The 115,343-nt window shown below is 39.5% G+C and carries 95 protein-coding genes, 1 tRNA gene and 1 rRNA gene (1 of these 97 running past the window's edge); 81 read left to right on the top strand and 16 right to left on the bottom strand.

Annotation, left to right across the window (positions count from 1 at the left end):
• From GXK58_RS17440 to GXK58_RS17365, 16 genes are all read left to right on the top strand, one after another.
• Positions 1–1,659 carry the 3' portion of an ABC transporter substrate-binding protein gene (locus tag GXK58_RS17440; RefSeq protein WP_160724439.1) on the top strand. 9 nt of this gene lie to the left of the window's left edge, so 1,659 of the gene's 1,668 nt are visible here — the last part of the coding sequence; its start codon lies beyond the left edge, outside the window; its stop codon occupies positions 1,657–1,659.
• A gap of 189 nt (positions 1,660–1,848) precedes the next feature.
• The gene (locus GXK58_RS17435; protein ID WP_237389705.1) at positions 1,849–2,826 is read left to right on the top strand and encodes an ABC transporter permease; all 978 of its coding nucleotides are present in this window, start codon (positions 1,849–1,851) and stop codon (positions 2,824–2,826) included.
• 11 nt (positions 2,827–2,837) lie between these two features.
• On the top strand, positions 2,838–3,767 hold the full coding sequence (locus tag GXK58_RS17430) for a carbohydrate ABC transporter permease (protein ID WP_160724438.1): 930 nt from the start codon (positions 2,838–2,840) through the stop codon (positions 3,765–3,767).
• A gap of 128 nt (positions 3,768–3,895) precedes the next feature.
• On the top strand, positions 3,896–5,404 hold the full coding sequence (gene arfA / locus GXK58_RS17425; RefSeq protein WP_160724437.1) for an arabinosylfuranosidase ArfA: 1,509 nt from the start codon (positions 3,896–3,898) through the stop codon (positions 5,402–5,404).
• Between the two features lie 96 nt (positions 5,405–5,500).
• Positions 5,501–6,472 (top strand): aldo/keto reductase, encoded by a 972-nt coding sequence (locus GXK58_RS17420; RefSeq protein WP_160724436.1) that lies wholly within the window; start codon positions 5,501–5,503, stop codon positions 6,470–6,472.
• 61 nt (positions 6,473–6,533) lie between these two features.
• Complete coding sequence (locus GXK58_RS17415; RefSeq protein WP_160724435.1) at positions 6,534–7,541, top strand: endo-1,4-beta-xylanase; 1,008 nt, start codon at positions 6,534–6,536, stop codon at positions 7,539–7,541.
• 71 nt (positions 7,542–7,612) lie between these two features.
• Positions 7,613–8,407 carry a Nif3-like dinuclear metal center hexameric protein gene (locus tag GXK58_RS17410; protein ID WP_160724434.1) on the top strand — a complete coding sequence of 265 codons (795 nt, stop codon included), beginning with the start codon at positions 7,613–7,615 and terminating at the stop codon, positions 8,405–8,407.
• A gap of 119 nt (positions 8,408–8,526) precedes the next feature.
• Positions 8,527–10,638, top strand: coding sequence for an alpha-glucuronidase family glycosyl hydrolase (locus tag GXK58_RS17405; protein ID WP_160724433.1), 2,112 nt, complete (start codon positions 8,527–8,529; stop codon positions 10,636–10,638).
• 46 nt (positions 10,639–10,684) lie between these two features.
• Complete coding sequence (locus GXK58_RS17400) at positions 10,685–11,998, top strand: MATE family efflux transporter (protein WP_160724432.1); 1,314 nt, start codon at positions 10,685–10,687, stop codon at positions 11,996–11,998.
• A 343-nt stretch (positions 11,999–12,341) separates the two neighbouring features.
• On the top strand, positions 12,342–13,640 hold the full coding sequence (locus tag GXK58_RS17395) for an ABC transporter substrate-binding protein (protein ID WP_160724431.1): 1,299 nt from the start codon (positions 12,342–12,344) through the stop codon (positions 13,638–13,640).
• Positions 13,641–13,715: 75 nt separating this feature from the next.
• Positions 13,716–14,663, top strand: coding sequence for a carbohydrate ABC transporter permease (locus GXK58_RS17390; protein WP_160724430.1), 948 nt, complete (start codon positions 13,716–13,718; stop codon positions 14,661–14,663).
• Between the two features lie 12 nt (positions 14,664–14,675).
• Positions 14,676–15,515: a carbohydrate ABC transporter permease gene (locus tag GXK58_RS17385; RefSeq protein ID WP_160724429.1), complete on the top strand. Its 840-nt coding sequence runs from the start codon at positions 14,676–14,678 to the stop codon at positions 15,513–15,515.
• Between the two features lie 186 nt (positions 15,516–15,701).
• A complete protein-coding gene (locus tag GXK58_RS17380) occupies positions 15,702–16,403 on the top strand; it encodes an ABC transporter ATP-binding protein (RefSeq protein WP_160724428.1) in 702 nt (233 codons plus the stop codon).
• On the top strand, positions 16,339–17,394 hold the full coding sequence (locus GXK58_RS17375) for an efflux RND transporter periplasmic adaptor subunit (RefSeq protein WP_160724427.1): 1,056 nt from the start codon (positions 16,339–16,341) through the stop codon (positions 17,392–17,394). Before GXK58_RS17380 ends, GXK58_RS17375 begins: the two co-directional genes overlap by 65 nt.
• Positions 17,395–17,408: 14 nt before the next feature.
• Positions 17,409–20,255, top strand: coding sequence for an FtsX-like permease family protein (locus GXK58_RS17370; protein WP_160724426.1), 2,847 nt, complete (start codon positions 17,409–17,411; stop codon positions 20,253–20,255).
• A gap of 2 nt (positions 20,256–20,257) precedes the next feature.
• Complete coding sequence (locus tag GXK58_RS17365; protein ID WP_160724425.1) at positions 20,258–21,169, top strand: ABC transporter ATP-binding protein; 912 nt, start codon at positions 20,258–20,260, stop codon at positions 21,167–21,169.
• Here GXK58_RS17365 and GXK58_RS17360 read toward each other — a convergent pair.
• A complete protein-coding gene (locus GXK58_RS17360) occupies positions 21,162–21,785 on the bottom strand; it encodes a YesL family protein (RefSeq protein WP_160724424.1) in 624 nt (207 codons plus the stop codon). The two genes, GXK58_RS17365 and GXK58_RS17360, sit on opposite strands and share 8 nt — an antisense overlap.
• A 113-nt stretch (positions 21,786–21,898) precedes the next feature.
• On the opposite strand from GXK58_RS17360, the gene GXK58_RS17355 reads away from it, so the two are divergent.
• From GXK58_RS17355 to GXK58_RS17285, 15 genes are all read left to right on the top strand, one after another.
• Positions 21,899–23,146: an MFS transporter gene (locus GXK58_RS17355; protein ID WP_237389707.1), complete on the top strand. Its 1,248-nt coding sequence runs from the start codon at positions 21,899–21,901 to the stop codon at positions 23,144–23,146.
• 205 nt (positions 23,147–23,351) lie between these two features.
• The gene (locus GXK58_RS17350) at positions 23,352–25,400 is read left to right on the top strand and encodes a beta-galactosidase (protein ID WP_160724422.1); all 2,049 of its coding nucleotides are present in this window, start codon (positions 23,352–23,354) and stop codon (positions 25,398–25,400) included.
• A gap of 28 nt (positions 25,401–25,428) precedes the next feature.
• Positions 25,429–25,620, top strand: coding sequence for a hypothetical protein (locus tag GXK58_RS27720; protein ID WP_202171389.1), 192 nt, complete (start codon positions 25,429–25,431; stop codon positions 25,618–25,620).
• A gap of 400 nt (positions 25,621–26,020) precedes the next feature.
• Positions 26,021–26,476, top strand: coding sequence for a VOC family protein (locus GXK58_RS17340; protein WP_160724458.1), 456 nt, complete (start codon positions 26,021–26,023; stop codon positions 26,474–26,476).
• A gap of 92 nt (positions 26,477–26,568) precedes the next feature.
• The gene (locus GXK58_RS17335; protein WP_160724421.1) at positions 26,569–27,264 is read left to right on the top strand and encodes an SDR family NAD(P)-dependent oxidoreductase; all 696 of its coding nucleotides are present in this window, start codon (positions 26,569–26,571) and stop codon (positions 27,262–27,264) included.
• 24 nt (positions 27,265–27,288) lie between these two features.
• On the top strand, positions 27,289–27,930 hold the full coding sequence (locus GXK58_RS17330) for a ThuA domain-containing protein (protein WP_160724420.1): 642 nt from the start codon (positions 27,289–27,291) through the stop codon (positions 27,928–27,930).
• Positions 27,931–27,970: 40 nt separating this feature from the next.
• Positions 27,971–28,627: an SGNH/GDSL hydrolase family protein gene (locus GXK58_RS17325; RefSeq protein ID WP_160724419.1), complete on the top strand. Its 657-nt coding sequence runs from the start codon at positions 27,971–27,973 to the stop codon at positions 28,625–28,627.
• 39 nt (positions 28,628–28,666) lie between these two features.
• Positions 28,667–29,650 carry an aldo/keto reductase gene (locus tag GXK58_RS17320; RefSeq protein ID WP_160724418.1) on the top strand — a complete coding sequence of 328 codons (984 nt, stop codon included), beginning with the start codon at positions 28,667–28,669 and terminating at the stop codon, positions 29,648–29,650.
• A gap of 77 nt (positions 29,651–29,727) precedes the next feature.
• Positions 29,728–30,330: a polysaccharide deacetylase family protein gene (locus GXK58_RS17315; protein ID WP_160724417.1), complete on the top strand. Its 603-nt coding sequence runs from the start codon at positions 29,728–29,730 to the stop codon at positions 30,328–30,330.
• Between the two features lie 138 nt (positions 30,331–30,468).
• Positions 30,469–32,220, top strand: coding sequence for a sensor histidine kinase (locus GXK58_RS17310; RefSeq protein WP_160724416.1), 1,752 nt, complete (start codon positions 30,469–30,471; stop codon positions 32,218–32,220).
• Positions 32,213–32,998, top strand: coding sequence for a response regulator transcription factor (locus GXK58_RS17305; protein ID WP_160724415.1), 786 nt, complete (start codon positions 32,213–32,215; stop codon positions 32,996–32,998). Before GXK58_RS17310 ends, GXK58_RS17305 begins: the two co-directional genes overlap by 8 nt.
• Positions 32,999–33,106: 108 nt before the next feature.
• A complete protein-coding gene (locus GXK58_RS17300; RefSeq protein ID WP_160724457.1) occupies positions 33,107–34,420 on the top strand; it encodes an extracellular solute-binding protein in 1,314 nt (437 codons plus the stop codon).
• Between the two features lie 197 nt (positions 34,421–34,617).
• Positions 34,618–35,913 carry an extracellular solute-binding protein gene (locus tag GXK58_RS17295; RefSeq protein ID WP_160724456.1) on the top strand — a complete coding sequence of 432 codons (1,296 nt, stop codon included), beginning with the start codon at positions 34,618–34,620 and terminating at the stop codon, positions 35,911–35,913.
• A gap of 124 nt (positions 35,914–36,037) precedes the next feature.
• On the top strand, positions 36,038–36,913 hold the full coding sequence (locus GXK58_RS17290) for a carbohydrate ABC transporter permease (RefSeq protein ID WP_160724414.1): 876 nt from the start codon (positions 36,038–36,040) through the stop codon (positions 36,911–36,913).
• Positions 36,914–36,930: 17 nt separating this feature from the next.
• Positions 36,931–37,827 carry a carbohydrate ABC transporter permease gene (locus GXK58_RS17285; RefSeq protein ID WP_160724413.1) on the top strand — a complete coding sequence of 299 codons (897 nt, stop codon included), beginning with the start codon at positions 36,931–36,933 and terminating at the stop codon, positions 37,825–37,827.
• Between the two features lie 60 nt (positions 37,828–37,887).
• Here the strand turns inward: GXK58_RS17285 and GXK58_RS17280 are convergent, their stop codons facing one another.
• Entirely contained in the window at positions 37,888–38,487 is a 600-nt protein-coding gene (locus GXK58_RS17280; protein WP_160724412.1) for a YesL family protein, read from the bottom strand.
• A gap of 221 nt (positions 38,488–38,708) precedes the next feature.
• Here GXK58_RS17280 and GXK58_RS17275 point away from each other — a divergent pair, with 221 nt between their 5' ends.
• On the top strand, positions 38,709–39,989 hold the full coding sequence (locus GXK58_RS17275; protein WP_160724411.1) for a glycoside hydrolase family 27 protein: 1,281 nt from the start codon (positions 38,709–38,711) through the stop codon (positions 39,987–39,989).
• 46 nt (positions 39,990–40,035) lie between these two features.
• On the opposite strand, the gene GXK58_RS17270 is transcribed toward GXK58_RS17275, so the two are convergent.
• Positions 40,036–41,181: a GntR family transcriptional regulator gene (locus GXK58_RS17270; protein ID WP_160724410.1), complete on the bottom strand. Its 1,146-nt coding sequence runs from the start codon at positions 41,179–41,181 to the stop codon at positions 40,036–40,038.
• 661 nt (positions 41,182–41,842) lie between these two features.
• Between GXK58_RS17270 and GXK58_RS17265 the strand changes: the two genes are divergently transcribed.
• The 17 genes from GXK58_RS17265 to GXK58_RS17185 all read left to right on the top strand — a co-directional run bounded on the left by GXK58_RS17265 (position 41,843) and on the right by GXK58_RS17185 (position 62,943).
• Entirely contained in the window at positions 41,843–43,153 is a 1,311-nt protein-coding gene (locus GXK58_RS17265; RefSeq protein ID WP_160724455.1) for an ABC transporter substrate-binding protein, read from the top strand.
• A gap of 146 nt (positions 43,154–43,299) precedes the next feature.
• A complete protein-coding gene (locus tag GXK58_RS17260; protein WP_160724409.1) occupies positions 43,300–44,190 on the top strand; it encodes a carbohydrate ABC transporter permease in 891 nt (296 codons plus the stop codon).
• A gap of 83 nt (positions 44,191–44,273) precedes the next feature.
• Entirely contained in the window at positions 44,274–45,116 is an 843-nt protein-coding gene (locus tag GXK58_RS17255) for a carbohydrate ABC transporter permease (RefSeq protein WP_160724454.1), read from the top strand.
• Positions 45,117–45,233: 117 nt separating this feature from the next.
• Positions 45,234–46,694, top strand: coding sequence for an arabinan endo-1,5-alpha-L-arabinosidase (locus GXK58_RS17250; RefSeq protein WP_160724408.1), 1,461 nt, complete (start codon positions 45,234–45,236; stop codon positions 46,692–46,694).
• Positions 46,695–47,091: 397 nt separating this feature from the next.
• Complete coding sequence (gene araD / locus GXK58_RS17245; RefSeq protein ID WP_160724407.1) at positions 47,092–47,787, top strand: L-ribulose-5-phosphate 4-epimerase; 696 nt, start codon at positions 47,092–47,094, stop codon at positions 47,785–47,787.
• Positions 47,788–47,908: 121 nt separating this feature from the next.
• Complete coding sequence (gene araA, locus GXK58_RS17240; protein ID WP_160724406.1) at positions 47,909–49,396, top strand: L-arabinose isomerase; 1,488 nt, start codon at positions 47,909–47,911, stop codon at positions 49,394–49,396.
• A 106-nt stretch (positions 49,397–49,502) separates the two neighbouring features.
• On the top strand, positions 49,503–51,518 hold the full coding sequence (gene tkt / locus GXK58_RS17235) for a transketolase (protein ID WP_160724405.1): 2,016 nt from the start codon (positions 49,503–49,505) through the stop codon (positions 51,516–51,518).
• A 68-nt stretch (positions 51,519–51,586) separates the two neighbouring features.
• Positions 51,587–53,074 carry an alpha-N-arabinofuranosidase gene (locus GXK58_RS17230; RefSeq protein WP_160724404.1) on the top strand — a complete coding sequence of 496 codons (1,488 nt, stop codon included), beginning with the start codon at positions 51,587–51,589 and terminating at the stop codon, positions 53,072–53,074.
• A 179-nt stretch (positions 53,075–53,253) separates the two neighbouring features.
• Entirely contained in the window at positions 53,254–53,532 is a 279-nt protein-coding gene (locus GXK58_RS17225) for a DUF6171 family protein (protein WP_160724403.1), read from the top strand.
• Between the two features lie 64 nt (positions 53,533–53,596).
• Entirely contained in the window at positions 53,597–55,108 is a 1,512-nt protein-coding gene (gene arfA / locus GXK58_RS17220) for an arabinosylfuranosidase ArfA (protein WP_160724402.1), read from the top strand.
• Between the two features lie 198 nt (positions 55,109–55,306).
• Positions 55,307–56,362 carry an aldose epimerase family protein gene (locus GXK58_RS17215; protein WP_160724401.1) on the top strand — a complete coding sequence of 352 codons (1,056 nt, stop codon included), beginning with the start codon at positions 55,307–55,309 and terminating at the stop codon, positions 56,360–56,362.
• Positions 56,363–56,442: 80 nt separating this feature from the next.
• A complete protein-coding gene (locus GXK58_RS17210; protein WP_160724400.1) occupies positions 56,443–57,393 on the top strand; it encodes a glycoside hydrolase family 43 protein in 951 nt (316 codons plus the stop codon).
• 40 nt (positions 57,394–57,433) lie between these two features.
• The gene (locus tag GXK58_RS17205) at positions 57,434–58,399 is read left to right on the top strand and encodes a glycoside hydrolase family 43 protein (RefSeq protein WP_160724399.1); all 966 of its coding nucleotides are present in this window, start codon (positions 57,434–57,436) and stop codon (positions 58,397–58,399) included.
• 96 nt (positions 58,400–58,495) lie between these two features.
• Complete coding sequence (locus GXK58_RS17200) at positions 58,496–59,872, top strand: MATE family efflux transporter (RefSeq protein WP_237389704.1); 1,377 nt, start codon at positions 58,496–58,498, stop codon at positions 59,870–59,872.
• A 30-nt stretch (positions 59,873–59,902) separates the two neighbouring features.
• Complete coding sequence (locus GXK58_RS17195; RefSeq protein WP_160724398.1) at positions 59,903–60,877, top strand: aldo/keto reductase family protein; 975 nt, start codon at positions 59,903–59,905, stop codon at positions 60,875–60,877.
• Between the two features lie 56 nt (positions 60,878–60,933).
• Complete coding sequence (locus GXK58_RS17190; RefSeq protein WP_160724397.1) at positions 60,934–61,782, top strand: MBL fold metallo-hydrolase; 849 nt, start codon at positions 60,934–60,936, stop codon at positions 61,780–61,782.
• A 213-nt stretch (positions 61,783–61,995) separates the two neighbouring features.
• On the top strand, positions 61,996–62,943 hold the full coding sequence (locus GXK58_RS17185) for an ArsR/SmtB family transcription factor (protein WP_160724396.1): 948 nt from the start codon (positions 61,996–61,998) through the stop codon (positions 62,941–62,943).
• Positions 62,944–62,987: 44 nt separating this feature from the next.
• On the opposite strand, the gene GXK58_RS17180 is transcribed toward GXK58_RS17185, so the two are convergent.
• Positions 62,988–65,552 (bottom strand): LamG-like jellyroll fold domain-containing protein, encoded by a 2,565-nt coding sequence (locus GXK58_RS17180; protein ID WP_160724395.1) that lies wholly within the window; start codon positions 65,550–65,552, stop codon positions 62,988–62,990.
• A 273-nt stretch (positions 65,553–65,825) separates the two neighbouring features.
• Here GXK58_RS17180 and GXK58_RS17175 point away from each other — a divergent pair, with 273 nt between their 5' ends.
• From GXK58_RS17175 to GXK58_RS17160, 4 genes are all read left to right on the top strand, one after another.
• Positions 65,826–66,773 (top strand): family 43 glycosylhydrolase, encoded by a 948-nt coding sequence (locus GXK58_RS17175; RefSeq protein ID WP_160724394.1) that lies wholly within the window; start codon positions 65,826–65,828, stop codon positions 66,771–66,773.
• A gap of 272 nt (positions 66,774–67,045) precedes the next feature.
• Positions 67,046–68,017 (top strand): aldo/keto reductase, encoded by a 972-nt coding sequence (locus tag GXK58_RS17170; RefSeq protein WP_160724393.1) that lies wholly within the window; start codon positions 67,046–67,048, stop codon positions 68,015–68,017.
• Positions 68,018–68,100: 83 nt separating this feature from the next.
• On the top strand, positions 68,101–70,065 hold the full coding sequence (locus GXK58_RS17165; RefSeq protein ID WP_160724392.1) for a glycoside hydrolase family 127 protein: 1,965 nt from the start codon (positions 68,101–68,103) through the stop codon (positions 70,063–70,065).
• A gap of 129 nt (positions 70,066–70,194) precedes the next feature.
• The gene (locus GXK58_RS17160) at positions 70,195–71,994 is read left to right on the top strand and encodes a glycoside hydrolase family 2 protein (protein WP_160724391.1); all 1,800 of its coding nucleotides are present in this window, start codon (positions 70,195–70,197) and stop codon (positions 71,992–71,994) included.
• 114 nt (positions 71,995–72,108) lie between these two features.
• Here GXK58_RS17160 and GXK58_RS17155 read toward each other — a convergent pair whose 3' ends face one another.
• The gene (locus tag GXK58_RS17155; RefSeq protein ID WP_160724390.1) at positions 72,109–73,008 is read right to left on the bottom strand and encodes an AraC family transcriptional regulator; all 900 of its coding nucleotides are present in this window, start codon (positions 73,006–73,008) and stop codon (positions 72,109–72,111) included.
• 519 nt (positions 73,009–73,527) lie between these two features.
• Between GXK58_RS17155 and GXK58_RS17150 the strand changes: the two genes are divergently transcribed.
• The 7 genes from GXK58_RS17150 (at position 73,528) to GXK58_RS17120 (ending at position 81,489) form a co-directional block, all read left to right on the top strand.
• Positions 73,528–75,162, top strand: a complete 1,635-nt coding sequence (locus GXK58_RS17150; protein ID WP_160724389.1) for an extracellular solute-binding protein — start codon at positions 73,528–73,530, stop codon at positions 75,160–75,162.
• A gap of 193 nt (positions 75,163–75,355) precedes the next feature.
• Positions 75,356–76,213, top strand: a complete 858-nt coding sequence (locus tag GXK58_RS17145; protein WP_160724452.1) for an ABC transporter permease — start codon at positions 75,356–75,358, stop codon at positions 76,211–76,213.
• Between the two features lie 83 nt (positions 76,214–76,296).
• Complete coding sequence (locus tag GXK58_RS17140; RefSeq protein ID WP_442862484.1) at positions 76,297–77,145, top strand: carbohydrate ABC transporter permease; 849 nt, start codon at positions 76,297–76,299, stop codon at positions 77,143–77,145.
• A gap of 169 nt (positions 77,146–77,314) precedes the next feature.
• On the top strand, positions 77,315–79,594 hold the full coding sequence (locus tag GXK58_RS17135) for a glycoside hydrolase family 127 protein (protein WP_160724387.1): 2,280 nt from the start codon (positions 77,315–77,317) through the stop codon (positions 79,592–79,594).
• Between the two features lie 95 nt (positions 79,595–79,689).
• On the top strand, positions 79,690–80,277 hold the full coding sequence (locus tag GXK58_RS17130) for a YesL family protein (protein WP_160724386.1): 588 nt from the start codon (positions 79,690–79,692) through the stop codon (positions 80,275–80,277).
• A 98-nt stretch (positions 80,278–80,375) separates the two neighbouring features.
• A complete protein-coding gene (locus tag GXK58_RS17125) occupies positions 80,376–81,089 on the top strand; it encodes a DsbA family protein (RefSeq protein ID WP_160724385.1) in 714 nt (237 codons plus the stop codon).
• Positions 81,082–81,489, top strand: coding sequence for a disulfide oxidoreductase (locus tag GXK58_RS17120; RefSeq protein ID WP_160724384.1), 408 nt, complete (start codon positions 81,082–81,084; stop codon positions 81,487–81,489). The genes GXK58_RS17125 and GXK58_RS17120 overlap by 8 nt, the downstream gene beginning before the upstream one ends.
• Before the next feature lie 76 nt (positions 81,490–81,565).
• Here the strand turns inward: GXK58_RS17120 and GXK58_RS17115 are convergent, their stop codons facing one another.
• Positions 81,566–81,655, bottom strand: a complete 90-nt coding sequence (locus GXK58_RS17115) for a YjcZ family sporulation protein (RefSeq protein WP_160724383.1) — start codon at positions 81,653–81,655, stop codon at positions 81,566–81,568.
• A gap of 229 nt (positions 81,656–81,884) precedes the next feature.
• Between GXK58_RS17115 and GXK58_RS17110 the strand changes: the two genes are divergently transcribed.
• Both GXK58_RS17110 and GXK58_RS17105 read left to right on the top strand, forming a co-directional pair.
• Positions 81,885–82,160, top strand: coding sequence for an AbrB/MazE/SpoVT family DNA-binding domain-containing protein (locus tag GXK58_RS17110; protein WP_160724382.1), 276 nt, complete (start codon positions 81,885–81,887; stop codon positions 82,158–82,160).
• A 75-nt stretch (positions 82,161–82,235) separates the two neighbouring features.
• Positions 82,236–83,915: an ABC1 kinase family protein gene (locus GXK58_RS17105; protein WP_160724381.1), complete on the top strand. Its 1,680-nt coding sequence runs from the start codon at positions 82,236–82,238 to the stop codon at positions 83,913–83,915.
• A 73-nt stretch (positions 83,916–83,988) separates the two neighbouring features.
• Here the strand turns inward: GXK58_RS17105 and GXK58_RS17100 are convergent, their stop codons facing one another.
• Positions 83,989–84,231, bottom strand: a complete 243-nt coding sequence (locus GXK58_RS17100) for a glutaredoxin family protein (RefSeq protein ID WP_160724380.1) — start codon at positions 84,229–84,231, stop codon at positions 83,989–83,991.
• Positions 84,232–84,327: 96 nt separating this feature from the next.
• On the bottom strand, positions 84,328–84,774 hold the full coding sequence (locus tag GXK58_RS17095; protein WP_160724379.1) for a Dps family protein: 447 nt from the start codon (positions 84,772–84,774) through the stop codon (positions 84,328–84,330).
• Between the two features lie 381 nt (positions 84,775–85,155).
• Between GXK58_RS17095 and GXK58_RS17090 the strand changes: the two genes are divergently transcribed.
• The 6 genes from GXK58_RS17090 to thrB all read left to right on the top strand — a co-directional run bounded on the left by GXK58_RS17090 (position 85,156) and on the right by thrB (position 92,577).
• Positions 85,156–85,749, top strand: coding sequence for a cell wall hydrolase (locus GXK58_RS17090; protein WP_160724378.1), 594 nt, complete (start codon positions 85,156–85,158; stop codon positions 85,747–85,749).
• 243 nt (positions 85,750–85,992) lie between these two features.
• Positions 85,993–87,387 carry a 4-aminobutyrate--2-oxoglutarate transaminase gene (gene gabT, locus GXK58_RS17085; RefSeq protein ID WP_160724377.1) on the top strand — a complete coding sequence of 465 codons (1,395 nt, stop codon included), beginning with the start codon at positions 85,993–85,995 and terminating at the stop codon, positions 87,385–87,387.
• A 13-nt stretch (positions 87,388–87,400) separates the two neighbouring features.
• Positions 87,401–88,822: an NAD-dependent succinate-semialdehyde dehydrogenase gene (locus GXK58_RS17080; protein ID WP_160724451.1), complete on the top strand. Its 1,422-nt coding sequence runs from the start codon at positions 87,401–87,403 to the stop codon at positions 88,820–88,822.
• 144 nt (positions 88,823–88,966) lie between these two features.
• Entirely contained in the window at positions 88,967–90,091 is a 1,125-nt protein-coding gene (locus GXK58_RS17075; protein ID WP_160724376.1) for an HAD family hydrolase, read from the top strand.
• A 226-nt stretch (positions 90,092–90,317) separates the two neighbouring features.
• Complete coding sequence (locus GXK58_RS17070) at positions 90,318–91,613, top strand: homoserine dehydrogenase (RefSeq protein WP_160724375.1); 1,296 nt, start codon at positions 90,318–90,320, stop codon at positions 91,611–91,613.
• A 55-nt stretch (positions 91,614–91,668) separates the two neighbouring features.
• Positions 91,669–92,577 carry a homoserine kinase gene (gene thrB, locus GXK58_RS17065; protein ID WP_160724374.1) on the top strand — a complete coding sequence of 303 codons (909 nt, stop codon included), beginning with the start codon at positions 91,669–91,671 and terminating at the stop codon, positions 92,575–92,577.
• Between the two features lie 111 nt (positions 92,578–92,688).
• On the opposite strand, the gene GXK58_RS17060 is transcribed toward thrB, so the two are convergent.
• Together GXK58_RS17060 and GXK58_RS27050 are read right to left on the bottom strand one after the other, a co-directional pair.
• Complete coding sequence (locus GXK58_RS17060; protein WP_160724373.1) at positions 92,689–95,223, bottom strand: putative bifunctional diguanylate cyclase/phosphodiesterase; 2,535 nt, start codon at positions 95,221–95,223, stop codon at positions 92,689–92,691.
• Positions 95,224–95,277: 54 nt separating this feature from the next.
• Positions 95,278–95,421 carry a hypothetical protein gene (locus GXK58_RS27050; RefSeq protein ID WP_202171387.1) on the bottom strand — a complete coding sequence of 48 codons (144 nt, stop codon included), beginning with the start codon at positions 95,419–95,421 and terminating at the stop codon, positions 95,278–95,280.
• Between the two features lie 158 nt (positions 95,422–95,579).
• On the opposite strand from GXK58_RS27050, the gene GXK58_RS17055 reads away from it, so the two are divergent.
• The 11 genes from GXK58_RS17055 (at position 95,580) to GXK58_RS17005 (ending at position 108,189) form a co-directional block, all read left to right on the top strand.
• Positions 95,580–96,332 (top strand): SDR family NAD(P)-dependent oxidoreductase, encoded by a 753-nt coding sequence (locus GXK58_RS17055; RefSeq protein WP_160724372.1) that lies wholly within the window; start codon positions 95,580–95,582, stop codon positions 96,330–96,332.
• Positions 96,333–96,427: 95 nt separating this feature from the next.
• The gene (locus GXK58_RS17050; RefSeq protein WP_160724371.1) at positions 96,428–99,676 is read left to right on the top strand and encodes a BTAD domain-containing putative transcriptional regulator; all 3,249 of its coding nucleotides are present in this window, start codon (positions 96,428–96,430) and stop codon (positions 99,674–99,676) included.
• A 178-nt stretch (positions 99,677–99,854) separates the two neighbouring features.
• Positions 99,855–101,030 carry a substrate-binding domain-containing protein gene (locus GXK58_RS17045; protein ID WP_160724450.1) on the top strand — a complete coding sequence of 392 codons (1,176 nt, stop codon included), beginning with the start codon at positions 99,855–99,857 and terminating at the stop codon, positions 101,028–101,030.
• An 82-nt stretch (positions 101,031–101,112) separates the two neighbouring features.
• On the top strand, positions 101,113–101,886 hold the full coding sequence (locus GXK58_RS17040) for an ABC transporter ATP-binding protein (protein WP_160724370.1): 774 nt from the start codon (positions 101,113–101,115) through the stop codon (positions 101,884–101,886).
• On the top strand, positions 101,864–102,571 hold the full coding sequence (locus tag GXK58_RS17035) for an ABC transporter ATP-binding protein (protein WP_160724369.1): 708 nt from the start codon (positions 101,864–101,866) through the stop codon (positions 102,569–102,571). The genes GXK58_RS17040 and GXK58_RS17035 overlap by 23 nt, the downstream gene beginning before the upstream one ends.
• Before the next feature lie 18 nt (positions 102,572–102,589).
• Positions 102,590–103,468 carry a branched-chain amino acid ABC transporter permease gene (locus tag GXK58_RS17030; RefSeq protein WP_160724368.1) on the top strand — a complete coding sequence of 293 codons (879 nt, stop codon included), beginning with the start codon at positions 102,590–102,592 and terminating at the stop codon, positions 103,466–103,468.
• Positions 103,469–103,478: 10 nt separating this feature from the next.
• Positions 103,479–104,453, top strand: a complete 975-nt coding sequence (locus tag GXK58_RS17025) for a branched-chain amino acid ABC transporter permease (RefSeq protein ID WP_160724449.1) — start codon at positions 103,479–103,481, stop codon at positions 104,451–104,453.
• Positions 104,454–104,469: 16 nt separating this feature from the next.
• The gene (locus GXK58_RS17020) at positions 104,470–104,643 is read left to right on the top strand and encodes a hypothetical protein (protein ID WP_160724367.1); all 174 of its coding nucleotides are present in this window, start codon (positions 104,470–104,472) and stop codon (positions 104,641–104,643) included.
• An 18-nt stretch (positions 104,644–104,661) separates the two neighbouring features.
• On the top strand, positions 104,662–105,672 hold the full coding sequence (locus tag GXK58_RS17015; RefSeq protein ID WP_160724366.1) for a 3-oxoacyl-ACP synthase: 1,011 nt from the start codon (positions 104,662–104,664) through the stop codon (positions 105,670–105,672).
• Complete coding sequence (phaZ, locus tag GXK58_RS17010; RefSeq protein ID WP_160724365.1) at positions 105,672–106,565, top strand: intracellular short-chain-length polyhydroxyalkanoate depolymerase; 894 nt, start codon at positions 105,672–105,674, stop codon at positions 106,563–106,565. Before GXK58_RS17015 ends, phaZ begins: the two co-directional genes overlap by 1 nt.
• Before the next feature lie 124 nt (positions 106,566–106,689).
• Positions 106,690–108,189 carry an acyl-CoA synthetase gene (locus tag GXK58_RS17005; protein WP_160724364.1) on the top strand — a complete coding sequence of 500 codons (1,500 nt, stop codon included), beginning with the start codon at positions 106,690–106,692 and terminating at the stop codon, positions 108,187–108,189.
• A 41-nt stretch (positions 108,190–108,230) separates the two neighbouring features.
• Here GXK58_RS17005 and GXK58_RS17000 read toward each other — a convergent pair whose 3' ends face one another.
• Positions 108,231–109,133: a selenium metabolism-associated LysR family transcriptional regulator gene (locus GXK58_RS17000; RefSeq protein ID WP_160724363.1), complete on the bottom strand. Its 903-nt coding sequence runs from the start codon at positions 109,131–109,133 to the stop codon at positions 108,231–108,233.
• Positions 109,134–109,254: 121 nt separating this feature from the next.
• Positions 109,255–109,830 carry an RBBP9/YdeN family alpha/beta hydrolase gene (locus GXK58_RS16995; protein ID WP_237389703.1) on the bottom strand — a complete coding sequence of 192 codons (576 nt, stop codon included), beginning with the start codon at positions 109,828–109,830 and terminating at the stop codon, positions 109,255–109,257.
• A 194-nt stretch (positions 109,831–110,024) separates the two neighbouring features.
• On the opposite strand from GXK58_RS16995, the gene GXK58_RS16990 reads away from it, so the two are divergent.
• Positions 110,025–111,443 (top strand): DEAD/DEAH box helicase, encoded by a 1,419-nt coding sequence (locus GXK58_RS16990; RefSeq protein ID WP_160724361.1) that lies wholly within the window; start codon positions 110,025–110,027, stop codon positions 111,441–111,443.
• A 39-nt stretch (positions 111,444–111,482) separates the two neighbouring features.
• Here GXK58_RS16990 and GXK58_RS16985 read toward each other — a convergent pair whose 3' ends face one another.
• The 4 genes from GXK58_RS16985 to GXK58_RS16970 form a co-directional block, all read right to left on the bottom strand.
• On the bottom strand, positions 111,483–113,021 hold the full coding sequence (locus GXK58_RS16985; RefSeq protein WP_160724360.1) for a sodium:solute symporter family transporter: 1,539 nt from the start codon (positions 113,019–113,021) through the stop codon (positions 111,483–111,485).
• The gene (locus GXK58_RS16980) at positions 113,018–113,347 is read right to left on the bottom strand and encodes a DUF485 domain-containing protein (protein ID WP_160724359.1); all 330 of its coding nucleotides are present in this window, start codon (positions 113,345–113,347) and stop codon (positions 113,018–113,020) included. The genes GXK58_RS16985 and GXK58_RS16980 overlap by 4 nt, the downstream gene beginning before the upstream one ends.
• A 264-nt stretch (positions 113,348–113,611) precedes the next feature.
• A tRNA-Ala gene (locus GXK58_RS16975) sits at positions 113,612–113,684 on the bottom strand.
• A 68-nt stretch (positions 113,685–113,752) separates the two neighbouring features.
• Entirely contained in the window at positions 113,753–114,448 is a 696-nt protein-coding gene (locus tag GXK58_RS16970; protein ID WP_160724358.1) for an MgtC/SapB family protein, read from the bottom strand.
• Between the two features lie 375 nt (positions 114,449–114,823).
• Here GXK58_RS16970 and GXK58_RS16965 point away from each other — a divergent pair.
• Positions 114,824–115,343: ribosomal RNA gene (locus tag GXK58_RS16965) — 16S ribosomal RNA — on the top strand; the annotation flags it as partial.

Here is a 115,343-nt window from a genome sequence, read left to right as displayed (position 1 = left end):
AAAAAAATTGTAGCTGTACTCACCTTGGTAATGCTGATACTTGCGGCAGTCGGCTGCTCAAAAGATCAAGGTGCCAGCGGAAAGCCAAGTGATTCCGGAAGTAAGGAAAAGGTCACATTCTCGTATTATAACGCTGCTCAGGCAGGTAAAGACAGAAATACGAACGAAACTGTTATCGGGAAAGAACTTGAAAAACAAACTGGTGTTAACTTTAAGGTAGAATACGCTGTCGGTGATATTAACACAAAAATCGGGACCATGATTGCAAGTGGTAAATATCCTGATCTTTTAGTTCCAGATGCAGCATTACCTAAAATCCTAGATGCAGGTGCATTTATTGATCTTGCTGATTTAATCGATAAGCACGCTCCGAATATTAAAAGGGTATATGGCCCATATATGAATAAAATGAAAGATAAAGATGGAAAGATTTATTTCCTTCCTATGGAAGCCTATCAAGGATATCTACCAAATCCTAATATTGACCAAGGTGCATTTTGGGTTCAGCGTGCGGTCTTAAAAGAGGCAGGCTATCCGAAAATAAAAACTCTTGATGAATATTTCGACTTAATTGAACAGTATCAAAAGAAACATCCGAAAGTAGATGGCAAATCAACAATTGGATTTACATCTTTAACTTATGATTGGAGATTCTTTGCAATTTCAAATGCGCCAAATCACTTGGCCGGGTATCCAAACGATGGCGGCGTTCAGGTTGATATGAAGACACATGAAGCAAAAGTTTACGGTAATAATGAAGATACTAAGCGTTATTTAAAGAAATTGAATGAAATTAACAACAAAGGTTTATATGATAAAGAATCGTTTGTTGGCAACTATGATGAATATCTTGCTAAATTAACTTCAGGCCGTGTACTTGGATTCTTTGATTACGGCTGGCAAATTGGACAGGCAGAAACGAATCTTAAAAATGCTGGTGTAGATGATAAGCGTTATATGGCTTTACCAATTGTATTTGATAAAGATACAAAAGATCAATATTTAGATCCGCCTAACTTTGTAAGTAACCGCGGTATAGGTATCACAGTAAGTGCAAAAGATCCAGTAAGAATTATAAAATATTTGGACAATATGGTTAAAGAAGAAAACCAAAAGCTAATTTTGTGGGGAATTAAAGGGCAAACATATGATGTGAATGATAAAGGCCGTTTCGTTCGTACACCAGAACAAATCGCCCAAACAGCTGACGATAAGTTTAGAGAAGATTTTGGTTCTAAGATTTATGAATGGGGCTGGCCTCGCGGAAATGGACTATTATCTGACGGAAATGCATATGAACCTAGAAGACAAGTCGAAGTAGCGCAATTGTCCTATGATGAAGGCGACAAGAAATTGCTTGATGCATATGGAATTAAGGTTTTCTCAGATTTATTTGCTAAGCCAGATGAGCGCCCTTGGTATCCAGCATGGGGTATTCAGTTGGAAGAAGGTTCTAAGGAGCATATCTTCACTCAACGACAAACTGATTTAGAAAAGAAATATTTCCCTAAGTTAGTTTTAGCCTCTCCTTCGAAATTTGATTCTGTTTGGAATGAGTATGTAAAACAGTACAATGCTCTCGATGTAAAAGCTTATGAGAAGAAAATGACGACGGAAGTTAAAAAGCTGATTGAAATGTCTAAGTCTAACTCTAAGTAATTTAAACTAACTAACTTGCGTAACGGAGGCCGATCTTGCCAAATGGGCTGATCGGCTTCCTGTTTTTTTAAAATGTTTTATCATCGAGATTATAAGCCTCATCTTGGTTGGAGAGAGAAGGAGTATCTAAGGTGTGGCTTATGATGATTGAGTTTTGTATGTATTTGTTTTTTAAGAGGAGGGGTAAAAATGCAGATTCAGACTGAAACAAAGAATGTAGTGGATTCTTCCATACCGGTTCAATCGAAAAAAACTAAAGGAACATTTTTGAAAAAGGTAATGTCCCAAAAAGCACTAATTGCAATGAGTTTTCCCTTTTTAATTTGGCTGTTTGTTTTTAAATATATTCCATTATGGGGCTGGTCCATTGCTTTTCAGGACTTTAAACCCGCAAGAAGTTTGTTTGATCAAGAGTGGATAGGATTCGAACATTTTAAATTTTTATTTGATGACCCGAACTTTTACCGGGTACTTCGTAATACTTTAGGGATGAGCACCATTAACCTGGTATTGGGGTTTGTCACAGCTATTGGACTAGCACTATTATTGAACGAAATAAAAGCTTTAAAGTTTAAAAAAGTTGTCCAAACCATTAGCTATATGCCACATTTTATTTCATGGGTTGTTGCTGCAAGTATCGTTTCTTATGCACTTTCACTCGATAATGGGATTGTAAATATTGTATTAATGAAATTAGGAATTGTAGATGAGCCCATTCTATGGCTAGGCAAAGAGAAATGGTTTTGGGGAATCCTTGGTGCTTCTGATGTATGGAAAAACGTAGGCTGGAACACCATTATCTATTTGGCTGCTATTACGATGATTGACCCAGAGCAATATGAGGCAGCTGATATTGACGGTGCCACTAGATTGCAGCGGATCAAACATATAACGCTGCCATCTTTAAAACCAACGATTATTATTTTGCTTATTATGAATTTGGGATATATTTTAGAATCTGGTTTTGAAGCCCAATATTTACTAGGTAATCCATTAAACCTCGACTATTCGGAAAACCTTGATATTTATGTTTTAAAGTACGGTATTTCTCTAGGTAACTTTTCACTTGCCACTGCTGCGGGGATCTTTAAGACAGTCGTAAGTTTCATCTTCTTATTTGCAGCAAACAGTATTGCCAAAAAGTTTGACCAGCCAAGGCTTTTCTAGGAGGGGATTTTATGGAAAAGAAACGATTTTTCAAAGCAACCAAGAACCATACAGGTGCAGGAGACTATATTTTTGATATTTTTAACTATACCTTTATGTTTTTCCTATGTGTAGTGATGTTATATCCTTTTATTAATCAGATGGCTGTTTCCCTGAATGATGCTAATGATTCCATAAAGGGAGGAATTTATCTTTGGCCGAGGGAATTTACCTGGTCCAATTATAAATATGTATTTGGGGAATCAAGTATTTTTCATTCGTTTATGATTTCAGTTTTAAGAACACTAATCGGAACATTGACATCAGTACTTGGCACAGCAATGGTAGCTTATACCATTAGTCGAAAGGATTTTGTCTTTAAAAAATTTGTAACCATTGCTTTTGTTCTAACAATGTATTTTAGTGGCGGTTTAATTCCAAATTACTTGCTTATCAAAGAACTTAATTTATTAGATAGTTTTTGGGTATATATTATCCCTGGGATTATCGGCGTATTTAACCTTATTGTTATTCGTTCCTTCATTGAAGGCATCCCGGAGAGTTTATTCGAATCAGCAAAAATCGATGGAGCAGGAGATTTTACTATATTTATAAAAATTGTCTTACCATTATCTCTTCCTGTGTTAGCAACGGTTTCATTGTTTGTTGCTGTTGGCCAATGGAATTCTTGGTTTGATGTTTTCTTGTACAATTCTTCTTCTCCTGAACTAAGTACCTTGCAATATGAGCTTATGAAAATTTTACAAAATTCAAATGCTTCTATGTCAGGTAAGACTGCGGCAGATGCATTTGCGAGCAGTGGCGCAAATGCAAACTCAGTAACTCCTACTTCCATAAGGGCAACTATGACTATCATAGCGAGCTTACCGATTATCATGGTTTATCCGTTCCTGCAAAAATATTTTGTTAAAGGCTTAACATTAGGTGGAGTTAAGGGTTGATTTAAAAAATGGGACAATTTGTCCCTTTTTTATTGAATTTAATACTTTGGAATTCTATAAAGTATAAACTGAAAAAACTAAATGAACTAAATGAACTAAATGAACTTACTAATGAGAGGATGGACAATATGGGCCAAAGAGCAAAAATGATTCTTGAAAAGGATTTTAAAATTTCTGAGATTGATAATCGTATCTACGGTTCTTTTATCGAACATCTGGGACGTGCCGTCTATGGCGGGATTTATCAGCCCGGTCATCCGCAGGCAGATGAAAATGGTTTCCGTCAAGATGTGATGGAAATGGTAAAAGAGCTTCAGGTTCCTATCATCCGTTATCCAGGAGGGAATTTTGTTTCCGGTTACAACTGGGAGGATGGAGTAGGGCCGGTTGATCAGCGCCCACGCAGGCTTGATTTAGCTTGGCGCACGACTGAAACCAATGAAATTGGTACAAATGAGTTAATGAAATGGGCAAAGTTGGTAAATGCAGAAGTAAACATGGCCGTTAACTTAGGAACACGCGGAATTGATGCTGCAAGAAATCTAGTAGAATATTGCAACCATCCGGGCGGTTCTTATTATAGTGATTTGCGGATTTCACATGGGGTTAAAGAGCCGCATAAAATTAAAACTTGGTGCCTGGGTAATGAAATGGATGGTCCTTGGCAAATTGGCAGTAAAACGGCTGAAGAATACGGGAGAATTGCTGCCGAAGCAGCCAAGGTGATGAAGTGGGTTGACCCAACCATTGAACTTGTTGCTTGCGGAAGCTCCGGCCGAGGGATGCCAACGTTTGCAGATTGGGAAGCAACTGTTTTGGATCATACCTATGATCATGTTGAATTTATTTCGCTTCATCAATACTACGGTAATCGTGATAATGACATCTCTAATTATTTGGCAATGACCCTCGAAATGGATGACTTTATCCGTTCAGTCATTTCCATAGCCGACTACATAAAAGCGAAAAAACGAGGCAAGAAGAATATCAATCTTTCTTTTGATGAATGGAATGTTTGGTACCACAGTAATGATGCGGATAGGAAAATTGAACCTTGGAGCATTGCACCTCCGCAACTGGAAGATCATTATAATTTTGAGGATGCTTTATTAGTTGGATGTATGCTGATTACGTTATTAAAGCATGCTGACCGCATAAAAATTGCTTGTCTTGCCCAGTTGATCAATGTAATTGCACCTATTATGACCGAAGAAAATGGACCTGCCTGGAAACAGACTATTTTCTATCCATATATGCACACCTCTGTATTTGGACGCGGCGTTTCCTTGAACCCCATTATTTCAAGTCCAAAATACGATAGCAAAGATTTTACAGATGTACCTTATTTAGAATCAACAGCTGTATATAATGAAGAAAATGAACAGTTAACCATTTTTGCAGTAAACCGTCATTTAAACGAAGGTTTGGAGCTAGAGTGCGATATTCGTAATTTTGATGAATATGAGGTTGTGGAGCACATCGTGCTTGAAAACGATGACCTAAAACAAACCAATTCCGCTAAGGGCACACCAGTAGCGCCACATTCAAATGGGAATGCCGTGATTGAAAATGGTTTGATTTCAGCTGTCTTGCCGAAATTATCCTGGAATGTGATCAGGCTGGCTAAACGTAAATAGTTTTTAATCATTTCCATATCTTTTAATAATGTATTAGCTCATTGGAAAATAGAGTTATTGAGATGTAAATGATAGTAAAAAACTGGAGGAATTCACATGAATTACAGATTACTTGGAAAAACAGGTTTAAAAGTTTCCGAGATTGGTTATGGCGCCTGGGGTATTGGGAATACCGGATGGCAGGGAGCAAACGATGAAGAATCCATAAAGGCACTTAACAAGGCCATTGACCTTGGCCTGAATTTTATAGATACCGCCCTAGGGTATGGGGACGGACACAGTGAGCGCTTAGTTGGACAAGTAATAAGAGAACGTCAGGAAACGATTTATGTATCAACCAAGATTCCTCCTAAAAATTTAAAATGGCCTGCTCCGGCTGGTATTCCTGCAGAAGCGGCCTTCCCGGCAGATTATATTATTTCCTGCACGGAAGAGAGCTTGCGCAATCTTGGTGTCGAAAGAATCGATGTCCAACAGTTTCACGTTTGGTCTGACGAATGGGTAAATCAGGGGGACTGGCTGGAAGGAATTGAAAAGCTGAAAAAGCAGGGAAAAATTAAATATTTTGGTGTCTCTATTAATGACCACCAGCCTGAAAATGCTATCAAGCTGATTGAGACAGGCCTGGTTGATACTGTTCAAGTTATCTACAATATTTTTGAACAAAGCCCGGAAGATAAGCTGTTTGCTGCATGTGAAAAACATAATGTCGGAGTTATTGCCCGTGTACCTCTGGATGAAGGGGGACTTACCGGCAGGATCACCCCGGAAAGTCGATTTGATGAGGGAGATTTCAGAAATCATTATTTTAAGGATTATAGGAAACTTGAAGTCTACAACCGGGTACAAGAAATCGTAACAGATCTTAACATTTCTATCGAGGATATGGCTGAAACTTCATTAAGATATATTTTAAGCCACCCTGCAGTTTCTACCGTTATACCGGGAATGCGTACGATCAAAAATGTCGAAAGGAATTGTAAGGTTGGAGACGGAAAAGGGCTTTCTCAAGAAGCGGTTACGAAGCTGAAAGCTCACAGGTGGATTCGTAATTTTTATCAGGCATAAATAAAATTTTGTTGATTGTATAACAACATATAAAAATATGTTAATAGGAGATGGATTCTTTATGGCAAAGACAAGTGTTGAGGTTCCTTCTTTACAGAAAGTCTATGAAAGCAAATTTGACATTGGTGCAGCGGTAAACCTTCGAACAATTGAAACACAGCAGAATTTATTAGTGAAACATTTTAATAGTATTACAGCAGAAAATGATATGAAATTCGAGTTATTACAACCGGAAGAAGGAAAATTCACATTTGAAAGAGCCGATCAATTGGCAGCATTTGCACAAACCCATGGAATGAAAATGCGTGGGCATACGTTGGTGTGGCACAATCAAACTCCTGAATGGGTTTTTCACAATACTCAAGGAGAAAAGGTTACTAGGGATGAATTGTTACAACGGATGAAAGACCATATGAATACGGTCATGCAAAGATATAAAGGTCAAATTTACTGCTGGGATGTAGTAAATGAAGCAGTAACGGACGAAGGGCCTGAATTGTACAGAAGAACGCAATGGCTCGACATTATCGGCGAAGATTACATTGAAAAGGCCTTTGAATATGCACATGCCGCCGACCCGGATGCATTGCTTTTTTACAATGATTATAATGAATCCAACCCAGGAAAGCGGGAGAAGATTTATCAGCTTGTTAAATCGTTAGTTGAAAAAGGGGTTCCTATTCATGGTGTGGGTCTTCAGGCACACTGGAGCTTAACAAACCCAAGCTTGGAAGACATTCGTGCGGCCATTGAGCGATATGCATCCCTTGGATTAAAGCTGCAGCTAACAGAATTGGATATATCCGTTTTCAACCATGAAGATAAGCGGACAGACCTTACAGCACCAACTGCTGAAATGATTGAACTACAGACCCAAAGATATCGGCAGGTATTCGAATTACTTAGAGAATATAAAGAGGTAATTACAGCCGTAACGTTCTGGGGTGCTGCCGATGACTACACATGGTTAAATGATTTTCCGGTAAGAGGCCGAAAAAATTGGCCATTTTTGTTTGATGAAAATCATCAGCCAAAAGACGCTTTTTGGAAGGTTATTAACTTTAATTAAATATAGAAAGAGCTGCCTCATGACTGGCAGCTCTTTCTATAATGTTTTTTCTTCGAAAAGGATGTGAACTTATGACGATTACCGTACAAAATATCCTCGATAAATTAATGGAGCCGGTTAAGGAAATACCAAATACCGTCGACACTCTTAAAACGGGTAATCCGAACATGGAAGTTAAAGGGATTGCGATCACATTTATGGCCACACATGAGGTGATCCAGCAGGCAATAAGTTTAGGCGCAAATTTGCTCATTACCCATGAAGGTTTATTTTATAGTCACAATGATCATTTGGAAATATTGAAAAATAACCAGGTCTATATAGAAAAACGCCAGCTTATTGAGGAGTCGGGGATAGCCATTTATCGTTTTCATGATTACTTTCACCGTTATCACCCCGATGGAATTATGGTTGGTTTACTGGAGGCATTGGGATGGGATTCGTTTGTGGAAGAGAATCAACCGGCAGCGACCATCGTCAAAATACCAGCAATGTCTGTTAAGGAGATTGCTGAATATGTAAAAGGGAAGCTCGGAATCGGTTTCGTACGAACTGTGGGAGACATTTCTGGAATTTGCACTCGTATCGGTTTGTTAGCTGGATACAGAGGCGGAGGCACACTATCAATCCCGCTCTATGAGAAGGAAAATCTGGATTTAATCATTACAGGAGAAGGCCCTGAATGGGAGACCCCGGAGTATGTTAGAGATGCAATATCTCAAGGCAGACAAAAAGCGTTAATGGTTCTGGGTCATGCCGAAAGTGAAGTGCCTGGTATGAAATATTTGGCTGGAAGGCTCCAAGCTATCTATCCATCCATACCAGTACATTTCATTCCTGAAAAGGCTCTATTCCAAGTTCAATGAGATGAAAAAGATAAGTAAGAAAAAGCATATTCCATTGCGTTAGTAAATCTATGATTCTAAAAAAACATTAACATAGTTTGTACGACAAACAAACCATATTGCTGAATGGAGGATGACATATGAAGAATACAATCCCCGCTAAAAAGTTAAATATCAGCGAACAATATAAAGCCAATCATAAAGAGAGCTATGCGGCATGGCTGCAATATAAGAAAATAGATGATGTCATACTGGCAAAAGAGTACCAAAAATGGGGATCAAGTATTGAAAGCCTGTCAGATTCAATTGTAATCCAATCTGCCCAAAAAGAGCTTTGTTCAGCCATTTCGTCCATGCTTGATATTCAACCACAAATCTCATCGGAATCCAAGCATAAAGGCAGGATTGTATTAATAACGAAAAAGGACTTACCCCTTCTAGACGAAAGTATTGATGTGGATTTTGCAGAAATCAACGATGATGGTTACTGCATCAAATTGGTTACGACAACCGATAATAGTACGATGTTTTTGATCGGTAAAAGAGATGTCGGGGTATTATATGCCGCTTTTCATTTATTACGGCTGATGCAAAATAGACAAGAATTAAAAGAGATAAATTTAATCGAATGTCCCAAAAATCAATTAAGAATGATTAATCAATGGGACAACATGGATGGCAGTATTGAGCGCGGTTATGCAGGTCAATCCATTTTCTTCAAAGATAACGTATTTACTGAGGAACTGAATCGTGTTCAGGATTATGCTAGATTGCTATCTTCAGTAGGGATTAACGGAATCTCGATTAATAATGTAAATGTCCATCAAGTAGAGACTAATTTAATAACTAGCAGCTTACTTCCACAAGTAGCCGAAGTAGCGAGTATTTTTAGAGCTTACGGAATTAAAACATTCCTTAGCATCAATTATGCAAGTACGATTCAACTGGGTGATTTGGACACGGCCGACCCATTGGACCCAGAGGTGAAACAATGGTGGGAAAATAAAGCGGAGGAAATCTACCGCTATATCCCTGATTTTGGGGGCTTCCTTGTCAAAGCAGACTCAGAACACCGTCCTGGACCATTTACATATAACCGGAATCATGCGGACGGCGCTAATATGCTCGCCGAGGCGTTAGAGCCATTTGGCGGTCTAGTCATTTGGAGATGTTTCGTCTATAACTGTCTGCAGGACTGGCGTGACCGTTCAACAGACCGTGCAAGGGCAGCTTATGATCACTTTAAACCTCTTGATGGTCAGTTTCATAAAAATGTCATCTTGCAGATAAAAAATGGGCCAATGGATTTCCAAGTACGGGAGGCCGTTTCCCCATTATTGGGAGCCATGCCGCAAACGAACCAAATGATGGAGTTCCAAGTGACACAAGAATATACAGGACAGCAAAGACATCTTTTCTATTTAGTTCCCCAGTGGAAGGAAATCTTAGATTTTGACACCTTTGCAAATGGAGAAGGCTCACCTGTTAAACATGTTGTCGACGGATCCATGTTCCATTACCGATATTCAGGTATAACAGCCGTTTCAAACATCGGTAATGATTATAATTGGACTGGCCATACGCTGGCACAAGCAAACCTTTATGGGTTTGGCCGTTTAACTTGGAATCCAGACCTTGAAGCAGAGACGATTACGACTGAATGGATTGGGCAAACGTTTGGTCAAGATGAGCAGGTGAATGAATATATCTGCCACATGCTCTTAAAATCATGGGAAATTTACGAACATTATACCTCCCCGCTTGGAGTAGGCTGGATGGTCAATCCGCATCATCATTACGGGCCGAATGTCGATGGGTATGAATACTCGGTTTGGGGTACGTATCATTTTGCTGACTGCCAAGGAATTGGGGTCGATCGAACCACGAAAACCGGCACGGGTTATACGGCTCAGTATTTTAAAGAAAATACGGAAATGTACGAATCACTAGAAACCTGTCCGGATGAATTGCTGTTGTTCTTCCATCATGTACCATACACACATAGGTTGAAATCCGGTGTGACAGTTATTCAACATATTTACAATACTCACTTTGAAGGTGTTCAAGAAGCAGAGGAATTAAGAGAAAAATGGACAGCTTTACAGGGACGTATCGATACTGAACGTTATGAAGATGTGTTAAGTCGATTAGAAGAGCAAGTATCACATTCAAAAGAGTGGCGGGATATCATTAACACTTATTTCTATAGAAAATCAGGAATTACAGATGAGCAAAACAGAAAAATATATTAAGGCAATGTGTTAATGTTATGTACCTTCATGTAAAAGGGGATAAAAAATGAGTATAGCAAAAAATCAGGGAATGTCTCCTAATATGAGTTTACTTTCGATCACTTGGCCGATTTTTATTGAGCTATTTCTTCAAATTATTATGGGCAGCACCGATACGATCATGCTTTCCCATATCTCGGATGATGCCGTAGCAGCAGTTGGGGTTGCGAATCAACTCATATTTTTTACAATCCTCATTTTCAATTTTGTTTCAATGGGGACTGCTGTCGTTCTCTCCCAATATCTAGGGGCAGGTTTGCGTGACGAGGCAAAAACAGTAACGACCGTTTCAATCATGCTAAATTTCGCCATTGGTTTAGTGATAAGCTTAATCATGGTTATTTTTAAAAGTCAGTTTTTGGCCTTCTTTCATCTCCCGGAACATCTTGCCGGCTTAGGAAAACAATATCTCTCAATTGTTGGGGGAACTCTGTTTATTCAGGCTTTACTGCAAACGGTATCCTCTATTTTAAGGGCAAATGGCTATACAAAGGATGCGATGTTCGTATCCATGTTCATGAATGTTGTTCATTTAGCCATTAATAGTCTATTAATTTATGGGTTATTGGGATTCCCTGAAATGGGTGTCAAAGGAACGGCAATATCAACGGGAATTAGTAGAACGGCAGCCCTTTTGGTCATCATTGGGATCATGTATAGAAGGATCCCGATGAATATAAAATTTAAGGATTTTCTAACAATTGATGGAACACAGGTGAAAAAAATCTTAAAAATTGGAATACCGGCTGCTAGTGAACAACTCTGCTTTAACGCCAGTCAGTTGGTCGTCACGTCCATCATAGCGATCCTTGGTGCAGCCGCATTAACCACCCGTGTTTATACACAAAATGTCAATTCTTATATTCTTTTATTTGGCTTGGCCATGGGTCAGGGGACACAGATTTTAATAGGTTATAAGGTGGGTGCCCGTGATTTTGATGGTGCCTATCACCAATTATTAAAAAGCTTAAAGTACAGCTTTTCCATCACCATTGCGGTAGCCATACTTATTTCCTTCTTCCGGGAGTCCCTGCTCGGGATTTTTACAGAGGATAAAGAGATTATTTCAATGGGAAGCAAACTATTATTACTTTGTTTGATTCTTGAACCAGGCCGAACGTTTAACTTAGTCGTGATTAGTTCACTAAGGGCAGCTGGTGATACAACGATCTCTGTTAAAATGGCCGTTATCTCTATGTGGGGAGTTATGGTCCCACTGGCTTACTTTTTGGGGATCCATCTCGGATTCGGACTGCCTGGTATTTGGATTGCCTTTATTGTCGATGAGTGGTTTAGAGGGATCACCATGTACTTTAGATGAAAGAGCAGAGTATGGGAGAAAAAAGGATTGGTTCAAAGTCAGGTATCATCAACCGTTTAAATTGTATACTACTAAATTATACCCCCGCCTTAAAAAGTAAAAAGGTGGGGTTTTTTTATGGAAACGTATTAGAAAAGTTAATAGAAAAAGACTATGAGAAAAATTAATAGTAATAGCAATTGTAGAATAAAGTAATAAACGATAGGCGAATATGTCGAAATAAAATGAAAACGCTTGCAAGGAATTTATTGACAGAGGTTTAGTTGTCAGAATATAATGAAAACACATAGTTTGGTGGAAAAACTATGTTAAGAGAACTATAAAAAAGGGGGAAGGTATTAGGATGTTTAAGAAGTTTCGTTTTAGAAAGATTCTAGTATTAGCCTTGAGTTTGCTGCTGCTAATAGCAATGGCAGGCTGTCAAGCAAAGGACACTTCAGGTGGAACAGCAGACGGCGGCGGAAGCGGCGGTAAGACGAAACTAACTATTTGGCTATGGCCTGGTATGGGAATTGAAGACCAGATTAAACAGTATGCAAAAGAAAATAATATTGAAGTAGATATCCAATCTTCAAGTTTTGATGATGTTCATAATAATTTAACGACAGCTTTAGCAGCCGGCAGCGGCGCACCTGATATCTCTGCTGTAGAGGTTAAAGGGATTGATAAAATGAAAGCGAATCCAGAGCACTTCTATAATCTGTATGATTTAGGAGCAGAGGATATTAAAGGGGATTACTTTGATTGGAAATGGAAGCAAGCACAAACCGCAGACGGGAAATATTTATTAGGTATCCCTACGGACATTGGGCCTCAGGCCATGGCCTACCGGATTGATATTTTTGAGCAGGCTGGTCTTCCAACGAACCGTGATGAAGTGGGTAAATTAATGACAACATGGGATGATTACATAAAAGTGGGTGAACAAATTAAAGCAAAAACTGGCAAGGCTATGATTGATACAGCGAATGGAATGTACTCTGTAATCGAAGGCCAGGGCAATGAAAAGTATTTTGATAAAGATGGCAAAGTAATTGTAAAAGACAATCCGCAAATTCAAAAAGCCTATAAATATGCAACAGAAGTTATTGATAAAGGTCTCGCCACAAATCTAGATCAATTTGCACCTGAGTGGGGGACAGGCATGACAAAGGGCGATTTCGCTACATTATTGGCGCCTGCCTGGATGATGACATTCATGAAAGAAAATGCTCCTGATGCCGCTGGTAAATGGGATATTACTCAGCTTCCTGAAGGCTCTGGGAACTGGGGAGGTTCATTCTTAACAATTCCAAAAGAATCCAAACATGCGGAAGAAGCTTATAAATTAATTAAGTGGCTGTTATCTCCAGAACAGCAGTTAGTGACATTTAAAGAAGCAGGTAACTTCCCTTCAACACCAAAAGTCTATGAATCCGATGAATTACAAAATCTAACAAGTGATTATTTTAATAATGCCCCTGTAGGAAAGATTTACGCAGAAGCAGCTAAGCAAGTAAAACCAATTATCGAAGGACCTCAATCGATTCAGATTGAAAAAATTATCGGAGATTCAATCAAACGTGTACGTGATAAAAAATCTACTCCTGAGAAGAGCTGGAAAGAGGCAATGGATCAACTTGAGCGTGAGTTGAGCCGATAATAGGGGCCTATGAAAAAATTAGAGACTGATAGATTATATCAGTCTCTAATTTTTAGAATGAGAGGAGGAGAATGAATGGCAGTAAATGCAGATGTGAATACAGAAAATTCGTCTGTGATTAAAAAGGAAAAAAGGTATATAAAACAAAGTATCAGGGACAATGTTTCCGGTTATTTATATATTTCTCCGTTTTTTATTTTGTTTGGTATTTTCGGACTTTTCCCGATTATCTATACAGCCTATATCTCCTTTTTTAAATGGAACATATTAGGTACAAAAGAATTCATTGGCTTAAAAAACTATACATTGCTTTTCACGGATCCAGTGTTTTGGAAAGCCCTAGGAAACACATTCAGTATCTGGATTATCTCCACTCTTCCTCAATTGTTTATGGCGCTGGTACTTGCATTTATTTTAAATCAGGCATTTTTAAAGGGAAGACAGTTTTTTCGTCTCGCCGTATTCTTACCCAATATCACATCTCTTGTGGCGGTATCAATCATATTTGGTGCTATCTTTGGCCAGAATTACGGCATTCTGAACTATTTTCTTTCATTCTTTGGGATTGACCCAATTAACTGGAAAGCTTCTTATTTTGGTACTCATGTAGCTATATCGATCATGGTTATGTGGAGATGGACAGGTTATAATGCCATCATTTATCTAGCTGCACTTCAAAGTATTCCTAAGGATTTATATGAAGCCGCTACCATTGACGGTGCAAGCAAAGCACAGCAATTCTTTAAAATTACGATTCCGATGATTCGTCCAATGATTATCTTTACGGTTATTCTCTCAACCATTGGTGGAATGCAGGTTTTTACCGAACCATTAATGTTTTCAGGTGCTGGGGGCGGGCCGGTAAAGCAAGGTCTCACATTGACATTGTACTTATATGAAGAGGCCTTTGTCCGCAACTCATTTGGATATGCTTCTGCGATTGCATGGGTGTTATTTATCATCATTGTCATTTTCTCGATTGTTAACCAATTAGTTACAAATCGAATTAAATCTGCCGATTAAGGAAGTGAGAGCATGAAAGAGGTAGGAATAAAGTGGTATAGCCCAGGAAGAATTATTGTCTATGCAGTTTTGATTTTCACCACATTTTTATCGATCTTTCCATTTTATTGGATGCTGGTCATTGGCTCACATGACACTTCAGCTGTAAACAAATTTCCGCCAGCGATGCTGCCGGGTGCAAACTTTATGGTGAATGTTCAGAAGGTGTTCAGCAATATTGATTTCTTTGCAGCGATTGGGAACTCTGTCATTTCCTCTACAACTGTTATGATTACGGTTCTCTTCTTTTGTTCTTTAGCAGGCTTTGCTTTCGCTAAGTTACAATTTAAGGGGAAAAAGTTTTGGTTTCTCTTTGTCCTTGCCACAATGATGGTACCTTCTCAACTAGGATTAATTCCTTCCTATATGATTATGAGTAAATTAGGATGGATTAATAACCTAAATGCGATTATTGTTCCTGGGATGGTAAATGCTTTTGGGGTTTTCTGGATGAGGCAGTATATCTCGGCGACGATTCCTGACGAATTAATGGACGCAGGCAGAATAGACGGCTGTTCTAATTTCCGTTTGTATTGGAATATTACACTCCCATCCGTTCGTCCAGCATTAGCTACATTAGGATTGCTTACCTTTATGGGTGTATGGAATGACTTCCTATGGCCTCTGGTTGTCCTGAAAGACCGTAGTGTTCAAACCATCCAAATTGCCTTAAGGACCCTTAACGGTGCCTATTTCCAAGATTTTGCAATGATCCTTAATGGAACATTTTTGGCCACTTTGCCAATACTCATTGTATTCTTACTGTTTAGTAAGCAATTTATTGCCGGATTAACAGAAGGATCTATTAAATAAGGTCAAAGTAAGGTTTTTCAACACAGGGGGACATAAAATCCCCCTAGAATATTATCTTAAATACATAGGCAGCATGATATCTTTAGATAACTTGCGCATAGGAATGAAACATGGGCACCGATGCCCATGTTTCGTTCTTTAATGCAAGTAAAACGTTTTAGAATAATCAAGTTGTGGGGAGAGAGTATGGAGCCGGTAATCAGTGTTAGCAATGTTCATTACTCCTTTGGAAAAAGCCATCAAAAGGTTGAGGTTTTAAAAGGGATCAGTCTTTCAATTGAACCTAATAGTTTAATTGCATTAAAAGGCAGATCAGGTTCGGGGAAAACAACCCTCCTTAATTTATTAGGTGCCTTGGATGAACCTGAAAGCGGAGAAATATATTTTAATAGGAAGCTGATAAACGGACTTTCCAAAAAGGAAAAAGAAAAGCTAAGAAGAACAAGTATTGGATTTATTTTTCAATCGTTTGGATTAATTCCGCTTATGACAGTAGAAGAAAATATCGAATTCGCTCTTCGCATTGCAGAGGTTCCGTCCATTGAGCGTCCTAAAAAAATCAGGGATGCAATTGAATTAGTAGGATTGACCAAAAGAGCAAAGCATCTCCCGTATCAGCTCTCTGGAGGGGAGCAGCAGAGATGCGCCATTGCAAGAGCCATTGCCCCTGGCCCCGCTCTGATTTTAGCGGATGAGCCGACTGCCGAACTTGATAGCAGAATGGCCTTTCAAATGATTGAAGTTTTTAAGGAACTAGTGAAAACAAACCAGGCAACCATTGTGATGACCACACATGATACCGGGATATTAGAGGTGATAGACCATGTTTATTCATTGGAAAACGGTCAAATTACATATGATCAAAAAGAAGTCATTATGGAGAAATAGTTTACTGATTGTCCCGCTTGTATGGTTAACATCCTGTTCCGTTTTCCCAAAGGAAGAAAGCACTCTTGCCCCGCCGCTGATTGAGCCGGCAAAAATCGACTATAAGACGGCTGAAGTAAGAAAAGGAACAATCGTAAAGCGAGTTAAAGGAATGGGGAGTTTGGTTCCGGTTGGCAGCCAAAATTTGTATTATCGCGAGTCGGGAGGGCGAATTCAAAAGGTCTATGTGGCTGAAGGAGATTTGGTGAAAAAGGGGCAAACTCTAGTAGATTTGGAGAATGGAAACCTTGTTTTTGATATCGAACAGGCGGAATTGGAGTTGGAAAAGGTAAATATAGAATTACAACAGCTTGAGGCACAGGGGGCAGACAAATATTCAATTGAGAAAGCAAAACTGGATGTGGAAATTACAAAAGTCCGTTTGCAAAAACTGCAGCAAGTACAGGAGAGTTCCAAACTGCTTTCTCCGATCAATGGAATTGTTTCCTTTGTGGGTGAATTAAAGGCAGGGGACCAGGTTCAGGCCTATCAATCGATTGTACAAGTTGCAGAAACATCAAATTTACAGCTAATGTATACGGCATCGGGTGTAAATGAACTATCAGATGTCAAATTGGGAATGCCTGTACATGTTTTAGTGAACGGCAAAGAATTAAAGGGGAAAGTTGTTCAGACCCCTAATGAAGTGCCTGCAGATGCACTTAAACAAAATGATGACGTTCAGCAACGCAGTATTTTTGTACGGATTGAAGATTTACCGGCACAATCGAAAGTTGGGGATTCCCTAGATTTTGAAATTATTACACAACAAAAGGATAAAGTTCTGATGATTCCGAAAAGCGGACTGCGAACGGGAATAGGAAGAAATTATGTCCAAGTACTCCAAGGGAATACAAAAAGAGAAATTGACATTGAGCCTGGTCTTGTTTCTGCTACGGAAGTGGAAGTAATCAAGGGCCTAAACGAAGGGGATCAAGTCATCCTGAAGTAGGGGGGAATGAGCGAATGGCAATAGTAAAAATTATCTTTAGAAAGATGCTGAATAATCCATGGCTCACAGGCAGCTTATTCCTCGGCCTCTTACTGACGGTTGCTCTCGTTTCGAGCATCCCTACCTACACATCAGGAGTATTACATAAATTACTTACAAAAGAATTGGTGCAGTATCAAGCAAAAAACAATCAATTTCCCGGAGGTTTTTCCTTTTCCATTGGAATTTCAACTGAAACAGAGTCAAGCCCAGCAAAATCTTTGATAAAGGCGGAACATATTAATGAAGAACTAATTGAAGAGGCAGGCCTGCCGGTTGTTGCAAAGGCGAACTCAATTAGTACCATTCCTTTAAAAATATCCTTATCGGATGAAGCTTCACAAGATGAACAAGATTTCGGCAGAATTGTCACATTGTCGGATGTAGAAAAACATATAATCATCACCGACGGAAAATTGCCTTCCGAAAATGTTAAAGACGGAATTTATGAAGTTTTAATTCCGGAAAGGAGCTTACATAAAAGGAAGATTGTTTTAAACAAAGTCTTAAAAGCCATCGAAGGTAAACAAGAGATACTCGTTCGGCCGGTGGGGACGTTCAAAGCCAAAAGTGAGCGGGATCCATACTGGGAAACCTCACCTGATCGATACACTGATGACTTTATATTGCCGGAGGAGCAATTCCGAAAACTATTCCTAACAGAAAAGCAGAATTTACTAGGAAACAGCCGGTTTTATTCCGCTTTTGATTATCAGTCCATTAATACGAGTCATATTCCTAACTTATTAAGACTGGAAGACAGCGTGAAGGAGAAGGTCAGTAAGGTTAACAAATCTATGATTTTAGTGGATTTTCCTATTCAATATATCCTTGCAAGATACTTAGACAAAGAACGTCAATTAACAACCATGCTTTGGTCGTTAAACATTCCTATCCTAATCATGATGGCCATTTACTTATTTATGGTGGTACGGCTGATCATTAACCGCCAGTTAAATGAAATTGCCGTTATGGCAAGCAGGGGAGCAACAAGGCAGCAAATCGTGTGGATTTATTTTCTGGAAATCAGCTTACTTGGGCTGGCTGCTTTGATAATCGGACCCTTTTTAGGTTTATGGTTATGCAACATCCTGGGAGCCTCCAATGGATTTTTGGAGTTTATTCAGAGATCCAGCTTACAGTTAGAGATTAGTAAGGAAGCGTATCTTTATGCTTTTTGTGCTGTAGCCATATCTATTCTGATGGTAATGATTCCTGTCTACCAGGCCTCTAAAAAAAGTATTGTCCATCATAAACAACATTTAGCCCGTTTTGAAAGCAGCAAGAACTGGCTTTTAATGATTATTGATGTATTGCTAGTAGTTATATCGATATATGGGTTATTTACATTTAAGCAGAGACAAAAAGAATTAATGACTCTATCAAATGCAGATGGTGAATTATTGGTCGACCCACTGTTATTCTTTATCCCAGCCTTATTCATTATCGGAATGGGTTTGTTGATATTAAGAATTTACCCATTTATTTTGAAAGCATTAGGAAAAATGGGCGGCCGATTTTGGTCACTGCCTCTTTACAGCACCTTTATTCAAGTAAGCCGTTCATCAAAACAATATCAGTTTTTAATGCTGTTCCTGATCATGACGATTGGATTAGGTGTGTTCAGTGCCAGTTCGGCAAGAACGATCAATACTAATCTTGAACAGCAAATTCGTTATAAGAATGGGGCCGATATTTCCCTTCAAATAAAATGGGATAGTAACGAACCAAGTCCTGTGGCCCCAACAGCTGCAAATGGGAAAGGAACCGAGAATGAAACCGCCTCTGTCCAGGAGGTTGTATATTCGGAACCGCCATTTGACCCCTTTTTAAAATTAAAAAGTGCGGAACATGCGGCAAAGGTGTATCGAAAGGAAAGTATGAAAGTAGAAGGAAACGGAAAAAAAATTTACTCGGCCAGCCTAATGGGGATTGAACCGAAGGAATTTGGCAAGACAGCCTGGTTTGAACCGTCGTTATTACCGCATCATTGGTATAACTATCTTAATTTATTATCAAGTGAACCTAGCAGCGTGCTAATCTCAAAATCTATTGCGGGTGAATTGGGAATCAAGGTAGGAGATTATTTTACAATCGAATCAGAAAATTCTATTCCTGTTGAATTTGTGGTGTTTGGAATAGTAGAGTACTGGCCTTCCTTTAACCCTCTAGAAAAAGGAGAAAATACTGGCGACGGGGCATCGCTAATTGTGGCAAATCTCCCTTATATCCAGAATACGATGGGCTTAGAACCTTATGAAATTTGGTTGAAAGTAAAGAAAAATGTCTCAAGGGCTTCTTTGTATGCGGAAATCAGCAATAAGAAGCTGCCAGTTACGGGAATAAGCGATATCAATCCGAAGATTATTGAGCTCAAAAATGGCGCATTTTTATTGGGCTTAAATGGAACCTTGACCTTAGGGTTTATTGTCTCTCTTTTAGTCACCTTTATTGGATTTATTCTTTACTGGGTATTAACGATTAAATCGAGAACCTTGCAATATGGTGTTTATCTTGCGATGGGAATGCCAAATCATCAATTAATCAGTATTTTACTGTGGGAACAAATTTTTACATCAGGTGCAGCATGTTTCTTGGGAGTGATCCTAGGTAAACTGACAAGTACATTATTTGTCCCTCTCTTTCAGCTGTCATTTGATCCGAAAGAAATTGTTCCGCCATTTCGGGTCTTGTTTCAAGCAAGTGACGGAACCAAGATCTACTTTTTTGTTTTCTTTATGTTAGCGGCTGGATTGACCCTATTGGCCATCTTTTTAAAACAAATTCGTATACATCAAGCCATTAAGTTAGGTGAGGACTAAAGATGATTAGATGTCAGGATTTAGTAAAAATATATAAATTAGAAAACGAACAAGAGGTAATCGCCTTGCAAGGCCTTGATCTAGAGGTAGAAAAAGGAGAAGTAATGGGGATAATCGGAAACAGCGGAAGCGGGAAATCAACTTTGTTGAACTTACTTGGCGGTTTAGACCGTCCCACAGCGGGGCAACTGATCGTGGATGGCAAAGATCTGCTCCGATTGTCCGACCAAGAAATAGTAAAATATAAATTGGAAACGGTTGGCTTTGTATGGCAAAACAACGCTAGAAACTTAATTCCCTATTTATCTGTCATTGAAAATGTGGAACTACCCATGCTCTTAAAAGGAGGAAGGCGTAAGCGGGAACGGGCAAAAGAACTTTTAGAAGGAGTGGGAATGAGCCACCGTTTAAAGCATCGGCTTGACCAGCTGTCAGGCGGAGAGCAGCAAAGAGTGGCAATCGCCATTGCTCTGGCTAACAACCCGAGCTTACTGCTTGCCGATGAACCAACCGGCAGTGTTGATTTAAAAACAGCCGATCTCATTCTTGATGTTTTTCGAGAAATCAATCAATCCCTTGGTGTCACCATCGTGATTGTGACGCATGATACCCAGTTGATGAAAAAGATGGATCGGGTTGTTGCTATTCGTGACGGGCGAACGTCCAGTGAAATTATTCGAAGAACACTTTCAAAGGAATCATTTCATGGGAAGGATTCTCCAATCATGGATATGGAGCAAAAAGATACACATATAGAATTAGCGGTACTCGATAGAACGGGAAGAGTTCAAATTCCGCGGGAATATTTAGAAGCAATTGGCTTAAAAGATGTGAATAAGATACAGATTCAATTGGAAAAAGATAAAATTGTGTTGCTTCATCCTGATGAAATAAAAGCGGGATCTTTTAATTAGATCCCGCCCTTTTAATGGAAAACCGTATCTGTTCTGCTTTTTTGAATATCATATTGGAAATAAAGAAAATAAAATAGGCACCGATACTGAAAATGAATAAAAAGGTTATTGGCTGCCAGATAAAAGCAGCTCCCATTAATAGTAAGGCCACAATGCCCATAAGGGTGAAAGGCAAGTAACTCATTGCTAGAATAAGAGAATTTTTTAAAATATGAATCCAATTCAATTGATAATGAACCATGACAGGGAAAAGGAAAACCGATAAGAGAATAAGTAATACTCCTCCTAAGAAAAGGAATGGAATCAGGAACATTTTTTCAATGGAGCCAAGTTGACTAATAATAGTGAAGTTCATATATAACAAACCAGCAAAAATCGTCCATAACAATCCTAATAGAAAACTTTGTTTAAAGTTGTCTTTAAAGTATTTGAAAAAAGAACGAAAGACACTAGAGTCCTCTTTTAATACCCATTGGCGTACAACACCAAACAGTGCTGCGGTGGCAGGAAAAATAGTAACGATGGGCAGGCACATCATGAACCAGATCAGGTTTAAGAGTAGAAAGTTTGAAAAGATTTCAAGTGCTATGTAGAAGTTATTCTTAACTAGTTTCATAACAAAATACCACCCTTATTTTAGAATATTCCTATAATTCTAAAATTACCATAGAATATACATAAATGGAAGAGAAGTTACGTGAATTAAATTATCGCATACTAGAGGGAGGAATGAGCTTGTTTAAGCGAATTAGCGGGAATTCAAGAGCATGCATGGCAGTTGAACCAATGTTTATTATCCCATATAGCTTATATGTGACTTATGCCTCACTTTATATGTTGGAGCTGGGGGTTAATGAAAAGCAAATCGGCATGATTACAAGTTTAGGACTTGTCGTCCAAATTTTTTCCTCCTTTATCAGCGGTTTTCTGACAGATAGAATGGGAAGGAAGAACGCGCTTTTGATTTTTGATTTGTTCAGTTGGTCAATCGCTACCCTGATCTGGGCAGTATCTCAAAACTTTTGGTTTTTTGTGATTGCAGCCATCATAAACGGTTTTCAAAAAGTTCCACATATTGCCTGGACTTGTTTAATAGTGGAAGATACACTTCCCAACCAGCGGTCGTTGGTTTACACCGTACTGCAATTCATTTCAGTAGTTGGAGGATTGTTTGCTCCTCTAGGAGGTCTAATGGTAAGTGAAATGGGGCTTATTTCGGGCGTCCGCGTGATGTACCTTGTTGCTTGTCTTAGTATGACTGCTATGTTCATCATCCGCCATCTCACAACCCACGAAACATCTGTTGGTATGAAGAAGCGCCGGGAATCCTCACAAATGAAACTAAAATCAACTTTGTTCGACTATGTTAAAACCGGAAGAAATCTCTTATATAATTATCCACTGTTATTAATTTTTTCGATTTATGTTTTATTTCAATTTCAATTAACCATACAGAATACTTATTTATCTATTTATTTAGTTGAGGAGCTTGCTCTTGAGAAGTCATTTCTAGGAGTTTTTCCGGCTATTTCATCCGTATGCATGCTTATTTTACTAGTATTTGTGATCCCACGATTTCGAGAAGAATTCAATTTCTTTTACATGGGAATTGGTTTTTCCTTTATGATGGTTTCCTCTGTACTAGTGCTAACAGCGAAATCAGGAAACATCACTCAAATAATTTTCAGTACCATCCTTTCATCGACAGGTCTACTGTTGTCCACCCCATACTTAGAAGCAGCCGTTGCTAACGTTATGGAGGACGATAGCCGGGCAAATGTATCGTCCATTCTTCAGGTGATCTTACTTCTATTTATCTCACCTGCTGGCATTATTGGAGGGATCACCTATAGAGTCGATCCGCGAATCCCATTTTTATTGACGTTGGCTGCCATGCTTATAAGCATTATTTTATTAAGTTTCAGAACGAAATTAATGGCTAGAAACGAGAATTTGAAGAAAAAAGTAAGTATTTAAGGAGGTGGCAATAAAGCCAGGACTATGTTTTATAGCACAGTAATTAAAAAATTAAGAGAATAGACTACTATTTAGAAGGAACAAGTCTAATGATAAAAGAATATATAAGCTGTATCTTTTTTTTCAATAGGCGGCTAGTTAGATACTTGATTTGGCTATCGAACAAACAATGTTTTAAGAAAACTTGATGAGGGGGAATCAAATCATGGCAAAAGCGCTGCAAGCATCCAATATTAAATTAGGTGTATGTTATTATCCAGAACATTGGCCAGAGAATCTTTGGGAAGATGATTATAAAAGAATGCGAGAATTGGGTTTTTCGATTATACGAATGGCTGAATTTGCCTGGTCCATTTTTGAACCGGAGGAAGGAACCTATTCATTTGATTTCTTCGACCGTGCCATTGAACTCGCTGGTCAACATGGCTTAAAGGTCGTATTGGGGACACCAACAGCGACTCCGCCAGCCTGGCTGACACACAAGTACCCTGAAGTTTTGAACGTAGCACAGGACGGAATTCAATACCAGCATGGTCAAAGAAGGCATTATAACTACAATTCGCCCATTTATCGGGAACTCTCAACAAAAATTGTACAGAAAATGGCGGAGCATTATAAAGATAATCAAGCAGTCATCGGCTGGCAAATTGATAATGAATTAAACTGTGAAATCAATGTATTTTATTCGGAAGCGGACCATAAAGCATTTCGCATTTGGCTGCAAGGTAAATATGGAACGTTAGAGAAGCTCAATCAAGCGTGGGGAACGGTCTTTTGGAACCAGACCTACACGGACTGGGAACAAGTTTACTTAACCAGGCCGACTGTGAGTGATTCACCGAACCCTCACCAGGATTTAGATGAAAAACGCTTTATCTCGGATAGTGCGATTTCATTTGCTGCTTTACAAGCGGAAATCTTAAGAAATACGGCGCCAAATCAGTGGGTAACAACTAACGGCCTTTTTGGGCATTTAGATAATCATAAAATGACCGAAGAGCTATTAGATTTTATCGCCTATGATTCCTATCCGAACTTCAGTACCATTTATCCAGATAAAGGGGAAAAACCTCTTTTGGACAGAAAGTGGAGCTGGAATTTAAGTACGGTAAGAAGCATTTCCCCAACCTTTGCTGTGTTTGAACAGCAGTCTGGTCCGGGTGGATGGGTCAACAGAATGGAGCAGCCTTCTCCTAAGCCAGGTCAAATGAGATTGTGGACCTATCAATCGATCGCGCATGGTGCCGATATGGTACTTTATTTCCGCTGGAGAACCGCTGCATTTGGAACGGAAATCTATTGGCATGGCATTAACGATTATCACAACCGTCCAAACCGGCGTGTGGAAGAAGCTAGAGTAATAGGTGGTGAGATCAATAAAATCGGAGAGAAACTAGCGGGGGCAAACTATAAGGCTGAGGCGGCCATTCTTAAGGATTATGATAATGAGTGGGATGGAGAATTGGATCATTGGCATGGAGCATTGGAACAGGATAGTATTTCGTCATGGGTGAAAGCGCTTCAATATAACCATATCCCAGTCGACGCTCTTTATATAAAATCGACTACAAATGTGGAGGAATTGCTGCATTATAGGGTGTTGATTTATCCGCATCCAACGATATTAACACAGGAAACAGCCATTTTATTGAAAGAATACGTTCATCAAGGCGGACAACTGATCTTTGGTGCCCGTACCGGCTATAAAAATGAAGATGGCCACTGCTATATGATGCCGTTTCCGGGCCATGTGAGTGAACTGTGCGGGGTAACGGTTGAAGACTTTACGTTAGTTGGGCCTCATCAAACGGCACCCGAAATAGAATTGACTGGTGGAGAATCCAAAGTATTTTCAACTGTAAGTTTTAATGAAGTACTAAAGGTAGAAAGTGCTCGGGCGGAGGTGTTGGCTGTATATAAAAATAGCTATATGGCTGAAAAACCAGCACTTGTGAAACATGCTTTCGGCAATGGATTTGCTTATTATTATGGCGGAGTATTCAGCCTGCAATTGGCTGAAGAGCTTATCAAAGCAGCGGGTCTGACACAGCCGGTCGACTGGCTGAAGCTGCCAGAAAAAGTGGAGTTAGCGATCCGTGAACACCAGAATGGGGAAACCTATGTATTTCTCTTGAATTATGCCGATACTCCCCAGGAAATACAATTGGCAAAAGAGGCGACAGAGCATCTAACCGGGGTCAAATTAAAAGACAAAGTTACCATGAAGCCGTTTGATGTGCTAGTGATTTCATAAAAGATAATAGAAACAGGAGGATATTGAGATGACAAAGAAACTTCGATGGGGTGTGTTAGGGTGTGCAAATATTGCCATCCATTCAGTCATTCCTGCGATTAAAGGCTCTAAAACTAGTGAAGTGTTAGCCATTGCCAGCCGCGGTTTGGAGCTTTCCATTGGAAGATTCTATTCGAAATATGAAAGTAATCGATGCTTGTCTAGCATCTGCCAGAGATAAAAAGCGGGTTTTAGTCAATTAATAATAGGGTTCACACACTAAGGAGGAATAGAACATCGACGAGAAAATTAGGAGTGAAGGGCTTGACATAGCTTTCTCGCAGTCTTGTGTGTCCGAACCTGAGTCCAGTTCGGACAGTATTGAAGAATCCAGAAGGATGCGAGTCCGAACCTAGGTCTTATCCAAAGAATTTTTTCACAAAAACTTAGTTTGTTGATTACGTAAACAAAGTGAGAGATGATATAATCAAATATAAGATTGAAAGTATGCGCTTACCAAAATTAAAAATACTGCTGAGATGGCAAGGACACCAAAGGAGACACGCATTAAATTAATAGTTTATAACATTATTAGATGAAATGAAAAAGGGGATGTACTAATGGATCAGCAAAATCAATTGATTGAAAAAAATGTACTTGGAACAAACGTCATTGCCCAAATCGGAATCCTTGTCCATGATATTGAAAAAACCAGCCAGGCATATGCGGATTTCTTTGGTGTAGAAAATCCAGGCTGGAGTCTTACCGATACAGTTGATAGGGCAGAGACTGAATTTAAAGGGAATTCAACTGAAGCACGTGCAAAACTTGCCTTCTTTGATATGGGTTCCCTTCAATTAGAATTAATTGAACCCGACGAGCATCCAAGCACCTGGAGAGAATATCTCGACCAGCATGGCGAAGGTCCGCACCATATTGCTTTTATCATAAAAGGGATGAAGGAAAAAATTACATTGATGGAAAGAAATCAAATGCCTTTGATGCAAAAGGGTGAGTATACCGGAGGCAGGTACGCCTATATGGATACCTTCAAAGATTTAAAAATTTTTTTAGAACTGTTAGAAAATGATAACTAAGTTCGATTGCTAAAAAGAGGAGGGGAAAGATTTCTTCTCTTTCCTTTCTCCTTACTGCGGAGAATCTATTTAATTTGCTGGGAGGAAAAGTAATGCGAATTTTGATAACTGGTGCGAATAGAGGATTAGGGTTAGCTTTATCTCAAATAGGGGCGGAAAGAGGCCATCATATTCTCGCAGGCGTAAGGGATATACATCATAGCGAGGAACGTTTAACAAACTTCGATTATTCAAAGTCGATTACGGTTTTACCCTTAGATGTTGTGAATGAGGAGTCTATTGTCCAGGCCGCAAATTCCGTCAAAGACCAATTTGGCACGATAGATGCCATTATCAACAATGCAGGGATATTGTTAGAACGCGATAAAACGATTGAAGAATTAGACATTGATCAAGTACAAAGGACTTTTGATGTGAATCTTTTTGGACCTATCAGGGTGGTAAAACATTTCCTTCCTCTCCTAATGATGGGGGACAGTTCATCCATCATCAATATTTCTTCAGAAGCAGGAAGTTTTGAAAACGCTTATGGCGGCGACTATGCATATGCTTCATCAAAGACAGCATTAAATATGTTCTCGGAGCAACTAAGCAAGTATGTAAAAGAGAAAAATATCGATGTTTATTCCGTGCATCCAGGCTGGATTAAAACTGATATGGGTGGTGCAAATGCACCCGGGAATCCAATCGATACAGCCAATGGAATCTTTGACATCATTGAAAAAAAACATCCGATCGACAGTAAATATGTTTTTATTAATCAAAAAGGAAATCCAATGCCTCTTTAAATAACGGAAGGTGTGATGTCTAAAATGGTCAGAATAACAGCCGTGCTTGGGGATTATTATCACCCAGCAGAATCGATTAAGGAATCGTTGGAAAATGCATTGCAGACAATCAAAGACTTACAACTGAAATTTTGTACCTATGAACAATTGGAGGATGAACTTTCCACGCAGCCAGATGCAGTCATCCTATTTAAAGAGGATCGGTTAAATCCAACCGAGGAAAAAGCGACCCACTGGATGACTGAGGAACTTGCCTTACAGATTAATAGATACGTTTCAAATGGAGGAGGATGGCTCGCTTGGCATTCCGGACTAGCATCCTATTCTCCTGAAAGTGCCTATACACAAATGTTAAAAGGATATTTCCTTCATCATCCTGAAAAACATCAAATGGTTCAGTATACGTCCGTTCCGGGTAATGAAATAAATACTAACCCAATCGCATTCGAATTCATGGATGAACATTATTTTGTTCACTGTGAGGAGGAGAGTACGGGAGTATTTCTTATATCGGATTCTATTGACGGCCATGCACCTGCCGGGTGGTCCCATCACTTTGGAGAGGGAAGGGTATGCTGTTTAACTCCTGCCCACAACAAAGAGGGATTACTGAATCCAGAGTTTTTATGCCTTTTAGGAAACTGTGTAAGTTGGATTACTGCATAATAGTAACTAACAAGATTAATAGATTTGGAGGGAAAAAAAGGTGAAGCTTGAAGCAGCTCAAAAACTATTATTTATAGGTGACTCTGTTACTGATTGCGAACGGTCTAGGCCGGAAGGGGAGGGACTATTCGCTGCGTTAGGAAAAGGCTATGTTTCCTACGTAGATGCACTGCTGCAGGCTGTTTATCCTGAATTGGGAATACGAGTGGTCAATAAGGGAATCGGTGGAAACACGGTTCGAGATTTAAAGAACAGATGGCAGGAAGATGTCATTCAGCAAGAACCCGACTGGTTATCCATTATGATTGGCATCAACGATGTTTGGAGACAGTTTGATACGCCATTTATTAAAGAATGGCATGTATATATGGATGAATATGAGGAAACGCTCAGGAAGTTAGTGAATGAAACCAAGCCGCTGACAAAAGGGCTTGTCCTCATGACTCCGTTTTACATAGAAAGCAATGAACAGGATCGGATGCGGCAAACAATGGACGAATATGGAAAAGTCGTTCAGAAAATTGCCGAGGAAACCGGCAGCTTGTTTGTCGACACACAGGCTGCTTTTAATGAAGTACTAAAAGAGCTCTATCCTGCAACTATTGCCTGGGACAGGGTTCATCCATCCGCGGCAGGACACATGGTATTGGCCAGGGCATTTTTAAAGGAAATCGGATTTGAGTGGAACCGCTCTTAACCATTTCTAAACTAAAAATTTTAATTGGAGATGAAGAAAATGAACTATCGTGAATTAGGAAATACAGGGATTAAGATCAGTGAGGTAAGCTTTGGAACTTGGGCAATTGGCGGCTCTTGGGGGAAGACAAGTGACGAGGAGGCCTTAAAATCCCTTGATTATGCGATCGGTCAAGGTGTTAATTTCTTTGATACAGCCGATGTATACGGGGACGGACATAGTGAAGAGCTTTTGGCCAAAGCAACAAAGGGCCGTGAAGATCAAATCCATATTGCCACTAAGTTCTGCAGACAAGGAGACATTTTTGACCCGCATACCTACAGTTATGAAAAAGTAAGTGCGTATTGTGAAGATAGTCTCCGCCGCCTGAACCGGGAAGCCATTGATTTGTATCAAATTCATTGCCCGGCAACAGACATATTGCGCGATGGCAGTGTATTTCAAGTACTTGACCGCCTAAAGCAGGAAGGGAAAATTAAGCAATATGGAGTGAGTGTTGAAACGGTGGAAGAAGGCCTGATTTGTTTGGAACATCCTAATGTCAAAAGCCTTCAGATCATTTTCAATATCTTCCGTCAAAAGCCATTAGAAGAGTTAATTCCTGAAGCGAATAAAAAAGGTGTGGGTCTGCTTGTGAGATTACCGCTTGCCAGCGGTCTGCTTACAGGGAAATTCACAAGAACACATGAGTTTGAAGCAGATGACCACCGCCGCTTTAATGAAAACGGGGAGGCTTTTAATGTAGGCGAAACGTTTGCTGGACTTGGTTTCAAAAAAGGTGTGGAATTAGCGGACCAGCTCAAATGGATTGCAGAAGATAGACAATCCATGGCGAGTGCGGCACTGCGCTGGATTTTGGACCAGAAAGAGATTACTTGCATCATCCCTGGATTTAAGAACGTGAAACAAGTTGAGGAAAATTTTTTGGCATTGGATACAAAACCATTTACGGAAGAAGAAAAGAATAAGCTTCAAAATTTTTACCAGGAAAAGGTCAGGGATTTTATTAGAGGGCCTTATTAATCATTTAAGCCCCTAGTTGTAAGTTTTACTAGGGGCTTGCTTAAATAATATCTGTCTATTAGGAGTGAATACATAGCATGATTACAGAAGTTTCCACATCTCAAAAAGCTGTCGCCATAACGTTTGATGACGGGCCGAACCCTACATATACACCACAAGTATTAGAGATCTTTGCAAAAGCAGAAGGAAAAGCAACGTTTTTTATGATTGGTGAACAAATGGAAAAAAATCAAAAACTTGTAAAAGAAGCGGCTGAACAGGGACATGAAATCGGCAATCATACGTATACCCATCCCAAATTATCGGAGTTAACTCCTGCTGAAAGTCTATCTGAAATTGAAAGAACTGAGAAATTAATTAGGGAATTGACTGGAAAAGAACCAGTTACCTTCCGCCCTCCTTATTTTGATTACAATGATGGCACCATATCAGTCGTCGAGACGAAGGGCTATTCTATGATTGGTGCGGTTAATTTAGAGGCACAAGACTGGGACCAGCCAGGAATGGAACATATTCTATCAGCCTCAAGAAACTCTGTGAAAAATGGAAGTATCTTAATTTTTCATGATGGATATGGTGATCGTTCTCAAACTATACAAGCCGTTCAGGCGCTTGTCTCTGAGCTTAAATCCGAAGGATATCAGCTTCTAACTGTGAGTGAGCTATTAAACTTAAAATGAAACTAGTAAAAGAAGGATTGCAAATTCACTGAAAATTTTGCAGTCCTTTTTAGTTTTACCAATAAAAAAAAGTTAATTTTTATACTCAAATAAGTTATTATTATTATCTAAAAAACATCCTAGATAGAAGGTGGCCAATTGCTTTCGAAATTACAAAAATGGAATACAATGAGAAATCAAATTTTAGTAGTCTTTTTAATCGTCATGGCCATTGTTTTATTAATTGTAGGCAGTTTAACTTTTAAACAGGTTTCCAATATGCTGAAAAATAATGGGGAGAAACAAATTCAGCAAACAGCCATTGAAGCAAATGGAAGACTTGAATCACTATATGAACAAGTGAATACTGCTTCAAAACTGGTTATGACTAATGATAAAATTCAAGACATTTTATCAAACACCTACTTAGGGAAAAAGGTTACTTTCGCAGAACTCCAGCAAGCCAGATCAAATGTGAATACCCTTCAAGCTAATACGGAAGGAATCTTTTCTTTTGAGTTTTATTCGACAAAACTGGGGCGTTTGCTGCCGAATGATGACACTAGGTTGACTACTAGAATTGGGACCAAGTGGATTCAGCAGGCAGAAGAAGCAAATGGACGTTTGGTCTGGATTGGGGAAGACCCGCGCAATTCAGATTACATTTTAGCAGTAAGACGCGTGAATCTTATGAGTCATGACTACGCAAATGGCGGTTATCTCCTTGTTAGGATCTATCATAACTATTTTCAATTGGTTAACCAAGACAATAACAATATCAAGCAATATTCTATTTTACTAGACAAAGATCTAAAGCCCATTCTCTCGAATTATGATGGGTCTATTAAACCGATTATTAACTCTAAGCAGTCGATTATTTCTTTAAACCAGAAAGATTATATGGTGACAAAGCAGTCTTCAAAAGATACCGGATGGACTCTATTTATTTTAACGCCTGTTAAAGCGCTTACCGATGGGGTTGGTGTCCTGAGAATGGGTATTATCTTTTCGGGAATTATCGGATTTATTATCTTTTTTATCAGTTCTTATTTTCTCTCAACCATAATTACAAAACCGATCATTAAGCTGACAAAGACCATGCAAAAAGCCGGCGAAGGATCTTTATCTATGAATCCATACGTTCCAACCGTTAACGAGATTAACGAATTGAACAGTACCTATAATCAGTTGGTAAAGGAAACCAATCATTTGATAAAAATGGTCTACCAAAAAGAGATTATTCGCAGTCAAAGTGAACTGAAGGCACTTCAAGCACAAATTAACCCACATTTTCTTTTTAATACTTTAGATGCGCTCAGGTGGTCGCTTGATGATAAGGAGGAAGAAGAACTAGCCGATTTAGTCATTGCCATGTCCAACTTATTTCGTTATACCATCACTAAACAAACCGATAGCGATTGGGTAACAATTAAAGAAGAAATCAAACATATTGAAGATTATCTTGAAATTATGAAAATGCGCTTTGGAGACCAATTAAACTGGCAATTTAATATAGCTTCGGAGTGGGAATCTGTAAAAATACCTAAATTACTAATCCAGCCTTTGGTCGAGAATGCGGTGCTTCATGGCGCTGGGAATACCGTGAAACCATGTACCGTTACTGTATCGATTCAACCTTCAACCGATGAACAGTACCTCGGAATAATGATACATGATGATGGTCCTGGAATGGATGAGGACAAGTTGGATTTTGTAAAACGCTCTATGCAGGAAGGCGGGGGCGCTTCAATGAAAGGAAATGGGATGGCTATTTCCAATGTATTTAAGCGCCTGGAATTATACTATCATGCAGAGATAAAAAGAGGGTTGACGATCACTAGTAAAGTAAATCATGGTACAACGATTTCTTTTGAAATACCCGTGAATATGGAGGCGAAGCAAGTTGTATAAACGAACCATTTTAATTGTTGATGATGAACCCAGAACTCGGCAAGGACTCAAGAAGACACTAGATACATGGGCAAACGGGGAGTATCAAATAATCACGGCCGCTAACGGGGAACAAACGATTGAAATCATGCGCCACTCAAAAGTTGACATCTTATTAACAGACATTCGCATGCCGGAAATGACAGGCTTAGAGCTGCTAAAAGTGATCAAGGCTCAAAATATGTCTCCTGTTATTATCGTTATTTCTGCTTATTCTGAGTTCGAGTATGCCCATGAGGCTCTTCGGTTAGGGGTCATTAACTATTTACTGAAACCTATTAGAAAAAATCTTCTTATTGAAGCGGTCGAGGATGCTATAAAGGTTGTAGACAAACAAGAGCGGGCAGGTATGATGGAAAAAGTGGTTGATACAAAACTCGTTGATGTGAGCGCTCAAAACCCATCTAATCGGTCACCTATCCGTGAAGCGCTCGACTATATAAACAATAACTTAAAAAATGAACTAACCCAAAAGGAAGTAGCGGACCATGTTCATTTAAATCCAAGTTACTTAAGTGTGTTATTTAAAGATCATGTAAAGCTGACATTCAGTGAATATGTGACAAGACGGAGGATCCAGCGGGCTAAGGAATTATTAATGTCGACTAGCCTTCCAATTGCTGATATTGCTGAGGAATCAGGGTACAAAACGGCTAAATATTTCATTAAGATTTTTAAGGAAATGGAAGGAGAAACCCCAAGCGCCTATCGTAAAAACAATTATGAAAAGGTATTTTAAAACAGTGGAATCTTCCTAGTATTAGTGACCTTACTTCACAACTATCAGAATACTAACCTAAAATCAAATGAAGGGTCATAGGGGGAATAACTTTTGTTTGCAAGAAAAATGACATTAACTTTGATTTCCTTGATATTGCTTGCTTCGTTACTGCTTGCTGGCTGTTCTTCATCAAGTTCGTCCGGTATTGAACATGCCTTAAGCACTGACAAGACAGTGATAAAATTTATGCATATATGGCCGGAAGGCGGATCAAATGCTCAGTTTTCGATCGTGAAGAATATTATTTCTGATTACGAAAAACAACACCCGAATGTAAAAATTGAAACTGAAATTTTAGATTCCGATCAATATAGAGACAAACTTAAAGTATTAGCTGCAGCGAATGAATTACCGGACATTGGGATGACGTGGTCAGATGGATTTATTAAGCCATATGTAAAAGGCGGCCTGTTAGAGCCGTTGGACGATGTGGTTACTAACGATCCAGCGCTTGCACATGCGTTCATCCCCGGTGTTAAGAAGTCGTATGCAGTTAATGGAAAAACGTATGGTCTGCCATTAGAATTGAACACTTCATACGTTTTTTACAATAAGGAAATTTTCAAAAAGTATAATCTTGACGTACCTAAAACATTTGAAGAGTATAAAACGGTCGTGAAAACATTAGCGAAAAATGGAGAGACCCCTGCGACTGTAGGAGTAAAGGATGGCTGGCCAGCATCCTTCTGGTTTATGTATCTGGCAGACCGTATTGGCGGACCTACTATCTTAACGGATGTGATTAATGGAAAAGCAAAAATGGATGATCCAGCCATTTTAAAAGCAGCACAAGAGGTTCAAAACTTAGTCGATCTGGGAGGTTTTGTAAAAGGGGCCAGTACATTATCATATGATGATGCAGCAGCGTATTTCATGTATGAAAAGGCGGCCATGTTCCTTACGGGGCTTTGGCAATTACCGGCCTTTACAACAAGCCCTGATGTACCGCAAGAATTTAAAGATAAAGTTGGCTACTTCAAATTCCCGCTGTATGAAGGCGGTAAAGGGACTGACATCAACAGCTATGTAGGAGGACCAGGTGTAGGGTTATTTGTAGCAAAGGATTCAAAAGTTAAGAAAGAAGCAAAAGATTTTGTAGGATTTCTAGTAAAGGAATGGGGACAAAAATCTGTGACAGAAGCAGGTGTCATACCTGCAACAAAAGTCGACACATCCAAACTAAAACTTTCCCCTATGTACATGGATATCTTAAAGGATATAAACGAAGCATCCAACGTAACTACGTATTTTGATACTCAATCCAGTCCGGCTGTCTCCGAATTACACCATGAATTACTTACGGCTCTATTCGGAAAACAAGTGACGCCGGGGGATTTTGTTAAACAACAAGCGGATGCACTTGCCGAAGAACAAAGGTAAATAAGTCTAAGGGCTTCCAGTTATTTATAACTGGAAGTTTTTTTGTGTAAGGGCTTTCTAAAAATAGTGGTATTTTTCCTAATCATAGTGACCTATTTTCAAAACTATCAGAATGTTAATCTATAAATGTAAACAAACACAATAAAAGGTCATAGGGGGAATAACCATTGTTTAATAAGAAAACGATTTCAATCTTAATGTCCTTGATAATGCTTGTAGCATTAGCTCTGGCTGGCTGTGGCTCATCAAGCTCCAGTGGAGAAGAAAGCGCTTCAAAGGACGGTAAAAAAGTAATTAAATTTATGCATTTATGGCCAGAAGGAAGTTCAAATGCCCAGTTCTCAATCGTAAAAAATATTATTACTGATTATGAAAAGCAACATCCAGATGTAAAAATTGAAACAGAAATTTTAAATCCTGATCAATACAGAGACAAGCTAAAAGTTTTAGCTTCATCGAATGAATTACCCGATATCGGTATGACTTGGTCAGATGGATTCATTAAGCCTTACGTAGAAGGTGACATGTTAGAGCCATTAGACGATGTTGTTAATGGAGATGCCGATCTTAAAGATGCTTTTATCCCTGGTGTAAAGGAATCTTATGCAGTTGATGGAAAGACATATGGTTTACCATTAGAATTGAACATTTCCTACGTTTTCTACAACAAAGAAATTTTCAAAAAGTATAACCTTGAAGTTCCTAAGACATTCGAAGAATATAAAAATGTTGTAAAAACATTAGCGAAAAATGGGGTAATCCCAGCTACTGTAGGAGCGAAAGATGGCTGGCCAGCATCCTTCTGGTTTATGTATCTAGCTGACCGTATCGGCGGACCTACAATCCTAACAGATGTTGTTCATGGAAAAGCAAAAATGACAGACCCTGCTATTGTTAAAGCAGCAAAAGAAGTTCAAAACCTAGTAGACATGGGTGGATTTGTTAAAGGTTCAAGTGCTTTATCTAATGATGATGCAAAAGGTTACTTTATGAATGAAAAAGCAGCTATGTTCTTAACTGCTACTTGGGAATTACCAAACTATACAACAAGCCCTGATGTAGCACAAGAATTTAAAGACAAGATTGGTTACTTTAAATTCCCAACTTATGAAGGCGGGAAAGGCACAGATATCAATAGCTATGTTGGCGGCCCTGGTGTTGGTCTGTTCGTAGCGAAAGATTCCAATGTCAAGAAAGAAGCCAAAGATTTTACTGCCTTCTTAGTAAAAGAATGGGGTAAAAAATCAGTTACGGATGCTGGTGTTATACCTGCAACGAAAGTAGACACATCTAGTTTGAAACTTTCTCCAATGTACATTGATATCTTGAAGGATTTGAGTGAAGCATCAAACGTTACTACTTATTTTGACACTCAAGCAAGCCCTGCTGTATCCGAATTACACCATGATTTAATGACAGCTCTATTTGGAAAACAAGTTACGGCGAAAGATTTTGCAAAACAACAAGCAGATGCTCTTGCTGAAGAAAAGTAATTAAGCATCATTCAATCTTGTAAGGAATAGAGGGCATACACCATATGCCCTCTATAAATTTAGACGATCCAGCTACAGCACCTGTGCTAGGCGCTTACGCTTTTATTTGAAGGGAGTATAGAAAATGAAAAACGTAATGTCAAACAAGTTAGCCATCACCCTTTACGTACTTCCTGCGTTACTTCTCATTATGTTCTTGATTTATATCCCAATCGTTCAGACGGGCTATTATGGTTTAATGGACTGGAACGGAATTGGCAAGATGAAGTATATAGGTTTGGAGAACTATAAACATCTGATCCAGGACAAGATGTTTTGGCAGAGTACATGGCATTCCTTATTGCTTGGTATTTTCTCTACACTAAGCCTTGTTGGCTACTTAATTTTATCACTAATCCTAGCAAGTAAGATAAAGGGTGCAAACTTTTTAAGAAAAATTTACCTTATTCCAATGTTATTATCGTCAGTTGCGATTGCACAGTTATGGGCGAAGATTTTTGACCCATCTAATGGAATGATCAATAGATTGTTAATCAATTTTGGTGTCGAGAATCCACCTCTTTGGTTAGCGGATTCGAACATCGTTTTATATGCCCTCTTTATTCCAATCGTTTGGCAATATGCTGGTTTTTACATCATTATTTTCTATGCTGCCTTAAAAAATGTTCCGGAAGAACTGATTGAAGCGGCGAAAATTGATGGGGCTACAGCTATTCAAATTGCTTATAAAATAAAAGTCCCTCTCATCGCGGGAGTAATAAAAGTAATGGTCATATTAGCCATCGTTGGTTCATTAAAGTATTTTGATTTAATTTTCGTCTTGACTGGCGGCGGACCTAACCATGCGAGTGAGGTTATGGCATCCTATATGTATACAGAAGCTTTCACAAAATATAACTTCGGTTATGGCAGTGCAATCGGGTTTGGCCTGCTTGTAATCTGTATGTTGATGACTTGGTTAATTCAAAAACTTTTATCTACTAAAGATGTTGATTATTAAAAAGGGGAGTGAATAAGATGAGCAAAGTGGCAGTTGAAAGACAAACAAATTCGACCCTATCAGCTTCATATAAAACTAGTAATACGCTTGGGAAAAAAATTGGTTTTGGTATTCTCTATTTGATACTGGGGATTATTGCCATCGTTCAAGTTTACCCATTGATATGGTTATTCCTTTTTTCCTTAAAAACCAATCAAGAGGTCTTTGGGATGTCTCCATTCTCATTGCCTCAAGATCCACAATGGGGTAACTATCTAAAGGCTTGGTCCTCGGGACACATTGATGCATACTTCCTTAATAGTGTAATTTACACTGTTGTAGCTGTAGTCCTAACGGTTATACTTGCCAGCTTTGTAACCTTTGCAATCACGAGAATGCAATGGAAACTTAGCGGATTAGTTCTTGGTTTGTTTATGGCGGGCTACATGATTCCGCTACATTCTACGTTAATCCCGTTATTTAATACTTTTAAATCAGTAAATCTAATTGATAATCCTGTTTCTGTCATCCTATCTTATGTAGCATTCAATTTACCGATAACAATCATGATATTAAGTGGATTTTACAAATCGCTTCCACGAGAGGTAGAGGAAGCAGCGGTAATTGACGGGTGTTCGATTCACCGCATCTTTTTCCAAATTACACTCCCAATGACCGTACCTGTACTTTCAACAACAGTAATTATTAACATGATTTATAACTGGAACGAATTCGTGTTTGTAAATACCTTCTTAAGTTCTGATAAATGGAAGACGATTACGGTTGGGGTTAATAACTTTGTTGGCCAGTATTTAACAGATTGGGGTGCGATTGGAGCAACTTTAATGATTAGTATTATTCCAGTACTTATCGCTTTCTTTGTACTAAGTGATCGAATTGTAGAAGGCATTGCTGCTGGATCTGTAAAAGGATGATAAAAAACCTCCAGCCAAGGGTTGGAGGTTTTTCTTCTGTTTACTTGTACATACAAGTCGTTAAGATGGATTCACTTGTTGAATCTTTTTAAATATCCTGTTGCAAAGTAAATAAATACTATAGGAACCGAGACTGAATACAAATAAAATGGTGATCGGCCATGTAAAGAGAATCAGCCCCATTAGTCCGATATAGAGGATCGCTGCAATGGTAGTCGGCAGATATCTTATTGAGAAAAATAAAGAGTTTTTTATTGCATTTAACCAGTTTAAATTGAAATTAGCAATCGTAGGGAAAATAAATATCGAAATAAGAAGCAATAAGATTCCCATTAAGGTCAGAATTGGGAGTAAAAAATATTGGAAAGATCCAAAGCTCCTTAATAAGAGAAAATCAATCACTCCTAAACCGCTAAATACTAACCAAATCAGCCCTAGTCCAAAGCTTTGTTTGAAGTTTTCCTTGAAATATTTAAAGAAAGGCCGGAATACACTAAAGTCATTATGCAAAACCCATTGCCGGGAAACACAGTACATGGCTACGGTTGCAGGAAAAATGGTTACTACAGGGATACAAAGTATCAACCATATAATATTTAATTGAAAAAATGCTGTAACTACTTCAAGTACACGAAAGAATTTACCATCATATCTAAACATCAGATTCACCAATTTCCATATTATTTTTAGTACCATAAAAATAGCATAAACTTTTCTGGAAAAGAAGTCGTATAAAAATGGCAAATGTCAGACCAAACGGGTCTCCAATCGATTTCTATTTTTCTTCTTTTCTATTATTTAATTTTAAATGAAAACGTGTTATTGTGGAAGTGGACCGTACAACTTTTTTAAAAAATCTACTAAAAAAGGGGACTTGTATAATGAAACACCATACATTTGCAAAAACTCCACCACTTGGCTGGAATAGCTGGGATTGCTATGGAGCAGCGGTAAGAGAAGAAGAAATAAGAGGAAATGCCGATTATATGGCGGAACATTTAAAAGCATATGGCTGGGAGTACGTCGTTGTAGATATCCAATGGTATGAACCAGGTGCACATTCCTCTGTCTACCGTCCATTTGTCCCACTTGAAATGGATGAATATTCAAGGTTAATACCTGCTGTTAATCGATTTCCTTCCGCATCTGATGGAAGCGGATTCAAATCCTTAGCCGAATATGTACATAATCTTGGCTTAAAATTTGGAATCCACATTATGCGAGGAATCCCGCGTCAAGCCGTTCATGCGAACACACCGATTTTAGGAACACAGGCAAGAGCAAGGGATATCGCTCATCCTAATTCGATTTGTCCTTGGAATACAGACATGTACGGGATCGATGCCTCCAAAGAGGGAGCACAGGAATATTACAACTCCTTGTTTCAAATGTATGCTAATTGGGGCGTAGATTTTGTCAAGGTTGACGATATTGCCGCATCAAGGCTGTATGATACGCATCTGGATGAAATTAAATTAATTCGTAACGCAATTGAAAATTGTGGGAGAGATATGGTGCTTAGCCTTTCTCCAGGTCCGGCTCCGTTAGAATACACTGAAGATTTTATTGCAAATGCAAACATGTGGAGAATGACGGATGACTTTTGGGATCTTTGGAATTTGCTATATGGTATGTTTGAGCGCTGTGAAAAATGGAATGAATATAGGCAAGCAGGCTGCTGGCCGGATTGTGATATGCTTCCTTTAGGACATATTGGAATTCGTTCCGTTGATGGGGGCGGTGCCGACCGCTGGACCCGATTTACAAAGGATGAACAGATCACGATGATGACATTATGGTCCATCTTCCGTTCACCGCTCATGTTTGGCGGAGAGCTTCGCGATAATGATGAATGGACACTTTCTTTACTAACAAATAAAGAGGTCCTTGATTTAAATCAAAACAGCCACAGTAATCAGCTTGTCTATCGTAAGGATGACAAAATCGTCTGGATGGCAAAAGATAAGGATACCCATACTTATGCAGCATTGTTTAATGCAACAGATGAACCGGCCGAAGTTGGTGTCACATTTGAGGAGCTTGGCATTTCTAACCATAAAAAAGCCAGGGATTTATGGAAGCAGGAAGAGCTTGGAGAATTGAATGATGAAATAAAGCAGATCGTTCCATCTCACGGAGCTGTTCTTGTCAAATTATATTAAGAATAAAGAGGGAGTCCCAAAAATATTTGGGACTCCCTGCTTGTCTTTATGATGAAATTTTCATGTTGTTGTTCTTATCTAATGCTGCCGTAGAGTTCCTAACGACAAGTTCAGGTTCATAAACGGTTGAATGAGTATTGTTACCTTTCTTCTCAACAGCAGAAACAATCCATTTTGCTGCTTCAATCCCCATATCCATTTTTGGATGTGTAATAGAGGTTAATTTGACATCTGTTGCTTCTGCTAAAGAAGAATCGTCATAGCCGACAATGGAAACATCTTCTGGGACTCGTAAACCTAGCCCTCTTAACATAAATAGAACCTGCAGTGCCAGCTGGTCATTATAACAAACAATGGCAGTAGGCTTGTCATCATTTGTAAAAAACTTCTGTAATTTCTCTATTAATGTGCTGTCTTTATCTTCAGTAGTGAAAGTAATAACCATCTCAGGAAAAAATGCCAGGTTGTGCTCTCTAAAAGCTCGAATAAACCCCTGCATCCGGTTCACACCTTGAAGGTCGTCTGTTTTGAAAAGGCCGACAATTTTCTCGTGGCCAAGCTTAATTAAATGTTCTGTTGCAATAAAGCCGCCATGTTCATCGTTCATGATGATATGCGGTGGCATCAGTTGAGAGTAAAATTGGTTAATCATTAAATAGGGAATATTGTTTCGTTCTAATTCTAAGTAATATTGTATATTTGGATTATAATTACTGCTTCTCGTAGGTTCCACAATGAGACCATCGATATTCCTGCTCAGCATGGTTTGCAGGCATTGTTTTTCCTTCTCCACATCGTTATCCGTACAAGCGAATGTCAGCGAATAACCTTGAGCTGTTAAGTACGATTCCACCCCTTTAATAATGGATGGAAAAATATAATCAGAGATATAGGTAGTAATCACCCCAATATTTTTTCCATTGGTATTTAACTGAACAGGTGGAGCAGTTTCTGATTTAGAGTTTGTTTGTAACATTTTATTTGAACAGAAGGTACCCGCCCCTTGTTCGCGGTAAAGCCATCCTTCATGTACTAGATCCCCAACTGCTTGACGAATCGTATGCCTGCTTACCCCAAACATTTTAACCAGTTCATTTTCAGAATAAATCTTTTCGCCTGGTTGAACTTTGCCGCTTGTGATCCATTCCGTAATTTCTTCTTTTACCATATTGTATTTGGTTTTATGGGCCATTGTTGTCACCTTCTTTCAACTTGTATGAAAAATACTCAACTTATACGTACAACAGTTTTATGTTATTATCGTAACAAAAATAAATAAAAAAAACTATGAAAAATTTCAACTTATTCGCCTTCAAGTATAATAATTTTTTTGAAAGGCATTAAGTTGTCCGTCGAATTCTATGGGATTTTTTGCTGAAATTACTCCTTATGTATCATTTTTCGTAGAATCTCTATTGATATTCATAGAAAATCAGTTGTTAAAATGTTTGATTTTAATAGAAAAAAATACGTCCGTACAAAAAATAAAATTTATTGAAAAAAGATTGACATGTACGAACAGGTATATTAATATTTGGGATATAAGGAATACGCTTTCACAGTTTTACAAAATTCGATAAAAAAAGCTTCTAAATCATCCTACTAAAGACGGATAAACCTATAAGTATATGAGGCTTTTTAGGAGGGATCATTATCTAATCACTTTTACATGTCCGTACATTTAAATTAAAGAGTTAACTAGTTTCATAAGATTAACACTTTATTTTTATTGAAAAGTGGTTACGCTTCCAAGGGTTTTAATTTTTTGACTATTATTCATAATAAATATTATTGGAGGGATTTACTTGTTTAAAGCATCTAAAAAAATCAGTATACTCGTCTTGCTTGCCATTATGGTAGTTAGCTCCGTTTTAGCAGGATGTGGAAACAAAAGTACTAGTGAAGGCTCAAACGGCAAAACAGAACTTACTTTTATGTTCCGCGGCCAGCCTAAAGAATTAGAAGCATATAAAGCTACAGTAAAGAAATATGAAGAGTCTCATAAGAATGTAAAGGTTACAGTTGTTTCTGTAGCTCCTGATCAATATGATACTAAACTAAAAGCAGCAATCGCAGGACACAAAATTCCAGATGTATTCTTCTATAACCCAGCTCAAGTAAAAGCATATGTAAACTCTGGAATCCTACTTGATATCACAAAATATGTAGAAGGCTCAAAAGATGTTAAGTTAAGCGATATGTGGGAAAAAGGTGTTAATAAATATCGCTATGATGGTAAGGAACTAGGTCAAGGTGCAATTTACGGTTTACCAAAAGATATTAGTGGATTTGCACTAGGTTACAACAAAACTATGTTTGAAAAAGCAGGTATTCCACTTCCTGACAAAGACAAGCCATATACTTTAGATCAATTTATCGATGTAGCAAAACAATTAACAAAAGATACAAATAAAGATGGTAAGGTCGATCAATACGGTACAGGATTCAACGTACAATGGTCATTACAACCAATCGTATGGAGTAATGGTGCGGACTTTATTGATGAAACACATACAAAAGTAACAATCGATGATCCTAAATTCATCGAAGCATTACAATGGTTTGCAGATCAGCAAACTAAATTCAAAGTTACTCCTTCTATCGCTGAAGCACAGTCACTTGACACATACCAAAGATGGATGAAGGGTCAATTAGCATTCTTCCCTGTTGGTCCTTGGGATATGGCAACATATGCAACACTTCCTTTCGAATATGATTTAATTCCATGGCCTGTTGGCTCTACTGGTAAATCTGCAGCATGGATTGGTTCACTTGGTATTGGTGTAGGCGCTACAACTAAGAATGCAAAAGCAGCAGCTGAATTAGCTACTTATCTATCTGCTGACCAAGAAGGACAACAAGCATTAGTTGATGCACAAATCCAGCTTCCGAACAGCGTGAAAGTTGCTGAAGAATGGGCTGCTAATACTTCTATTAAGCCAGCAAACAAGCAAGAATTCTTAGATATTATCAATGATTATGGCCGCAGCTTCCCAGGTGAGTTCACTTATACGAGTGAATGGTATGATGAATTCTTCAAAAACATTCAGCCTGTGCTTGATGGTAAGAAAACAGCTGCACAATATGTAAAAGAAGAACAGCCAAAAATGCAAAAGTTATTAGATGCAGCTATTCAACAAGAAAAACAATCTGCAAAGAAATAATCTGTTTTTGACATAGTGTATAAATGGTGCTGGTTGATTAAGTTTTACTGGCACCATTTATTCCTTTTATCTAACTTTTTTAGTAATAAGAAATTTAGAGAAAGGGAAATGTGCTAAGACAACGCCATTGAAAGGGTGGGGGAAAGATGAATACAAAATCAAAGCTGTATCGTACGGAACAAAGATATGCCTATCTTTTTATCGCAGCACCAGTTTTAGGATTCCTCATATTCGCTATGGTTCCTTTATTGTATTCAATCTATGGAGCATTTACTGATTGGAACGGTTTAGGACAAATGAATTTTATCGGCCTTGAAAACTTTAAAAACCTATTTCAAGATGAATATTTCTATAAGTCAATGTATAATACGATTTTTATGATGCTGGGAATTCCAATCGGAATCGTATTAGCGTTATTACTGGCTTTAGCATTAAATAGAGGGATTCCTGGAACAAATACTTTCCGAGTACTTTATTATATCCCGGTTATTTCATCCCTTGCAGCGATCTCCATCTTATGGCAATGGGCTTATAACGGTGATTATGGGTTAGTGAACCAGTTTTTAGATCTGTTTGGCATTAAAGGTCCAAACTGGCTGCAAAATACATCTACTGTAAAACCGGCCTTAATTATTATGGCTGTTTGGAAGGGCCTAGGCTATACGATGCTATTGTATTTAGCAGCACTACAAAGCGTTCCAAAATCATTTTATGAAGCGGCAAAGTTAGATGGAGCGAACGCGCTCAAATCTTTTTGGTACATCACCTTGCCAATGGTAAAACCAGTAACCTTCTTTATTATCGTTACGAATATTATTGGCGGTGCTCAAATCTTTACTGAAATTAACGTTATGACCCCAACAGGCGGTCCAGAGTATGCCTCCGCATCTGTAGTATTCTATATTTGGCAAAAAGCATTTGGTAACTTCCAATTAGGATATGCATCTGCAATGGCCTTGGTACTGGGACTTTTCATCTTTATCGTAACCTTAGTCCAGTTTAAGATGAACGAGAAAAACTCTTTTGATTTGGATTAAGAACGGTGATTTTAAAAAAGTAATAGAAAGGGGCTAGAAAAATGGAAGTTGCAATGGCGAAAAAGTCGGTTAAAGCTGAGCCAATGTCTGAAAAGAAAAAAAATAGAATTACCAATACACTTGTCTTTATCTTATTGAGTATTGGAGCCATCTTCATGGTAGCTCCGTTACTATGGATGTTTTCCACTTCGCTTAAATCAAAGGAAGATGTCTTTGCCTTGCCGCCGGTTTGGATTCCTGAAACAATCTCATTTAGTAAATACACTGAAATTTGGAGTATGGGGCCGCTTTTAACCGGTATCAGCAATAGTTTAATCGTAGCCGTAACTGTAACAGTGATTGGAACATTTACATCCAGCTTAGCGGCGTTTGCTTTTTCGAAATTACACTTTGCTGGGAAAAATAAAATCTTCATGCTGTTATTTGCATCAGTAATGATTCCGTACCCTGTAGTTATGATTCCACAATTCATTATGTTCTCAAATATTGGCTGGATCGATAGTTTACTGCCATTAATCATCCCTGGGTTGTTTGGTAACATATTCATGATTTTCTTTTTACGCCAATTCTTAACCAGCATTCCAAATTCAATTATTGAAGCGGCGAAAATTGATGGATGCTCTTATTTCCAAATTTTTTATAAGATTATCTTCCCGTTAATCAAACCAGCGGTAGCTGCTCAGTTGATTCTATGGTTCATGGGAATCTGGAATGATTACTTAGGTCCAATTCTTTACTTGAACTCACCAGAAAAACAAACATTACAGTTAGTTATCGCAAACTTTAACGCATCATATGCGATTCAAAGTGACTACCCGCTGATCATGGCGGCTTCTATGGTAGCGTTACTGCCAATGTTAATCGTATTCATTATCTTCCAAAAACAGATTATCGAGTCCATTGCGATTTCTGGTGTAAAAGGTTGATCCAGATTATTTAAGTAGATTTCATAGTTTAATAGAAGGAAAACGAAAGGGCACTTATTATCAGTTGTATTTGATAAGTGCCTTTTGTTATATCGTGCCAATATTGGAGACTAAAAGATGAAAAATACAAAATTTGTACTGCTGGGTTTATTAATAGCTATTATCATTCCAGCTGCACTATTAACTTATCGACACTACCACCCTAAGGAAGATGATTTTACAGGAATTAAGCTGCCAAAAGCTCCTGCAGCCGCTCCGTTTAAAAATGTTAATACGGATGTTTTATACAATGAGAAGGAATGGACTACTAATTTCACTCATGATGGAACCATTATAAGGGCCGATGGCTGGTATTATGTGTTCTCCACAGATTATATGGTGGGAGCACCGCCGACTCCAGGGATTCAAATTAGGAAATCCAAAGATTTGATACATTGGCAATTTGTCGGACGTGTGTTTGAACAAGTATCCCAAGAAGCGTGGGATTGGACACATGGTACGACCTTTTGGGCACCAAATGCTATTAAAATAAATGGAAAATACTATTTATATTATTCCGTTTCTGAAGTAGGGAAAAGAAACTCTTATATTGGTTTAGCAACTAGCGACAAAATTGCAGGTCCATGGAAAGATGAAGGGGCTGTTTTTAAAACAAAAGAAGGTGACGGGAATACGGTAAACGCAATTGACCCTGCTGTCACTTTGGATAAAAATGGCCAGCCATGGATGGTCTATGGCTCCTATTTTGGCGGCATTTTTATTAGCAAAGTGGATAAAAACACAGGGAAATTAGTCAATCCAAACAATCAAGGAACACTTCTAGCACAAAGGAAAGATATGAACTTCGGGATTGAAGGCCCGGAAATAATCTATAACAAAAAAACAGGTTACTATTATTTAACTGTTTCCTATGACTGGCTGGAAGATACCTATAATGTGAGAGTGGGCCGCTCTAAGAATATCACAGGACCGTTTGTAGACTACAACGGTAGGGACATGATTGACCCAAGCGATGAATCTTTTAATACAGGGAATAAGATTGTCGGACCGTATTCGTTCGGTAACGACCCTGGCTGGCTTGGTACAGGACATAATGGTTTGCTGCAGGATGGAGAAAACTATTATCTCATTCACAATGCCAGAGCTGGAGAGGATAAATATTGGTCGCATTTGCATGTAAGGAAAATGGTCTGGACGGATGATGGCTGGCCGGTCGTTTCACCAGAACGATATGCAGGGGAGACAGAGCAAAAAGTGTCAGAGTCCAATTTAATTGGAGAATGGCAGCAAATTAGTTTAAATCGTTTTGATGATGGAGTCCAAAGGTCCACTAAGCTTCAGTTATTGGCTAACGGAAAAATCAAAGATGGTAAAGGAAAAAGTCAGTGGGAATTAACCGGTAAAAATACATTAAAGTTGTCTGTCTATGATCCGGGTAATGCTCCTGAAGACTATTGGGATATTACTGTCAAAGTCCTTCCAACATGGGATTGGGAGAACTGGAAAGGCACCTTGGCATTCACCGGGATGAATCAAGAAGGTACGGTTATCTGGGGGAAGAAAATCATAGCAAAGTAGAAGATAATAAAAGAATAGTTGGTATAAAGAAAACGTAAAGATAATATCTAAATCTCCAGATATTATCTTTACAATAATGATAAATAAAAAAAATAATAGAAAACTTGAATTAATTTTAAAAATACCATTGAAAAAAAATAGATAGATGGTAAAATTTAATCAAGGTTATACGTACAAGTTGAAGTTGTTCGGATAACTTGTAAGGATTAATGGTAAGCAGTTCATCCATGCTGCCTCACCTTGTACGTATAGCAAAATATACTTATAGAATCATTGGAAAAGCTATTAATCTTTCATGATGCATTAAAATTTTTTATATGATTTGTAAACGTATTCTTATGAAAGACAGATCACTTTCATCACGAAGTATACCATTGGTGAAGGAGGAGGAAACAGTATGTTAGAAAATTTGAAAAGAGAAGTTTTGGAAGCAAACCTAGCTCTCCCTAAACATGGTTTGGTTACATTTACTTGGGGAAATGTGAGCGGAATTGACCGTGAATCAGGTCTTGTCGTGATTAAACCAAGTGGTGTTCCATATGATGAGTTGAAAATCGATGATCTTGTTGTTTTAGATTTGGATGGAAACATCGTGGAAGGTACATTAAGACCTTCTTCAGATACACCAACACACTTAGCTTTATATCGGGCATTCCCGCAAATTGGCGGAATTGTGCATACTCACTCACCAGGGGCTACAAGCTGGGCACAAGCAGGACGTCCAATTCCTGCACTTGGGACAACACATGCGGATTATTTTTACGGAGAGATCCCATGTACCCGCACCTTGACTCAAGAGGAAATTGAACGAGGTTATGAGCTTGAAACAGGAAATGTAATCATTGAAACCTTTGAAAAACAAGGACTAGATCCTGTAGCCATGCCTGGAATCTTACTATCTGGTCATGCTCCATTTTCCTGGGGGAAAAATGCCGACCAAGCTGTTCACAATGCGGTTGTTCTAGAAGAAGTAGCCAAAATGGCACTAAATACTTTTATCTTAAACCCACAAATACAGCCTATCGACCAATACTTGCTTGATAAACATTATCTTCGCAAGCATGGAGCAAATGCCTATTACGGCCAAAAGTAGTTTAAGACGATTGACAAGGGCTGCCTTTGAAATGACTTGTACGGATGTCCTATTTTAGAAAACCAATTAACAATAAAAAGTATAAATATCTTCAATCCATTATTACTTAGGAGGAATTACAATGTTAACTACAAAAGCATATGAATTCTGGTTTGTAACAGGAAGTCAATTATTATACGGAGAAGATGTACTTCGCCAAGTAGAAGAAAACTCAAAAACAATTGTAAATGCATTGGATAAGGATCCTGCTGTTTCTTATAAATTAGTTTTTAAATCAGTCGTAAAAGATTCAGATTCCATCCGCAAATTGATCCTAGAAGCGAATGCGGATGAAAATTGTGCGGGTATCATTACTTGGATGCACACTTTCTCACCTTCTAAAATGTGGATTGCCGGACTTTCTTCTTTACAAAAGCCTTATCTGCATTTAGCTACACAATTTAATCGTGATATTCCATGGGATTCAATTGATATGGATTTCATGAACTTAAACCAAGCAGCTCATGGTGACCGTGAACATGGTTTCATTGCTGCACGCATGAAAGTAAAGCGTAAGGTAGTAGTAGGACATTGGGAAAACCAAGAAGTAAGAGAGCGCATTGGCAGCTGGATGAGAACAGCCGCTGCATTCCAGGAGAGCAAAAACCTTAAAGTTGCCAGATTTGGCGATAACATGCGCGAAGTCGCAGTAACTGAAGGGGATAAGGTAGAGGCACAAATCAAGTTTGGCTGGACAGTAAATGGTTATGGTGTAGGCGACCTTGTTCAACGTATGAATGATGTGACAGAGCAGGAAATTGATCAGTTAATGGCTGAATATGAAGAGAAATATGATATCACTCCAGAAGGATTGACTGATGGTCCAGTTCGCGATGCCATCCGTTATCAAGCAAGAATCGAGCTTGGTATGAAAGCATTCTTAACAGAAGGCGGTTACACTGCATTCACTACTACCTTTGAAGATTTACATGGAATCCGTCAGCTTCCTGGTTTAGCGTGTCAGCGTTTAATGGAACAAGGCTATGGCTTTGCTGGTGAAGGGGACTGGAAAACAGCTGCTCTTGTAAGATTGATGAAAATTATTGCAGGTAACGAAGGGACTTCCTTCATGGAAGATTATACGTATCATTTTGAGCCTGGAAATGAAATGGTTCTTGGTTCTCACATGCTTGAAGTTTGCCCAACTATCTCTGCTACTCGTCCGAAAATCGAAGTTCATCCACTTGGAATCGGCGGTAAAGAAGACCCTGCACGAATTGTATTTGATGGAAAAGGCGGCTTGTCAGCATTGAATGCAACCATCGTTGACCTTGGACATCGTTTCCGTCTGCTTGTAAATGAAGTAGATGCAATCGAGCTAGAAAAAGATATGCCAAAGCTTCCTGTTGCCCGTGTATTATGGAAGACCCAGCCATCTTTAAGTCAAGCGGTTGAAAACTGGATCCAAGCTGGCGGTGCACACCATACAGGTTTCTCCTATAAAGTAACGGTTGAACAGCTTAGAGACTTTGCTGAACTAGCTGGAATTGAATTCCTATTAATTAACAATGACACAAACACACATGCATTTAATAACGAAATCCGTTGGAACGACGTTATCTTTCGTTAATTAAAAAGTTTTAAATCTACTAAATAAAAAAACAGGGCTATTAGAAAATAATAGCCCTGATGTTAAGTTGAGACTAATTTCTATTGTAATAAAGGGGAGATACCTTTTGAGTCAAACAGTTGATAAATTGCAAGTAGAACAGCTTGCAGTCAATACCATTAGAACCCTAGCAATTGATGCAATCGAAAAAGCAAAATCCGGTCATCCGGGGATGCCAATGGGAATGGCGCCTGCTGGTCATGTTTTATGGTCAAAAGTCATGAATCATAACCCGGCAAACCCAACATGGTTTAACCGTGATCGCTTCGTTCTTTCTGCAGGTCATGGATCCATGCTTTTGTATAGTTTATTACATTTGAGTGGATATGAAGTATCACTTGAGGATTTAAAACAGTTCAGACAATGGGGAAGCAAAACCCCAGGGCATCCTGAATTTGGGCACACTGCAGGTGTAGATGCAACCACTGGTCCATTAGGTCAAGGTGTGGCCATGGGTGTAGGAATGGCGATGGCTGAAGCACATTTATCTTCGGTTTATAATCGTGAAAACTTCCCGCTTGTTGACCATTATACATATGCAATTTGCGGGGATGGCGACTTAATGGAAGGTGTTTCTGCTGAGGCGGCATCATTGGCCGGTCACCTGCAATTAGGAAAATTAGTTGTAATCTATGATTCTAACAATATCACACTAGATGGGGAAGCAAATCTTTCATTCTCTGAAAATGTGGCACAGCGCTTTGAGGCTTATGGCTGGCAAGTTCTTCGTGTCGAAGAGGAAAATAACTTAGCTGCCATTGAAGAAGCTCTTTTAGAGGCTAGAAAAGAGTTGAATAAACCTACCTTAATCGAGGTAAAAACGACTCTTGGCTACGGAAGCCCTAATAAAGGCGGAAAAGGCGGCCACCAAGGTACACATGGTTCACCGCTTGGTGCAGGGGAAGTAAAATTGACAAAAGAATTTTACGGCTGGCCGCAAGAAGACTTCTATATTCCAGAAGAAGTTAAAGAATACTGGAGCGAAGTGAAAACAAAAGGAATCGAAGCTAATCAGCAATGGGACCAATTATTAAGTCAATATAAGCAAGCGTTCCCAGAACTAGGTGAACGTCTTGAGAGAGAGCTTAAAGGCGAGCTTCCAGAAGATTGGGATCAGGAAGCACCTGTATATGAGAAAGGCACCTCTCTTTCTACTCGTGTCGCTTCCGGACAAGTATTAAATGGACTAGCAAGGAAAATTCCTAATCTAATTGGCGGTTCGGCAGACCTTGAATCATCAACGATGACACATATGAAAGACTTAGGCAGATTCGCTCCTGGCTCTTATGAAGGACGTAACGTTTATTATGGAGTGCGCGAGTTTGCAATGGGGGGCGTTGTAAATGGTATGGCCCTTCACGGCGGTGTGAAGCCATTCGGTTCTACGTTCTTTGTGTTCTCTGACTATCTTCGTCCAGCTATCCGGTTATCGGCACTAATGAACTTACCTGTTGTTTATGTCTTTACTCACGACAGTATTTTTGTCGGTGAAGATGGACCAACACATGAGCCAATAGAACAATTATCAGCTCTCCGCGGCATTCCAAATGTAACTGTGCTACGTCCAGCGGATGCCAATGAAACTGCTGCAGCCTGGAAATATGCAGTAACCAATCAAAATGGTCCTGTTGCGCTAGTTTTAACTAGACAAAATCTAACTGTTAACACGGATGCTGCTACGGCCGATGAACAAGTAAATAAAGGTGCGTATATTGCAGCAGACTGTGCAGCTGAAACACCTGTTGTTCAATTGATTGCTACTGGTTCTGAATTAAATCTAGCACTAGATGTTAAAGAGGGCTTAGAAAAAGAAGGAATCAGTACCCGTGTCATCAGCATGCCATCATGGGAACTATTTGATCAACAATCTCTTGAATACCAAGCATCCATCCTTAGAAACGATATTAAGCTTAACGTGGCGATTGAATTAGCTTCACCACAAGGCTGGGCACAATATGTTGGCAGAGAAGGGCTTGTCATTGGAATCAGCACATTTGGAGCTTCTGCACCTGGGGACAGAATTGCGAAAGAATATGGATTCACTCCTGAGTCCATCATTACAAAGATTAAAGAACGTATATAATCCTTTTCATTCTCAAAATAAGAAAAGCCGTTTTGTAACTATCTTAATAAAATTGGAGGCGTTTTTTGATGGGAAACAATGTAATTATCAACGCTGATATTCAAAAAGGAAAAATAAATAAAAACATCTATGGTCATTTTGCCGAACACCTTGGAAGATGTATATATGAAGGGATTTGGATTGGAGAGGATTCTTCCATCCCAAATACAAAAGGTATTCGTAATGACGTTTTAGCCGCATTGAAGAACATTAAAGTTCCAGTACTTCGCTGGCCGGGCGGATGTTTTGCCGATGAATACCACTGGAAAGATGGCATTGGTCCTAAGGAAAACCGTAAACGTATGGTTAATACCCACTGGGGCGGTGTCGTTGAAAACAACCACTTTGGTACTCACGAATTTATGCTTCTTTGTGAATTGTTAGAATGTGAACCATATATTTGCGGCAACGTTGGAAGCGGAACGGTTCAAGAAATGTCTGAGTGGGTTGAATATATGACTTTTGAAGGCGAATCACCAATGGCCAACTTGCGCAGTGAAAATGGACACGCGGAGCCTTGGAAATTAAAGTATTTCGGTGTAGGTAACGAAAACTGGGGCTGCGGCGGAAACATGCGTCCTGAATACTATGCAGATCTATATCGCCGTTATCAAACGTATGTAAGAAATTACGGAGATAACAAAATCTATAAGATTGCCGGCGGCGCTAATGTCGATGACTATAACTGGACAGAAGTATTAATGAAAAACGCTCACTGGTTAATGGATGGCTTAAGCCTTCACTATTACACGATCCCAGGTGAATTCTGGACAGGAAAAGGATCTGCGATCGATTTCCCTGAAGATGAATGGTTCATCACCATGAAAAAAGCGCTTCATATGGATGAGTTGATTACCAAGCACAGCACCATTATGGATAAATATGATCCACAAAAACGCATCGGCATGATCATTGATGAATGGGGTACATGGTTTGATGTTGAGCCAGGTACAAACCCAGGCTTCTTATATCAGCAAAATACGATCCGTGATGCATTAGTGGCCGGATTACACTTTAACATCTTCCACAATCATGCAGACCGTGTTCAAATGACAAATATTGCTCAGACCGTTAACGTATTACAAGCAATGATCCTGACTGAAGGCGAAAAGATGATCCTTACTCCAACGTATCATGTATTTGATATGTACAAAGTTCACCAGGATGCTGAAGTGTTAGCGGTTGATTCTTCATTTGGCACATACGAGTTAAACGGTGAAACCTTACCGCAAGTAACCGTATCTGCATCCAAAAATGCAGAAGGCAAGATTCACGTAAGCTTATGTAATATCGACCATCAAAACGGAGCTGAATTAGATTTAGACCTACGCGGCATTAAGGCAGCAAATACAAAGGTGACAGGCACCATTATCACTGCGGACACGATGAATGCTCATAATACATTTGAACAGCCGGATGTTGTGAAACCAGTAGAATTTACTGGTGTGACAGTTGAAGATAACAAATTAGCAATCAAACTTCCAGCTATGTCTGTTGTGACATTAGTTATTGAATAAGCTTATGATTGGAGCGGAAGGCGGCGAAGACTCCTGCGGGAGTACGGGGCAGGGGAGACCCCGCAGGCGCGAAACGCGCCGAGGAGGCTCCCCGGCACGCCCGCGGAAAGCGAAGCCGCCTGGAGCGCAAATCAACAAACCAATTTAACAAAGACATTGAATAAATAAGAAGGCGGGGAATGACAGTGAATCAAAAAAGTCTATGTAAGGGCTGCGTAGAAAGTGTCATGGTAACAGAAGAGGTCATTCAGGAGTTAGTAAAAGAAGCTGAAGAGAATCCATCTGTCATTGTTTCTGATGAGGTCTACCTAGCAAGACTAAAGACTTGCGAAGGCTGTCCTTCCCTGCAATATGGTACCACTTGTGCCCATAGCGGATGCATCGTCCGCTACCGGGCCAAGTTTAAAAACAAAAGCTGCCCGTTTGCAGGTAAACCCAAATGGGAAAAGGTCAGCTAACCGTTAATGAAAATAGTGATTTTTCCGTAAACAATTTGATAATGACTGGGAGGAAAAGTGAATTATGGCCAATAATAAAGCAAAAATGATTCTAGAAAAAGATTTCAAAGTATCTGAGATTGATAATCGTATCTATGGTTCTTTTATTGAACACTTAGGACGTGCTGTATATGGCGGGATTTATGAGCCAGGACATCCTCAAGCAGATGAAAATGGCTTCCGCCAAGACGTGATTGAAATGGTAAAAGAACTTCAGGTGCCGCTTGTCCGTTATCCAGGCGGAAATTTTGTATCCGGATACAATTGGGAAGATGGAGTAGGTCCTGTCGAAAGCCGCCCGCATCGTCTGGAATTAGCATGGCGCACAACCGAAACAAACGCAATGGGGACCAATGAGTTCATGAAGTGGGCTCAGCTTGTAAACGCAGATGTTAACATGGCCGTTAACCTTGGAACACGCGGCATTGATGCAGCTCGTAATTTAGTTGAGTACTGTAACCATCCTGGCGGTTCTTACTATAGTGACCTGCGAATCTCCCACGGAGTAAAAGAACCTTATAACATTAAAACATGGTGCTTAGGAAACGAAATGGACGGCCCATGGCAAATCGGCCACAAAACGGCTGCTGAATACGGCCGTCTTGCTCAGGAAACGGCTAAGGTAATGAAGTGGGTAGATCCATCCATCGAGTTAGTTGCCTGCGGAAGCTCAAACAGAAGTATGCCGACATTTGCTGATTGGGAAGCAACCGTTCTGGATCATACGTATGATCATGTAGAATTTATTTCGCTTCACCAATATTATGGCAATCGTGACAATGATATTTCCAACTATTTAGCTCTATCCTTGGAAATGGATGATTTTATTAAATCTGTTATTTCAATTGCCGATTATATCAAAGCGAAAAAACGAGGCAAAAAGAATATTAATCTATCTTTTGATGAGTGGAATGTTTGGTATCACAGCAATGAGCAGGATAAACAAATTAAACCTTGGAGCGTAGCACCTGCGCAATTAGAAGATATCTATAACTTCGAAGATGCCTTATTAGTAGGCTGTATGCTCATTACTTTGTTAAAACATGCGGATCGTGTGAAAATCGCCTGCCTAGCGCAATTAGTCAATGTTATTGCGCCAATCATGACAGAAAATAACGGTCCTGCTTGGAAGCAAACGATTTTCTATCCATATATGCATACATCTGTATTCGGCCGCGGAGTATCATTGAATCCGATCATCTCAAGTCCTAAGTATGATAGTAAGGACTTCACCGATGTTCCTTATTTAGAATCAACAGCTGTTTACAACGAAGAACAAGAAACACTAACCATCTTCGCGGTGAACCGTCACCTTCAGGAAGGACTAGACCTTGAAGTGGATATTAGAAACTTCGAAGGCTACGAAGTAGTTGAGCACATTGTCCTTGAAAATGACGATATTAAGCAAGCAAATTCCGCTGAGGGAACTCCAGTTGCACCACATTCTAAGGGAAATGCAAAGACTGAGAATGGCGGAGTAACAGCTATCCTTCCAAAATTATCTTGGAATGTGATCCGTTTAGCGAAACGTAAGTAAATTGTGTATTCCATATCCTCTTCATTCTTTTGATTAAGAGGATATGGACTATTTTTTATAAAGGCTGTGTTAAGGTTATTGGTGATTTACTATCCTCACGCAGAGGTTGGATTGCAAATTAACAGACAGGTTTAACACAGCCTTTTATATCATTAATAGACTGTGAAAGATTAGACATGGAGGAAAGGCAGGATTCAAATGAAGGTAATCCAAGAAAAATTCGGTCAATTAAATAACCAAATTGTCGATTCATTTACACTAGTAAACGATAACGGTATGGAACTTACATGTATTAATTACGGTTGTATCATTACAAAAATGAATGTTCCTGATAAAAATGGGAACTTTGAAAATATTGTCCTCGGGTATGACACATTAGATGAATATGTAAAGGGCAGTTGTTTTTTCGGAACGATTGTAGGAAGGGTAGCGGGCCGTATAGAAAGTGGAGCCTTTGAACTAAACGGAAAAACCTACACTCTGGCAAAAAATGAAAATAATAATCACCTCCATGGCGGAAATCAAGGGTTTGATAAAGTGATTTGGGATGCTGATGTGATCGAAAATGAACAAGAAATTGGTGTTCAATTTTCATACCTAAGTCCTGATGGGGAGGAAGGATACCCTGGAAATGTAACGATTAAGGTAACATATACACTTAATAATCAAAATGAACTAACCATTCGCTATTCAGGTTTTTCAGATGAAGATACATTATTAAATATGACCAATCATTCGTATTTTAATTTGAGCGGAAATATCAAACGGGATATTCTTAATCATACTCTATCAATTAAGAGTGATAAATTCCTAGAACTAAATGAAGAATTGCTTCCAACTGGAGAACTGCTGGATGTGAAAGGAACACCATTTGACTTTACTAGCGGAAGGTACATTCAAACGGGAGTCGACTCCACTCATCCGCAGAACATTTTAGCTGGAAATGGGTATGATCATCCGTTTTTATTATCAGCCAACCATGACGAAGAAATAATCCTTAAAGATTCAGAGAGCGGCCGAACATTGACAGTTGAAACCGATGAGCCAGGTGTGGTCGTTTACTCCGGGAACCAAATGAAAACAGACGGTGAAATCTACGGTGTTCCGTCCCGTAAATACCTTGGTATTTGTCTAGAAACCCAAGGGCTGCCGGATGCAATTCACCACCCTAATTTTCCTTCTTGGATCTTAGAAAAAGGCCAAGAGTATACAACTGTAACGAAGTATAAATTTGGAGTAATAACTAATAGTTAATATGAGGATTTAGGAAAAATGAGGTAGTCAAAGTTAATCTTCAGGATTAAGACAGTATAAAAAAAGAAAGGTGATTTATTATGCCAAAGGTTGATACATTAAAAAATCCAATTGTCGAGCAGCGTGCTGATCCTTGGGTATATAAACATACTGACGGTTATTATTACTTTACTGCTTCTGTGCCAGAATATGACCTCATTGAGGTTAGAAGGTCTGCAACTATTCAGGGGTTAGATGAGGCCGAACCAGTTGTTGTTTGGAGAAAACATGAAGAAGGTCCAATGAGCGCCAATATTTGGGCCCCGGAAATTCATTACATTGACGGAAAATGGTATATCTACTATGCGGCTGCCAGAGTAGATGAAATTTTTGATCATCGGATGTATGTGATTGAAAATGATTCAGAAAATCCTCTTGAAGGAACTTGGGTAGAAAAGGGACAAGTAAAGACTGATTGGGAGTCCTTCTCTCTTGATGCGACTACTTTTGAGCATAAGGGCCAACGATATTATGTTTGGGCACAAAGAGATCTGAAAATTGTCGGAAACTCCAATCTTTATATTGCAAAAATGGTTAATCCATGGACCATCGAAGGGCCGCAAGTCATGATTACGAAACCTGAATATGATTGGGAGACCATCGGCTTTTTAGTTAACGAAGGGGCCGCTGTCATAAAGAGAAACGGAAAAATCTTTATCTCTTATTCAGCGAGTGCTACCGATTACAATTATTGCATGGGCCTTCTTTCGGCTGATGAAAGCAGCGATCTATTAGACCCAGCCTCATGGAAAAAATCAGAGGCACCAGTTTTCCAGACAAACGAAGAAACAAGCCAGTATGGGCCAGGACATAACAGTTTCACCGTCTCTGAAGATGGCAGCCAAGATATTCTGATCTATCACGCCCGTAACTATAAGGAAATCGAGGGCGACCCGTTATGGGATCCTAACCGCCACACACGGGCTCAAGTGTTTACTTGGAACGAGGATGGCACACCTAATTTTGGTATCCCAGCAGCCGATGCAAAATAATTTACTATAGCTGACAACTTGTTTTGGAAGGAAGATTAAGATGGTAAAAGTAACAATCGAAGAAGCAAAAACAGCAAAAGATCTTGTGATCGAGCAAAGAGCGGATCCTTGGGTCTATAAACATGCAGACGGATACTATTACTTTACTGCATCGGTTCCTGAATATGACCAAATCGAGGTTAGACGTTCAAAAACAATTCAAGGCATTGCAGATGCTGAAACTGCAGTGGCTTGGAGGAAGCATGAAACAGGCCCGATGAGTGCACTGATTTGGGCGCCAGAGATCCATTACATTAATGACAGCTGGTACATTTATTACGCTGCGGCCCCATCGCAGGAAATCGTTGATGGACTTTTTCAACACCGGATGTTCGTGATTGAAAATAAATCGGCTAACCCATTAGAAGGAACATGGGAAGAAAAAGGACAAATTAAAACAGATTGGGAGTCATTTGCGTTGGATGCGACTTCTTTTGAGCATAACGGACAGCAATATCTTGTCTGGGCGCAAAAGGATCCTAACATCCGCGGCAATTCTAATCTTTATATTGCTCCGTTAGAAAACCCTTGGACCATTAAAGGGCCGCAAGTAATGATAGCTAAACCAGAATATGATTGGGAAACCATTGGATTCTGGGTAAATGAAGGGCCGGCTGTACTGAAGAAGAATGGGAAGATATTCATTTCCTTCTCTGGAAGTGCAACCGATGAAAATTATAGTATGGGTCTTCTTATGGCAGATGAATCAAGTGATGTACTGGATCCAAATTCTTGGACAAAATCAGAAGCACCTGTATTTAAAACATGTTATGAATCCGGTCAATATGGACCAGGACATAACAGTTTTACAGTTTCTGAAGATGGAAGCAAGGATATTCTCGTTTATCATGTAAGGAACTATACAGAAATCGTTGGCGATCCACTTTATGATCCAAACCGTCATACCTGTGCGAAAGAGTTTACCTGGAACCCTGACGGTACTCCAAACTTTGGATGCCCTAGCTAAACTGCCATAATGATGCGCAGAATAAATAGGTACAGTTAAAAAGGTTCATATCTTTTCGTTGATATGAATCTTTTTCTGTAGAAAGTGAAGAAAACGATGAGAAATACAATGGAACCAAATCATAGAAACATAACTTTACTTGCGATTACTTGGCCCATTTTTATTGAGCTTCTGCTGCAAATGATTATGGGGAGCACCGATACCATCATGCTGTCTCATATTTCCGATGATATTGTCGCCGCTGTCGGAGTCGCCAATCAACTTGTCTTTTTTTGCATTTTGATATTTAGTTTTACTGCGACTGGGACAGCTGTCCTTATTTCACAATATCTAGGGGCCGGACTAAGGGAAGGAGCTAAAAAAGCAGCTGCCATCTCTTTAACAATCAATTTGATGATTGGTGTAATCGTAAGTTGTTTAATGCTGATCTTTAAAGGTCCGTTATTAGAATTATTCCATCTAAAAGCAAATCTCGCCTCAATAGGATATGAGTATCTTTCCATTGTTGGTGGTACTTTATTTTTACAAGCTATTTTAGTGACCGTTTCTTCTATTCTTAGGGCGAATGGATTTACAAGAGAGGCTATGTTTGTATCGGTCAGTATGAATGTAATCCATCTAATTGGTAACAGTATAGTTATTTTTGGTTTATTTGGATTCCCTGAATTGGGGGTAAAAGGGGTAGCCTTCTCAACCGCCTTTAGCAGGGCCTCGGCTCTTATCATTGGATTCATTCTTATGTACAAGCGGCTGCCGATCACCATTAAACTCGAAGACTATCTTCATTTCGACTTAACGATTATAAGGAAGATTTTAAAAGTTGGTCTACCTGCTGCCGGGGAACAAATTAGCTATAATACCAGCCAAATGGCTATGACCGCGATTACGGCTCTTCTTGGAGCTGCCGCCTTATCTACTCGTGTTTATACTTGGAATATTATGTCCTTTATTATGTTGTTTGGCTTGGCACTGGGGCAGGGTACACAAATCCTAATAGGGTACCGTGTTGGTGCAGGGAAATATGAAGATGCCTATCGTCAATTATATAAAAGTCTCAAACCAAGCTTCATCATCTCTATTTTGGTTTCCATTTTAATATCTTTCTTCAGACAGGATTTAATGAGTTTGTTTACGAGTAATCAAGAAATTATTAAAACAGGCAGTACCTTATTATTATTATGTTTAATCCTTGAACCGGGAAGAACCTTCAATTTAATTTGTGTGAATTCACTTCGGGCGACTGGGGACGCTGCCTTTACTGTTAAAATGGGCGTTCTCTCCATGTGGGGGCTAGCTGTCCCTATATCCTATATTTTAGGAATTCATTATGGGCTGGGTTTAGCTGGAGTATGGACGGCCTTTATTGTAGATGAATGGTTTAGAGGGATTGTAATGTTTTTTAGATGGAAGAGCAGGAAATGGGAGAAGAAGGTATTGGTGGCAGATCAAAAGGCTAATGCTGTAGGTTCTTAATAATAGTATGTAAAATGGGAGGAAAATGAAGTGAAATACCGGAGAATTGGAAATAGTGGATTGAAAATTAGTGAAATTGGTTTAGGGAGCTGGCTAACCTATGGGAAGGCCGTTGAGAACAATACGGCATATGATTGTATTCATAAGGCCTATGAATTAGGAATTAATTTCTTTGATACTGCGAATGCCTATGAGGGCGGTAAGGCAGAAGAAGTCCTTGGCGAAGCACTTAAAGTGTATCCGCGCAGCAGTTATGTAGTTGCTACTAAACTATTTTTCCCAATGGGAGATAAGCCTAACCAGCGCGGCCTTTCCAGAAAACATATAGTCGAACAATGTGAGGCCAGTCTGAAACGCTTGGGGCTGGATTATATTGATTTATATCAATGCCACCGATTTGACCCAGAGGTCCCTGTCGAGGAAACACTCTATGCCCTAGATGATTTAATCAAACAAGGAAAGATTCTTTATGCTGGGGTCAGTGAATGGAGTGCCGCACAAATTGAAAAAGCAGTGGGGATAGGAAAGGCAAATCATTTGAGACCGCTCATCTCTAATCAGCCGATTTATAACATGTTTGAAAGATATATAGAAAAAGAAGTCTTACCGGTTTCCACAGAAAGAGGGATCGGACAAATTGTCTTTTCTCCATTGGCCCAAGGGGTCTTAACAGGAAAATATAAACCAAATACGGCGAAGCCAACAGACAGTCGGGCGGCAAATGATTCAACTAACTTTGTTATTAATAGCTATTTCAGGAATGATCTCCTTGAATGTGTTCAGAAATTAAACAATGTTGCTGAAGAGCTGGGAGTTACTTTGAGCCAGCTGGCACTAGCCTGGATCCTGCGCCATCCTAGTATTAGTTCAGCCATTATAGGAGCCAGCCGTCCACAGCAAGTCGAGGAAAATGTAAAAGCGGTTGATTTAGTTCTAGCTCATGATGTATTGGGCGAAATTGAAGCGATACTTGAAAAGGTAAAAGATTTTGCTCCGTTAAGATAGAAGAATCTTTGATACAGAATTACTATCACACTAAAATATGAAACTAGGTGATTTCGATGTCAGCTATTTATAAAAGTGGAGAAACTTTAATTGATGAAGTAAGGAAAACCAAAATTTATGAAGAGTCAGTTGCCTTTTGGAATTTGGGACAAGCAGGAATCCTCATAAAGGGAACAGAAGAGGACGGGCTCCTTTGTATTGATCCTTATTTAACAAGCAGCATTGAAGAAAATAATCCTGAGACAGAATTTAAGAGAGCATTCCCGCCTGTAATAGATTCAGTCATGCTAAAAGATTTGGATGGTGTGTTAATTACACACGGACATGATGATCATCTGGATCTATCAACACTCAAAGAAATTGGCAGAGTATCTGATTCAATGTTTGCCATCCCGGCGCCGCTAATCTCATCCGTACAAGGACAACTGGATCGTAAATATATACATCCTGCTAAAGATAGTGAATCCTTTACTATTAAGGGGTTTAAGATGACGCCAATCCCTGCTGCCCATACAGAATATAAAAAAGATTCGCTTGGAAATCATGAGTTATTAGGCTATTTTCTTGAGGTGAACGGAATCCGTCTTTTCCACAGCGGCGATACAATCGTTACTCCTGAACTAATTGAAAGAGTAAGAGAGTTTAGACCACATGTTGCTTTCTTGCCGATAAATGGAGCAGACTATTTCCGCACTTCACGTGAAATTGTCGGAAACATGAGCTTTAGAGAAGCCGCTGACTTTTCTGTAACTGTTGGGGCGGACCTAATTGTCCCGATTCATTATGATATGTTTCCTAATAACCGAGAGAACCCTGCTTATTTTGTCGATTACTTATTTCACAGATATCCAAACCAGAAATTTCATATGATGGTACAAGGTGAGAGATTCATATACCATAAATAACTTATGGGCGGCCCTTTGTATGGGTATTTCGTGCACAAAGGCAGTTGGCGATAGAATATCGGACGAAGGAAAAGGGCATGCTGAATTTGGCATGCTTTTTTCTTTCGTTAACAGAAATATTTAGGGTTCGATATTGTAAAAATAGGTATTTAATAGTAATGTAATAATTATTAATAAATATATTAATGATTACTATTAAGGTGGAGTACTCACATGAATCTAGATATATCTGAACAATCACTGCCTGTTTTTGAGGCGCTGGCCAGTAAGGTAAGAATGAGAATTATTCACCTTCTGGCGGAACAGCCTCGGAATGTCAAAGAACTCGCCCAAAGCTTAGAGCTTACCAGTGCGATCATGACCATGCATGTAAAAAAATTAGAAAAAGCGGGAATTATTCAGACTGAATTAATCTCTGGTAAAGGCGGGCTACAAAAAAAGTGTTACCTTGTAACTGAAAAAATGGAAGTATTATTTCCTTCAAAGAAAAGAGAAGTAAAGAAATTCCACGAAACAGAGGTATCAGTCGGTCATTATACTGATTTTACAATCGAACCTACTTGTGGAATTGCAACGACTGAAACGATTATCGGAGAATTTGATGATCCAAGATATTTTCTCCATTCGGATCGGATGAGTGCGAAGATTTTGTGGTTTGGAAAAGGATACGTTGAATATAAGCTGCCCAACTTTTTGCTTGGGAATCAGGAACCACGCGAGCTTGAAATATCGTTAGAACTTTCATCCGAGGCTCCCTTTACGAACAGTAATTGGCCTTCCGATATTCATTTTTTCCTCAATGATGTGGTATTAGGAAAGTGGACTAGTCCGGGAGATTTTGGAGACAGCCGAGGAAAATTTACACCTGATTGGTGGCCGAGTGAAGTCAACCAATATGGCTTGCTTAAACGGCTTCGGATAACATCAGACGGTACCTTTATTGATGGGCTAAAGATATCAGATGTTAGTCTTGATGACGTTAGTATACGCGAGAAGCAATGGACCTTTCGAATTGCTGTCCTAGAAGAGAGTCAGAATGTTGGTGGAGTCACCCTCTTTGGAACAGGATTTGGAAATTATAATCAAGATCTCGTTTTCCGCCTCTATTATAATGATAGCGAAACGACTAAAGAAGACCTGGTGAAAATGACAAGCGAATAAAAAATCGTACGGATATTGGATATCCGTACGATTTTTTATTGAAATTATTGTCCTGCTTGAGATAATTGCGTCACTTGCGCTGGAGTAAGGGCGCCATTAAAGATTTTTAATTCGTCCATTGCTCCTTTGAATGGAGTATCCCACCAGTTGACACCTAAACTAAAGCTGGCATCTTTAGTAGTGAAGATATCTGAGAAGTTTGAACCTGTGAACTTTTCAATGCCATTAACGTAAACTTTAATGGCCCCGTTATCAACACTAAAAGCCAAATGTGACCATTGGCCGGTTGGAACGGTTAACCCTGCAGGAGCATCATACCATCTGGCACTGCCTGACCAGATCATTGTATTTCCACCTGCTGGACCATTTGGAACAAGGCTGACCCAGCTGTTAGGGTTTGCTGCTCCAAAGAAGGTGGTGGTATACATGGTTAATTGTTCAGGTTTTACCCATAATGAAACAGAATATTTATTGCTGGAAATTAACCCATTTGGTAAACGAACTCCAGAAGCTCCATTAAAGACAGCTGCCTTTCCGCTTTTACCGTCAGAATAAGAAATAGCTCCACCAGTATTATCAATTCTATTTCCCGTAACACTTCCTGCACCAAAAGCACCTGTTGTATCATTTAAGTTATTTTCAAACGAGTATTGAGCCGCTAAACTTGCTACTTCGTAAGGTATAACCTTAACGTTAAATACTTTAGTCGCAGTTATATCACCTTTAGTGATGGTTGCTGTAAGGGTTGCTGTAACAGGAGAAGAACCTGCCTCTGGCCGGGTAATTACACCTGTATTTGTCACAACACTTGCATTTGAAGTATCCCAAGTAATTGTCGCACTTTGCGTACCTTCTGTTGGAAGTGTCAAATTCGAAATAACCTTTTCAGTGTCACCAAGATTTAAGTCATTCACAATAGCTGTTACTACTTCTTGGTCTGTTTTATTTTCTAGTTTACTGCCCCAAACCGAAATTCCTTCATTTGATAGGGCTGTAAATGTCATCACATTCGTCTTTGAAACAGGATCATATTCTCTGACAAATACACCGTTATAGATATGACCATCAATGGTCAGTTCCGCGATGTTATGGCTTGTTTTCTTCCATGTACCAGTTACTTCGCCGGTAATGGTTCCATCTTCATTTAAACGGATGAAAACAGATTTATGAATCGCTGCTGAATACTCTTTTCCTTGATTAATAAACTTATAATCACCAATGAGGTCTTGTCTATTAACCTTATCTAACGTTTCACCAGTATAACGGTATGGTGCAACCACCGGCCAGCCATCTTTATTCATAAACATCTGGTGAACACGAACCTCATGATATTCACCTGATTGCGGGAAGCGGCTGTGGAATACCAAGAATTGCTGCCCTGTTTTCGGATCTAAGTACACAGAGTTGTGTCCTGGAGAAAGGTAACCGACACCAATTCCTGAACCAGGATCGCCAACTTTTCGTTCAAACAAGAAGTTCCCCATGATTTTATTTCCATAAGGGGTATTTGCCACATTACCTGGTAAGACTGCATTTTGTCCTGATGCATCTAAATAAGGACCATCCGCACTTTTAGAACGGAACTGTCTCATATTATAGCCGCCGTCAGCTCCTAACCAGCCGTACGTTACGTATAAATAATAGTAGTCCGTGTTCTTATCATAGACGATATAAGGACCTTCACCGGATTTAGTATATCCACCTGCTATTTTTGTACCAAAATAACGGTCAATTAGACGGCCGTCAGCTGTCTTTCCGTCTTTACCTGGATAAATGGCTTTACCTGTTTTTTCATCAATCTCGAGGAGAAAAATTCCACCTGACCAGGAACCATAAGTCATCCATAGTTTTCCGTCTTTATCATAGAATACTGTCGAGTCGATTGCATTTGGGAAATTGCTGTTATTGAAAGAGCCATTAGAATTAAACCAGCCAGCTCTTGGTCCTTCTAACGTTCCATTATCAACAAGTTCACCAATGTTGGTATTGGTCCATTTTTTATTAACGGTACTATTTGCATCCGTTGCATCATTTTCTGTAAAACCAGAGTAAACGATAGTGTCCCCATATTTATATGGACCTTCAATATTTTGTGATACGGCAAAACCAATCGCAGAACGGATATACGTAGAGGAAGCACTATAATAAATCATGTAAGCGCCCTTTGAACCGTCCTCATTTACATAATTTTTGTTGTAGAAAACATCCGGGGCCCAAACCGCAAAGCCGCCTTTACTATCAGAATCATTTTCCCCTGCCCATTTAAAAGAACCAGCAAGATTCTTTGATAGATCTCCATATATTGCATTATTAGGAGTTGTATATCCATTCGTAAATGTTTGCCAATGAATCAAATCAGTAGATTTGGCAGCCTCAATATGAGAGCCAAACACATAAAACGTATCACCATCTTTTACAATCGATGGGTCATGGACTGAGACATTTTGAAAATTGGGATCTACACCTGGGTAATCAAGGTTGGGCTTATTACTGTTATCACTAGGCTGCGGGTCAGATGGATTCTGAGCCTCTCCAAAGACCGCACTGGGTATTAACAATAGGAGCATCAAGAACAAAAATGAAAACCTTTTAAACATACGTTTACTCATTAAATTTTCTCCCTTCCTATTTATCCTAAATAACCGCTTACATTTTTCGTCAATATTAGTGAAAATATTAACGAATTAATATTAATATAAATTAATAAAATACTCATGGGTATATTCTCTTATTTTTTGAATTTATTAAAATATAAAATATTAAGTAGTAGATAGTAAATTTACAGTAAAACAAATAAGGAGGCCCTTCTATTTATAAAGTTAATTTGCTAATATTATTATTAAGTAATTAACTAAAACATTATTAGTAAGGGTGGAAATACGATGACTAGGACGGAACAATTCGGTGGAATTAACTTTTATGAAATAGATTGGAAATTACAAGGCGATTTATGGGCTCATGATCCGGTCATTGCCAGGGAAGATTCTCGTTGGTATATATTTCATACTGGGAGCGGTATACAAATTAAATCCTCTGAGGACGGTGTGAAATGGAAACAGGAGGGTCCTATATTTACCTCTTTACCAGAGTGGACAAAAGAGTATGTACCAGAAAAAGACGAAGATAGTATCTGGGCACCGGACATTTATTTCCATAATGGTGTTTACTATATTTATTACTCTGTCTCTACCTTTGGAAAAAATACTTCAGCAATCGGTTTGGTAACTAATACCACCCTTAATCCGCAACATCCAGAGTATGAGTGGAAGGATAGAGGACATGTTATCCATTCTACCGAATCTGATAACTTTAATGCAATTGATGCCAATTTAATATTTGATGAAGAAGGCCGGCCATGGTTGAATTTTGGATCCTTTTGGTCAGGCATTAAACTGATTAAACTGGATCCAATTACAATGAAGCCGGCAGAAAATGCCGAGTTACTGTCTATTTCTAGTAGAACGGAACAGCCAAATACCATCGAGGCTCCGTTTATTGTCTACAAAGAAGGTTATTATTATCAGTTTGTCTCATTTGATTTTTGCTGCCGCGGTATTGAAAGTACCTATAAAATCGTTGTCGGAAGGGCAAAAGATATTACCGGGCCTTATTATGACAAAGTTGGGGTTTCAATGATGGAGGGAGGCGGAACGCTGATTGACGCAGGTGATGACCGCTGGATTGGTCCTGGTCATTGCGCCGTTTATTTTTCTGGGGAATCCAGTCTGCTTGTAAATCATGCTTACGATGCTTTGAAAAAGGGCAAGCCAACCTTACAAATTAGACCTCTATACTGGGGTGAAGATGGATGGCCGCATATTGATAAATAAATAAACTGTTGAAAAGGGGCTGTCTAAAGGGATAGGGAACTGACTGACTGTTTGTCAGCCCCTCTATTTTATTAAACCAGTATTCTTAAATGCATAATGTAAAAGTAGGAAAATTTTAAAACGCTTACATTTAGTTTTATTCCTTATTTTTTAATTGGTATAATGGAAAAAATGAAATACTTATTCCCACAAAATCCTACCGTGCAGGTGACATCTACGATCTATTGGATTAGTTTCATTCTATTTTTTATAACGTTGATGGAGGGATAGCAGTGAATTATCGAGTTCTAGGAAAAACAGGATTGAAAGTTTCTGAGATAGGATATGGAGCTTGGGGGATTGGGAACACTGGATGGCTTGGTGCCAAAGATGATGAATCTTTAAAGGCATTGCACAAATCGATTGACCTAGGTCTGAATTTTATTGATACCGCATTAGGTTATGGAAACGGGCACAGTGAGCGTTTAGTGGGACAAGTAATCAGAGAACGTCAAGAAACCATCTATGTATCTACCAAAATACCACCTAAAAATAGAATTTGGCCTGCTCAGCCCGGTGTTATTTCAGCAGAAGCATTCCCTAAAGAATATATTATTTCTTGTACAGAGGAAAGTTTACGGAATCTTGGTCTAGAAACAATCGATGTTCAACAGTTTCATGTTTGGTCAGATGAATGGGTCAATCAAGGAGATTGGCTTGAAGCAATAGAACAACTAAAGAACCAAGGGAAGATCAAATATTTTGGAGTTTCTATTAATGATCATCAGCCTGAAAATGCGATCAAGCTCATTGAGACAGGCCTTGTTGATACTGTTCAAGTTATCTATAACATTTTTGACCAAAGCCCAGAGGATGCCCTGTTGCCAGCTTGTGAGAAACATAATGTTGGAGTGATCGTTCGTGTACCTTTAGATGAAGGCGGTCTCACGGGGAGAATTACCCCGGAAAGCCAATTTGAAGAGGGGGATTTTAGAAATAATTATTTTAAGAATGAAAGGAAACTGGAGGTTTACAACCGTGTTGAAAATATAGTCACGGATTTGAATATTTCGGTGGATGATATGGCTGAAACCGCATTAAGATATATTCTCAGCCATCCTGCTGTATCGACTGTTATACCTGGAATGCGTTCCATAAGAAATGTGGAAAGAAATTGTAAGGTTGGAGACGGAAAGGGGCTTTCTTTAGTAACAGTTGAAAAATTAAAATCCCATAGATGGGTTCGTAATTTTTACCAAGCTTAAATGATTTTGAGATTCCAATAATCTCTTAATATATTAAAGGAAAAAATTAATCGAGTGGGATTCTTAGTACTAGGAGGAACATAATGGAAAAAACAATTTTGAAAACAAAAACTTTGCCACTAAACAAGGTTAAAATTAATGATCCATTCTGGTCTTATTACATTAACTTAGTTAGGGATGTAGTTGTTCCTTATCAATGGGATGCCCTTAATGACCGAATTTCGGATGCAGAACCAAGCAGCGCGATAAAAAATTTCAAAATTGCTGCAGGAGAAGAAAAGGGAGAATTCCATGGGATGGTCTTCCAGGATAGTGATGTGGCTAAATGGCTTGAAGCTGTTGGATACCTGCTTTCGATGGAAAGAGACGAAGAGCTTGAAAAAATCGCCGATGGAATAATTGATATTATTGCAAAAGCCCAATTAGAGGATGGATACTTAAACACGTACTATACATTAAAAGAGCCAGGAAAACGGTGGACGGATCTTAGTGAATGTCATGAGTTATATTGTGCTGGCCATATGATTGAGGCAGCAGTCGCTTATTACCGAGCAACAGGAAAAAGAAAAATACTGGATGTGGTCATTAAATTTGCTGACCATATAAATGATGTCTTTGGTACTGAACCCGGGAAACTTCGAGGTTATGACGGCCATCAAGAAATTGAATTAGCACTGATCAAACTATACGAAGTCACCTCAAACGAAAAATATTTGCGTTTAAGCCAATATTTCCTAGAGGAGAGAGGGAGAAAGCCGCATTTTTATGATGAAGAGTTCGAGAAAAGAGGCGGCACCCATCATTGGCCAGATTCTTGGATGATCAAAAATAAAGAGTACAGCCAGGCCCATCAGCCGGTTAGTGAACAAGAAAAGGCTGTTGGCCATGCCGTCCGTTTTGTTTATATGTGTACGGGAATGGCCCATTTGGCTGCAGAAACTGGTAATCGGGAAATGTATGAGGCTAGTAAAAGACTTTGGAATAATATGGTTTCAAAGAACATGTATATCACTGGTGGAATTGGTTCGCAAAGTCATGGAGAAGCCTTTTCAACTGATTATGATCTTCCAAATGATACGGTATATGCGGAGACTTGCGCTTCTATCGGGTTAATCTTCTTTGCACAAAGAATGTTGCAGGTAGAACCAAATAGTCAGTATGCCGATGTAATGGAAAGAGCTCTGTATAATACAGTATTAGCTGGAATGGGCCACGACGGGAAAAGCTTTTTCTATGTGAATCCGCTTGAAGTTAATCCTCATGCCTGCGAATCAAATCATATTTACCACCATGTAAAACCTACCCGTCAAAGATGGTTTGGCTGTGCCTGCTGCCCGCCGAACGTTGCTAGGCTGCTTGCTTCCCTGGGGCAGTATGTTTATACCGTTCGTGAAAATAGAGTTTACACCCATTTATATATTAGTGGTCAAGCAGAAATTGAGCTGGACGGTAATCAAAGTCTAATTTTGGAACAAAAAACCAACTATCCGTGGAGCGGCAATATTCAATTTACCATTAAATCGGAACTAGAATCTGATTTTACTCTTGCATTACGTATCCCGGATTGGTGTGAGAACGCAGAAATCTCCATAAATGGTGAACTTCGCTCACTATCCGGACTCATTGTCGACGGATATGCAATGGTAAAAGGATCCTGGAAAGCAGGTGATCGGATCAATTTAGTTCTTTCTATGCCGGTGATACGAATGAAAGGACATCCGCTTGTCCGCCATACTGCTGGAAAAGTCGCCATCCAAAGAGGGCCGCTAGTCTATTGCTTAGAAGAAGCAGACAATGGTTCAAATCTGCATCAACTTTTACTATCTTCAGATGGAAGGCTTGAAGTGGAAGAGGATGAAAACCTGCTTGGCGGGGTGAGGGTGATTACTGGAGAGGCATTAAAACGGAAAACAGAAAACTGGGGTGATGCTTTGTATAGACCTAACGTGAAAATGGAAACGCAATCACTTCCCGTTAAGTTTATTCCTTATTTTGCTTGGGCCAATCGTGGATTAGGGGAAATGCAAGTATGGGTTAATGAAAAATAAACATTCTAGGAGCTAGACCTTTGAAGGGCTTTTCCTTCAAGGTCTTTCTATTTAGTATAGAGTCTTCAATTATAAAAATAACTTTATTGCTACCACACTTTATTATTAAAAAAGGAGTTTGTGATAATTATGTATCGGCAAGAGTATCCACGACCCCAACTTATTAGAAAAGATTGGCTAAATTTAAATGGTGAATGGGATTTTCATTATGATGACGAAAATGTCGGCCTTAGAGAAAAATGGTATAAGAGAGACAAAGAGTTTGCATTAAGTATTACTGTCCCTTTCGTCTATCAATCTGAAATGAGTGGAATTAATGAAAACACCTTTCATGATTGGGTTTGGTATAGGCGTGAATTCGAAGTACCAAAAGATATGGAAGGTAAACAAATTATCCTGCATTTTGGTGCAGTAGATTACAGAGCCTCGATTTATGTAAACGAGCATTTTGTTGGTTCCCATGAAGGGGGACATGTCTCATTTTCATTTGATATAACCGACTATTTACAAGGTGGAAAAGAACTGCTTGTGGTGAGGGTTGAAGACCCTAGTACAGATGAAACCATACCTAGAGGTAAGCAGTATTGGTTAGAAGATTCTGCCGGAATCTGGTATACACGTTCAACAGGCATATGGCAAACCATTTGGTTGGAAGCAGTAAACAGTACTTTTGTAAAAAAGTTAAAGTTTACACCAGATATTGACCGTGGTGATATTCAGATTGAATATGAAATTGCCGGTGACTTTTCAAATAAAACGCTCGAATTAGAAATTACTTATCATGGAGAGGTTGTCGCAAGACAATTAATGACCATCCAAGATTCCTATTCTAGATGTTGTCTAAATTTATATAATCGAAAGATATTTAGAACGGATTTTCATGATAGAGGATGGAATTGGTCACCGGAGGCTCCTAATCTTTTTGATGTGGTCATTCGGCTAAAAGAAAATGAAAAAGTAGAAGATGAAGTGACTTCCTATTTTGGAATGAGGAAAATTCATACTGAAAATGGGATGGTCTACTTAAATAATAAACCCTATTATCAAAAACTAGTATTGGATCAAGGTTATTGGCCACAGGGATTATTGACCGCACCTTCAGACCTCGACTATAAAAAGGATATTGAGCTTGCTAAGAAAATGGGATTCAATGGATGTAGAAAACATCAAAAGGTGGAAGATCCACGTTTTCTATATTGGGCCGATCAATTAGGCTTTCTTGTCTGGGGAGAGTGTGCATCAGCTCCTTCATTTAGTGAAGATGCAGTGGGGCGATTAACAAGAGAATGGATGGAAATCATTGAACGGGACTTTAACCATCCATCTATCGTAACGTGGGTTCCAATAAATGAAAGCTGGGGTGTCCCGCATATCTGCAATAATGTTCAGCAAAAGCATCACTCTGCAGCTATGTACCACCTAATCCATTCGTTAGATACCACACGGTTGGTTATATCAAATGATGGATGGGAATTAACTGTAACCGACATTTGCGGTATCCATAATTATAACCATGGACATGAAAAGGAAGTTGAAAAATACAACCACTTTAAAAAGTCACTTTCAACAAAAGAGGAACTTCTACATTCGCTTCCTGCGGGAAGAAAAATATATACAGAAGGTTTCTCACATCAAGGAGAACCGATACTATTAACTGAGTTTGGCGGTATTGGGTATAAGGCGGGGACAGAATCTGGCTGGGGGTATACATCAGTTTCTAATGAAAATGAACTTATTAATGATTATAAGCGTGTAATGGAGGCTGTTTTTTCCTCCAATGCTTTACATGGCTTCTGTTATACTCAATTAACGGATGTTGAACAGGAGATTAATGGTCTTCTTACTTATGATCGAAAACCAAAATGTGATTTGGAAGAAATAAAGAAAGTAAATCAAATGTGGCATGTTGAAACAATCAACCCATTTTAATTTTTTTTACCATCTTTGATATCTAAAAAAACTCACCAAAATTTTGGTGAGTTTTTTTGCTCTATTAAGCCGTTTAGAAATCCTAATCAGAAATAAATTTAATCGCGTATACGTTTATTCCCTATTCAACGGTATACGATGATAGGCTTGGCGATATTCTGTTGGAGTAACTTTTTCGTACTTTTTAAAGAGCCGCATAAAATATCTTTCGTCATTAATCCCGATTAAATGGGATATTCTTCCGATACTCATATTTGTACTAATGAGCAATTCTTTAGCTTTTGATAGTTTAAGAATATGGATATATTCTTGTACGTTCATGCCGGTACTAGTTTTAAAAAAACGAGATAAATAATCCCTATTATAATTAAAAGTTTTTGCAATAGAGCTAGTTGAAATAGTATGATCCAATGCATTAACACGAATCCATTCTAATATTTTTACAAGTTTTCTATCTGAATACGAGCTTTTTAACGGGTCTTGAAAGTTTGTAATGGTTTGTTCGGATAATTCAATAAGTAAAGAGGTGGTGAGATAACTGGCTGCATAACGATTAAAGTAGTTTGCGTGTGCTACATCAAGTATTTGATTACATAATATATTGATTCGATCAATTCGCTTGGGAGTTGAATAGATAGGTAATAAAATAGAATGATTTGATTCCTTGGTATACGGATTAGATTGAAGAAGTCTAGCTTGGTTACCCATGGTAATCTCATCCATTTTGGTTATATCGTCCGGCAAAAGGACATGAAACCAATAGAAGGAAAGTCCTGCCTCGCATTCCTTATAGCCTAAGTGAAGCTGATTTGGCAGCACAAATAAAACATCACCTGGTTTAACCTCATATTCTATACCGTTACACTCTATATATAGTATTTGATCTATACCTATAATAATTTCACAAAGCGGCATCGTTCGTTTCATATGAGTAAAAGGTTCAGTTGAAATTAATTTACCACCTAGAACAAAATCAATAGGGGAGCTTACATTCATTCTCAAATATTCTCTCATAGATATCGCCTCTAAATCCGAAGAATACTATTATATTTTATCTTTACTTATTACAATAACATAATTATTAATTATTATATAGTCAATATTGTCCACCAAATATACCTTGTTGGTTACTGACAGTATCAAGAGCCAATGGTATTCTTAAATCAATAAATGTAAGTGTTTACAACACAGATGGGAACGGAAGGAATAAAAGACAAAGAGAATAATAGGGAGGGAGTATAATTTGATGCCTCTAATCCATTGCTAGGTGTTTCTAAAATATGCAATGAAGCAGGGGCTGATTTTCAAAAAGCGCCATTTTATCATTTAATTGATATTTTTTCTTGATTCACTTTAGTCAGGAAAGTCCATTTCTTTTGATCTTCTTTTGAAGAGCATTACTCCGGGACGCTCGTTTTGAAAGGGTTACCAGTAAATGTAGAGATCTTTGTTCAGGCAGTAATAGTTTTATGGTGAATTCTACACAAAAACATAAAGATTGTTTCTATAAATCATTGAATAGGAGAAATCAGTATGAAAAAGAAAAAGGTTTTAAGTAGTTTTCTAGCATTATCTTTATCTGCTTCGGTACTAGCAGCTTGTTCTAACGATTCAGCATCTAGTGACGGAAAGAACAGCGGCGGAACAACAAAAGATGGCAAAGTTCAATTAACAGCACTTATTACAAAACATCCTTTAACTCAAGATCTTAAAAAAATGAAATGGTTAGAAGAAGTGGAGAAAAAAGCAGGTGTTGAAATTAAATGGCAAGAGGTTACCGCCGACTGGGATCAGAAAAAGGGTGCACTGCTTGCAAGCGGTGATGTTCCAGACTTGATTATTGGACCAAACGCGATTACGGATGCGGATTATGTACAATACAACGGTTTATTTGAGGACCTGTCAGATGATCTTGATAAGAGTTTGCCAAATGTAAAAAAGATGTTTGAAGCCAAACCAGAAACCCAGGCAATTGCCACACAGCTTGACGGGAAAATTTATGGATTGCCTAAATACCAAAGATTCTGGCCTGCAACAGCCACAAGACAATTCATCAATCAAAAATGGTTAGATAATTTAGGCCTAAAACAGCCAACAAATTGGGATGAATTATATGATGTTTTAGTAGCTTTTAAAGAAAAGGATGCAAATGGCAACGGAGATCCTAATGACGAAATCCCAATGGACTTTTCTCCAACTGGAACAGGTGGATTTGGATTCTTCCAGCCGACCGTTCTTTTGGGAAGCACCGGAATTACTTTAGGTGAAGGCAGCGGCCAGGGCTATTATGTTGAAGATGGTAAAGTCAAAAATTTCTTCACCGACGAACGTTATAAAGATTTTGTTAAGTTCTTAAATAAGTCTTATAAAGCTGGGTTAATCAGTAAAGAAGTATTTACTCAGGATTATACTAAATACCAATCAGTTGCCCGCGGCAGTGGCGATCTAGCAAAAGTTGGTTATACCTATGGCTGGGAATTAACTGATAGATTCGGAAACCAGCTGGCTCCACAATATACAACATTGGCTCCATTAAAGCAGTCTGCTGACTCAACTGCAAAGCAATCCTGGACCTATGATTATAACGTTCTAAACTATAATGTAAATACAGTATCACTTTCCGCGCAGAGTCAAAATAAAGAAGCTGCGATGAAATTTATCAATGAATTGTATGATCCAAAAGTAAGTATGCAAATCCTGTTTGGTTCAATCGGAGAAAATATTGCGGATAACGGAGACGGCAGCTACAAAGTGTTACCTCCAACCGACTCGAAGATGGACCCAGGTACATGGAAATGGACCTCAACATGGGCAGATAATGGTCCTATGTATATTGCGGATGATTTAAAGCTTGAGCTTGGTACAGATATGCAATCAGTCGACAAACAAACTGAACCGCTGATGGGTGCAATCGATGCGATTGATAAAGAAAATGATATTTTCCCTGGCATGTTTATTAAATACAGTAAAGAGGATAACTCGAAACTAGCCTTAAACAATACGAATCTTATGAATTTGGCTATGCCTAAATTCTCACAGTGGATCACAAAAGGTGGAATCGATAAAGAATGGAATGCCTATGTGAAAAATGTGGAGAAAACAGGCTTACCTGAAAACATTAAGATTATGCAAAAATATTATGACGATTACAAGAAAAACCAGAAATAATAACTGCCAGAAGGATGCTATACCATATGAAAATGGTATAGCATCTTCCTTAAAATAAAGGAGGGAATGTTTTGTGGCCTTTATAAACGCTGAAACGAAAAAAATAAATGATAATTTATCAGGTATCCCTAGTGTAAAAACAAAGAAATCAACCATCTTTAACACATTTAAACGTGACTACCAGTTGTGGCTCATGATTTTACCTGCTGTTATCGTTATTGTTATTTTTAATTACATACCAATGTATGGCATTCAGCTTGCCTTCCGGGAATTTGATTTTACGAAAGGGCTTGCGGGAGGAGAATGGGTAGGTCTCAAGTATTTTGATCAATTTATTCACAACTATATGTTTAAAGACTTAATGGTAAATACAGTGACCATTAGTTTAGCAACGATTATTTTAGGATTTCCGGCCCCAATTATTATGGCACTGGTTATTAATCAGGTGTTCGGGAAGCGGTGGAAGAAAACTCTGCAGACCACCGTTTATTTGCCGCACTTCATCTCTATGGTAGTAATGGTAGGTTTATTGAACGTCTTATTGTCACCGGAAACAGGGGTTGTTGGTCACTTAATGAAGGCAATAGGATTAGGAGATATCAACTTACTAGCTTCAGAGAATACCTTTGTTCCCGTATATGTACTATCAGATATCTGGCAGCATGCCGGATGGAATAGCATCATTTATTTAGCCGCACTTGCAAGTGTCGATCCGCAGCTGTATGATTCAGCGAAAATAGATGGGGCGAGCAGATGGCAAACGATCAGGTATGTAGATTTACCGGCGATTGTTCCTACGATGATTATCCTCTTCATTCTTAGTATGGGTGGTATCTTAAATACTGGATTTGAAAAAATCTTCTTAATGCAAAACCCGTTGAATCTTCCAGTATCTGAAGTTATTGCCACATATGTCTATAAGATCGGTATTATTTCTAGTCAATTCAGCTACTCTGCTGCCATTGGTTTATTTAATACACTGATTAATTTTGTATTCTTACTGGCTATGAATACAATCGCAAAGAGATTTTCAAATATTAGTTTGTGGTAATGGAGCTTTTTATGTAAGGAGGGAAAGTCATGGCGCTTTTTAATAAAAAGGGAAAATCAACATCCGATATCATTTTCGATTGTATGATTTTTGTATTTTGTGTGTTTATCTTTTTAATCGTCGCTTATCCATTGTACTTTGTCGTAATTGCCTCGGTTAGTGACTCTACTCTTGTATCAACAGGTAAAGTTCTTCTTTACCCTAAAGGTTTTAGTCTATTCGGATACACAGAGATTTTTAAAGATACAAGAATTTGGGTAGGCTATAAAAATACGATTATTTACACACTTTTAGGTACCTTTGTAAATTTGTTGTTTACCTTACCTGCAGCCTATGTGTTATCAAGACAAGAATTTAAGGCTAGACGACTTTTAATGTTTGTGTTTGTCTTTACGATGTTCTTTAACGGTGGATTAATTCCTACTTATCTATTAATGAAAGACTTAAACTTAACTAATAGTATGTGGGTGTTTATTATCCCGTTCTCCGTGAATGTGTTCAATCTAATTATTACACGGACATTCTTTGAAAGTTCGCTGCCAAAAGAATTGTTTGAAGCCGCTCAAATGGATGGCTGTACCCATTTTCAATTTTTCGGTAAAGTAGCCCTTCCTTTATCCAAAGCGGTTATCTCTGTTGTAGGGCTTTATTACTTAGTAGGGCACTGGAATGACTTCTTTACAGGACTCATTTATATTCGTGACTATAGTTTGCAGCCATTGCAAATCGTTTTAAGAGATATCCTTATCTCGAACCAAGTATTTGCACAAGGAGCCGGTTCAGGTGGAGCTGCAGGCGGATATGCACAAAAATATGCCGACCAAATTAAATATGGAGTTATCATTGTGTCAACATTGCCTATCTTACTAGTTTATCCATTCATCCAGAAATACTTTGAAAAGGGTGTCATGATTGGTTCTGTAAAAGGATGATCCTTTCAAGCAACTGTATAAAATTAACTGACAGTGCTAACTGTTGGTCGTAAGTATAGCTATCGATGATATCGGTAGCTATAAAAATATAATGAACTGAAAAATTAGAGGTCTCTCATTTTAATAAAACTACTTAACTTCTACCCAATCTACAAAAGGAGAATACATAATGGAAAACGTTAGACTATTAGAAGGTATATTTAAAGACTCACAAGAAAAAGGCAAGGAGTACTTGATTTACTTAGACGTTGATCGGCTAGTGGCACCTTGTTATGAAGCCGCTTCACAAACACCTAAAAAGCCTCGATACGGCGGCTGGGAATCTACCCCGATTGCTGGACATTCCATTGGCCATTGGCTGTCAGCTGCTGCAACTATGTATACTGTCACAAAAGATGAGGAATTAAAACAAAAGATTGATTATGCCGTCAACGAATTGGCCTATGTACAGAGCCTTGATGACAGTGGATATGTGAGCGGTTTTACCCGCACTTATTTTGATAAAGTTTTTACAGGGGAATTTGAAGTAGAGAATTTCAGTCTGGCTGGCGGCTGGGTGCCTTGGTACAGCATTCATAAAATCTATGCGGGACTGATTGATGTTTATAACTTAACGGGGAATGAGAAGGCATTGGAGGTTGTTACCAAGCTCGCAGACTGGGCAAAGAAAGGGACAGATAACCTCAATGATGAGCAGTTTCAAAAAATGCTGATTTGTGAACATGGCGGTATGAACGAAGCAATGGCGGACCTCTATACGATTACTAAAAATGAGGATTATTTAAAACTTGCGATTAGATTTTGCCACCAAGCGATCTTGGAGCCTCTTTCAAAAGATGTGGACGAATTAGAGGGGAAACATGCCAATACACAAATTCCAAAGGTAATTGGTGCTGCAAAGCTATACGAGATTACGGGAAATGAAGATTACAAAAATACGGCGGCTTTCTTCTGGAATGAAGTAACTAAAAATCGTTCCTATATTATCGGCGGCAATAGTATTGGCGAGCATTTTGGGCCAATTAATAAGGAAACACTAGGGATTACTACAGCAGAGACGTGTAATACCTACAATATGTTGAAATTAACGGAGCACTTATTCCAATGGAGTCCTAACAGTGAATATATGGATTACTATGAAAAGGCGCTTTACAATCATATCTTGGCATCCCAGGACCCGGATTCAGGTATGAAGACGTATTTTGTGTCTACCCAGCCAGGCCATTTTAAAATCTATTGTTCACATGATAACTCTTTCTGGTGCTGCACAGGGACAGGAATGGAAAATCCTGCCCGTTATACAAGAAATATTTTCTATAATGACCAGGACGAATTATTTGTTAATTTATTTATTGCTTCAGAAATCGAAATCAAAGATAGGAAAATAAAACTTAAACAAGAAACGGATTTTCCAAGATCGAATCATGTGCGGGTATCTTTTGAAGAAGCAAAAGAAACATTCCTAAATGTCCATGTCCGAGTTCCATATTGGGTGAATGGCGACATCACCGTCTTGGTGAATGGTGTTAAAGTAGAGACATTTGCTAATAATGGTTACCTTGTGATCGGAAGAAATTGGAGTGCAGGGGATACGATTGAATTTACACTTCCTATTGGCCTTCATACTTATACTGCTAAAGATAATCCAGCGAAAGTTGGAATTATGTACGGACCGGTAGTATTAGCCGGAGCACTGGGCAGAGAAAACTTCCCGGAAACCGATATCTTGGAAGACCACCTAAAATTAAATAACTATCCATTAATTGATGTGCCAAGCCTTGTGGCAGACAAAGAAAATTTGACTGACTGGATCAAACCTGTGGAGGGCGAGCCTTTAACGTTTGAAACTAAAGAAATCGGCCAGCCTGGGAATCGAAAAGTTAGCCTTATTCCGTTTTACAATCTGCATCACCAGCGTTACACCTTATATTGGAATCTAATGAATGAAGAAGCCTATAAAACGTTTGTAGATAAAGAGAAAGAGGAACTTGAAAGACTAAGGGCGATTACGGTTGACGTTGTCCAACCAGGTGAACAGCAGCCGGAAATTGAGCATAGTGTACAAAGCAGTAACTCTAACACCGGATACTTTAACGTTGTAGAAAGATCATGGCGTGACAGCCGGGGAGAAGGATTTTTTAGTTATCAAATGCAAGTGTATCCTGAAAAACAAATGTATCTGCTGGTAACTTATTTTGGTGGCGATAAGACACTGTTTGCGGATGGAAAAAGATATGACCGCGATTTTCAAATTCTAGTTGATGGGCAAATGATTGCCACTCAAAAACTGGAAGGGACCAACCCTGATGATCTTATTGATGTGTGTTATGAAATTCCACTCATACTAACAGAAGGAAAACAAAAGGTTGAAGTTAAGTTTCAATCTGGCGAAGGAAAGGCTGCAGGCGGGATCTATGGTATTAGGATCGTAAATACATCTTTGTCTTAAGTGGATGCAGTAAGTAAGAACTACACTTCTTTTTAGATTGTCGCAGGAGAATCAATATAATCACTGAGAAACTTTAATAGAATTGGGTGGTAGACTTGAATATATTAGATACTAGATTTTACGCGGTGGTTGATCGACTTTCCAATCTTTTTATACTAAATATCTTCTGGATTCTTTCTTGCCTTCCCATTGTTACCATTGTACCTGCAACAACGGCCATGTTCAGTGTTGTCAGGCAATGGCAGCTCCATCAGGATACGAGTGTAGTTAGAAATTACTTCCTATACTTTAAAGAAAACTTTAAACAAAGCTTTATCATAGGGATAATCTGGACAGTTATTTCAGTATTATTGTATTTTAACCTTTTTTACTTGAATCAAGACCAATCTGGGGCGAAGTACATTATGTTGTTGCCTTTAATATTAGTAAGCTTATTATTTACGGGAACAACTGCTTATTTGTTTGCGGTCCTATCCCATTACAAAGTTACCTGGATCCATGCCATAAAAAGTTCATTTCTGATGGCGATTGCAAATTTTCCAATCACTCTAGCTATTCTAGGGGTGTTTGCCGTACTTGCAGCCGTACTGATATACCTTCCTGCATTTACATTAATTTTATTTAGTATTGGGGCATATATTAATTTTTCCCTCTGTAACCGGGTTTTTCAAAAATTAGCCTAAATGTTCTTTTTATTTGCATTATCAGTACAGTTTAGTAAAATTTAAAAATAAAGGAATGGTGGGATAGAATAGCTTAGGAACGATAAAGGAGTTTAAATATGGCAAATAAAAAGAAAAATGGTAAAGCAGCAGGTAATTCATCGGCAAAGTTTACCTTTTGGGTAATTGGTTTAGTGGTCGTTTGTTTGGCAGCATTTATATTTTTTGGTAACCATAATAAGGACAAGGAAACAAACCAGGCTAGTGACATCGATTATTCAAACCAGCCCTATCTTGGTGATAAGGATGCCCCTGTGTCGATTATTGAGTTTGGGGATTATAAGTGTCCGATCTGTAAAGACTTTGCAGCCAATACAATACCTATTATTGAAAAAGAGTTTGTTGATACAGGAAAAGCAAAGCTTTATTTTATGAATTATTCCTTCATTAACACTGACTCCATTCGTTCAGCTAAATTTGCTGAATCGGTTTTTAAGGAATTAGGGAATGAGACGTTCTGGAAGTTCCACGAACTCCTCTATAAAAAACAACCAGAGGATACTAAATATGAGAAAGTCGATGTTTTTACGGAGGATTTCCTAATAGATACGTTGAAGGAAGTCGCGAGTGACAAAGATGTAGATAAGGTCGTCAAAAACTTCGAATCAAAGGATTCGGAGGATGATTGGAACAAAGATATGGATTATGTTAAAAAATTAGGTGTTACCGGAACACCAACCATGTTTGTCAATGGAGAAATGTTTAAGGGACAAACCCTCGATGATTTGAAAAAAATGGTAGATGAAGCCGCGCAGGAGAACAAGAATGAATAAACCTTTGCTGCTAGCCTGGGTGGCTGCAATTATTGCTACACTTGGCAGTCTATATTTTAGTGAAGTCATGCATTTTATTCCGTGTACCCTCTGTTGGTATCAGCGAATCTTTATGTACCCATTAACGGTTATTTTGGGGATAGCCTTCTACCGAAATGATCAGGGGATTTACAGGTATGTTCTCCCCATTTCTATCATCGGAATGCTTATATCGGGGTATCATACCTTATTGCAAAAGCTTCCCTATTTACAGCAGTTTGAAATGTGTACAACTGGTGTACCCTGTTCTAAGGATTACATCAACTGGCTCGGCTTTATTACCATACCGCTGCTAGCATTTATTGCATTTACTGTGATTACAGTCAGCTTAATCCTTATTGCCCGGAGCCAAAGATCATAAATAGTAATAAAAAAGGAGCGAAAAAACATTGTTTTTTCGCTCCTTTTTGTATTTCAGAGATGGTTTTAATTCATTATTAATACATCCAAGATGCACCAACAATGATTAAAAGAATAAACAATACAACGATTAACGCAAAGCCGTTATTGTGTCTTCCGTCTGACATATTACTCCACCTCCTTTGTCGAACTAATATAATGTATGAAAAAGCCAAGCTGGTTGAAATGGACAAGTGCATAGGTCAAAAAAAATATGATACAATTCTTCGTTTTCTTTTTTCGTTCTTTGTTAGCATAACTGGGCTCGTCAATAAACCGCCATATGTATAATCTGTGAACTGTATGGCTGGTATGAAAAGTATGATATATCCTACAAAAGAGAGGAGAGTGATAAGAATGCATCACGGAAAAATTTTTGGCACAACAAGTATGGGAGAAAGAGGCCAGGTGGTTATTCCATCAGAAGCAAGAGAGGAACTGGATATTAAATCAGGAGAGAAATTTGTTGTATTTGGAGATGCAAGAAAAGGAACAGTGATTCTGGTTAAATCAGAAATTATGAATAAATTTGCTAATTTCTTTTTTAACAAGTCTAAAAGATTTGAAAAAATTGCCAAAGAGATCTTTGAAAAGACCGAAACAGAAGTGGAAGAAGAAGAAAAGGAGGAATAGTGTAAAGGGATGTAAGCCTAACACCCAGGCTTTTCCCATTGGCAGCTAGAGAGGAAAGGAGAGGAGAGGACAAGAATGCGTGAGATGATGCGCTTATTGTTCAACAAGAGATTTCGCACCACCTTTATTATGTTTATCGGGTTCTTTCTGCAATTTTGGTGGCTCGGGAAAACAAAGAGATTTTTACATAAACAAACAGCAGCTAAAAAGTACAAAGCCGTCTATACCTCACAGGCTAACAAATTTGCAAAAGAAGCCGTTGACATGGGCGGATTAATCATTAAACTAGGGCAGTTTGTAAGCTCAAGGGTGGATATTTTACCTAAGGAATATACAGATATTCTTTCGCAGCTTCAAGATTCTGTAGCACCAGTGCCTTCCCAACTAGCTGTCAGCCGGATTGAAGAGGAATTGTCTGGAACTGTAACCGATTTGTTTGCTGATTTTAACCAGGAGCCTGTTGCGGCCGCATCATTAGGACAGGTTCATCGGGCCGTCTTAAAAACTGGCGAGGACGTTGCCGTAAAAGTGATGCGTCCAGGAATTGAAGCGATTGTTGCTCTTGATTTGGCAACATTGAAGGTATTGACCACCCTTGCAGGCAGATTCACGAGGATTGGCAAAATTGTAGATGTAAAGGATGTTTATCAAGAGTTTGAAGAGGTCATTACGGAGGAACTGGATTATTTAAAAGAAGCTAGAAACCTAGAGAACTTTCAAGCATCCTTTTGTGAATTTCCAGGGGTGACCACACCAAAAGTTTACTCCGAAATGACAACCAGTAAAGTACTTATTATGGAATTCATTGACGGGGTAAAAATTAATGAGATGGGTGCACTTGAAGATGCATCTATTAATAAAAAGAAATTAGCGTCCATTTTGTATCTTTCTTATTTAAAGCAATTGTTAGAGGATGGTGTATTTCACGCCGATCCGCATCCTGGTAACTTGTTAGTAAAACAGGACGGCACCCTTGCCTATATTGATTTTGGGATGGTCGGAACCATTTCGAGTTTGATGAGGGAGAATATGGTGAAACTGGCCATGTCGATTTATTTAAAGGACGCTTTCGGGATTGTTGAAGCATTTAATGATCTTGGGTTTTTAAGAAAAAATGCTGACAAAAATGCAATGGCTAAGAATGTGAAAATCATTCTATCTAGTTTTTCTGATGGTAATTTTAATTTTGGCAAAGTTAATAACGAGAAGTTTCTTGAGGATTTACGCGAATTTCTATACGAGCAGCCGTTTCAGATTCCTTCAAGAATGACGTTTTTAGGAAAGGCGATCATGACTGTTTTTAGTATTTGTAACGGATTGGATCAAAAGTTTGATATCGTTGCAAATACCAAACCCTATGTGGAAGATATATTGGAAAGCAATCGTACCAATCCCGCTAAAGATACCGCAATGGAACAAGTCAAGAATACACTCTTTCAAGTTATTCCTACTGCCCGTAAATTATTTACTGTGGTGGATCAATTCGAATCAGGCGATATTCGGATTCAGCCATCAAAAACCTTTGAAAGACGTCTTATGAATCAACAGGCAGTTCAAACAAAGAAAATCATATTTGCTCTATTTGGAACAGGAGTATTAATCTCCGGTGCGCAGATTTTAGCCCAGTATGAAAAAGCAGGCATGATTATGATGGTTGGAGGCGGGGTATTAACGATTTTGCAGGCGGGTAAAAAAGCAGCTCCCAAGCGGAGGGGGGCACATCCACGACCGCCATTTATGGAAGAAAAGAACTAGAATTTCTTTTAATAATAAAGGCTAGCCCGACTATTATTTGCGGATGGCCTTTTTTTGTCAGCTTCAAGTTGCCTTATTCATCTAACTCAAGGAGTGCCCTTAATTTTTTCTCCTGAAAGCCTAGTACAAGTTTTCCGTTAATATAGGTGGCTGGTGTTGCATAAACCTTCTTTTTCTTTAGTTCATCAAAATATTCTTTATGGATGGAGGCATTTCGCTCTTCAAAGTCAATCCCATTTTCTATTAGAAATGATTTAACCGCTTCACAGTAGGAGCAGCAAGTACTGCTGTAAACAATTACTTCAAACTCTGGCACATCAGGCACCTCCTAACAAACTATAATAACCATTTATACTTATTCTATTTATAGGAGGCAAAAAAGTCCAACAACCTTGTTGTTGGACTTTAAACTTTAAATAGATTTTCCAAGGAATGCAGTAAGCATCCAAACATGTTTTTCTAACCCGGAATGAATCGCTAGGAGCATATCTCCAGTTGTTTCGTCGTCTAATTCTCCTGCCAGGCTCATGCCTTCCTTTAATTCTCCAATGATGATTGAGAAGTCATTAATAATCGATTGAACCATTTCTTCAGCAGGTTCACTGCCAGATGCTTCACGAACCGAAGAAAGCTCAAGGCATTCTTTCATGGTTGCAACCGGGTTGCCTCCAATGGATAATAATCGCTCAGCTAGTTCATCAACATGAAGTCCTGCTTCATTATAGAACTCTTCAAATTTAGCATGCAGGGTAAAAAATTGCCCGCCTTTTACGTACCAATGATAGTTATGTAATTTCATATACAGGACAGACCAATTGGCGATTTGCTTATTAAGTACACTGACTAACTGATTTTCCATGTTTAAAAATCCTCCTTTGAAATTGGCTTTTCAATACTATTATTACCAAAGATCAAGAAGGAAATCCTGTTAAATTTAAGCAATTTATTGGCAATTTAGTGACGATTTTATTTAAATCACCTTCTAACAGAGCCCGGCTTTTACAAAAGGTATGTTACAGGACAGAAACCTTTTGTAAAAAACAAACCTTATTTTCCCTCAAATGGGCACGATGAGGGTATTTTAGCTAAGTGGATAATTTTAACTATTGATAGATAAATTGTTTGATAGCAAGGGCTTGAAGCATTAATTATTGACTTCCAAGTTTTGGGCGATGATTAGAAATATTACATCTGATAGCCTAATAGTAGACCAAAAACGACTACTAGGAGGAACACACACATGAAAAAGTTAAAGAAACTAATAGTAGCCGCTGGATTAATGTTATCTATTTCAGCTTTTACTTTAACCAATCAAACAGAAGCAGCAACTACTCATAAAATTCAATCTGGTGAGACATATTGGAAAATTGCAAAGGGATTTGGAATTCCTGTAAATAGTGTAATGAACGCAAATAATAGCAAGGCACTTATTTCCGGTCAATATATGACATTACCAAACTCTCCATACACGGCAGCAGAGAAAGACTTAATGGCACGTCTTGTTCGCGCAGAGGCTGTTGGTGAACCATATGCAGGAAAAGTAGCGGTTGCTACCGTTCTTATTAATAGAGTAAGAAGTGCGGATTTCCCGAACACTGTAAGAGGCGTTATCTATCAAATTGCAAACGGGCACTATGCTTTTACACCGGTTGAAAACGGGACAATTAATCAGCCTGCGGATGCGGCTTCTAAAAGAGCAGTAAATGAAGCAATTGCTTTAACAGGAAAAGGAAACGGCTCTTTATTCTTCTACAATCCCAAAACTTCTACAAGCTCTTGGATCTATTCGCGCCCAGTGACAGTTACCATTGGAAATCACAGGTTCGCACGTTAATTAGTATCCTTAATTAAATATCATCTATACACAAAAAGCAGCGAAATTCAGTCGATGACATTTCGCTGCTTTTTTCTATTTAGGAGACTTTTAACTGAGTGAATGGGATGTCTGGGTAAAGTTATCAGAAATTTTAATGAAGTTTTAGCATCAGGAAAAGGATAATCGTATTTTATATAGAAGAGTAAAAGGGGGAGCATTTATCCCCCCGCGGATTATTTTTATAATAGGGGGTAGTACGAATTGGAAAAGAAATTTGTCAAGCTCCAAACAGAAATACCCGGACCAAAGTCAAGAGAAATCTTGGAGCGAAGAAATAAATATGTCCCAAAAGGAATCAGTAATAACTGTCATTCCTTTGTGAAAAAAGCACAAGGGGCACTGGTAGAAGATGTTGATGGTAATCATTATATTGATTTTGCCGGTGCGATTGGAACGATTAATGTTGGTCACTCCCACCCGAGAGTGGTTAAAGCGCTCCAGGAACAAGCAAGCCAATTTATCCATACTGGTTTTAATGTGATGATGTATGAATCATATATCAACTTGGCAGAGAGGCTCTGTCAACTCGCCCCCGGCAATTTTGACAAGCAGGCTGCTTTTTTTAACAGTGGTGCTGAAGCGGTTGAAAATGCGGTTAAATTTGCCCGAAAATACACGAAACGTCAGGGAATTGTTTCGTTTACACGGGGATTTCATGGCAGAACCTTAATGGCGATGACCATGACAAGTAAAGTTAAGCCATATAAATACGGGTTTGGACCGTTTGCCCCGGAAGTATATAAAGCTCCCTATCCCTATGTATATCACCGACCTGCTGGTATGACGGAACAGCAATATAGTGCATTGATTATCGAGCAGTTTGAACAATTTTTATTAGCGGAAGTTGCGCCAGAAACCATTGCTGCAGTAGTGATGGAGCCAGTGCAAGGGGAGGGTGGCTTCATTGTTCCTGATAAAGCTTTTGTTAACCGGGTTAGAGAGATCTGCACCGAGCATGGAATCTTGTTTATTGCCGACGAAATCCAGACTGGTTTCGCAAGAACCGGAAAGTACTTTGCGATTGAACATTTTGATGTGGTTCCTGACCTAATTACCATTTCTAAATCCATGGGGGCCGGTGTCCCAATCAGCGGGGTCATCGGAAGTGCTGAAATAATGGATACCCCCGAAATTGGCGAAATCGGCGGTACCTATGCAGGAAGTCCGCTCGGATGCCAGGCAGCATTGACTGTGTTAGACATTATTGAAAGTGAACAATTAAATGATCGCGCGAGATTCTTAGGTGATCGTGTCATTGAAAAAATGCAGCTTCTTGCCGGCCGATTTGAAGGGATAGGTGATGTCCGCGGCTTAGGTGCGATGTGTGCGATGGAAATCGTTAAAGACCGAAAGTCGAAAACTCCTGATAAAGAAGCCGCCCCAAAAATTGTCAAGGCGGCATCCGAGCGCGGCCTCATGCTGTTAAGTGCAGGCATCTACAGCAATGTTATTCGGCTCCTAATGCCATTAACGATTACTGATGAACAGCTCGAAGAAGGTCTAGAAATACTAGAAGAAGCAATCGAAGCAGTATATACAAATCATTCGGCCCTATCTATTGGAGGAGAATTACATGGATGTACTAAAGCAAAATGATCAAATTTATCCTATGTACCTAAACGGTGAATGGGTGGGTAAGGATTACGAGGTTTTTACAGAAGTGATTAACCCTGCCACGAAGGAAATCATTGGTGCAGTTCCAACAGGAGGAGCATACGAAGCGGAACAGGCTGTGAATGCTGCGTATACTGCCTTTAAAAATTGGTCGAAAAAGACCGCTGAAGAACGCTATCAGCTGTTAATGAAATGGTTCTATTTAATCGAACAGAATAAAGAAGAGATTGCCCGTATCATGACCATCGAGCAAGGGAAGCCGTTAAAGGAAGCACTGGGAGAGGTTTCCTATGCGAACGGATTTATCTCTTGGTATGCAGAGGAAGGAAAACGGATTTATGGGGAGACGATCCCTGCTTCCCATCCAAATAAGAGAATTATCGTCAGAAAAGAACCGGTTGGTGTCATTGCAGCCATTACCCCATGGAATTTCCCTGCAGCTATGATTACCAGGAAAGTGGCCCCTGCCCTTGCTGCAGGGTGTACAGCGGTCATAAAACCCGCTAACCAGACCCCGCTAACGGCATTAAAGATGGCAGAACTGGCACACGAGGCGGGGATTCCGGCTGGGGTAATCAATGTCATTACCGGGCGTTCGTCAGAGATCGGTGAGGTTTGGTTAAAAGATTCACGTGTAACGAAAATAACCTTTACTGGATCTACCGAGGTAGGAAAAACGTTAATGCGCGGGGCGGCTGAAAATGTCAAAAAGGTATCGCTTGAACTTGGCGGGAATGCGCCGTTCATCGTGATGGATGATGCGAATCTTCAAAAGGCTGCCGCCGGCCTTGTTCAATCAAAATTCCGCAATGCCGGGCAAACCTGTATTTGTACCAATCGGGTCTATGTACAGGAAAGCGTGGCGGACGAATTCATAAAGCTTTTTCAAGCGGAATTAGAAAAGCTTAAAGTCGGTAATGGATTAGAAGAGGGCACAGACATCGGTCCATTAATTGATAAATCAGCTTATAAAAAAGTGGAGTCTTTGGTCCATGATGCGGTTAAAAAAGGCGGTAAGGTGACCTATAGCGGCCTTAAACCGGCAGAGGAAAACGGATATTTCTATGCTCCGACCATCCTGACAAACATTAATGATGAGATGGAATGCATGAGGGATGAAATCTTTGGGCCGCTCGCTCCAATCTCCACGTTTAATACCGAAGAAGAGGTGATTGAGCGGGCCAACGATTCCTGTTACGGGCTCGCAGCCTATGTCTATACGGAAAACTTAAGCCGTTCCTTTAGAATCACAGAACAGCTTGAGTATGGAATTATCGGATTAAATGATGCCCTGCCTTCAGTCGTTCAAGCTCCGTTTGGCGGCTACAAAGAAAGCGGGCTTGGCCGTGAAGGCGGACATTACGGGATTGAGGAGTTCTTAGAAGTGAAGTATATTTCGATTGGATTGGATATCTAATATCGGCCTTTAAGAAGTGTATATAATGCCGTGCGCGACAGTGCGCACGGTATTTTTTATATTAAAAAGGATAAATACCTTCAAAATACTATCTCTGCTGTGTTACGATAACGTATAAAAGCACAAACCGAGGGGGTTGGCAAGTTGATTAAAACCGTATTATTTGATGTAGATGGAGTGCTTTTAAGTGAAGAGCACTATTTTGATGCATCGGCCCTGACTGTTTGGGAGATGTTGATCAGCAGCAATTACTTAGCATTAGCTCCGGAACAATTCAAAACCGAATATAATCCAGAAGAAATTAAGCGTATCAGGGAAGACGTCTTCCTAGAGGACCGGGTCCTGAAATTTATGAAATCCCGCGGCCTGAACGCAAACTGGGATATGATTTACCTTTCCTTCAGTCATCAGCTCATCCATCTGTTGTCGCAAATTAAAGAGGATGAGGCAATGAAAATTGCTAAGTGGCTCACAAGCCCGATTAATTATGACACACTGCGAGAAATCGGCAGGGTGTTAAATGACTACCAGGTCGAATATAATTTTAGCCTATTCGTTGAGGAATTCTCCCAATCAGATGCAACAAAACAGGAACTGCTAAATTACTTAAATGTTCTTGCTAAAGAAAAGCTTGGGGTAGAAACAACCGTTTTCCAAAAGGGGAAGCTTTGGTCGATTTGTGAACATGTTTCACAGGAATGGTATGTTGGCGACGAAAATGTTCTTGCCTCGACCGGAAGGCCGTCTGTCCAAACAGGAAAAAAGGGGTTCCTGGCCAATGAAACAACCCTTGCACCCTCAAATGAGATTGCGGCCCTTTTTCAATACCTGACATCCTCGGGAATCACGATTGGAATTGGTACCGGGCGCCCGGATTTAGAAACCATTCAGCCCTTCAAACATTTGGATTGGCTGCCATTTTTTGATGAAACAAGAATCGTCACCGCTGATGAGGTCGCAAAAGCAGAACAAGAAGTCCCAGAAGCAAAATCGTTATCCAAGCCGCATCCTTTTACTTACATCATGGGGCTTAAAGGAAAAGGGGCAGCTGTTAAAGAATGCTTAAATACCCCACTTCCACTCGCAAATGGGGAAGAAGTATTGGTTGTTGGTGATTCATTAGCCGACCTTCTTGCTGCAAGACAGCTGGGCTGCCAATTTGCGGCTGTCTTAACAGGCCTGTCCGGAAAAGATGCACGCTACGATTTTGAACAGCATAAGGCAGATTATATTTTGGATTCTGTCCTCGATATCAAAACAATTTTATAAACAAAAAGGGTGGCATCGAGCCATCTTTTTTTATAAGTCAGAGAATTCTCCTTTAATTCAGAAAAATTTAACATTTTAACATAACCCATTTACATCAAGGCTTTAAGCGGTTAGAGTAATAGAAAGAGGAAATAAACCTATTGTAAAAAAATAAAGAGAGTCATATAATGTCTACTATATATAAACAAATGTACGCTTCAGGTAGACGGTATAGGAGGGGAAAGGCATGGAGGCAATTTCAATTGGACTATTAGGTTTGGGAACTGTTGGTTCAGGTGTAGTCCAGATAATAAAAAATCATCAAGATAAGTTAATCCACCAAGTAGGGTGTCCGGTGGTCATTAAGAAAATTCTTGTTCAAGATGTACATAAGCAAAGACCAGTACATGTGGATACCAATCTGTTGACTTCAGATCCGGATGACATTCTTTATGATCAAGATATTGACGTAGTAATTGAGGTTATGGGTGGAATCGGGAATACAAAAGATTATCTGCTAACAGCACTCCAGAAAGGAAAGCATGTTGTTACCGCTAATAAAGATCTCATGGCATTACACGGGTCAGAACTGTTGACCGTCGCTTCTGAATATGGCTGCGATTTATATTATGAGGCGAGTGTTGCCGGAGGCATTCCAATTTTACGCGGGTTAGTCGATGGACTAGCTTCCGATCGGATTACGCAAATGATGGGAATTGTCAATGGGACAACCAATTATATTTTAACCAAAATGAGCGATGAGGGACGTTCCTATGAAGAAGTACTCAAAGAAGCACAAGAACTAGGCTTTGCAGAAGCTGACCCCACATCCGATGTAGAAGGTCTGGATGCTGCAAGAAAAATGACGATCCTAGCGACCCTTGGTTTCTCTATGCATATTGATTTAGAAGATGTCAAAGTCACCGGTATTTCCACTGTGACGGAAGAAGACCTACGCTACGGAAAGCAGCTGGGCTACACGATGAAATTAATCGGTTTTGCCCACAGGGAAGGCGAAAAGGTAGAGGTAAGTGTGGCACCAACGTTTTTATCCAATAACCACCCGCTGGCTTCTGTGCAGAATGAATATAACGCTGTTTATGTATATGGGGAAGCTGTGGGTGAAACGATGTTCTACGGTCCTGGTGCAGGAAGCTTGCCGACAGCCACTTCCATTGTGTCAGACTTAGTGGGAGTGATTAAGAATTTAAGGCTCGGTGTCAACGGCAGGAGTGCGGTTACCCCGCAATATCCGAAAAAGTTAAAAGAAAATGAAGAGAAGTTTTCTAAATACTTTTTACGGATCCATGTGCGGGATGAGGTAGGAGTCTTTGCTGATATTACTTCAATCTTTGCTAAATATGGTGTTAGTTTTGAAAAAATCCTGCAGCTTCCAATCAAGAAAAATGAAACATCGGAAATTGTCCTTGTTACCCACAAGGCGTCGTTAACTAATTACGATAAGATTATCCTTGAGTTATATGATTTGCAGGCTGTAAAAGAAATAAAGAGTGCTTATCGTGTAGTAGGGAAGTCAATATAAGACGGCTAGGATTTAAGGAAGTTATTAAAGAACATATTTGGGGAGTTGTACACGGATGGCATTCAACGACCGCATAATGATTAAGGTCCCTGCGAGTACAGCGAATCTCGGCCCTGGCTTTGATTCAATGGGACTTGCACTAGATTTATATTTGACTTTGGAAATTGAGAGAAGTAAAGAGTGGCTTGTGCATTCTTTATGTGAAGAGCTTAAGGACTTTCCAACTGGTGAAGACAACTTTATGGTGCAGGTTGCATTAAAAACTGCAGCGCACTACGGTGTGGAACTGACTCCTTGTAAAATCAAAGTGGACAGTGATATTCCTTTAGCTAGAGGGCTGGGCTCGAGTGCGTCGGCCATTGTAGCAGGGATAGAGCTTGCAGACACAATCGGCAAACTAAACTTGACTAAACATGAAAAACTTCTTCACGCGACAGAATGGGAAGGGCATCCGGATAATGTAGGAGCATCCATCTACGGCGGGCTTGTGATTGGCTGTTACCAACAGAATGACGTAGATATGCTATCTTACACAAACCTGCCGATTGAAGTAGTTGTCCTCATTCCACAGGAAATCCTGTTAACCAAGGCATCCCGGAATGTATTGCCTGAGGCCTATACGCGTCAGCAGGCGATTGAGGCTTCCTCAACAGCTAACCTGTTGATTGCTGCTCTTTTATCACAGAACTGGGAGCTGGCAGGAAAGATGATGAGTAATGATCGTTTCCATCAGCCATACCGGAAATCATTGATTAATGGCTACGATGAAATCGAGAAGACGGCCAAAGCCAATGGAGCATTTGGAGTTGCACTTAGCGGGGCAGGACCGACGATGATTTGCTTTACCGAAAAAGGGAAAGCAGCAAATCTAGTCAAGGCTTTAGAAGCAGAATTTCCTGCGATGAGGGCTGTGAAGCTCTTGATTGATTATGTCGGAAGCAGTGTAATAGAATTAGTAAAATAAAGGCTGTGTTAAAGGGAATTGTTGATTTTAAGCATGTTGATTGGAGCGGAAATCAACATTCATGATTAACACAGCCAAAATAAAAAGGGCAGCAGATTGCTGCCCTTTTACTCATTCCTTTTCAAATTCTTTAAGGAATTGCTCAAAACCCTCTGCACTTAAGGGTTTGCTAAATAAATACCCCTGCATCAGTACGCAATTCTTAGATTGTAAAAATTCCTTTTGGTGCACCTTTTCCACACCTTCTGCAATGACATCCAAATGAAGACCGCGGGCAAGATTAATAATGGCCTCCGGTATTTCTGTATTTTCTAGGCGCTCATTAATACCCTGGATAAAGGATTTATCAATTTTTAAAGTATTTATTGGGAGATCCTTCAAATAGCTCAGTGATGAGTAGCCTGTACCAAAATCATCGATAGAAATCGATATACCATGATCTTGTAACGTACGAAGCGATTGAACAATTTCTGATGAATTATTTAATAGGATGCTTTCCGTGATCTCTATTTCAAAATTCCCTGGCTGAAGTTTGGTCTCTGTAAGAATATCTTTAACAGTCTTTAACATCTGTTCAGGTTCCTGAAATTGGCGGGCTGAAAAATTGACTGAGATGGATAAGGGATTAGATCGAGAATCATTCCATTCACTTACTTGTTCGCATGCTTTTCTCATCACAAGCTCCCACAAGGGCTGAATAAACCCTGTATCCTCTGCTATGGGGATAAAAAGTTCAGGTGATACACTGCCAAATTCCTCATCCGTCCATCTCACCAATGCTTCTGCACCAAAAACCGTCCCAGTATCCACCGTAATTTTAGGCTGATAAAACACATCAATTTGCTTATTTTCAATTGCCCTTCTTAAATGTGCTTCAAGCCTAGGTCTGTCAATGTCTGGATGCATGGATTTTTCAGAATAGAATATGGCTTTATTGCCGCCGTTGTTCTTGGCCGTGTACATAGCCATATCCGCATAACTAATCAATGTGTCCATGTTTTTCGTGTGCTCTGGATAGCGGCTGATCCCAATGCTGACCCCGAGATAAAACTCATTGCCTTCAATCAAATAGGGGCTTTTTAGGGCATCAATTAATCGTTCTGAAGAGGCTTTCGTTTCTTCTATGCTTTGACGGAAGAGTAAAATAATGAATTCATCGCCGCCCTGCCTGATCAAAATGCTATCGTCGTTTTCAAGACAAATTTTGATACGGGCTGCAATTACTTTTAAAAGTTCGTCCCCTTTATTGTGACCATAAGAATCATTTACTTGTTTAAAACGATCCATGTCAATGAATAAAACGGATAAGGACTCGCCATTTTCATCTGCCTCAGAAATAATACTTCTTAATTTTTCCTGTAAATATCTTCTGTTTAATAATCCGGTTAATGGGTCATGGTTTGCTTGATATTCAATCAGTTCTTTGCTCTGATGCAGATCCTCCACATAGCGCTCTAAATCGGTAGACATGGCATTTACATTGTCAGTAAGAAGACCTAATTCATCTTTTCGATTTAGGTGTAAGTGTTTTCCGAAATTCCCTTGAGCAATCTCATTGACTTGTTCAACAATATAGCCGATCGGCCGTGTGATGGAACGGGAAAATAATATACTTACGATTAATACGATGACCATAATGGCGAGTGAAAGAAGGATGTGCACGATTAATTCATGTCTCAGCTCATTCTGGATAAGGCTATAGTTATAAACTAACCCGATGACAAATGGTTGTCCTGATTTAGGAAAAACAGGGACAAAGGTTTTTAACACATTTGTCTTGTTCAGTACATCATTATAAGATAATACATTTTTTGTATTGACGGCCTTTTTAATATAATTGGCATCCGTGCTGATGTTGCGATATTTATAGGTACCGTACCAGATCGGTCTGGCTGAAATTCGGATATAACTATTACCGTTTAAATGGACCACTTCGCTCTTTTTTCCAAAGTTCTTTGGATTGAAAACGGAAATCTCTAGAACGCCTCGCTCCTTGGTATAACCCTCAATGGTTTTCCCCGGACCAAATCGTTCCTCGAACTCTAATACTTCCTTATCGCGGAAATAGGGATTAATAATATAATTCGTTGTGCCATCATAATAGTAGCCCCATTTATCAATATGGTCGGGATCAGAAGAGGCGATTTCAACCGGGCCAGACCAATAGTTTGGCAAGGCCATCCCTTTTCCGACGGTAACCGGCTTTAAACCAAATAATTGTACGAAGGCGTCATACCAATAACCCCAGCCCTTTGTTGACATATTAATCTCTTCTGGGTCTGAAGAACGGACCCCAATGATGTCATTTTTGGCTTTGGCTAATAAGGTAATGTGGGAAACATTGACCTCTTTCGCCAATTTTTTTAATTGATCATCTGTGATTTCCTGATAGGTTGGAGGAAGAGCTTTCTTGATTGCTAACGATGCCGTTCGTAATTCTCTTCCCAGTATATTTTCTACATATAAGGAACCCTCTCTTGTTTTTTCCACTTGGTAGGATACTTCACGCGTAATCACACCGATTTCTCGTTCGTTATAGTCCAATAGCTGATTTTTCGACCATAAATAGTGAAGGGCATTATTTGCCAATAAAATAAATAAAACCAGGAGGAAAAAAATCAGGGGTATCTTCTTCTTTATGGACAATGTCTACACTCCAATAACTGCCTAGATAAGGTGGAATTTCTTTGCTCATGCTTACTACCCTTTTATCCCCTGCAGCCATTCCTGGTAGCATTCATGACATAGTGTTTCTTCTCTTTCCTCGTTTGAGCTGACAAATGGAACATAGTGCAGTTGCCTTTCCTCAATCTCATCAGTACAATAAAAGCATATTTCTTCCATTTTGACCCTCCTATTAAAACATTAATTTTTGTTAGTTTTTTCTGGATTGCTTGTTTTATTACTTGGAAAAACTACCCACGGATCGTAAAGCTTTGTTACCTTTTCCAGAAATATGCTATAAAGAAAAGGCAGGAGCTTAAAAATGGGGGGTAAAAAGGTTGAAATTTAAAAATAAAGTCGTCATTGTGACTGGTGCTGCGCAAGGAATTGGCCGTGGAGTGGCAGCGGGTTATGCAGAAAAAGGTGCAAAGGTAGTTTTAGCAGATGTAGATAGCGAATTAGGTGCACAAACAGCAGAAGAAATTAAGCGGGAGGGCGGAGAGGTCCTTTACGTTCAGACAGATGTCCGGAGTGAGCAGGACATTATCCGTCTTTTTAAAACAGCCAAACAAACCTTTGGGACAGTCGATATCCTCATCAATAATGCCGGAAAGAGTGTATTTAAATCTCCCTATGAGTTAAGTGTGAAGGAGTGGGATGATATCCTAAATACCAATTTGCGCAGTGTGTTTCTGTGTTCCCGGGAAGCGGCACGATCTATGCGGAAAAATTCATCCGGCGGTGCGATCGTGAACATTGCCTCCACCCGTGCCTTAATGTCGGAGCCTAACTCCGAAGCATATGGAGCGTCAAAAGGAGGAATTGTTGCCATCACCCATGCGCTGGCTGCTTCATTTAGTCAAGATCGGATCACAGTTAATGCAATTTCACCCGGCTGGATCCATAATGGAGATACAGCGGACCTTTCAAAAGCCGACCATGAACAGCATTTATCTAAACGAGTAGGCAAACCCAGCGACATCACGCGGGCCTGTCTCTATTTAACGAGCCCAGAAAATGATTTTGTGACGGGGATCAATTTAGTGGTTGATGGCGGGATGACGAGAAAAATGATTTATATAGAGGAATAACAGCTTTTCCCCTATATAAAAGAAGTTTACTTTGCTTGTTCTAAATATGGTAAAATAGTGTAAATATTAGAAAAAAAGGGAAGGAGGGCGGAACGTTGAAGCAGCCAATTATTCAATCAAAACTTCGGACTCCTGCGGTAAAGGATAATTTTATTAGAAGAGCCGGTCTTACAAGAAAGTTGAAAGCGATTCCTGAGTATCCTTTGACCATCCTGCATTCGGGCGCCGGTTTTGGAAAGAGTACGGCACTTGCTTTATTTATAAACGACGAGAAACTGCCTGGATGCTGGTACTCGATCTCGTCTTTGGATGATGATCTTCTGACCTTCCTTTCCTATATGGTTCATACTATTCAAGTGAGGAACCCTTTATTTGGAACAGAGTTATCCGTTTATATCGATAACCTGGACCGTTATATCCGCGAAGAGGAAGTAAATATTTTATGTTCTCTCTTTATTAACGAGATTCTCGAGTGTAAGGCCGAAATGACAATTATCTTGGATGATTTCCATCAAATTGAACATTCTTATACCATTAATAGTTGGATGGAAAAACTCCTAGCGCATATTCCTTCTAATTTACATTTGGTTATTTCAAGCCGGAGCCGTCCGAACTGGAAACTCTTAACGAAAATGAAAGTGTGTGGACAATTATTGGAAATAACGAAGGAAGATTTAGTCCTCACAATGGAAGAAATCGAAGTTTTGTTAACCGACCTTTATGGCTTGGAGATGGAACCAGATTATTTACAAGCTATTTATGAAAAAACCGAAGGCTGGATTATCGCCCTTTGCATGATTGCCGCGCAAATACCGTTACAAAAGGATATTAACGAGATCTTTCAACATTCCTCTCCATCTCTCCAAGAATTTTTTCAGTATCTAGTTATGGAAGTCTTTTCGAAACAGCCGCCGCTCATTCAACAGTTCCTTGAACAAACTTCGATTTTTGAAGATATAGAGGAAGAAATATGTGATGAAGTGATTGGATGGCAAGGAGCCTCGAGTTTACTAGAACAGATTAAAGACCGCAATCTATTTATTCAAAAGGTGGGACGAACCCACTACCGCTATCATGCATTATTTAAAGAATTTCTAGAAGCTATACTTCTAAAAAATAATCCCGCTATCTATATGTCCCTGCATGAGCGCTGCGCCCGTTATTATGAAAGAAAACAATTATGGGAAAAGGCGCTGTACCATTATAAAAAAATCAATCACCAGTCAGCGATTTGTTCCATTTTACAAGAAAATGGCTTGAAAATGCTTGAACACGGGAAGCTCGAAAGCTTGGACGATCAATTATCCTATCTTTCAGAAGAAGAACTAGAGCCCTATTATCTTATATGGTATCTAAAAGCAGAAATTCTTCGTTATCGCTCCCATTATCAAGAGGCGGAGACCTGTTATGATAAGGCTTATTTGGGTGCGGAAAAAAACCGGGACGATTTGGGCGTCAGCATGGTGCTAGAGGGTAAAGCTAAAATCTTTCTCGATACCATTCAGCCGCATCGTGCTGAACGACTACTATATGACGCGATACTCTACCGGGAAAAAAGTACAGGATTAACGGCTGACAACGGAAAACTATATCAATTGCTTTCTGAGAATCTTTTAAATGCTGGTAAAGCGTCAGAGGCAGAAAAATGGATTCAGAAAGCAAAGGATGTAAAAGGATCATCTACGGATGGAAGCTTAGAAGCCAGGTTGTACTTAAGAACAGGCCGGTTTGAAGCTGCTAAGAAGGCTCTTCTTTTAAAAAAGGAAGAATTAATCGGTCCAAACGGCAATACCCTGCCGCAATCCCATCGCGAAACCGATTTATTACTCTCGCTGATTGAGGCCTTTAAGGGGGAAGGATTAAAAGCAAAGGAGCTGGCCCAGTCCGGAATTCAGCTGGGAATCAAGTATAAAGCCCCTTTTATGGAGGCATGCGGCTGGATCCGCATGGGGCATGCCGTGCAAATAGTAAATAAATATGATTCTAGTTTGGCAGAAAGTTGTTATCAAACTGCGTTAGAAATCATGGAAGAGCTCCAAGTTGACCGTGGAAAAGCCGAGCCTCTCATGGGATTGTGTATTTTATATGGAACAAGAGGAGAATTTGAAAGGGCCTTAGAGTCTGGAAGAAAGGCGATTCAAGAGACTGAAAAGGTCCATGATGTGTGGCTGTCTGCCTTTATCACCCTCTGTATGGGGATCACAAGCATCTATAATGAAAGGCTTGATAAGGCTTCAGATTTTTTAAAAACAGCCGATCAGCTGTTTGAGCAATGTGAGGACTGCTATGGACAGACGTTAACAAAGTTTTGGCTGGCTTATTTTTTTCATTTAGATAAACAGAACGAGTTGTTTAAAAAAGAAATCAATAGCTTTCTTAATCTGGTACAGATCCATGAGTATGAGTTCTTGTTCCATCATAGGTCTGTATTTAGTCCAAGAGATTTACAACTCTATGTACCATTGTTAATTGAATGTATGAAGGCAGAGATCCAAACCGCCTATGTTAGGAAAATCCTGCAGGATATGGGAATCACATCTTTTGATTCACATCCCGGCTATTCGATTCGCGTGCAGACTCTAGGGCAGTTTAAATTATGGCTGGGTGAAAAAGAGGTAGGTGAAAAAGAGTGGCAAAGAGAAAAGGCAAAGGAGCTGTTTCAATTATTTCTTACAATAAAGGAGTTAATCGCAAAGGATGAGATCCTAGCGATCCTTTGGCCTAATCAGGAGAAAAAAAGTGCTGATCGTGATTTTAAAGTGGCCCTTAATTGCCTTCACCATGTCCTCGAACCTCACCGTAAACCGCGTGCGGCTCCTTATTTTATCATTAGAGAAGGCATGTTTTATGGATGGAATCCACATGCTGTACTAGAAATGGACACTACTTTATTTAAAGAATGGATTGAAGCAGGCTTAAATGAAATCCAGCCAGAGAAGGTAATCCCTTACCTAGAAAGAGGATTAGCGTTCTATCAAGGTGATTATCTACCAGACCGCCGATATGATGATTGGTGTATGAGTAAACGAGAGAGTATGGCTGTTTATTTTTTAAGAGGTGCCGAGAAAATGGCCCAATTAATGGTTCGAAGTGAAAAATATGACAGCGCCATTAATTGGTGTGAAAGGATTTTAGCGCGTGATCGAACCTGGGAAGAGGCCTACCGCTTACTAATGTACTGCTTTTATCGAAAAAATAACCGCCCGCAAGCGATAAAATGGTATAAAAAGTGTACAGAAGTACTAGAAAAAGAATTGGGTGTAACCCCATTAGAACCCACAAAGCACATGTTTCAAATGATCATTGAATCAGAAAGTATACTGAAATCGTTAGAGCAGCCCTAGAATGAGGCTGTTTTTTTCTATCTAATCATGCATTCAGGACTTTTGTTTCTAAAGCTTGTAACTCCAATGTAACTTCCATTCCTTATCATAAAAGCAAGTTTTACAAATGAGGTCTTAAGGGGGAAGAAAATTGAAGGGGTATAAAGGCAGATGGTTATTACTAAGCTTCCTAATTTTTATGATGGTTTTCGCAAGCGCCTGCAGTTCGGAAAAATCATCATCAAAACCTACGGGTGATTCAAAGAAAGATCCTATTAAAATTGGCGTACTTGCTTCAAAGACAGGTGCACTTGAAGCATATGGGAAGCAAACATTAAGAGGGTTTGAGCTGGGACTGGATTATGCAACGGATGGAAAGATGGAAGCTGCAGGCAGAAAGATTGAATTTATCGTGGAAGATACAGAAACAAAACCTGAAGTGGCTGTTCAAAAGGCCACCAAACTCCTAGAGGAAGATCAAGTCGACTTTTTAGTCGGATCTTCAAGTTCTGCCGATACGTTAGCGGTTCTGCCGCTTGCTGAGGAATACCAAAAGGTAATGGTTGTCGAACCTGCTGCTGCTGATAGTATTACAGGTTCAGAGTTTAATAAGTACATTTTCCATTCGGCACGTAACTCCTCACAGGATGCAGTTGCGGGTGCCGCTGCGATTGCCAAGAAGGGAGTGAAAATTGCCACGCTTGCACCAGATTATTCCTTTGGACGGGATGGAGTAGCAGCCTTTAAGGAAGCGGCAAAGAAGCTGGGGGCTGAAATCGTCAAGGAAGAATATGCTGACCCAGCGGCAACTGATTTTACCTCTAATATTCAGAAAATCATCGATGCTAAGCCTGATTATCTGTTTGTTGTCTGGGCTGGGGCGAACTCTCCATGGAAGCAGCTGTCCGACATGAAGGTCCAGGAAAAGGGCATTAAGATTTCAACGGGTGCACCGGATATTGCTGCCCTGTCAACCATGGAGCCTCTGATTGGGATGGAAGGTTTTACGGTTTATTACCATGACCTGCCGAGTAACAAAATTAATGACTGGTTAGTGGCCGAGCATAAAAAGAGATTCAACGGGGATGTACCTGATTTGTTTACACCTGGTGGAATGAGTGCAGCGATATCGATTGTCGAGGCGATCAAGAAGACCAATGGAGATACCGATGCTGATAAGTTAATCAGTACGATGGAAGGGATGAGCTTTGAGACTCCGAAAGGGAAAATGACCTACCGTAAAGAGGATCACCAAGCTTTGCAGTCGTTATATGCAATTAAATTAGAGAAAAAGGATGGAGTTCCGTACCCTGTGCCGGTTTTGATTAGAGAATTACCCCCTGAAGAAACGGCACCGCCAATCCGTAACAAGTAAGTATTCAGACTTAATGAGGGTTCGGCCGATGAAAGGCGGTCACCCTCTTATCTTGTTTTATTAAAAAATGAGGTGGGAAGAGATGTCGACTCTTTTGGAAACGAGAGATTTATCGGTTACCTTTGGGGGCCATACAGCAGTCGATGCTGTCAGTGTTAAGGTCCCAGAAAGGCATTTTAAAAGTATTATCGGCCCGAACGGTGCAGGGAAAACCACCTTCTTTAATCTGCTTAGCGGACAGCTGGCACCATCGCAGGGGGAAATCTATTATCGCGGGAAAGACATTACTAGATACTCCCCGACATTAAGGACTCGTGCAGGAATCGGCCGCTCCTTTCAAATTACCAACGTTTTTCCCAATCTAACTGTGTTAGAAAATGTAAGATTGGCGGTCCAATCTCAGGCAGGTGTACGCTATCAGATGCTGATTTCTTATAAAAAATACAGAGAGTTTGAAGAAAAAGCATGTGAGTGGCTTAAGCTTGTCCTGCTAAATGAAAAAAAGCATTCTCTTGCAGTCAACCTTTCTCACGGAGAAAAGAGAAAGCTTGAAATTGCTATGCTGCTGGCACTGGAAACAGAAGTTCTATTACTGGATGAGCCCACCGCTGGAATGTCACTAGAAGAAGTTCCGGCTATTTTAGAAGTAATTAAAAAAGTAAAAGAACAAAGCAGCCGGACGATCCTCCTCATTGAACACAAAATGGATATGATTTTAGACTTATCAGATTCAGTGATGGTTTTATTTAACGGCAGGCTGCTTGCTGATGGTACTCCCGAAGAAATCATGAAAAATGAAACCGTTCAGTCTGCCTATTTAGGAGGTCATGTGGATGAACGACCTGTTGAAGCTTGATCAATTAGAGACATATATTGGTCAATATCATATTCTTCAAGGGATTTCTCTTCAAGTAAAAAAAGGTGAGGTTACCGTGCTGCTTGGCAGGAATGGGGTTGGAAAGACAACCACTTTACGGACGATTATGGGGTTAAATCCTGCTTCTAAAGGAAGCATTACTTTTAAGGGAGAACCCATTCAAGGACTTCCAACCTATACCATTGCAACAAAAGGGATTGGGTATGTGCCGGAGGACCAAGGGATTTTTGCAGGACTGACAGTTGAAGAAAACATGAAAGTGGCCATTCAAAAGGAAAATGAGGAAACCGCGAAACGAATGGACTGGATTCTAGATTTGTTCCCGGACTTAAAAAGGTTCTGGAAAAGACCCGGGGGATATTTGAGCGGCGGACAAAAGCAAATGTTATCAATTGCTAGAGCCTATGTAAATCAGAACGAATTGTTATTAATTGATGAGCCTAGTAAGGGATTGGCACCGATTGTGGTGGAAAAGGTAATGGAATCTATTTTACAAATAAAAAATCAAACCACCATCGTCTTAGTGGAACAAAATTTTATGATGGCCAGCACCATCGGTGATGGTTATTACATTATTGATGATGGCCGGACCGTGAATCATGGTACCATGAGACAGTTAAAAGAAGATGAAGAAATGAAACGAAAATATCTAGGCATTGCGTAGGATAGGGGGACCGTCTAGATGGACTTATTCATAAATCTAACGTTAAATGGTCTTGCAACAGGGATGTTGATATTTTTATTGGCAGCCGGGTTAACGCTTATTTTTGGCTTAATGGACGTGTTAAATTTTGCCCATGGGGGATTGTTCGCATGGGGGGCATACAGTGGGATATGGATTTACCAGCAGACCGGCAGTTTTATCATTGGCATTGCCGGGGCAATTATTACAGGCTTTGTCCTCGGTGTGCTTACCGAAAAGTGGATTATTAAACCAGTGTATGGAAATCATGTACAGCAAATATTAATCACCCTTGGCCTTATGCTTGTGCTATCCGAAATGCTAAAGGTCATTTGGGGTCCCAATCAAATGACAGCCTCGCCTCCAGAGTATTTAAAGGGAAGCTGGGAAATGGGCGGCGTTATTGTAATCAAGTACCGTGTTTTTATTATTTTAGTAGGATTGTTTATTTTTGCAGCGATTCAATATATTCTTAAGAAAACAAAAATCGGTCTTGTTGTTAGGGCAGGGGTAATGAATAGGGAAATGGTTCAAGCCCTTGGGATTAATATACAAAAAGTTTTTATGTTTGTGTTTATGATTGGTTCCGGTATGGCAGCTCTCGGCGGTGTATTGCTTGGGCCTTATTCTGGTGTCATCCATGCCGGGATGGGAATGGAATTTGCCATCTTAGCCTTTATTGTCGTGGTGATCGGGGGAATGGGTAATTTTAAGGGCTCTGTTTTAGCTGCTATGTTAGTAGGGCTATCCGGTTCGTTCATGGCCTATTATGTTCCAGATCTATCACTCGCAGTCAATATGCTTTTAATGGCGATTGTACTAATCATTCGGCCTCAAGGACTATTCAGTGCGGGAGGGGTGAGCAAAGGTGTTCACTAAAGGCAATAAAATGACTGCAATCATTCTAGTCATTATAGCTTTTCTGCTCCTTCTGCCATTTGTTTATGACTCTAGAAACCTATTTATTTTATTAACCCAGATATTTGTTTTCTCCATCTTTGCGATGAGTTATGATCTGTTATTGGGTTTTACGGGAATTGTTTCATTTGGCCATGCGATGTTTTTTGGGATTGGCGCGTACTCAATAGGAATCTTTATGAAAAAATTTGAACCAACTATGCCATACTTTTTCATAGCCATATTGTCAACAATTGCCCTGACTGCACTGGTAAGCTTTATGGTCGGCTTGTTGACGCTTCGCCTCAAAAGTCATTTCTATGCAATGTTAACTTTATCGCTATCTGGGCTTTTTTTAGTCCTAGCAGAAAAATGGCGGGGGATGACGTATGGCAATGACGGATTTACCTTTCGTGTTCCTGAAGTGTTTATCGACCGGACTCATTTCTATTGGCTTTGCTTGGTTCTCATGGTTGTTGTATTTTTATTATTGAAACAATTTACCAATTCCCCTCTTGGCCGGGTTCTGCAAGCAATCAGAGAAAATGAACAGCGAACCGAATCTTTAGGATATCAAGTGCTGCACTATAAAATTGCGGCAAGTGTCGTTTCCGGAGTATTGGCGGGCATAGCAGGAATTTTATATGCCATATCACTAAGATATGTAAATACAAGTGTATTTTCCATGGATATTACCTTAGATGCCTTATTAATGACAATCATCGGCGGGGTCGGCACTTTAGTAGGGGCCATCATTGGGGCAGGGGTCATTGAGTTTGCCCATGACTGGCTGACGGAACTTGCCAAGGAGCATGTGTTCTTTGAACGCTGGATTATTTTCTTCGGCATTATTTATATTTTAGTTGTCATGTTCTTCCCAAAAGGGATTGTCGGCACGTTAAGTACCTTCACATGGAAACGGAAAAAACAGTCTGCGGTTAAAAGTAAAGAAAAAGCAGCTGGATAAGGAGGAGATCACTACGATGAAACAGATTGCATCCTTCGTTGTCCGGTTTCAATTAGAAGGAGTCGAAGAAGATAGCGGTAAAAAGCAATGGAGGATTAAGATTACCTATGTTCAAGAGGAAAGAGAAACCTTATTTGAAAAAATCGAGGATGCGCTTGAATACATGAAGGATATGGTTGATCAAGTGTAAGGTAAGGAGGTGTAAGGGGTGAAGATTGGAATAGTTAGTACGGGAATTTATCTGCCAGAGGACTATATAACGGGTGAACAGATTGCCCTATTGGCGGATCTCCCTGTTCCTGTTGTGGAAGAAAAAATGGGTATAAAGAAAAAGTATGTCCCTGGAAGGAATGACCATACCTGTGAAATGGGGATTTTTGCAGCCAAACGAGCTTTAGATAAAGCTGGGATTGATCCGCTGGAGATTGATCTTGTTATTTATATAGGAGAAGAACATAAGGAATATCCCCTCTGGACTGCAGGAATTAAGCTCCAGGAAGAGATTGGTGCAAGAAATGCCTGGGCTTTTGATGTGGCTTTACGTTGCGGGACAACTGTTATGGCATTAAAAGTCGCCAAAAGTCTTATGATAGCTGACCCTGATATTGAAACGGTACTGCTTGCCGGGGGGTATCGCAACGTTGATTTTATTGATTATCAGAATCCTAGGACCCGTTTTATGTATAACCTTGGTGCTGGCGGCGGAGCGGTTCTTTTGAAAAAAAATCACAGTGAAAATATTGTGTTAGATACCAAACTAATTACGGATGGTTCTTTTTCAGAGGATGTGGTCGTGGTTGCTGGAGGGACGAAAAATCCGATTACGAAGGAGGCGATTGAGCAGCGGAAAAATAGGCTCGATGTTCTCGACCCGGAAGGAATGAAGGCTCGTCTAGAACAAAAATCGATGGCTAACTTTTTGAGAGTGATTAGGGAAGCCGTACGTAAAAGTGGTTTCAAAGAAAAAGATATCTCGTATTTAGCCATCCTTCACATGAAAAGATCGGCTCATGAATATGTTTTAAGGGAGCTGGGATTGTCCGAGGAACAATCGATTTATCTGGAGGATTATGGCCATATCGGACAGATTGATCAGATATTGTCCTTAGAACTTGCCCTTAATGAAGGAAAAGTAAAGGATGGAGACCTAGTCGTGCTGGTAAGTGCAGGCATTGGTTATGCCTGGGGAGCAACTGCAATCAAATGGGGGAAAGGGTGATGGACGTGGTGAACATATCAATGAAAGAGGTACATTTATCAAATGGGGAGACACTGTCCTATCGAGAAAGAGAGGGCGGTGAACAGAAGGTTTTGTTGATTCATGGAAACATGACCTCTTCGAAGCACTGGGATTTAGTCTATGAAAATATCGATTCCAAATATAAGGTGTATGCGGTAGATTTACGCGGCTTTGGCCAGTCAACTTATAACAACCCAGTCATGTCCATCAAGGACTTTTCTGATGATGTAAAGCTATTCGTGGATGCTATCGGAATCAGGGATTTTGCCATCGTAGGATGGTCTACAGGCGGTGCGGTGTCGATGCAATTTGCAGCGGATTATCCTGGCTGCTGCAATAAGCTTATTTTACTAGCATCCGAATCAACGAGAGGTTATCCTTTTGAAGGAAAAATAAATGAGACCGATGAGCCGAGACGCTTTACCACACATGCAGACATTAAAAAAGATGTAACCAAAACGATTCCAGTGCAGACAGCCTATCACACCAATAATACCGAATTGTTGAGGTTGATTTGGAACTCGGTCATTTATACTCATAAGCAGCCGTCACCAGATCTTTATGAGGAATATTTACAAGATATGAGAACGCAGCGAAACTTAGCGGAAGTACATCATTCCAATAACACCTTTAATATCAGCCATCACCATAACGGGCTTGTAGAAGGCAATGGGAAGGTGGATGACATTCATGTTCCAGTCCTTGTTTTGCGCGGAGAGCGTGATTATGTGGTAACAGCGGAAATGACGAAGGAACTCGTAGCGGATTTAGGAGAAAAAGCGAAGTTTATTGAATTAAAGAATTGCGGGCATTCCCCGCTGGTGGATGATTTGCCGCAATTGTTATCTGCAATAACTGATTTTCTTGAATGAGCAAGGACGGCCTTACAGGGTCGTTTTTTTATGTTTCCGTTAATAATCCTTGCTGTAACTCCGCTGTAACTGAAAGAGTGTAAAATGGAGCTAGCGAATTTACTTAAAAAGGAGAGATTGTCCGGTGAGGTGGGAATTGGATTGGCTAGAGCACAGAGCAAGACTGACTCCTAATAAGAACGCCATTATTGAAGAGGATCAAGACAATGCATGGACCTACGCAGAGTTAAATCATCGCGCATGTGCTATAGCGGCCTGGCTTTTTGACCGGGGGATTAGAAAGGGCGATCGAATTGCCCTAGTATCGCCTAATCATATTAGCTATTTAGATTTATTATTTGCCTGTGGAAAATTAGGGGCCATCTTTGTGCCGTTGAATTGGCGTTTATCAGAGTATGAATTAAAAGACATCTTAGCGGATTGTACCCCAGTCTTAATCGGAATCCATCAAGAATTTGAACATCTGACATCGGGCTTAACGAGTGATAACTTAAGTTCCTTTTTAGTTGGAGAGGAAAACTATGAGGAAATGGCTTCCTATCCAATTCGTCCTGTGTTTAAAGAACAGATACTTGATTCAGATCCATTAGCAATCATTTATACCGGCGGTACCACTGGAAGACCAAAGGGCGTGGTCTTGAGCCATCAATCCATCTTGTGGAATTCCATCAACACCATCGTCAGCTGGGGGCTTTCAAAGGATGATACCACGATTAACTATTTGCCCATGTTTCATACCGGGGGACTCAATGCTTTAAGTATCCCAATTTTATTGAGTGGCGGGACCGTAGTAATAGGGGGCGCCTTTGATGGATCAAAAGCTGTGGATTCACTTGAGAAATATCGCTGTACAATTGTTCTCCTCGTCCCGACCATGTATCATACAATGATTCAAACCGATGAGTTTCAAAAGAACAGCTTTCCTCATATGAAAGTATTCCTGTCTGGAGCCGCTCCTTGCCCGCTCCAAATTTATGAGGCTTTTTATAAAAAAAAATTAGCTTTTAAGGAAGGGTATGGTCTGACGGAAGCTGGTCCGAACAATTTTTATATCAGTCCAGAGGAGGCAAATGTCAGACGCGGTTCTGTTGGGAAGCCGATGTTGTTTAATTCGGTTAAATTACTGAAATCGGATGGCTGTGAACCAAAGACAAATGAAGTAGGAGAAATTTTAATAAAAGGAAAACATTCATTTTCGTTTTATTGGAACCAGGAACAAGCGACGGCGGAAACCGTAAAAGAGGGGTGGATTCATACAGGTGATTTAGCGAAACAGGATGAAGATGGTTATTTTTATATTGTCGGCCGAACGAAGGATATGATTATTACTGGGGGAGAAAATGTTTATCCACTTGAAATAGAGCAGTGGCTCGCTGCTCATTCAGCGGTTAGTGAAGCTGCAGTCATTGGACTTCCTGATGAAAAATGGGGGGAGATTGTAGCTGCTTTTATTGCACTAAAACCATTTGCTGCATTAGAAGACCAAGAATTATTAACCTTTTGTGAATCTAAATTAGGCCGTTATAAGATACCCAAAAAGTTTATCCGATTAGAGGAACTCCCGAAAACTCATGTTGGAAAAATTGATAAAAAGAAACTGCAACAAATAGGGAACAACAAATAAAGAGGGAGAACAAAACGTTCTGCCTCTCTATTTCCTGACTTTTAATTCATTTTTAGCGGCTCTAGTAACTCAGCTGCACTGTCGATAAACAATTTTGAAACAATTGATTGCGTCTTATTAATATTGTAGACAAGGTAAAAAAAACGTTCATCGTTAAAGTCTTGAATGTTATACCACTTTAGCATTTTATGGCGGGAGTATTCCTGTGCGGCCGTTTCTGAAATAATCGAGATCCCGACCTTTTCAATTACCATTTGGATTAAGCTCTGTCCGTCCTCGATATACGAAACCACTTTTAACTGGTCCTTAGTAATATCGCTATTTTTCAAGAACCTTTCTAGTAAGGCATTGGTTCCTGAATCGGAATTTCTCATGATAAACGGATATTGCAGGATATCACTTATGCTTACAGGTTCCTTTATACTAAATTCATTGGAAGTAACAAGGACAAGTTTTTCCTTTAATAAAGGGATATAGCAAAGTTTATCGTCCTCATATTTTTGGCCTAATATTCCTAAATCTACCGAGCCATTTAAGACCCTTTCGGCCACATGCTTGGAGGAAGACTGGTTTATATGAAAGATTACCTCAGGATATCGTTCTCTAAATTGTTTAATCATTCGTGGAACCATAAACTGCCCAGGAACAGAACTGGCTGCTATTCGAATGATTCCTCTGAGCGAGGTCATCCCCTCTTTCAAATCAAGTAATGCCTGGTCTTTAAGCAGTAAAAGCTTCAAGGCCCAATGATAAAGGCGTTCGCCATGTGGGGTGAGAAAACTTTCCCTGCCCACGCGATCAAATAATTTCACACCTAATGTTTTTTCAAGTCCTTGAATATGTGAACTAACCGTTGATTGGCTCAAAAAGATATCTTCCGCTGCTTTAGAAAAACTTTTATGTTCAACAACTTTCGTAAAAACATAGAGTTGATGTAAATCCATTCTTTTTTCTCCCTAATTGAAATAATCGATAGTTAATAATAGATAATCTAGATAATAGCTTAGCATAAAGATCAGCACTTATAAAAGCATATAAAAAAGGAGTGATGATGAATATCACTCCTTAGTTACTTACTAGCGCTAATTTATTTGATAGGGTTAAATCAAGGATGGACGGCCACTTTCCATGCCCGGATTCCGGATTGATGTGACCTGCATTAGGTAAAACAATGGAAGGGTGATCCATGTTTAAATAGTTACCCGCATCGTCCATATTGCAATATGGATCATTATTAGAGTGGATAAACAAAATTTCCTCGGCAGTTCTGGACAAGTGTCGGCTATTTAAAGGTACAGGAAAAAAAGTTTCTGCTTCTTTAAGCCTAATGGCTGGAGATGGCGGAGCAACGAGGATTACACGCTTAGCTAATTTTTTATTCTGAGTCGATGTATAATGAAGCCAGAGCAGACAGCCGAGACTATGAGTGATGACGGTCAGTTCGGAATTGGCAGGTATCGCTTGAATGGCCCTATGCAGTTCCTGTACCCAGACGTTGAGATCTGGTTCGTGAAAAGCTGAGAAGGTTGGATAGCTTACTCGGTAGTTATTTTGTATTAGGGTGTCGGCCAGCCATGTTTGCCAATGATCATGTCCGCTCCCGTTTAATCCATGGATAATGAGAAAATGTTGTTGATTCATCATATCCCTCCTTTAAAAAATAAAATACATTATTCCGATTGAATAAGTTGGTATTATTTAGAATTATAATGCTTTTAAGTTGAAATGGCAACAGATGTTTTGCTGATTTTACTGTAAATGAGCGTGCATATTTGCAATTCATGCGGTAAACCATCAATATTAACGAATAAGAAAATAAGAAAGTAGGGGTAGTTTTGCAAGATTTCTTTTCGTTAGGCATTTCAAAAGTAATAGTGGACCCATTGCGGGCTTCTGGTGTAGCTGTTCCAACACCGATTCAAAAACAAGCAATCCCATTGGTGTTAAAAAGAAGAGACGTAATTGCCCAGGCGCAGACGGGGACGGGAAAAACGTTTGCTTTTATCTTGCCCATTTTAGAAAAAATAGATCGAAACGCTTCCCATGTACAGGCTCTCATCGTTGCCCCTACAAGGGAATTGGCTTTACAAATTACAGAGGAAATTGAAAAATTAATTGTCCATATCGAAGGGTTAGCTGTTCTAGCCGTGTACGGAGGTCAAGACGTTGCTAAACAGCTGAAAAAATTAAGGAGAAATCCCCAAATTGTAGTGGGAACTCCAGGGAGATTATTAGACCATATTCGAAGAGAAACAATTCATTTGGGGGAAATTCAGTTTCTTGTGTTAGATGAAGCTGACCAAATGCTCCACATTGGCTTTCTTGGTGAGGTAGAAGAAATAATAAAGGAAACTCCTGCAACTAGGCAAACATTGTTATTTTCAGCTACGATTCCACCGGAAGTAAGAAAATTGGCAGCACAACATATGCAGAGCCCTGAATTCATTCAGATTGAAAAAACGCAAGGCCCTGCAGTAACTGTGAAGCAATTAGCGATTCACACAACAGACAGGGCAAAACAAGCCGCACTCATTCACTTAATTGAAACCTATCGTCCGTTCCTCGCTGTTATTTTTTGCCGGACGAAACGAAGGGTAAGTAAATTATTTGATGCTTTAAAAGCATATGGATTTTCGTGTGATGAGCTGCATGGCGACTTGTCACAAGCCAAACGGGAACAAGTCATGAAACGATTTAGGGAGGCCGAAATTCAATTGTTAGTCGCTACTGATGTTGCGGCTAGAGGTCTGGATATCGAAGGAATTACCCATGTCTTTAATTATGACATCCCTCAAGATGCTGAAAGTTACGTCCACCGGATTGGACGGACAGGAAGAGCTGGAATGACTGGACTGGCGGTTACGTTATTTTCATCAGCAGACCAGCAAGCACTAGAGGAAATTGAAAAAGAACTATCCATTACTATCCATAAACAAGATGACGGAAATGCCAAAAGGGAAAAAGAGAGTTCTAAAGGGGATAATCGGGCAAGTCGGCGTGATTCTCAAGGAAAAACTCGTGATGAAGGAAGAGATAGAGAGAATAGACAGAAGAATGACCGTTCGAAAAATAAGAACGATAATAATAGGCGGGATAAGGGGACAGCGAGAGGAGCTAAGAAGGAAACGGCCAAGCTATCTAGTGGCAGTGGCCCGAAGAATCGCAGCCGGCAACGGACTAACGAAGCTGTTTCGAGTAATTCAAATAGAAGTAGTGGTAAAACAGGCAGAGTTAGAAGTAACAGAAACAGGTAGAAACAGAAGGGGACTGATGCACACATCAGTCCCCTTTTGTTATCCGCGAATTCCAATTCCGGTATTGGACTTTACTAGAACTTCTTCAAACTTTTTAACATCTGCTTTTTGTCTAGAGAAGATGGTTCCTAAATATCCTGCAATGAATCCAAGTGGTATGGACACGATCCCTGGAGTAGTATAAGGGAAAATAGGGTTCCCAACAAAGATCGCTTTTCCTGCCTCAGGACTAAAAACATTCGGACTAATAAGTACTAACCCTATCGCAGAAATTAAACCAACGAGCATGGCCCAGACAGCACCGGTGGTATTAAATCGTTTCCAATAAATGGTGTATATAATAACCGGTAAGTTCGCGCTCGCAGCTACGGCAAAGGCTAGAGATACAAGGAAGGCGACATTAAGAGTTTGAGCACCTAAAGCGAGAATTATGGAAATGACAGAAACGCCAATTGCTGCCCACCGGGCCATACTGACCTGCTGCTTTTCTGATGCCTTTCCTTTCCGTAGGATTTCATTATAAAAATCATGGGCAAAAGCAGAAGCTGCTGTTAAAACAAGCCCTGCTACAACAGCAAGAATTGTTGCGAACGCAACAGCTGAAATAAAAGCAAACATCATATTTCCGCCAACCGCTTTGGCTAAAAGTGGTGCGGCCATATTGCCTGCAGGGTTTGCTGCGACAATTTCCGAATTCCCAACAAAGGCGGCAGCCCCAAAACCGAGGAAAATCGTCATGACATAGAAGATTCCTATAATCCAAGTAGCGTAAACTACTGAGGAGCGGGCTGTTTTTGCATCTTTTACAGTGAAGAAACGAACAAGAATATGAGGAAGTCCGGCAGTTCCTAGTACTAACCCCATATTTAATGAGATAGTATCCAGACCAATTTTGTACTTAACCCCCGGATTTAAAAAGGATTCTCCTAAGGGAGTAGCTGTTTTCATTTGATCAAACATAGCAGGGATACTCCAATTAAACTTTGCGAAGACAATAATTGAAATTAAGAAGGTTCCGCCCATTAATAGAATGGCCTTAATGATCTGAACCCAGCTCGTTGCATGCATCCCGCCAAAAATAACATAGACAGTCATTAAGACACCAACGATTAAAACGGAGGTCGTGTAGTTAATACCTAATAATAATTTAATAAGTGCACCTGCTCCGACAAGCTGGGCAATCATATAAAAGATAGAAATGGCGACCGTATTCATAGCGGCAAAGCCGCGTACTTTCTTGGCATCAAAACGGGCTGCAATCATATCAGCAAATGTATATTTGCCGAGATTCCTAAGTGGCTCTGCCACCAGATAAAGTACCACTAAATAAGCAACAAGGAAGCCAATGCTATAAAAGAAGCCATCAAAGCCTGTCAATGCCACAGCCCCTGCAATTCCGAGGAATGAGGCTGCTGACATATAGTCCCCAGCAATGGCCATACCATTTTGCCACCCTGTCAGCCCTCCGCCAGCCGTGTAGAATTCACTTGCATTTTTTGTTTTTTTAGAAGCATAGTACGTAACAATCAATGTTACAAAAACAATCCCTTGGAACATAATAAATGCAGGAGTATTCACGCATTCTTACCTCCTTCTTGGACGACTGCACTTGCCAGTTCGTCAAATTTAGCTGCCTTTTTGGAATAAAGCATACATAATCCCCAAGTCATCACAAATTGTAAAAAGGCAAAAACCCACGCCCAAGTGATGCTGCCGAAAAACTTGTGATTTAAGATAGTAGTATAGGAAGTAAGAATAGGCAGTGCAAAATAAAAGCAGAAGAAGAAGATCGTGATTGGAATGATAAATCTTTTCTTTTCGGAGAGTAATTTTCGAAATGCAGTTGAATGAACAATAGAATTGTAATCGATTTCACTATTAGTTATTGTTTTCCGTGCCTCCATATGGAAGCCCCCCTTTCATATAAACATTTGCAAATACTTAGGATGAAAGATAGCAGGAATTGCAAAAACTAAGTAAATAACTGTCCCCCTTTCAATAAAAATTCATACTTTTCTAAAAACTTAGAACTCCGCTTTTATTATAGTAAAAATGGAACTAAAATAGCAATAGTAATATAAAAAAATAGTATATTTTTACCATTTTTATGACAGTTCAGGAAGAATAACGCGAAAAAACACCTCTGCAAACGCAAAGGTGTTTTAATATGGAGACTATCGGGATCGAACCGACGACCTCTTGCATGCCATGCAAGCGCTCTCCCAGCTGAGCTAAGCCCCCGTAATTCCTTAATACAAGATAAATTATATCTGTATTATAAAAAACTTGCAAGTGGAAATTAAAAAAATCTAACTAATACTCTCAATTTCCACTTTTTTAACTCCATCTAATTCAGAAACAGCCGCATAAACCTCTGTAGTACTATTCCGATAATCCACGGCAACTAAGATTTGTACTAGATGGTCACCATTATCTAAATCTTTAATTCTTAATCGGCGGATAATATATTTCTTACCCATTAAAAAAGAGATTGCTGACTCAATCTGTGTTTTATCTCTGATAAATAATTGAAGAGAGATTTCTTTTTCTCGTAATTGTTTTGGACCAAACAGTTTCATGAGAAATGGGACTAATTCAACGCTTATTATCAATAATGCTACACCAGCAAAAGCTTCGATATAAAATCCTGCTCCAACTGCAATACCAATACCAGCTGCTCCCCAGATCATTGCCGCTGTGGTTAAGCCTGAGATACTATCATTGCCCCTTCTTAAAATGACTCCAGCACCTAAAAAACCTATGCCAGAAACAATTTGTGCTGCTAATCTCAGAGGATCCATCGTAATTCTTACATCATTTGTATTAGGAAACATATAAGCAGATTGAATCGAAACAATTGTAAGTAAGCAGCTAACAACTGAGATTACCAAACTTGTTTTCAAGCCAACTGGTTTCCTTTTAAGTTCCCGTTCTAGTCCTATTATTAGACCGAAAACAGCAGAAATACCAAGTTTGATCAATATATCGACATCAGAGGAACTCATCAGCATTCACTTCCAATTCTTAAGTTGTAATTTTATTTTAAACTATATAAAGGAAAAATAGAAAGAACAGAAAGTCCTCATTGAAAATCAATTCATTTGTTTTTTAGAGCTTCTAGAAAAAATTTAAAAAGATATTGCAAACAATAAATTATCATGATATATTAAATCTCGTCCTCACGAGCTGGTCGAACAACGAAAAAAAGTTTTTAGAAAGTTGTTGACACTAAGTTAGTGAGTGTGCTAAATTAGAGAAGTCGCTTTTGAGCGATATTAAAAAAGTGCTCCTTGAAAACTAAACAAACAAAAACGTCAACAAACAATAATTATTCATTTCTTATGAAATGAAGCCAACGTAACATTTTGAGCTAATCAACTTTCTTGGAGAGTTTGATCCTGGCTCAGGACGAACGCTGGCGGCGTGCCTAATACATGCAAGTCGAGCGAATCACTGGGAGCTTGCTCCCGGTGGTTAGCGGCGGACGGGTGAGTAACACGTGGGCAACCTGCCTGTAAGACTGGGATAACACCGGGAAACCGGTGCTAATACCGGATAATTCTTTTCCTCTCATGAGGAGAAGCTGAAAGTCGGTTTCGGCTGACACTTACAGATGGGCCCGCGGCGCATTAGCTAGTTGGTGAGGTAACGGCTCACCAAGGCGACGATGCGTAGCCGACCTGAGAGGGTGATCGGCCACACTGGGACTGAGACACGGCCCAGACTCCTACGGGAGGCAGCAGTAGGGAATCTTCCACAATGGACGAAAGTCTGATGGAGCAACGCCGCGTGAGCGATGAAGGCCTTCGGGTCGTAAAGCTCTGTTGTTAGGGAAGAACAAGTATCGGAGTAACTGCCGGTACCTTGACGGTACCTAACCAGAAAGCCACGGCTAACTAC

The organism is Bacillus sp. USDA818B3_A (assembly GCF_009928415.1).
Taxonomy (GTDB): Bacteria; Bacillota; Bacilli; order Bacillales; family Cytobacillaceae; genus Neobacillus.
The sequence above is the reverse complement of the archived record's forward strand: the minus strand, read 5'-3'. Positions and strand labels throughout refer to the sequence as shown.

Excerpts from the sequence above, each read along its gene's own strand:
- GXK58_RS17335 (WP_160724421.1), top strand. The coding sequence starts at position 26,569 with ATGCGAATTTTGATAACTGGTGCGAATAGAGGATTAGGGTTAGCTTTA.
- GXK58_RS17385 (WP_160724429.1), top strand. The coding sequence starts at position 14,676 with ATGAAAGAGGTAGGAATAAAGTGGTATAGCCCAGGAAGAATTATTGTC.
- GXK58_RS17140 (WP_442862484.1), top strand. The coding sequence starts at position 76,297 with ATGATTTTTGTATTTTGTGTGTTTATCTTTTTAATCGTCGCTTATCCA.
- GXK58_RS17145 (WP_160724452.1), top strand. The coding sequence starts at position 75,356 with ATGATTTTACCTGCTGTTATCGTTATTGTTATTTTTAATTACATACCA.
- GXK58_RS17375 (WP_160724427.1), top strand. The coding sequence starts at position 16,339 with ATGTTTATTCATTGGAAAACGGTCAAATTACATATGATCAAAAAGAAG.
- GXK58_RS17165 (WP_160724392.1), top strand. The coding sequence starts at position 68,101 with ATGGAAAAAACAATTTTGAAAACAAAAACTTTGCCACTAAACAAGGTT.
- GXK58_RS17230 (WP_160724404.1), top strand. The coding sequence starts at position 51,587 with ATGGGAAACAATGTAATTATCAACGCTGATATTCAAAAAGGAAAAATA.
- GXK58_RS17150 (WP_160724389.1), top strand. The coding sequence starts at position 73,528 with ATGAAAAAGAAAAAGGTTTTAAGTAGTTTTCTAGCATTATCTTTATCT.
- GXK58_RS17420 (WP_160724436.1), top strand. The coding sequence starts at position 5,501 with ATGAATTACAGATTACTTGGAAAAACAGGTTTAAAAGTTTCCGAGATT.
- GXK58_RS17020 (WP_160724367.1), top strand. The coding sequence starts at position 104,470 with ATGAAACAGATTGCATCCTTCGTTGTCCGGTTTCAATTAGAAGGAGTC.
- GXK58_RS16970 (WP_160724358.1), bottom strand. The coding sequence starts at position 114,448 with ATGAGTTCCTCTGATGTCGATATATTGATCAAACTTGGTATTTCTGCT.
- araA (WP_160724406.1), top strand. The coding sequence starts at position 47,909 with ATGTTAACTACAAAAGCATATGAATTCTGGTTTGTAACAGGAAGTCAA.
- GXK58_RS17320 (WP_160724418.1), top strand. The coding sequence starts at position 28,667 with ATGAACTATCGTGAATTAGGAAATACAGGGATTAAGATCAGTGAGGTA.
- phaZ (WP_160724365.1), top strand. The coding sequence starts at position 105,672 with ATGGACGTGGTGAACATATCAATGAAAGAGGTACATTTATCAAATGGG.
- GXK58_RS17330 (WP_160724420.1), top strand. The coding sequence starts at position 27,289 with ATGGTCAGAATAACAGCCGTGCTTGGGGATTATTATCACCCAGCAGAA.
- GXK58_RS17300 (WP_160724457.1), top strand. The coding sequence starts at position 33,107 with ATGACATTAACTTTGATTTCCTTGATATTGCTTGCTTCGTTACTGCTT.
- GXK58_RS17135 (WP_160724387.1), top strand. The coding sequence starts at position 77,315 with ATGGAAAACGTTAGACTATTAGAAGGTATATTTAAAGACTCACAAGAA.
- GXK58_RS17355 (WP_237389707.1), top strand. The coding sequence starts at position 21,899 with ATGAGCTTGTTTAAGCGAATTAGCGGGAATTCAAGAGCATGCATGGCA.
- GXK58_RS17110 (WP_160724382.1), top strand. The coding sequence starts at position 81,885 with ATGCATCACGGAAAAATTTTTGGCACAACAAGTATGGGAGAAAGAGGC.
- GXK58_RS17270 (WP_160724410.1), bottom strand. The coding sequence starts at position 41,181 with ATGGCCCATAAAACCAAATACAATATGGTAAAAGAAGAAATTACGGAA.
- GXK58_RS17250 (WP_160724408.1), top strand. The coding sequence starts at position 45,234 with ATGAAAAATACAAAATTTGTACTGCTGGGTTTATTAATAGCTATTATC.
- GXK58_RS17105 (WP_160724381.1), top strand. The coding sequence starts at position 82,236 with ATGCGTGAGATGATGCGCTTATTGTTCAACAAGAGATTTCGCACCACC.
- GXK58_RS17185 (WP_160724396.1), top strand. The coding sequence starts at position 61,996 with ATGAATCTAGATATATCTGAACAATCACTGCCTGTTTTTGAGGCGCTG.
- GXK58_RS17000 (WP_160724363.1), bottom strand. The coding sequence starts at position 109,133 with ATGGATTTACATCAACTCTATGTTTTTACGAAAGTTGTTGAACATAAA.
- GXK58_RS17040 (WP_160724370.1), top strand. The coding sequence starts at position 101,113 with ATGTCGACTCTTTTGGAAACGAGAGATTTATCGGTTACCTTTGGGGGC.
- GXK58_RS17155 (WP_160724390.1), bottom strand. The coding sequence starts at position 73,008 with ATGAGAGAATATTTGAGAATGAATGTAAGCTCCCCTATTGATTTTGTT.
- GXK58_RS17070 (WP_160724375.1), top strand. The coding sequence starts at position 90,318 with ATGGAGGCAATTTCAATTGGACTATTAGGTTTGGGAACTGTTGGTTCA.
- thrB (WP_160724374.1), top strand. The coding sequence starts at position 91,669 with ATGGCATTCAACGACCGCATAATGATTAAGGTCCCTGCGAGTACAGCG.
- GXK58_RS16980 (WP_160724359.1), bottom strand. The coding sequence starts at position 113,347 with ATGGAGGCACGGAAAACAATAACTAATAGTGAAATCGATTACAATTCT.
- GXK58_RS27050 (WP_202171387.1), bottom strand. The coding sequence starts at position 95,421 with ATGGAAGAAATATGCTTTTATTGTACTGATGAGATTGAGGAAAGGCAA.
- araD (WP_160724407.1), top strand. The coding sequence starts at position 47,092 with ATGTTAGAAAATTTGAAAAGAGAAGTTTTGGAAGCAAACCTAGCTCTC.
- arfA (WP_160724402.1), top strand. The coding sequence starts at position 53,597 with ATGGCCAATAATAAAGCAAAAATGATTCTAGAAAAAGATTTCAAAGTA.
- GXK58_RS17380 (WP_160724428.1), top strand. The coding sequence starts at position 15,702 with ATGGAGCCGGTAATCAGTGTTAGCAATGTTCATTACTCCTTTGGAAAA.
- GXK58_RS17360 (WP_160724424.1), bottom strand. The coding sequence starts at position 21,785 with ATGAAACTAGTTAAGAATAACTTCTACATAGCACTTGAAATCTTTTCA.
- GXK58_RS17210 (WP_160724400.1), top strand. The coding sequence starts at position 56,443 with ATGCCAAAGGTTGATACATTAAAAAATCCAATTGTCGAGCAGCGTGCT.
- GXK58_RS17190 (WP_160724397.1), top strand. The coding sequence starts at position 60,934 with ATGTCAGCTATTTATAAAAGTGGAGAAACTTTAATTGATGAAGTAAGG.
- GXK58_RS17080 (WP_160724451.1), top strand. The coding sequence starts at position 87,401 with ATGTACCTAAACGGTGAATGGGTGGGTAAGGATTACGAGGTTTTTACA.
- GXK58_RS17405 (WP_160724433.1), top strand. The coding sequence starts at position 8,527 with ATGAAGAATACAATCCCCGCTAAAAAGTTAAATATCAGCGAACAATAT.
- GXK58_RS17200 (WP_237389704.1), top strand. The coding sequence starts at position 58,496 with ATGAGAAATACAATGGAACCAAATCATAGAAACATAACTTTACTTGCG.
- GXK58_RS17265 (WP_160724455.1), top strand. The coding sequence starts at position 41,843 with ATGGTAGTTAGCTCCGTTTTAGCAGGATGTGGAAACAAAAGTACTAGT.
- GXK58_RS17365 (WP_160724425.1), top strand. The coding sequence starts at position 20,258 with ATGATTAGATGTCAGGATTTAGTAAAAATATATAAATTAGAAAACGAA.
- GXK58_RS17225 (WP_160724403.1), top strand. The coding sequence starts at position 53,254 with ATGACAGTGAATCAAAAAAGTCTATGTAAGGGCTGCGTAGAAAGTGTC.
- GXK58_RS17390 (WP_160724430.1), top strand. The coding sequence starts at position 13,716 with ATGGCAGTAAATGCAGATGTGAATACAGAAAATTCGTCTGTGATTAAA.
- GXK58_RS17205 (WP_160724399.1), top strand. The coding sequence starts at position 57,434 with ATGGTAAAAGTAACAATCGAAGAAGCAAAAACAGCAAAAGATCTTGTG.
- GXK58_RS17090 (WP_160724378.1), top strand. The coding sequence starts at position 85,156 with ATGAAAAAGTTAAAGAAACTAATAGTAGCCGCTGGATTAATGTTATCT.
- GXK58_RS17400 (WP_160724432.1), top strand. The coding sequence starts at position 10,685 with ATGAGTATAGCAAAAAATCAGGGAATGTCTCCTAATATGAGTTTACTT.
- GXK58_RS17415 (WP_160724435.1), top strand. The coding sequence starts at position 6,534 with ATGGCAAAGACAAGTGTTGAGGTTCCTTCTTTACAGAAAGTCTATGAA.
- GXK58_RS17215 (WP_160724401.1), top strand. The coding sequence starts at position 55,307 with ATGAAGGTAATCCAAGAAAAATTCGGTCAATTAAATAACCAAATTGTC.
- GXK58_RS17285 (WP_160724413.1), top strand. The coding sequence starts at position 36,931 with ATGAGCAAAGTGGCAGTTGAAAGACAAACAAATTCGACCCTATCAGCT.
- GXK58_RS17260 (WP_160724409.1), top strand. The coding sequence starts at position 43,300 with ATGAATACAAAATCAAAGCTGTATCGTACGGAACAAAGATATGCCTAT.
- GXK58_RS16995 (WP_237389703.1), bottom strand. The coding sequence starts at position 109,830 with ATGAATCAACAACATTTTCTCATTATCCATGGATTAAACGGGAGCGGA.
- GXK58_RS17290 (WP_160724414.1), top strand. The coding sequence starts at position 36,038 with ATGAAAAACGTAATGTCAAACAAGTTAGCCATCACCCTTTACGTACTT.
- GXK58_RS17370 (WP_160724426.1), top strand. The coding sequence starts at position 17,409 with ATGGCAATAGTAAAAATTATCTTTAGAAAGATGCTGAATAATCCATGG.
- GXK58_RS27720 (WP_202171389.1), top strand. The coding sequence starts at position 25,429 with ATGACAAAGAAACTTCGATGGGGTGTGTTAGGGTGTGCAAATATTGCC.
- GXK58_RS17180 (WP_160724395.1), bottom strand. The coding sequence starts at position 65,552 with ATGAGTAAACGTATGTTTAAAAGGTTTTCATTTTTGTTCTTGATGCTC.
- GXK58_RS17035 (WP_160724369.1), top strand. The coding sequence starts at position 101,864 with ATGAACGACCTGTTGAAGCTTGATCAATTAGAGACATATATTGGTCAA.
- GXK58_RS17030 (WP_160724368.1), top strand. The coding sequence starts at position 102,590 with ATGGACTTATTCATAAATCTAACGTTAAATGGTCTTGCAACAGGGATG.
- GXK58_RS17045 (WP_160724450.1), top strand. The coding sequence starts at position 99,855 with ATGATGGTTTTCGCAAGCGCCTGCAGTTCGGAAAAATCATCATCAAAA.
- GXK58_RS17410 (WP_160724434.1), top strand. The coding sequence starts at position 7,613 with ATGACGATTACCGTACAAAATATCCTCGATAAATTAATGGAGCCGGTT.
- GXK58_RS17350 (WP_160724422.1), top strand. The coding sequence starts at position 23,352 with ATGGCAAAAGCGCTGCAAGCATCCAATATTAAATTAGGTGTATGTTAT.
- GXK58_RS17120 (WP_160724384.1), top strand. The coding sequence starts at position 81,082 with ATGAATAAACCTTTGCTGCTAGCCTGGGTGGCTGCAATTATTGCTACA.
- GXK58_RS17280 (WP_160724412.1), bottom strand. The coding sequence starts at position 38,487 with ATGTTTAGATATGATGGTAAATTCTTTCGTGTACTTGAAGTAGTTACA.
- GXK58_RS17175 (WP_160724394.1), top strand. The coding sequence starts at position 65,826 with ATGACTAGGACGGAACAATTCGGTGGAATTAACTTTTATGAAATAGAT.
- GXK58_RS17095 (WP_160724379.1), bottom strand. The coding sequence starts at position 84,774 with ATGGAAAATCAGTTAGTCAGTGTACTTAATAAGCAAATCGCCAATTGG.
- GXK58_RS17025 (WP_160724449.1), top strand. The coding sequence starts at position 103,479 with ATGACTGCAATCATTCTAGTCATTATAGCTTTTCTGCTCCTTCTGCCA.
- GXK58_RS17275 (WP_160724411.1), top strand. The coding sequence starts at position 38,709 with ATGAAACACCATACATTTGCAAAAACTCCACCACTTGGCTGGAATAGC.
- GXK58_RS17430 (WP_160724438.1), top strand. The coding sequence starts at position 2,838 with ATGGAAAAGAAACGATTTTTCAAAGCAACCAAGAACCATACAGGTGCA.
- GXK58_RS17295 (WP_160724456.1), top strand. The coding sequence starts at position 34,618 with ATGTCCTTGATAATGCTTGTAGCATTAGCTCTGGCTGGCTGTGGCTCA.
- GXK58_RS17315 (WP_160724417.1), top strand. The coding sequence starts at position 29,728 with ATGATTACAGAAGTTTCCACATCTCAAAAAGCTGTCGCCATAACGTTT.
- arfA (WP_160724437.1), top strand. The coding sequence starts at position 3,896 with ATGGGCCAAAGAGCAAAAATGATTCTTGAAAAGGATTTTAAAATTTCT.
- GXK58_RS17160 (WP_160724391.1), top strand. The coding sequence starts at position 70,195 with ATGTATCGGCAAGAGTATCCACGACCCCAACTTATTAGAAAAGATTGG.
- GXK58_RS17115 (WP_160724383.1), bottom strand. The coding sequence starts at position 81,655 with ATGTCAGACGGAAGACACAATAACGGCTTTGCGTTAATCGTTGTATTG.
- GXK58_RS17255 (WP_160724454.1), top strand. The coding sequence starts at position 44,274 with ATGTCTGAAAAGAAAAAAAATAGAATTACCAATACACTTGTCTTTATC.
- GXK58_RS17125 (WP_160724385.1), top strand. The coding sequence starts at position 80,376 with ATGGCAAATAAAAAGAAAAATGGTAAAGCAGCAGGTAATTCATCGGCA.
- GXK58_RS17435 (WP_237389705.1), top strand. The coding sequence starts at position 1,849 with ATGCAGATTCAGACTGAAACAAAGAATGTAGTGGATTCTTCCATACCG.
- GXK58_RS17395 (WP_160724431.1), top strand. The coding sequence starts at position 12,342 with ATGTTTAAGAAGTTTCGTTTTAGAAAGATTCTAGTATTAGCCTTGAGT.